At 45.9% G+C, this 115,343-nt stretch carries 85 protein-coding genes and 1 tRNA gene (1 of these 86 only partly in view); 45 read left to right on the top strand and 41 right to left on the bottom strand.

The genetic code is table 11. From position 1 onward, the window contains the following. The first annotated feature begins 204 nt into the window (after positions 1-204). The 4 genes from PV783_RS17015 (at position 205) to PV783_RS17000 (ending at position 5,158) form a co-directional block, all read left to right on the top strand. A complete protein-coding gene (locus PV783_RS17015) occupies positions 205-573 on the top strand; it encodes a hypothetical protein (RefSeq protein ID WP_420988885.1) in 369 nt (122 codons plus the stop codon). A gap of 319 nt (positions 574-892) precedes the next feature. Further along, entirely contained in the window at positions 893-1,336 is a 444-nt protein-coding gene (locus tag PV783_RS17010) for a hypothetical protein (RefSeq protein WP_420988884.1), read from the top strand. A gap of 132 nt (positions 1,337-1,468) precedes the next feature. Beyond that, complete coding sequence (locus PV783_RS17005) at positions 1,469-3,850, top strand: ABC transporter permease (protein ID WP_420988883.1); 2,382 nt, start codon at positions 1,469-1,471, stop codon at positions 3,848-3,850. Between the two features lie 258 nt (positions 3,851-4,108). Next, positions 4,109-5,158, top strand: a complete 1,050-nt coding sequence (locus PV783_RS17000) for a DUF7638 domain-containing protein (protein ID WP_420988882.1) — start codon at positions 4,109-4,111, stop codon at positions 5,156-5,158. A 98-nt stretch (positions 5,159-5,256) separates the two neighbouring features. Here the strand turns inward: PV783_RS17000 and PV783_RS16995 are convergent, their stop codons facing one another. Both PV783_RS16995 and PV783_RS16990 read right to left on the bottom strand, forming a co-directional pair. Next, positions 5,257-5,541: a hypothetical protein gene (locus tag PV783_RS16995; RefSeq protein ID WP_420988881.1), complete on the bottom strand. Its 285-nt coding sequence runs from the start codon at positions 5,539-5,541 to the stop codon at positions 5,257-5,259. 35 nt (positions 5,542-5,576) lie between these two features. Next, positions 5,577-6,377, bottom strand: a complete 801-nt coding sequence (locus PV783_RS16990; RefSeq protein ID WP_420988880.1) for a hypothetical protein — start codon at positions 6,375-6,377, stop codon at positions 5,577-5,579. Positions 6,378-6,533: 156 nt separating this feature from the next. On the opposite strand from PV783_RS16990, the gene PV783_RS16985 reads away from it, so the two are divergent. Next, positions 6,534-6,992 carry a hypothetical protein gene (locus PV783_RS16985; RefSeq protein WP_420988879.1) on the top strand — a complete coding sequence of 153 codons (459 nt, stop codon included), beginning with the start codon at positions 6,534-6,536 and terminating at the stop codon, positions 6,990-6,992. 36 nt (positions 6,993-7,028) lie between these two features. Further along, complete coding sequence (locus PV783_RS16980; protein ID WP_420988878.1) at positions 7,029-7,295, top strand: hypothetical protein; 267 nt, start codon at positions 7,029-7,031, stop codon at positions 7,293-7,295. A 5-nt stretch (positions 7,296-7,300) separates the two neighbouring features. On the opposite strand, the gene PV783_RS16975 is transcribed toward PV783_RS16980, so the two are convergent. Genes PV783_RS16975 through PV783_RS16965 form a run of 3 tightly spaced genes read right to left on the bottom strand, consistent with a single transcriptional unit; the run spans position 7,301 to position 8,461 of the window. Further along, on the bottom strand, positions 7,301-7,651 hold the full coding sequence (locus PV783_RS16975) for a hypothetical protein (RefSeq protein WP_420988877.1): 351 nt from the start codon (positions 7,649-7,651) through the stop codon (positions 7,301-7,303). A gap of 10 nt (positions 7,652-7,661) precedes the next feature. After that, the gene (locus PV783_RS16970) at positions 7,662-7,988 is read right to left on the bottom strand and encodes a hypothetical protein (RefSeq protein ID WP_420988876.1); all 327 of its coding nucleotides are present in this window, start codon (positions 7,986-7,988) and stop codon (positions 7,662-7,664) included. A gap of 53 nt (positions 7,989-8,041) precedes the next feature. Next, positions 8,042-8,461, bottom strand: a complete 420-nt coding sequence (locus tag PV783_RS16965; RefSeq protein WP_420988875.1) for a hypothetical protein — start codon at positions 8,459-8,461, stop codon at positions 8,042-8,044. A gap of 99 nt (positions 8,462-8,560) precedes the next feature. Between PV783_RS16965 and PV783_RS16960 the strand changes: the two genes are divergently transcribed. From PV783_RS16960 to PV783_RS16940, 5 genes are all read left to right on the top strand, one after another. Further along, the gene (locus tag PV783_RS16960; RefSeq protein WP_420988874.1) at positions 8,561-9,679 is read left to right on the top strand and encodes a hypothetical protein; all 1,119 of its coding nucleotides are present in this window, start codon (positions 8,561-8,563) and stop codon (positions 9,677-9,679) included. A gap of 46 nt (positions 9,680-9,725) precedes the next feature. Then, positions 9,726-10,109: a hypothetical protein gene (locus PV783_RS16955; protein WP_420988873.1), complete on the top strand. Its 384-nt coding sequence runs from the start codon at positions 9,726-9,728 to the stop codon at positions 10,107-10,109. A gap of 8 nt (positions 10,110-10,117) precedes the next feature. Then, positions 10,118-10,606, top strand: coding sequence for a hypothetical protein (locus tag PV783_RS16950; protein ID WP_420988872.1), 489 nt, complete (start codon positions 10,118-10,120; stop codon positions 10,604-10,606). Positions 10,607-10,618: 12 nt separating this feature from the next. Continuing rightward, a complete protein-coding gene (locus PV783_RS16945; RefSeq protein ID WP_420988871.1) occupies positions 10,619-10,792 on the top strand; it encodes a hypothetical protein in 174 nt (57 codons plus the stop codon). A gap of 727 nt (positions 10,793-11,519) precedes the next feature. Next, a complete protein-coding gene (locus PV783_RS16940; RefSeq protein WP_420988870.1) occupies positions 11,520-13,589 on the top strand; it encodes a GmrSD restriction endonuclease domain-containing protein in 2,070 nt (689 codons plus the stop codon). Here the strand turns inward: PV783_RS16940 and PV783_RS16935 are convergent, their stop codons facing one another. Then, a complete protein-coding gene (locus PV783_RS16935) occupies positions 13,590-13,850 on the bottom strand; it encodes a YgjP-like metallopeptidase domain-containing protein (RefSeq protein ID WP_420988869.1) in 261 nt (86 codons plus the stop codon). It lies immediately after the preceding gene. A gap of 49 nt (positions 13,851-13,899) precedes the next feature. Next, positions 13,900-14,355, bottom strand: coding sequence for a MaoC family dehydratase (locus PV783_RS16930; RefSeq protein WP_079467779.1), 456 nt, complete (start codon positions 14,353-14,355; stop codon positions 13,900-13,902). Positions 14,356-14,574: 219 nt separating this feature from the next. Here PV783_RS16930 and PV783_RS16925 point away from each other — a divergent pair, with 219 nt between their 5' ends. From PV783_RS16925 to PV783_RS16870, 12 genes are all read left to right on the top strand, one after another. After that, positions 14,575-15,474, top strand: a complete 900-nt coding sequence (locus PV783_RS16925) for an SDR family oxidoreductase (protein ID WP_420988868.1) — start codon at positions 14,575-14,577, stop codon at positions 15,472-15,474. Positions 15,475-15,706: 232 nt separating this feature from the next. Then, positions 15,707-16,630 carry a helix-turn-helix domain-containing protein gene (locus PV783_RS16920; RefSeq protein ID WP_420988867.1) on the top strand — a complete coding sequence of 308 codons (924 nt, stop codon included), beginning with the start codon at positions 15,707-15,709 and terminating at the stop codon, positions 16,628-16,630. A gap of 113 nt (positions 16,631-16,743) precedes the next feature. Further along, positions 16,744-17,325, top strand: coding sequence for an RNA polymerase sigma-70 factor (locus tag PV783_RS16915; protein ID WP_420988866.1), 582 nt, complete (start codon positions 16,744-16,746; stop codon positions 17,323-17,325). Between the two features lie 57 nt (positions 17,326-17,382). Continuing rightward, positions 17,383-18,375, top strand: coding sequence for a FecR family protein (locus PV783_RS16910; RefSeq protein ID WP_420988865.1), 993 nt, complete (start codon positions 17,383-17,385; stop codon positions 18,373-18,375). A gap of 85 nt (positions 18,376-18,460) precedes the next feature. Next, a complete protein-coding gene (locus tag PV783_RS16905; RefSeq protein WP_420988864.1) occupies positions 18,461-21,694 on the top strand; it encodes an outer membrane beta-barrel protein in 3,234 nt (1,077 codons plus the stop codon). Between the two features lie 16 nt (positions 21,695-21,710). Beyond that, complete coding sequence (locus PV783_RS16900) at positions 21,711-22,520, top strand: hypothetical protein (protein WP_420988863.1); 810 nt, start codon at positions 21,711-21,713, stop codon at positions 22,518-22,520. Positions 22,521-22,671: 151 nt separating this feature from the next. Beyond that, the gene (locus PV783_RS16895) at positions 22,672-23,010 is read left to right on the top strand and encodes a PadR family transcriptional regulator (protein ID WP_079467785.1); all 339 of its coding nucleotides are present in this window, start codon (positions 22,672-22,674) and stop codon (positions 23,008-23,010) included. Then, entirely contained in the window at positions 23,007-25,697 is a 2,691-nt protein-coding gene (locus tag PV783_RS16890) for an ABC transporter permease (protein WP_420988862.1), read from the top strand. The genes PV783_RS16895 and PV783_RS16890 overlap by 4 nt, the downstream gene beginning before the upstream one ends. A gap of 270 nt (positions 25,698-25,967) precedes the next feature. Continuing rightward, on the top strand, positions 25,968-27,008 hold the full coding sequence (locus tag PV783_RS16885) for a PQQ-binding-like beta-propeller repeat protein (RefSeq protein ID WP_420988861.1): 1,041 nt from the start codon (positions 25,968-25,970) through the stop codon (positions 27,006-27,008). Positions 27,009-27,265: 257 nt separating this feature from the next. Further along, the gene (locus PV783_RS16880) at positions 27,266-28,192 is read left to right on the top strand and encodes a helix-turn-helix domain-containing protein (RefSeq protein WP_420988860.1); all 927 of its coding nucleotides are present in this window, start codon (positions 27,266-27,268) and stop codon (positions 28,190-28,192) included. Positions 28,193-28,296: 104 nt separating this feature from the next. Then, positions 28,297-29,148 carry a helix-turn-helix domain-containing protein gene (locus tag PV783_RS16875; RefSeq protein ID WP_420988859.1) on the top strand — a complete coding sequence of 284 codons (852 nt, stop codon included), beginning with the start codon at positions 28,297-28,299 and terminating at the stop codon, positions 29,146-29,148. Between the two features lie 446 nt (positions 29,149-29,594). Then, positions 29,595-31,967, top strand: coding sequence for an FdhF/YdeP family oxidoreductase (locus PV783_RS16870; RefSeq protein ID WP_420988858.1), 2,373 nt, complete (start codon positions 29,595-29,597; stop codon positions 31,965-31,967). A 109-nt stretch (positions 31,968-32,076) separates the two neighbouring features. Here the strand turns inward: PV783_RS16870 and PV783_RS16865 are convergent, their stop codons facing one another. The 4 genes from PV783_RS16865 to PV783_RS16850 all read right to left on the bottom strand — a co-directional run bounded on the left by PV783_RS16865 (position 32,077) and on the right by PV783_RS16850 (position 34,604). After that, entirely contained in the window at positions 32,077-32,451 is a 375-nt protein-coding gene (locus PV783_RS16865; RefSeq protein WP_420988857.1) for a chorismate mutase, read from the bottom strand. A gap of 130 nt (positions 32,452-32,581) precedes the next feature. Then, the gene (locus PV783_RS16860; RefSeq protein WP_420988856.1) at positions 32,582-33,280 is read right to left on the bottom strand and encodes a hypothetical protein; all 699 of its coding nucleotides are present in this window, start codon (positions 33,278-33,280) and stop codon (positions 32,582-32,584) included. 87 nt (positions 33,281-33,367) lie between these two features. Continuing rightward, positions 33,368-33,961 (bottom strand): PQQ-binding-like beta-propeller repeat protein, encoded by a 594-nt coding sequence (locus PV783_RS16855; RefSeq protein WP_420988855.1) that lies wholly within the window; start codon positions 33,959-33,961, stop codon positions 33,368-33,370. A gap of 1 nt (position 33,962) precedes the next feature. After that, a complete protein-coding gene (locus PV783_RS16850) occupies positions 33,963-34,604 on the bottom strand; it encodes an RNA polymerase sigma factor (RefSeq protein ID WP_420988854.1) in 642 nt (213 codons plus the stop codon). Positions 34,605-34,784: 180 nt separating this feature from the next. Between PV783_RS16850 and PV783_RS16845 the strand changes: the two genes are divergently transcribed. From PV783_RS16845 to PV783_RS16815, 7 genes are all read left to right on the top strand, one after another. Further along, entirely contained in the window at positions 34,785-35,939 is a 1,155-nt protein-coding gene (locus tag PV783_RS16845) for a FecR family protein (protein ID WP_420988853.1), read from the top strand. Positions 35,940-36,178: 239 nt separating this feature from the next. After that, complete coding sequence (locus PV783_RS16840) at positions 36,179-39,565, top strand: TonB-dependent receptor (protein WP_420988852.1); 3,387 nt, start codon at positions 36,179-36,181, stop codon at positions 39,563-39,565. 12 nt (positions 39,566-39,577) lie between these two features. Next, positions 39,578-41,257: a RagB/SusD family nutrient uptake outer membrane protein gene (locus PV783_RS16835; protein ID WP_420988851.1), complete on the top strand. Its 1,680-nt coding sequence runs from the start codon at positions 39,578-39,580 to the stop codon at positions 41,255-41,257. Positions 41,258-41,292: 35 nt separating this feature from the next. Next, complete coding sequence (locus PV783_RS16830; RefSeq protein ID WP_420988850.1) at positions 41,293-42,957, top strand: hypothetical protein; 1,665 nt, start codon at positions 41,293-41,295, stop codon at positions 42,955-42,957. 287 nt (positions 42,958-43,244) lie between these two features. Continuing rightward, positions 43,245-44,348: a glycoside hydrolase family 88/105 protein gene (locus tag PV783_RS16825; protein ID WP_420988849.1), complete on the top strand. Its 1,104-nt coding sequence runs from the start codon at positions 43,245-43,247 to the stop codon at positions 44,346-44,348. Positions 44,349-44,812: 464 nt separating this feature from the next. Then, positions 44,813-48,106, top strand: a complete 3,294-nt coding sequence (locus PV783_RS16820) for a SusC/RagA family TonB-linked outer membrane protein (protein ID WP_420988848.1) — start codon at positions 44,813-44,815, stop codon at positions 48,104-48,106. 37 nt (positions 48,107-48,143) lie between these two features. Then, positions 48,144-50,066, top strand: coding sequence for a RagB/SusD family nutrient uptake outer membrane protein (locus tag PV783_RS16815; RefSeq protein WP_079467794.1), 1,923 nt, complete (start codon positions 48,144-48,146; stop codon positions 50,064-50,066). 20 nt (positions 50,067-50,086) lie between these two features. Here PV783_RS16815 and PV783_RS16810 read toward each other — a convergent pair whose 3' ends face one another. After that, positions 50,087-50,851, bottom strand: coding sequence for a response regulator transcription factor (locus PV783_RS16810; RefSeq protein ID WP_079467795.1), 765 nt, complete (start codon positions 50,849-50,851; stop codon positions 50,087-50,089). Between the two features lies 1 nt (position 50,852). Continuing rightward, positions 50,853-54,038: a ligand-binding sensor domain-containing protein gene (locus PV783_RS16805; protein WP_420988847.1), complete on the bottom strand. Its 3,186-nt coding sequence runs from the start codon at positions 54,036-54,038 to the stop codon at positions 50,853-50,855. Between the two features lie 289 nt (positions 54,039-54,327). Here PV783_RS16805 and PV783_RS16800 point away from each other — a divergent pair, with 289 nt between their 5' ends. The 6 genes from PV783_RS16800 (at position 54,328) to PV783_RS16775 (ending at position 66,723) form a co-directional block, all read left to right on the top strand. Then, on the top strand, positions 54,328-54,936 hold the full coding sequence (locus PV783_RS16800) for an RNA polymerase sigma factor (protein WP_159454158.1): 609 nt from the start codon (positions 54,328-54,330) through the stop codon (positions 54,934-54,936). A gap of 63 nt (positions 54,937-54,999) precedes the next feature. Then, positions 55,000-56,205, top strand: a complete 1,206-nt coding sequence (locus PV783_RS16795) for a FecR family protein (protein ID WP_420988846.1) — start codon at positions 55,000-55,002, stop codon at positions 56,203-56,205. A gap of 116 nt (positions 56,206-56,321) precedes the next feature. Next, the gene (locus PV783_RS16790) at positions 56,322-59,915 is read left to right on the top strand and encodes a SusC/RagA family TonB-linked outer membrane protein (RefSeq protein ID WP_420988845.1); all 3,594 of its coding nucleotides are present in this window, start codon (positions 56,322-56,324) and stop codon (positions 59,913-59,915) included. 19 nt (positions 59,916-59,934) lie between these two features. Next, positions 59,935-61,389, top strand: coding sequence for a RagB/SusD family nutrient uptake outer membrane protein (locus PV783_RS16785; protein WP_420988844.1), 1,455 nt, complete (start codon positions 59,935-59,937; stop codon positions 61,387-61,389). A gap of 22 nt (positions 61,390-61,411) precedes the next feature. Next, positions 61,412-62,593, top strand: a complete 1,182-nt coding sequence (locus PV783_RS16780; RefSeq protein WP_420988843.1) for a DUF4369 domain-containing protein — start codon at positions 61,412-61,414, stop codon at positions 62,591-62,593. Further along, entirely contained in the window at positions 62,590-66,723 is a 4,134-nt protein-coding gene (locus PV783_RS16775; protein ID WP_420988842.1) for an insulinase family protein, read from the top strand. The genes PV783_RS16780 and PV783_RS16775 overlap by 4 nt, the downstream gene beginning before the upstream one ends. Before the next feature lie 108 nt (positions 66,724-66,831). Here the strand turns inward: PV783_RS16775 and PV783_RS16770 are convergent, their stop codons facing one another. The 17 genes from PV783_RS16770 to PV783_RS16690 form a co-directional block, all read right to left on the bottom strand. After that, the gene (locus PV783_RS16770; RefSeq protein WP_420988841.1) at positions 66,832-69,207 is read right to left on the bottom strand and encodes a redoxin domain-containing protein; all 2,376 of its coding nucleotides are present in this window, start codon (positions 69,205-69,207) and stop codon (positions 66,832-66,834) included. Positions 69,208-69,256: 49 nt separating this feature from the next. Then, complete coding sequence (locus PV783_RS16765) at positions 69,257-70,426, bottom strand: redoxin domain-containing protein (RefSeq protein ID WP_420988840.1); 1,170 nt, start codon at positions 70,424-70,426, stop codon at positions 69,257-69,259. Between the two features lie 140 nt (positions 70,427-70,566). Beyond that, positions 70,567-71,997 (bottom strand): RagB/SusD family nutrient uptake outer membrane protein, encoded by a 1,431-nt coding sequence (locus PV783_RS16760; protein WP_420988839.1) that lies wholly within the window; start codon positions 71,995-71,997, stop codon positions 70,567-70,569. A 24-nt stretch (positions 71,998-72,021) separates the two neighbouring features. Beyond that, positions 72,022-75,666, bottom strand: coding sequence for a SusC/RagA family TonB-linked outer membrane protein (locus PV783_RS16755; protein WP_420988838.1), 3,645 nt, complete (start codon positions 75,664-75,666; stop codon positions 72,022-72,024). A gap of 161 nt (positions 75,667-75,827) precedes the next feature. After that, positions 75,828-77,030: a FecR family protein gene (locus PV783_RS16750; RefSeq protein ID WP_420988837.1), complete on the bottom strand. Its 1,203-nt coding sequence runs from the start codon at positions 77,028-77,030 to the stop codon at positions 75,828-75,830. 103 nt (positions 77,031-77,133) lie between these two features. After that, positions 77,134-77,715, bottom strand: a complete 582-nt coding sequence (locus PV783_RS16745) for an RNA polymerase sigma factor (RefSeq protein WP_159454161.1) — start codon at positions 77,713-77,715, stop codon at positions 77,134-77,136. A gap of 288 nt (positions 77,716-78,003) precedes the next feature. Next, entirely contained in the window at positions 78,004-79,128 is a 1,125-nt protein-coding gene (locus tag PV783_RS16740) for an L-dopachrome tautomerase-related protein (RefSeq protein ID WP_420988836.1), read from the bottom strand. Continuing rightward, positions 79,128-80,051 carry an NAD-dependent epimerase/dehydratase family protein gene (locus tag PV783_RS16735; protein ID WP_420988835.1) on the bottom strand — a complete coding sequence of 308 codons (924 nt, stop codon included), beginning with the start codon at positions 80,049-80,051 and terminating at the stop codon, positions 79,128-79,130. Before PV783_RS16735 ends, PV783_RS16740 begins: the two co-directional genes overlap by 1 nt. Positions 80,052-80,095: 44 nt before the next feature. Then, the gene (locus PV783_RS16730; protein ID WP_420988834.1) at positions 80,096-81,256 is read right to left on the bottom strand and encodes an iron-containing alcohol dehydrogenase; all 1,161 of its coding nucleotides are present in this window, start codon (positions 81,254-81,256) and stop codon (positions 80,096-80,098) included. A 147-nt stretch (positions 81,257-81,403) separates the two neighbouring features. Continuing rightward, positions 81,404-81,982 (bottom strand): Crp/Fnr family transcriptional regulator, encoded by a 579-nt coding sequence (locus PV783_RS16725; protein WP_079467811.1) that lies wholly within the window; start codon positions 81,980-81,982, stop codon positions 81,404-81,406. Positions 81,983-82,313: 331 nt separating this feature from the next. Further along, positions 82,314-83,873: a S8 family peptidase gene (locus PV783_RS16720; protein ID WP_420988833.1), complete on the bottom strand. Its 1,560-nt coding sequence runs from the start codon at positions 83,871-83,873 to the stop codon at positions 82,314-82,316. Continuing rightward, on the bottom strand, positions 83,870-84,436 hold the full coding sequence (locus PV783_RS16715; RefSeq protein WP_079467813.1) for a TlpA disulfide reductase family protein: 567 nt from the start codon (positions 84,434-84,436) through the stop codon (positions 83,870-83,872). Before PV783_RS16715 ends, PV783_RS16720 begins: the two co-directional genes overlap by 4 nt. Positions 84,437-84,438: 2 nt before the next feature. Further along, positions 84,439-85,605 carry a redoxin domain-containing protein gene (locus PV783_RS16710; protein ID WP_336385920.1) on the bottom strand — a complete coding sequence of 389 codons (1,167 nt, stop codon included), beginning with the start codon at positions 85,603-85,605 and terminating at the stop codon, positions 84,439-84,441. A gap of 24 nt (positions 85,606-85,629) precedes the next feature. After that, positions 85,630-87,081, bottom strand: a complete 1,452-nt coding sequence (locus PV783_RS16705; RefSeq protein WP_420988832.1) for a RagB/SusD family nutrient uptake outer membrane protein — start codon at positions 87,079-87,081, stop codon at positions 85,630-85,632. A gap of 17 nt (positions 87,082-87,098) precedes the next feature. Further along, positions 87,099-90,737: a SusC/RagA family TonB-linked outer membrane protein gene (locus PV783_RS16700; RefSeq protein WP_420988831.1), complete on the bottom strand. Its 3,639-nt coding sequence runs from the start codon at positions 90,735-90,737 to the stop codon at positions 87,099-87,101. A 132-nt stretch (positions 90,738-90,869) separates the two neighbouring features. Then, positions 90,870-92,075 carry a FecR family protein gene (locus tag PV783_RS16695; protein WP_420988830.1) on the bottom strand — a complete coding sequence of 402 codons (1,206 nt, stop codon included), beginning with the start codon at positions 92,073-92,075 and terminating at the stop codon, positions 90,870-90,872. Positions 92,076-92,318: 243 nt separating this feature from the next. Next, positions 92,319-92,933, bottom strand: a complete 615-nt coding sequence (locus PV783_RS16690; RefSeq protein ID WP_420988829.1) for an RNA polymerase sigma factor — start codon at positions 92,931-92,933, stop codon at positions 92,319-92,321. A 351-nt stretch (positions 92,934-93,284) separates the two neighbouring features. On the opposite strand from PV783_RS16690, the gene PV783_RS16685 reads away from it, so the two are divergent. The 5 genes from PV783_RS16685 to PV783_RS16665 all read left to right on the top strand — a co-directional run bounded on the left by PV783_RS16685 (position 93,285) and on the right by PV783_RS16665 (position 98,597). Further along, the gene (locus PV783_RS16685; RefSeq protein WP_420988828.1) at positions 93,285-93,773 is read left to right on the top strand and encodes a hypothetical protein; all 489 of its coding nucleotides are present in this window, start codon (positions 93,285-93,287) and stop codon (positions 93,771-93,773) included. A gap of 285 nt (positions 93,774-94,058) precedes the next feature. After that, positions 94,059-95,096, top strand: coding sequence for a LacI family DNA-binding transcriptional regulator (locus PV783_RS16680; protein ID WP_079467820.1), 1,038 nt, complete (start codon positions 94,059-94,061; stop codon positions 95,094-95,096). A 229-nt stretch (positions 95,097-95,325) separates the two neighbouring features. Next, on the top strand, positions 95,326-95,766 hold the full coding sequence (locus tag PV783_RS16675) for a (2Fe-2S)-binding protein (protein ID WP_079467821.1): 441 nt from the start codon (positions 95,326-95,328) through the stop codon (positions 95,764-95,766). 18 nt (positions 95,767-95,784) lie between these two features. Further along, positions 95,785-97,872: a molybdopterin cofactor-binding domain-containing protein gene (locus tag PV783_RS16670; RefSeq protein WP_420988827.1), complete on the top strand. Its 2,088-nt coding sequence runs from the start codon at positions 95,785-95,787 to the stop codon at positions 97,870-97,872. Between the two features lie 110 nt (positions 97,873-97,982). Then, positions 97,983-98,597 (top strand): DUF7151 family protein, encoded by a 615-nt coding sequence (locus tag PV783_RS16665; protein WP_143313470.1) that lies wholly within the window; start codon positions 97,983-97,985, stop codon positions 98,595-98,597. 78 nt (positions 98,598-98,675) lie between these two features. On the opposite strand, the gene PV783_RS16660 is transcribed toward PV783_RS16665, so the two are convergent. After that, on the bottom strand, positions 98,676-99,263 hold the full coding sequence (locus tag PV783_RS16660) for a class I SAM-dependent methyltransferase (protein ID WP_168771391.1): 588 nt from the start codon (positions 99,261-99,263) through the stop codon (positions 98,676-98,678). A 179-nt stretch (positions 99,264-99,442) separates the two neighbouring features. On the opposite strand from PV783_RS16660, the gene PV783_RS16655 reads away from it, so the two are divergent. The 4 genes from PV783_RS16655 (at position 99,443) to PV783_RS16640 (ending at position 103,400) form a co-directional block, all read left to right on the top strand. Further along, entirely contained in the window at positions 99,443-100,858 is a 1,416-nt protein-coding gene (locus PV783_RS16655) for a serine hydrolase domain-containing protein (protein WP_420988826.1), read from the top strand. Between the two features lie 158 nt (positions 100,859-101,016). Further along, positions 101,017-102,162, top strand: a complete 1,146-nt coding sequence (locus PV783_RS16650) for a serine hydrolase domain-containing protein (protein WP_420988825.1) — start codon at positions 101,017-101,019, stop codon at positions 102,160-102,162. 50 nt (positions 102,163-102,212) lie between these two features. After that, positions 102,213-102,905, top strand: coding sequence for a hypothetical protein (locus PV783_RS16645; RefSeq protein ID WP_420988824.1), 693 nt, complete (start codon positions 102,213-102,215; stop codon positions 102,903-102,905). A 150-nt stretch (positions 102,906-103,055) separates the two neighbouring features. Next, positions 103,056-103,400 (top strand): carboxymuconolactone decarboxylase family protein, encoded by a 345-nt coding sequence (locus PV783_RS16640; protein ID WP_079467828.1) that lies wholly within the window; start codon positions 103,056-103,058, stop codon positions 103,398-103,400. 50 nt (positions 103,401-103,450) lie between these two features. Here the strand turns inward: PV783_RS16640 and PV783_RS16635 are convergent, their stop codons facing one another. The 10 genes from PV783_RS16635 to PV783_RS16590 all read right to left on the bottom strand — a co-directional run. Beyond that, positions 103,451-103,831 carry a hypothetical protein gene (locus tag PV783_RS16635; protein ID WP_420988823.1) on the bottom strand — a complete coding sequence of 127 codons (381 nt, stop codon included), beginning with the start codon at positions 103,829-103,831 and terminating at the stop codon, positions 103,451-103,453. A gap of 163 nt (positions 103,832-103,994) precedes the next feature. After that, positions 103,995-105,335, bottom strand: a complete 1,341-nt coding sequence (locus tag PV783_RS16630) for an alkaline phosphatase family protein (protein WP_420988822.1) — start codon at positions 105,333-105,335, stop codon at positions 103,995-103,997. A gap of 17 nt (positions 105,336-105,352) precedes the next feature. Then, positions 105,353-106,768: a hypothetical protein gene (locus PV783_RS16625; protein WP_420988821.1), complete on the bottom strand. Its 1,416-nt coding sequence runs from the start codon at positions 106,766-106,768 to the stop codon at positions 105,353-105,355. 11 nt (positions 106,769-106,779) lie between these two features. Continuing rightward, positions 106,780-109,917, bottom strand: a complete 3,138-nt coding sequence (locus tag PV783_RS16620; protein ID WP_420988820.1) for a TonB-dependent receptor domain-containing protein — start codon at positions 109,915-109,917, stop codon at positions 106,780-106,782. A gap of 165 nt (positions 109,918-110,082) precedes the next feature. Further along, a complete protein-coding gene (locus PV783_RS16615) occupies positions 110,083-111,051 on the bottom strand; it encodes a FecR family protein (RefSeq protein ID WP_420988819.1) in 969 nt (322 codons plus the stop codon). 48 nt (positions 111,052-111,099) lie between these two features. Continuing rightward, a complete protein-coding gene (locus PV783_RS16610; RefSeq protein WP_420988818.1) occupies positions 111,100-111,717 on the bottom strand; it encodes an RNA polymerase sigma factor in 618 nt (205 codons plus the stop codon). A 156-nt stretch (positions 111,718-111,873) separates the two neighbouring features. Further along, a tRNA-Thr gene (locus tag PV783_RS16605) sits at positions 111,874-111,946 on the bottom strand. Then, positions 111,945-113,282, bottom strand: a complete 1,338-nt coding sequence (locus tag PV783_RS16600; RefSeq protein WP_420988817.1) for a hypothetical protein — start codon at positions 113,280-113,282, stop codon at positions 111,945-111,947. The genes PV783_RS16605 and PV783_RS16600 overlap by 2 nt, the downstream gene beginning before the upstream one ends. Positions 113,283-113,637: 355 nt before the next feature. After that, positions 113,638-114,738 (bottom strand): endo-1,4-beta-xylanase, encoded by a 1,101-nt coding sequence (locus PV783_RS16595; protein WP_420988816.1) that lies wholly within the window; start codon positions 114,736-114,738, stop codon positions 113,638-113,640. A gap of 23 nt (positions 114,739-114,761) precedes the next feature. Further along, positions 114,762-115,343 carry the 3' portion of a glycoside hydrolase family 43 protein gene (locus PV783_RS16590; protein WP_363435647.1) on the bottom strand. The gene runs 492 nt beyond the window's last position, so 582 of the gene's 1,074 nt are visible here — the last part of the coding sequence; the start codon falls outside the window, past its right edge — the gene reads right to left on this strand; its stop codon occupies positions 114,762-114,764.

Raw genomic sequence — 115,343 nt, 5'->3', positions numbered from 1 at the left:
CAGTAGCGGATTTGAAAAACAGGAAGCAACTCGCTACATTTGTAATGTATGTCCGTGGTGACATTTTTAATGCTTTACTATCCCAAACTAAGAATAGATATGTATTACTCGGGATCACCGTTTGAACCAATAAATGCCCTCCCTGCAGAGGCGGCACTTAGAAGGCCCCTGTATTTTAAGGAGAAGGCGCAAAAAGTTGCTTTTGTGGGAAAGGTCATTGAATCCTATACCAATGGTAATTTAGACCTGGTTATTTATGTTAAGGCAGAAAAAAAAGATTCCCGGTTAATGAGTTATCATCATGAAAACTATGGCGCCATGATGCCATTTCATGTAGAAGAATATCTCGGTTCAAATACCATACAAACTACCATATTCGTAGAATTACAGATACACAGCTCCAGTATTATCCATTATGATGAAAGCTGGCGATTAATGATGGAGCAGGTCTATGATGAGCACAATCATCTCTATGAGTACCGGCAGTGGTATTATACCGGTAATGAGCAGACACCGTACCAGGAGAAACTGTTTCTGGCAAAAAACTGGGCAATACTTACTGAAAAGTTTTAAATGCACGGGCATGGGCAAAATGCCTCCCTTTACTTTCGGCCTCCCCTACACTCAGCGCATATAAGATCACCTACCGGCCAATATAAGCGGTTATCACCAGCTATTGGCATAAAGCGATTACTTCCAGGCCTCCGGCTGTAACAGTTCTATTTATCAGTATAATTCATAGTTAACAATCTTTCCTGTTAATGCTTTCCACAATGGAATTACTTGTCTTTTAATGGTTTTCAGTCAGTAGATTAATATTAAAATATCAGTTTTTATTATACTGTATGGTTTTCTTTGTTATACCTTAGATCCATATAAAATCTTTATACTTATGATTTCCATCACCGGCCAATGGCGGGGACATTATGTTTACGGTCCGGAATACGGAGAAAAATGGTTGGGCAGTAAAGTGGCATTTGAATTATCTCTCACTGACATCGGCGACAATAATTTCCAGGGAACTTGTCTTGATATAGATAGTCCTATCAGCCTAAATAACCCGGCAGTTATTAAAGGCTTTACAGAAGAAGATTTTATCAGCTTTACAAAAGAATATAACCAATTCTTTACTATTAACGGTGACAACCAGGTAGTTCCCCGTTCACAGCTTAAAAAGCCGGACCTAAGCTACTATGGCCATTATGATCCGGTAAGCGAAACCTATTCCGGCGATTGGGAACTTATCGGAAGAGAACATGCTCACCCGGATGGCGACTACTTGGAAATAGCTACCGGAACCTGGGAAATGAAAAAGGTACATGCCATTTTTATATAACTGTTATAAGGAGTGTCCAAAACCGGACATATCTTTCCTAAATCCGGACACTATATCACTTCCTGATAACTGATTAACAATAAGATAGTATCCGGCATTTTCTTAGCTTACAGTACTACCAAATGTCCGGGTATGTTCAGCAATTATATTAAGACCGCTTTCCGTAATCTTATTAAAAATAAGGTGCATTCTGTTATCAACATAACAGGGCTCGCTGTAGGTATGGCCATCGCTTTACTGATCGGCCTGTGGATCTGGGACGAGCTGACCTATGACAGTAATTTTAAAAATCATAACCGCATTGCCCGGGTGATGCAGAACATGGATTTTAATGGGCAAATTGTCACCTGGTATAACATGCCTGCGCCAACGGCCAAAGCAATCCGTGAGAGCTATGGTAGTAACTTCAAACATGTACTGATGTCCACCTGGACAGGCAGCCATATCCTGTCTGTTGGGGAGGATAAGCTGGTCAAAGCAGGTAACTTCGCTGAATCAGCATTCCCGCAAATGCTCGATCTTAAAATGCTCAGAGGCTCACATACCGATCTAAAGGACCCCAATTCCATTCTCCTGTCTGCATCACTGGCAAAGACCTTCTTCGGTAATGCCGACCCGGTGGATAAAATCATAAAGATCGATAACCAGATGACCGTAAAAGTGACAGGTGTTTACCAGGACCTTCCACGCAACTGTTCTTTTGCAAATATGGACTTTATTGCACCCTGGGACCTGCTGGTCGCCAATACGCCATGGATGCGCGATCAGGAACCCTGGGGCAATAATTCCTTCCAGGTATTGGTACAAATGGCAGATAACGTAAATATGGAGCAAGCCTCCGCCAGGATCAGGGATATCAAATTATTACATACTGATGCTGTCAGCAAGAAGTTTGATCCCCGCATGTTCCTCTATCCCATGAAAAAGTGGCATTTGCATGCCGATTTCCATGGTGGGGTGCCGGTAGGAGGACGTATCGAATTTGTCTGGCTGTTTGGGATCATTGGCATATTTGTATTACTGCTGGCCTGTATCAATTTTATGAACCTCAGTACTGCACGCTCTGAAACACGTGCAAAGGAAGTGGGTATCCGTAAAGCTATCGGCTCGTTCCGAATGCAGCTCGTCAGCCAGTTCTTTTGTGAATCCCTCTTAGTGACGGCCATCGCATCTATTGTGTGTATAATTTTAGTACTATTTATGCTTCCCGCCTTTAATGAGCTGGCAGATAAAAAAATCAGCATTCCCTGGACACAGCCTATATTCTGGATTACGGGACTGGGCTTTAGCCTTATCACAGGTTTGATGGCCGGTAGTTACCCGGCCCTTTACCTGTCGGCATTCAGGCCGGTGAAAGTATTGAAAGGTACTTTCAGGGTAGGCCGTTCTGCGGCAATCCCCCGTAAGGTAATGGTAGTGATACAATTCAGCGTTTCCGTGATCCTGATTATCGGCACCCTGGTGGTGTTCAGACAGATCCAGTTTGCCAGGCAACGCCCCCTGGGTTACGACAATAATGGACTGGTTATGACGCAGCTTATGACCATGGAAATTCCGCAGCATGCCGATGTGATACGGGAGGAACTGAAAAATGCGGGGGCAATTATCGAAATGGCCACATCCAGTGGCCCGGTCACCAGTGTCTGGTCCACAAATGGGGACATTACATGGGAAGGCAAAGATCCCAATATGGTAGTAGACATTCCCAATACCGGGGTATCTCATGAATATGGAAGGACAGTAGGTTGGCAATTTGTTGCCGGACGAGACTTTTCAAGGGAATTTGCCAGTGACTCGGCGGCTTTTGTAATCAATGAAAGTGCTGTAAGGCTCATGGGCATGAAAGATCCGGTAGGAAAAATCATCAAATGGGATGGAGAGCCATTAAAAATAATCGGCGTGATCAGGGACATGCTCATGGAATCACCTTATGCTTCCATACGGCCTTCTCTTTATTGTGTGCGTAAAGATCATAATGAATATGCTGTTCTGAAAATTAGCCCTGCTGTCAATCCCCAAAAAGCCCTGGACAAAATTGCGGCCGTATTTGGCAGGTACAGCGCCTCCCAGCCCTTTACATACCAATTTGCAGACCAGGATTATGCCCACAAATTTGACGAAGAGGTGCGTGTAGGTACGCTCGCCGGTGTCTTTGCTGTCCTGGCCATCCTAATCAGCTGCCTGGGGTTGTTTGGCATGGCGTTGTTTATGGCCGAGCGACGTACCAAGGAGATCGGCGTGCGCAAGATATTGGGAGCTTCCGTATTCAATATCTGGCAGTTATTATCCAAAGAATTTGTGCTGCTGGTGATGATCGCCTTTATTATTGCGGCGCCACTGGCGTGGCTTTTCATGCAGCGTTGGCTGGAAAACTACGAATATCGCAGTAGTATTCCCTGGTGGATCTTTGCAGTCACAGGGATCAGCGCCTTGCTGATCACAATATTGACAGTTAGTTTCCAGTCAGTAAAAGCAGCCTTTATGAACCCGGCCAAAAGCCTCAGCTCAGAATAAATTGGCGATGTTATAAGGTAGTCTCAGGAAATAAGAAGAATAAAGGGGATGAGACGCTGAGCCCTTCATTGCTATTGAACCTGATACCTATTGTGACTTGAGTACATGCAGTACGAAGAGCTGACGCCAAAAGCCGAAGAAAGTCCCGACCTCACATTAATGTAATAGCTGATCACAAAACTCAGCCGCTGCCTAATATACTGTTCTCTTCCTTAAATACTTTACTTACCTTTCCCTGGCATATAGATAAAATAAAAAATGAACTTTAATTTTCTGAAAAAAGCTAACAAAATGATGATTAACCCTACCACAAAAGTATACAGGCAAAAGACAGTGGAAGGTTTTTCCATTCCCGCTATTATCCGAAATGGCAGCTATTTTTTTGTTGATCTTGATGTGTATGAAGATGGCAGGGTGAACTGTTGGAATTTTGAAGACTTTGAACATTTCAAAAAAGATGTAAGAAGAGGTTGGGTAAGATTAAACATTCCCGACAATGAGGAAATTTCCATCCATAGCCTGGGAGCCTGGACAATCACAGATGGCGCCTGGATTTTTACCCCCGAGAGCTTTATTGACTATGTGCTGTCACTGGTAAAAAAATTAAATCCTAAACTGGAAAATATATATCAATACAGTGAAAAGAAAATTAATGGGGTTAACATTGGTGAAGACGGTAGCAGCTCCGTATACAGAGAGCATAAAAGAACACCGGATGATATATTCCCCGATAAAATAGATGGTAAGAGTCTAAACCTGTTTTACAAAGTAAAAGAGGAATACCACCTGACCCAGGTGAATATTTTTTCAGACCAGACTCTTCGCCTATCCCGCCTGGAAGAAACAGTGGAGCTGACCTTACAGGAGTTGGAAGAACTGATCGCTAAAAAAATCATTGTCACGGAGGTACCTGCTCTTTCCAGGGTTCATATTTACGGACTTGGAAGTTTTACAATTAAGCAGGCCGAATACACGGCAGATATTAACCAAAAGCGACTGGAAATCCGGGACATTGTTGGAAAACTAAATGGAGAGCCCACCAGCATTCAGCTTTGCAGGCAGGCATATACCCAATACATAAATGATCCAACGCCCAGCAACAAAGAGCGGTTGAAGATTACCTATGAGAACGTGCCGGATCACAATAAAATGTATGTAGGAGACATGGACACAAAAGATATTGAGGTAAGAATGATCATTTACGGAGAACAGGAGATTGAGCGGTGGTCCCATTACCAGGTTGCAAAAGCGCGGGGAGAAAAACTCCCTACTATTAGTATTCCTAAAACCAAAGACGATACCCCATAACATCTAAATGACATTTGCAGAAACATACCTATAAACTTACTTAAAAAGCAGTAACCCGTCCGCTCAGACCCGGCCAATACATTCAGCATACTGAGTGTCTATGTCTTTGCAATATACTTTTTAAATACAAGTCTAAAAAGAAGCCATCCTACCAAAATAAAAACAACAATTTGAACGGGTATTACCAGAGCATGCTGGCCAGGATCGGAGTATAAGATAGCGCAACCTATAAAGTTAACTGGTAGCGTGAGCAATACTCCCCACATTGCCCACTCACCATAAAATAAATTATGTGGATACATGGACAATATCGAGAATGTACCTACCCCAACATATATAAAAGCGATCAGGTAAGCGTATTTATAAGCAGTATTTTTAGTCATAAGTCAATAGTTTATTGGGATGGAGCATTAGGAACTCAGCTCACCCTAAAACCCTGCCAGCGCGGCAACCAGTAGTTAATCACTTTTTTCCAATAGGGGATGTCCGCATCTTCCTGCCGGATGGTCTCTAGACCGTCCAATTCAGGTATGCCCTCCACCATCTGCGCATAGTACTGACCATCCTCTTCATCAAGGACCAATTCCTGAAGTTCCAGCTCCCTGGCAAAGGTCCTCATCAGGTAATGACGCAGGCTCCATGCCATCACAATGGTGTCTGCTCCGCAGACGGATAGCAACGGCTTAAGACCGGCGCCCGCATCAGCCATCAAAAAAGTATGCGCCGTAACAGGAAGTAACCTGGGCGCCTTATTATACCACGCTGAAAAGACCTGGATTTTCTCTGCATCGGTCTCTGGCCGGCCTCCCCACGATAATAGCCAGACGCGGTTGACACCCAATATATCCCCTAAGATAGTTTCGTACGGCCAATTGAGCCTTCGCTCAATCCAGGAGGCATCCATTATCCAGTTGTAGAAAAAAGAAGGCTGATCCTGTTTCTTTCTTGCTATTTCTTCATCACTTTCGTCTTCCTCATCAGGATCATGATAATTTTTGTCTATGGTATGCAGTATCTTTAGAAAGACCCGATGTTCGTCGCCAAACTTTATCGCGTATTTCAGTTCCAGTTCGTCGATTTCAGGATCACTCAGGCCCAACCACCTGGCTCCGTAAATCGTATCCTCCGGAGACACTTTGTTCCAGGCTGATTCGGTAGTCGTTTTCACCCAGCAAAGAAATTCGGTAAGGTCTTGGGGAAACGTAATGTGAGATCTCATAGATTTCTTTTGAGAAAAAGCAAAGGTAATAATATGTATAAAAATCTCCTTACTTTTACACGGTTGTCAAAAATACCTGAAACTGATTTGTAGCCTATACTCTCAGAAGATGAACAAAAGTGTCTTATACCTCCTTTGAGAAAAACACCCCGACCTATGACTTTACTAAATAAAACCGACGAGTATATTTACAAAAGACTGATCTGGAAAGCTGGTCAATACAATTTGCCTTCTGATTTTTCCTTCTTTTATAACAACTTGCCCCTAAAAGTGACAGAATACTTATCTGGACAAATTATTACCTCCCCTAATGAGATACCAGTGCTATTCTTTACTAAACCCAGCCAGGAATGGACATTGCTCTCCACCCGGCAATTATCCGGCTATAATAATAGCCACGTTTATTCTATACTGCTTGAGGACATTGCACATCTCACTTCAAAGAAATTTGCGGATGAAAACGCAAAATTCACGAGTGGACTTAAAAAGTCTGATTGGCATGAACTGATAATAACCGGTAAAGATGGTCAGATTTTACTGTTTCACGCCCGAAAAGGCTCAGACCTATTCGCATTATGGAATATACTACTCATGGCAGTGAGATTCTATCGATAATACTTTCCATTTTTAAATATTATTTATCTTAGGTGCATGACGGATAGTAAAAGAGCAATATTAGCGGAAGAACCCATTATCTGGACCGGCGACCTTTCAGACGACTGTACAGCCAAGTGGGCCGGATTAATGCTAAGAGCCGAGTGGATGGAGAAAAACTACTGGTGGTGGGCTGTATATGATATGGAGAAAAATGAAGAAACCATAGACAGTTCCAACCATTACGATACAAAATTTACAGATGGAAAAGTCGCAAGAGAAAAAGCAGAATCCATTGCCAGAGAATATTTAGGGAGTCTATAAGATAGTTATTGGCATTCTTGGCTGAGCGGTACATACTCCCCATTTCCATCTAAATAATCCTTCATATTTTCAATTGGGTAAACAGCTATAATAACATTCTCCCTAACAAAAATGTCATACTCTTCAGCAATATTATCCTTATTACAAAATGGACAGATCATCGATTCAATGATACCATAGACTTTAACTTTCTTGAGGTCCGCACTTCCGATATCGTTGCCTCCCCATTTAATGGCGTCTCCCATCCGGTATTCAAATTGCCATGTATCACCAAACTTAAATTGGATCCTGGCTGCATGCTTCCTTTCGCAATCTGGACATAATATTTCCACTATTAATGTATTAAATAGACCCATATTTTGTTCTTTAAAATACCTCCATCCTCCCCAAATTCAAGATCATTCCTTTCCTCCGCGGATCCCATCCCTCATTTATAGCATGAACAATCACTCGTCTGACAACTAAACCAGTAATCACAAGTTGTTGTTTTAAGTGCATTATTTCTACTCCTTCCGCTGTAACAGTACTTCCTGCTACCCTTGAATGATAGTCAAAGCGGGCGGTTAACAAATTGTCTTGCTGCTTTAGCGGAATCACGGAAAGATGCAGGCCTTCATCATTACCAGTTGCGCTCCAGGCATATCTGTTCGTTCCAACTGTAATTTTTCTCAGTCCTTTTTTAGGTAATGTCATTTGTGCCGCCGTTTATATTCTCGACTTGTTTACGAATCGTAAATATCAGGATTTTATAAACAATCGCTACCCAGCTCTCCACCTTCTTTTATTTCTTTTCCAGTAGCTAGTAAAAACATCTTTCTCGCACTTCCCCTGGCATTTATCACCGGCAATTTTGACTGGAGCAACTTTAATGAGGGATCATCCAATTTAATTTCGCAAATTGTCTTGTGTCCATGAGGGATTTCATCAAAGGGCTTAAGAAATGATTGTGTAATCTGTACCAGTTCTCCTTGGATGGGATACATTATTTCACGGGACTCATTATCTACCAGATATAAAAACCTTGCTCCCAGTGGGATATCAAAATCAGAATAATTGATAAAAAGAATACAGCTATTTGAATAAATAGGCCATTTGCCTAAGCTAGAAATCAACAATTGCTCAACATGCTTTGATACAATCCCTTCTACCCTTACAAATTTATCCATACATCATTAATAATGTTGTTACCCTCCCATATACCCAACAGTCCCTATTATTGAAATCATCTCCCAATTTAAGTAATTTAAGGATGCTAAACTAAGTGCATGGAAACCCAAATTTTTACCCGTCAGCAGCTATACGATAAAGTATGGTCCGAGCCACTGACAACAATCTCCAAACATTTTGATGTCTCAGATGCAGCACTGAGGAAGATCTGCAAGGACTTACATGTTCCCCTCCCGCCAAATGGGCACTGGCAGAAAATCCGGTTTGGAAAACCCATTATCCAAACTCCCCTGCCGCTTGACTACCAAGGCTCCGGGGAAGTAACACTCACTGCAAAAGATCAAAATACGCCCAAATTATCCGGCCGGAAAGCAGCAGCAGCAGCCCTGATTCAGTCAGGTATCAGGCTACCTGAAAAGTTGACTAATCCGGATCCGCTGGTCATTGCCGCCAGGAAAAAACTGGCTGATCAGCGCGCCGATAGTTTCCAATACATCGGTACTAAAAGCTGTAATTGGGATTACCTTGATATACGGGTAGCAGAAGAAAGTATTAATCGTACCCTCCTGTTAATTGATACTTTTATAAAAGTACTACGCGCTAGAGGAAATGACCTGCAGGTAAGAAATCGTTCGACCTATGCCGTAATCGACAGCCAGGATTTTGAGATACATTTCCGGGAAAGGATGAAAAGAGCAGTGGTCAACGACAAATCATGGACAAGAAATGCATATCTACCTACAGGTCTACTGTATATCCGGATCGATGGCTATTATGAAAAAGAGTGGACCGATGGAAAACATAAACTCGAAGAGCAATTTGGCAGTATCATCAGTTACCTGAAGGAGAAAGCCAAAGAGAAAAATGAACGCCATACAAAATGGGAAAAACAGCGCCAGGAAAAAGAACTGGAACAGCAGCGGCAGCAAGAATTTGAACGGAGACAGGAAAAAGAACTGGCGGCCTTCAAAGACATCCTATCCGGCGCCACCCGCTGGCATAAAGCCGGTAACCTGCGCAGTTATATAGCGGCCATTGAAGAAAACGCGAAAGCCAAAGAACCGGTTTCTCCTGAATTAACCCACTGGCTTACCTGGGCCCGGAAAAAAGCAGACTGGTACGACCCCTTCACTGAAGAAAAAGATGAACTACTTGACGACGTGGATAAAGAAACCCTGACCATTAAAAAGAGGCCGACCGATTATCCGGGCTGGTAAGTAGTATAATTCACTTTATCCGGTTACCTTTACACATCCGATACTTATGATACTCAATTTCTTTAAACCATCCAGACCAATCATTCCAGACTTTGAGGCGTTGAAAAAATCTCCGCTAAAGGATCTGTACTTTTACCGCACCGCAAAGTGGCACTGGATTAACAACGACATGATAACAATCATCGATAGCCATTCTCCCCGAATGATCACCCTGGATCCCTGGCCGCAGATGGTTCTTCTGGGTGCTTCAGGAAAGCTAACGATTAGTGAGTATGTTGATTATGTGGCCAGCAAATATAAAAAGGAAATCCCTGCCGATCTGGACACCACTATTTTGTCCATGATTGACTTGCTGCTAAAAGACAAAGTAATAAGTCTGTCGGAGGTAATAAGAGAACCAGACCCTGAAAACAACCGCCCTTTTAAATAGGACCGATAATGGAAATGATAACTATCATAAATCATTTTAACAAACACCACGACATTCCCACTGCCGACATTGCATGGATGACTAGCAATAAGCGCCAGGTATACGATTACCTGCTCCTTTACCCCCACCGCGATTTCACCATTGCGCTGCTTGATTCATTGGTAGACCTGCGTAAGGCACAACCAGATAAGACAGGCATTGAAGATATTATGTTTGCCTGCCTGCTGGTAACCCTTCACCGGCAAATTGAAGATTGCCTGCTTATCTGGAAAGCAAAAAACATCGATTTTGATACATTCTGCGGCGTAGACATACAACTAGTTCCTTTTATGGGCGTGCCTGCCACGATCTCCTACCTGCAAGCCAGTAGTGATCCCGATGCACCCAAAGCCCTGGAGTATATACTGGAATGCGACGAAGCAGCAGACTTTGAACAGCTTGATCACTATTTTTCATCTGTCGATTTACACTGGTGGATGAACTGCACATCATTATAATTGCCGCATCCAATGAAATTAATCACCGACATCAACGCCGCTAACGCGCTACTACAGCAGTATTGTGGTGCCCCTTTCAGATACACCTTTTCGGCAAGTCGCTATGGCGACTGGGAATGGAACTACGCCATCCCGAAAAACCGGAAGTATTATATGTGGTCTGTGGTATCACCAAATGCGTATTGAATAAACAATTAATTACACTTCTGGTATATCATCTTCTTCTAGGCCCAATACGATAAAACAGTTGGACCAGAGATCACAGTATCAGATAATTAGGCTTTGATATCAGATTTAGCTTGACAGATGCTTATCTAGTACAGAAAATGTATCATTTTTATAATCTTTTATATATATTAGTTCAAATTTTACCTCTTCTTTTTTATAAAACCTCATTTAGGTCATCCATTTAACTTGGTTGCAGAACTGGGTTTCTGCGGATATCCTTTCTTATTATCTGCTTCAATTAATTCAGAATATAAACTTTCTATGAAAAAGGAGGTCATTGTCGCAAAACAACCCAATGAAACATTATCCCAGGCCATGTATAGGTCTATTAAAGAGGCCTATACAGATTTCGACGAGTTAAAAAAATATGTATTCAACGGATATGGTAATTGGGTTTTAAAATTTGGGGTACGACACTCCCGAAGATTTGGACAATGCAGAATCTCTTACATTTAGATTTGAGGCGTATCGATTAAATACCCTTGTACATTTAAAAACCTTCTCATTACATTTTACTTATGGTGAAGAAGAAACGCAAGTTAAGTATATGCAAAATATGGCCGATGCAATATGTGAAGAGGTAGAGCGATTTTGGGATTTATATCGCCAAAAGTAAAAATGAAACTGATTACCTTCCTAAAATGGAATTCTTTAATAAAAAATGAATTAAAAACTGGACCTAGATATGAAAGCCACCTCAGCAAACTTGTTAACCGTCATTAACGGCCCAAAACAATTTGTCATTCCAATCTACCAACGTACTTACAGCTGGCAATTAACCCAGTGCCGACAGCTATTTCAGGATATATTAAAAACCGGCAATGACAAAACGGATGCAGGCCATTTTGTTGGCTCCGTAGTTTATTTTCAGGAAAGTATCTACAATACTTCCAGTGTTCCACAGCTACTCATCATTGATGGCCAGCAGAGAATAACGACAGTTTGCTTAATTATTTTAGCATTGTCGGAATTCTTGAAAGAAAAGCCGGAGGATGTTGACATCGAAACAAACCATTCTAAACTTCGCAACTATTACTTATTCAATGCAGAAGAAGAAGGAGAGCTGCATTATAAATTATTACTGACCCGAAAAGATAAAGAGACATATATTAGCCTACTCAATGATCACCCCCAGCCGGACAATCCATCCCAGCGTATTCTGGAAAACTATCGGCATTTCAAAGAAAACATTAATTCAACAAATGTTAACGCCTTATATAATGGTATCATGAAGTTGTTTGTTGTGGACGTGACTCTTGAAAAAGGTAAGGACAACCCTCAACTCATCTTTGAAAGTATGAACTCCACGGGACTTGATCTTTCTCAGGCGGATCTGATCAGAAACTATATACTTATGGGTCAGGAAATCAAAACTCAAACAAGGCTCTACGAAAAATATTGGTTTCCGATGGAACAGGGATATGGCAATGATTACGCGGCTTATTTTGATCGATTTGTACGTGACTATCTCTCTGCCAAAACAGGTACAATACCCAATATCACTTCAGTCTATACCGCGTTTAAAACGTATTCAAATGGATTATTAATAGAAGATTTAGTAGCCGAAATCACCACATATGCTGCGTTCTACGCTAATATGGCTCTCCATAAAGAAAAGGATAAGGAGTTGTTAGCTGCATTTGAAAATCTCAGCACATTACGAATCGACGTTGGTTATCCGTTTCTGCTGGCGATTTACAACGATTATGATCAGGGAATAATTAATAAGGAGATCTTTCAGCAAGTATTAGCATTAATAGAAAATTATGTGTTCCGTAGGGCGATTTGCGGAGTTCCTACCAATAGTCTGAACAAAACATTTCTGACCCTGTATAAATTTATTGATAAATCCAACTATTTCGAAAGCTTAGCAGCCACTATGCAATTGTTTGCAGGTTCCAAGCGCTTCCCAAGTGATACTGAATTTATACGGGAGATTAAGGTAAAAGACCTGTATAAATTCCGTTCAAGAACTTATTTTTTGAGTAAACTGGAAAACCACAGACGAAAGGAATGGGTTTCGATTGCCGAATATACCACTGAGCACATTATACCGCAGAACGAAGACCTCAGCTTGGAATGGCAGCAAATGCTCGGCGAAAATTGGAAGGATATACAAAACACCTGGCTTCATACCCTTGGGAACCTGACATTGACTGGTTATAATTCTGAGCTCAGTGATCATTCATTTCAAAAGAAGAAGACTATCGAAGGGGGATTCAACCATTCACCTCTCAATCTTAATCAATATCTCAGGAGCGTAGATGAGTGGAATGATTACCATATCCAAAAACGCGCAGAACAACTAGCGGAAACAGCATCCATGATCTGGAAATATCCTGGTATTACCGCAGAAGAATTAACGAAGTATGCCGAAAGAGAGCGAGCTGGTTCTAATGAATACAGCCTGGATCATTATGAGTATCTGACTGATGAGACACTGCTGCTTTTTAACGAACTGAGAAAAAGTATTTTGAATTTAGATGAGGCGGTAAAAGAAGAATTTAAAAAACTCTATATCGCCTACAAGACATCAACCAATTTTGTAGACGTCGTCCCTCAGAAAACTTCACTACGGTTATCTTTCAACATGCCATTTTCCGAACTAATTGACCCGGAAAATCTTTGTAAAGATATTACCGATCTGGGGCGCTGGGGTAACGGAGATGTTGAATTCAGAGTTTCATCTCCAGCGGATATTCCCAAAGCCATAGGCTTCATACAGCAGGCGTTGGATTATCAGGATTTGTATTGATCAATACCCCCACTCCCCGTGACTGACCGGTAGCCTGTTGAGTTCTTCCCAATGGAATTTCCATTGGGGCATATACCTGTTCATCAGTGCCAGGAAGCGTTCATTATGATGCCGCTCCAGCAGGTGTACCAGTTCATGCACGATGATGTACTCAAGACAGATAAGTGGTTTCTTGGCCAGTTCGAGATTGAGCAGGATGCTTTTTTTATCGGTGTTGCAGCTACCCCACTTAGTCTTAATTTGTTTTATCAGTGGGGCCATTGCGTCTTTCTATTTTTGTGATTCGAATAGAGGCAGTATTGAAACTGCCTCAAAAATGGTATAAAAATACCACATCTCCTGTATAAGCCGGCTTCGCCTTCCCTTTAATACTAAGCGTAGCACCGATTACCACTTTGGTAACTCCTCTTAAATCGACGATGGAATTGAGTTTCGCTTTTAATTGTACTTCATCGTTCACAAACACTGCCTGACCAAACTTAAATCGCTCTATACCGTAGTTTATTTCCATTTTAACATTCCGGATGTCTGCAATTTGCTTCCACAAATAAGGAATTAACGCCAACGTCAGATAACCATGAGCAATAGTCGTTTTGAAAGGCCCTTCACTTTTTGCTCTTTCCTCATTGCAATGGATCCATTGATGATCCAGGGTTGCATCCGCAAATTTGTTGATCTGCTCCTGGTCTATTTTATGCCATTCAGAGCTACCTATTTCTTTACCCTCATACGCTTGATATTCTGCGAAACTGGTTACAATTACCATAATTCTTTCTTTTATTATTATTTATAGATACAAGCGCCCAGGCAATGTTTTTTTTGCCATTGCTTCAATTTATTATACGGTTGTAATGTACATCTTTCTTTGAGAATCCTGAAACGCCTCTTTCGGTATACATAACAGATTCGGCTAAATCAAAAGCTGATTTGGATAAACCGGTTTAATACAGGTATGTGATCTTTGCTACTGCAAAAGAAGAACATTATGCGTGTATTTGTTACAGGAGCCACAGGCTTCGTTGGTACTGCCGTTGTGCAGGAATTGATAAACGCTGGTCACCAGGTGCTTGGCCTGGCCCGGTCAGATGCCTCCGCTGAAAAACTGGCGAAAGCAGGTGCAGAAGTGCTCCGTGGCGACCTGGAAGACCTGGATAGTTTACGGGCGGGCGCCGCAGAAACCAATGGTGTTATCCATGCCGGATTTATTCATGACTTTACCCGATTCCCGGAGGTTTGCGAAGTTGACAGGAAAGCCATAGAAACTATCGGCGAAGTATTGGCCGGTTCCGACCGCCCATTGATCGTTACCTCCGGTACGGCACTGGTAAGCCCGGGGAAACTGGCTACAGAAGATATCATTCCCTCTTTTAACCCAGCCTGGCCGCGTGCTTCGGAACAGGCAGCAGATACCGTGTGCGGATTGGGCGTACGTGCTGCGTCTGTCCGTTTGTCGCCCTCCGTACATGGTGATGGTGATAAGCATGGATTCATTCCTATATTAGTTAATACCGCCCGTGAAAAAGGCTTTTCCGCTTATATCGGCGAAGGGCTTAACCGGTGGAATGCCGTACACCGGTTGGATGCCGCCCACCTGTTCCGCCTCGCCCTGGAAAATGCAGAGGCCGGCGCCCGCTATCACGCCGCCGCCGAAGAAGGGGTTACCGTTAGGGCTATTGCTGAAGCCATCGGCAAACAACTCAATATCCCGGTAAAATCAATAGCACCTGAAGCCGCCGCTGAACATTTCGGCTGGTTTTCGCATATGGCGGCCATCGATTGCCCCGCATCCAGTAAACTGACACAGGAGCGTTTGAACTGGCGCCCTATGCATTCAACACTGCTTTCAGATATTGATAACGGAATTTATACCGGTCAGCAACTATAAAGATTATCGTAAACGGTTCCTCAGGTAACGTCAGCAAACCACTTACGGCAGCACTGGTTGCCCAGGGTCATCATGTAACCGTAGTCAGTAGCGATCCCAAAAAACAGGTGGCTATTGAAGCCTTGGGCGCCAGGAACCTGTTATCGTCTCCGTCTCCGATAACCAGGTTCCTGGCCGATTTCTCCAAAGAAATTACGGTGGCTTATCACGGAAGTAATTAACTTTAATAAAGATGAACAACCAAAAGATTTTCCGTTTCAATACCATCACCGAATATCACCGGGCCGTAGGGTTGCCTAACCCTGCGCATCCGTTGATCAGCGTGGTTCATCTGGATGACATTCAGCAGCCCATCTCCGATATTCCTTTCAGCCTGATCTACGACTTTTATTCCATCTCACTAAAAAAAATGCAACATGCCAGGTTTAAGTATGGGCAGCAGGCAAGCGACTTCGACGAAGGGGTGTTGTTCTTTATGTCGCCCGGTCAGTTATTCGGTATTGACCTACCGCACAATAGTGAGGTGAAACGGCCCGAAGGCTGGATGATCCTTATTCACCCGGATTTTTTATGGAATACCCCGCTGGCAAAAAACATCAAGCACTATGAGTTCTTTAGTTATTCAGTATATGAGGCACTTTATCTTTCAGATAAGGAAGAGGCTATGATCACTGCCATTACCCGCCAGATTGAACAGGAATACAATGCGAACATAGACCGCTTCAGTCAGAGCGTGATCATTGCTCAACTGGAACTCCTCCTTACCTATTCGGAGAGGTTTTACCAACGCCAGTTCGTTACCCGTAAAATCGCCAGCCACGAACTGCTGACACGCCTGGAGGATTTTTTATCTGCGTATTTCAGCAGCGGTGCATTGGCCCAAAAGGGCTTGCCGAGCGTTACGTTCATCGCCGAAACTTTAAATATTTCACCAGGTTACCTGAGCAGCTTACTTAAATCTCTGACCGGCCAGAGTACCCAACAGCATTTGCACAACAAACTGATTGAACTGGCCAAAGAGAAGCTTTCCACTACGAATCTTTCGATAAGCGAGATTGCATATGAACTGGGGTTTGAGCATCTACAGTCGTTCAGCAAACTGTTTAAAACCAAAACAAATCTTTCGCCAATGGAGTTCAGGCAGTCGTTTAATTAAGTTATGAACGGGCGGTGGTGGCCGGCGCGGAACAACATTGCATGCATGAACATACTTCCTTAACGCTTTGATAATATAAAGCGATTACTTTAGCCTAAAATCAACCGGCTTACATGCAAGCAGCGCCTTCTATTACTGCCTCCTTATTATTAGCCTTCCGGAACGGAGAAACATGGGCTTTCAATGAGATCTTCACCGTTTACGACGCCCGCCTGATGGCCTACGCCGCTAAAATATGTGCCACCCGCCAAGATGCGGAAGAAGTTGTACAGGATGTGTTCATCAGTCTTTGGGAAAACCGGTTGGGTATTGAAGGCCCGGATATTTCCGGCTGGTTAATAAAAGTATGCCGCAATAAAGCGCTTAAATCCCTTCGCAGGCATGTATTCCAGGCCGATATTAGCACACTGCCTGATCTGGCGGCTACCCAGCAGAACCCTCTTGAACAACTTTACTTTGATGAAATAGAAGAATATATCCGACAGGTAATTCAAACGCTTCCGCCTGCACGTAAAAAGATATTCCTTATGAACCGTGAGCAGCACCTGAGCTACCAGCAGATCGCAGATGAACTGGGCATTTCGGTGTTCACCGTTAAAAAACAGATCAGCTTAGCCATCCAGCACCTGCGTACCACCGTTACCCCGTATGCCTGTTCACTGGCGCTAATCATGCTTCCGCCAATGTTAAATTAATGTTACCGGTACTACTTTAGCTGCGCTTTGGGGTACTTCTGTTAAAAGTACCTCCCTATGCCGGTTCCAACTGAATTATTAAAAACGTTACTCTTAAAGCAAAAGCAGCAAACCATTACCGAACAGGAAATGATGTTGCTCCGGTTATACCTTGCCACAGCAGGCGCAGAAGCGGCCCTGGATACGGTGGACTTTTCTGATATGCCGGAAGCTGGTGGTCAGCCGCATACGCCCGCAGACGTTCGTTATCAACGTATCCTGCAGGCAATCGATCAGCCCGCGGAAGCCCGCAGCCCCTGGCGGAAATGGATTATCCGTGCCGCTGCCGCAGTGTTTTTAACAGCAGGCAGCGCGGCGCTGCTGCACTATCTTTTACCGCCGTCAGCAGCCCCTGTACAAATGCTCACCTACCGCACCGGTAACGGAGAGATCAAAGCAATTACTTTACCCGATAGCTCACGGGTGTGGCTAAACGCACGTTCCGTACTCCACTATCCTGCAACATTTAATACCCCTCAGCGCCAGGTAACCCTGGAACAGGGACAGGCATTCTTCGATGTAGCACACGATCTGCAACATCCGTTTATCGTATCCAGCGGCCAGGGAGTACAAACAACAGTGCTGGGCACCTCATTCACCGTTCGGGTAGACAGTAGTACCGCCAATATCCAGGTAGCTGTTAAAACAGGTAAAGTAAGTGTTAAGCAGGCCAGCCATCCGGTTGCGGTACTAATGCCCGGAGACCAGGTTGATTATGATGTGCGGCAATCCCGTGCAGCAGTCAGCAAAACAGATACCGCTGCCATCAGCCAATGGACATCCGGCAAAATTGTATTTACCCAGGCCAGCTTTGCCGCCGTAGCAGCCACTATGCAACAATTATACGGCTTACAGGTAATAGCAGGCAATACAAGCATTCCACGCAACCGTTACAGCCTTACCATCCGCTATGATGCCGATCCGGTAAAGCTGCTGGAAGTTATCAGCGTCATAAATGGTAATCGTTGCGAATGGAAGAATACCACACACACCATAGCAGTACTCCATTAAATAAAAAAAGTGCCTGTTAGAGCAGGCACCTTACACCCGGTATTGGAAGTACCGGTATTTATTATACAATAAACAAAACGAAAGTATGATTTTTTTTACCCGAAGCAGATTAAAAATCCGCGTATGGACAGCCTTGCTGGTATTGATTCTGACTGTCCCTTTATCATCGCTGTTTGCACAACAGCCCTCCGCTTTGCTGTCTAAGCAAATAACGTTGAGCTTCTCAGGCGAAAACCTGCTTGCCGGCCTGAATAAAGTAGCGCAAACGGCTCAGATAGAATTTGCCTTTAACGCGCAGCACATTGACCGTTACGCCGCGCCGGTAGCCAGCTATAAAAAACGTTCCGTAAATGATGTATTGAATGACCTGCTGCGTAATACTCCCTTAACCTTCAGGGACCTGAACGGATATATTGTGATCAACGAACAACAGGGTGTAAAACCCGCTGCAACTGCTATTGTAAGGGCGCCGGGAACAATAGGCGGCAAGGTGGCCGATGCAGAAACAGGACAGCCCATTGCAGGTGCTACTTTCCGCGTGGGCAATAAAGGCACACAAACAGCGGTCAACGGCGCTTTCAGCATAGTTATGGAAAAGGGCCGGTACACTGCAATTATCAGCCATGTGGGTTATGTTACCAAAGAGATCAGTGATATTGTTGTGAAAGACAATGAAACCTTTACACTGGATATTATGCTGAAAAAAGATAAAGGCCAGCTAAAAGGCATTGTGGTAAGAACAGCAGCCGGCAAAGAAAACGCAAATGCTTTATTGTTACGGCAGAAAAATGCCGCGGAGATCAGCAACGGCATTAGTGCAGAGCAGATTGCCCGCACACCGGATAAGAACATAGGCGAAAGCCTGAAGCGGATCAGCGGTGTAAGCATCGCGGATAATAGATTTGTACTTATCAGGGGTATAGGCGAACGCTATAACGCTGCTATGCTGGATGGCGTAGCGCTGCCCAGCACAGAGGCGCAGAACCGCAACTTCTCATTTGACCTGATCCCTGCGGGCCTGGTGGACAATGTGGTGGTAAGCAAAACGGTAACGCCGGATATGAACGTGAATTTTGGCGGCGGTGCGGTTCAGATCAATACGCGCGACATTCCAAACGAAAATTTAACCAGCATTACAGCAGGTGTATCTTACAACGACCAAAGCACCGGAAAAGATTTCCTGAGCCACCAGCGCGGCAAATACGATTACCTGGGTTTTGATGATGGCCGGCGTAATTATCCTGCAGGTCTTCAGCAAACAGACCGTAATGTAGGAGAGAACATTCCACTCACCGAAGCAGCTTATGAAGAAAAGCTGATAGCACAAAGCAAGCGTTTCAAAACAGATAACATAAGCGTGTACCGTTATAAAACAGCGCCTTCTCAAAACTATCAGCTCATCATAGGCCGCGTATATGCGCTGGATTCCGTAAGTAATAATAAGCTGGGCTTCACAGGCGCTGCTACCTACCGCAATACGCAAAACATAAATATCATTGAAAAACAAAACAGGGGCGACTGGTACGCCGGTGACGATAACCCTGGTAAAAGTTACGGTTACAATACCACGCTTGGCGGCCTGCTTAATATTGGCTTGCAATGGGGTAAAAGCAGGTTAAGCCTGCGCAACACTTACACCCACATGTATGATAACGTACTGGTACGGAATATAGGATACAACAGCGATAATCCAGGAGAGTTTAAACCGCAGAATGTACCCAGCCGCATCCAGGAAGCAGACGACCCAACGTACACGGACCTGCTGCAGAATAAATTGTCCGGACAGCATATGCCGGGCAAGGTCAAAATTGAATGGAACATTGCCCACACCGCTATCAGGAGAAATGAGAAGGACATGGTTATAGCAAACAGCGGTCCGATGTTGGTAAGCGGAGCCTATAGGTATGTATATGGCTCCAGCAGCTCATCGGAACCGCGGCCGTTTCCCCTGTCGCGCCATCATTACAGTAACAGGGAATCACATAACTCCTGGGATATAGCAGCCACTGTTCCTTTTAATACAGGCAGCATTTCAAACAGTTTTAAGGCCGGTTATTTCGGTAGCGCAAAAAAAGCAGACTTCGACTGGCAGATTGTGGCGCTGGCTGCTGATCCTTTAAAGATCCCCGACAGCATGCTCAACGTACCACTGGGTTATATGATCAACCCGGACAATTTCTCCGCCAATGGGTACTTCTACATGGCGTCAAGCTGGTGGAATGATCGTTATGCCGGTAAAAGCAACATCCATGCAGGTTATTTGATGCTGGACACAAAACTGGCCAGCAAGTTACGCCTGGTATGGGGAGTGCGTGCGGAATATTACAAATACACGGAAATAAAAAATGGCCTTAATATTAAGGGAACCTCTGCATTCAGATCTAAAGAGGATAAGCCCCTGCAATGGCTGCCCAGTGCAAATATAACCTATAGCCCTGCGTCCATGCTTAATATCAGGGCAGCTTTCAGCAGCAGCGTGGTGAGGCCGGAGCTGATGGAAAACAGCCAGTTCTGGCGCTATAGCCCTTACCTGGGGGCTATGTTTGGTAACGAAGGTGTTTATAGTACCCGTATAAACAGTTATGATCTTAAAGCCGAATTATTTCCGGCAGCCGGTGATATTCTTTCCGTAGGCGGTTTTTATAAAAATTTCGATAAGCCGGCGGAGCTAACATATGGCAACCTGGTGTATTACCTGCGCAGCGCCGATTGGGCAAAGGTGTATGGAATTGAGTTTGAGCTGCGTAAGCGCCTGGATTTTATTGGCAGCAGCAGGTTCCTGAACAATCTTATTGTTTATGGCAACTATACCCTGCAGAGATCATCTGTTCGTGGCACCTTTGAGATCGCGGACCCTGCCGGCGGACCGGATCTGCAGGTGCCCGCCAAACAAAAACGCCCTATGTATGGCCAGTCGCCTTACCTCTATAACGCAGGATTGCAATACAGCGGCAGGCGCCTGGGCTGGAATATAGCGCTCAATGGCGGCGGTTATAAGACTTATGTGGTGGCTGCCCTCTCTGATGAAATTGAGTATGAAAAACCCCGGCAGCAACTGGATCTTCAGATTAGCTATAAGCTACTGAACAATCACCTGGAAATAAAGCTGAATGCAGGCAACCTGCTGAACAGCCCCTCAACATTCTTTACAAACAGGGGAAGCTACGAGAAGAATCCGGATTACACCAACCTTGGCGATTACAGTGAAGCATTACGCTTAAAACCAGGCTTCAGTGATAAATATGAGCCTGGCGACCTGGTTAAATTCAGCCAGAAATTCGGACGTACCTACGGCACGACTGTTTCTTACCATTTCTGATCTAAAAAACATTAACATGAAAGCACCCTTTTTATACCTGTATATTATCTGTTGTATGTGCCTGCTGGCTGCCTTACCTGCCTGTAAAAAAGGAGAGCTGGTGAATACGCCGCAGGAAAGAGCTGTGAAGATGCAGTTTAAAGGCGCCATATTAAATGATACCCTCGAATTTGTATCCAATGATAAAGTTATTGGTGAGGCTATCAATACCTGGTTTAAAATGACAAATGTCTATTATAATCCTCATGAAAAAATTCAGCTGCGTAAAAAAGCAGACGGGAAAGTAGTCGGGGAATTTGAAGTGATGCCAACTCCTTTTTTGCAGGTAAAGAGAATATTCTACGATGGCGTAACTGCAACGGACAAACTGGAGCTGACGCCGGTGTCAGATACCAATAACATGGGTTTTCGTCTGAAATTCGCTACCTCTTTCAAAGACTTCTATGGCGGTCCGGTAGACGTGGAAATTCTCAATCTGCATATTGACTATAACACGTTTGAATTTAAATTTACTCCGCTTAAAACAATAAGCGGCGTAACCACTACGTTCGGCGATTTTTTTGAACTGCCTCCGCTGGCCACTATTGAAGATAGTTACGTTTTCAAAGTATATAAGGCAGGAACAAAAGAGCTCCCCTACACCAGTTTAGAGAACGTTGAGCTAAGCAATCCGGAGTTCTATTACGGGGATCTTACAAATGTTTATTACTTTGTTGCCGGTGACAGCCGGCTCCTGTCTATTTCACCATACATCGGCTTCAATGGGGATCATGATGTAGTGACCGATGGCTATAGCGTGGAGGACTTTTCATCCGCATTTAAATAGCCGGTGTCCGGTGCTGGACAAAGAATGTCCATTTACGGACAGTTATTAACTTGTAATTGAACATAAACATGCCGTTCCTATCCAGGAACGGCATGTTTAGTTAGTTGGCACCTGATTTGTTCGATAAAATATAAACTAATACCCTGCACTTATGCGTCGAACGTATTTGGGTGAATTTGAAGAAGTGGTTTTACTAATGGTCGCCATCCTCGACGGAGAGGGCTATGGCGTTACGGTCAGCCAGGCGCTGGAAGAGCATACGGGACGTACCGTTACATTCGGTACGGTTCATAACACGCTGATCCGGCTGGAAGAGAAGGGCTTTGTGCGGTCCGAACTGGGCGGAGCCACGGCCGAACGTGGTGGGCGGCGTAAACGGCTGTTCCGGATCACTGCGCTGGGAAGTCGCGCACTTCAGGAAATTCAGCAGCTCCGTCAAAACCTCTGGCAATTATTACCTCCTGACACACTTCGACCTGGCGGCCTATGAGATCTCCTGTTAAACCACCCCGTTGGGCCCACTGGCTACTCATCAAACTGCATCCTGCCAATACCCTGGAGGAGGTAGAAGGTGATTTGGAAGAACTCTATACATACTGGTATGATAGGTCGGGCAAAACACAAGCCACGCTGCGTTACCTCTTGAACGTGATGTCAGTGCTGCCGCCGTTTGTGCGCAGAAGAAAAACGAATGAACACCAATATTATCAACAACCGGGATCCCGGATCACCTCCAGCTTAACATCTATCATGATTCGGAATTATTTAAAGATCGCGTTTCGGAACCTGAAACGGCAAAAAGTTTCAACCAGCATTAATATAGCTGGTTTAGCCATCGGATTGGCTACCTGCGTACTGATCATGCTTTATGTGCAGGACGAATTATCCTACGATCGCTATAATGAGAACGCGGACCGGATCTTCCGGGTTGCACTCAAGGTGCGGTTAAATGGTGACGATGTTGGTGGGCCAATCTTAGGCGCAAGTGCTGCCCAGGACTTACAACAGGAATTTCCGGAAGTATTAAAAACAACACGTATCCGGAATCAGGCAGGTGAGTTTGTTAGCTACGGAACAACCTCGTTTAAAGAAGAACATCTGCTGTATACCGACTCAACTTTTTTTGACGTGTTCACCATTCCGTTCCTGGAAGGGAATTCAAAGCAGGCGCTGACCGAGCCAAACACCCTGGTATTGACGGAGGCAACCGCCCGGAAATATTTTGGCAATCAGGACCCGGTCGGAAAAGTCTTGTTATTTGGCAGGGAAAAGACGCCCTACCGGGTTACAGGCGTGGTCAGGAATGTACCGGCGAACTCCCATTTCCGGTTTGATATGCTGGCTTCGTTAGCCACTTATGGAGAGCTGCATAAGGGATGGATCTATAATATGAACTATTATACCTACCTGCTGCTGCCAGAGAAATACGATTACAAACAATTGGAGGCTAAAATCTCCCGGCTCGCTGAAAAAGAGGTTGGGGCTGAATTGCAGCAGTTTATGGCAATCAGCCTGAAACAGTTTCGTGAGAAGGGAGATGATTTCGGGATCTTTCTCCAGCCACTCACTAGTATTCATTTGTATTCCCCTTTCGGAAGTATTGAACTAAGCCCGGGGGGAAATATTCTATACGTATACGTGCTTACGGCCATTGCTGTCTTTATGTTGATAATAGCCTGTGTGAATTTTGTGAACCTGTCCACGGCCACTGCTGTCCGGCGTTCGCGTGAGGTAGGGATACGTAAAGTACTGGGTTCTGCAAAAGGGCAGCTGCAGCTTCAGTTTCTGATTGAATCAGTTTTGCTGGCGATGATGGCATTGATGATTGGATTGCTGGTTGTAGGGCTGTCGCTGCCCTACTTTAATCAGCTGACAGGCAAGACCCTTACATTTAGTTTATTGATCAACCCATTTGTGGCGGCTGGGTTAATAGCGGGTGCTGTGTTGGTGGGGCTGCTGGCAGGTAGTTACCCGGCTTTTTACCTATCCTCCTTTAAGCCTGTTTTAGTCTTGAAAGGGAAGATCACTGCCGGACGCGGAAGCTTCAGTCTGCGAAGCGGTTTGGTGGTGTTTCAATTTTTCATCACCATTTCCATGATCATTGCCACCGTTACGGCAGACCGGCAGCTACGTTACATGCGCACGCAGAAAGTTGGTTTTGACCGCGAACAGGTGCTGGTTATTCATGATACGCATATGCTTCGCAATAACGAAGCCGTATTCCGCGACAGGATCATTCAATCTCCGCAAGTCAGCATGAGCACTATTTCAGGACAGGTACCCGTTGGGAATTCAGTTATGGATAACACCACCGTAATGTCGAAAGAAAATCCTGATAAGGGTGTTATGAGCCGGTTCTATTTCGTTGATGACGCGTATATCCCTACATTGGGGATGCAGCTGGTCCAGGGGCGTAATTTTTCAAAAAGTTTTGCTACCGATTCCTTCGCTGTTATTCTGAATGAAACGGCTGCACGGGCCTTAGGCTGGGAAAAGGATCCAATTGGAAGAGAGCTGATAGGCAACACGGATGATAATGGCGCAAAAACATATTACCGGGTTATTGGTGTTGTAAGCGACTTTCATTTTGAATCTCTGCGGCAGAAGATCGGGCCATTAGTCATGTTCCTGGGTAGGAATTCAGGCAATATCCTGGTCAAAATCCATACGGATAAACTTCCGAAGTTGCTCGCTTCACTGAAGCAGCAATGGGAGTCATTTTCCCCGGCAGCCCCTTTTTCGTATTCGTTTTTAGATGACCGCTTTGCGCAGGTTTATGTTGGCGAGCAAAAAATAGAACAGGTATTAACCCTCTTCTCAAGCCTGACTATCTTCATAGCCTGTTTAGGCTTATTCGGATTGGCTACCTTCACCGCCGAACAACGTACCAAAGAGATTGGCGTCCGGAAAGTATTGGGCGCATCCGTTAGCAGTGTGGTGGCCTTACTCTCCAAAGACTTCCTCAAGCTTATTCTGATAGCGTTGGTGCTGGCTTCTCCAATTGCCTGGTGGGGTATGGATCAATGGCTGAAGGAATTTGCCTATAAGGTTACAATTGACTGGTGGATCTTTGCGCTGGCAGGATTGCTGGCAATTGGGATTGCCTTGTTGACAGTGAGTTTCCAGAGTATCAAAGCCGCGTTAACGGATCCCGTAAAAAGCTTGCGGAGTGAATAGCAAAAGGGAGTGCGCGAGGGGCCTGCAAATAATGGCAAATGGTCCTGGTGACCGGTGGTAATAGCAGGAAATCCGCGACAGTTTCGCGGATTTCCTGCTTTGGAAGCGCTCATGTGCCCCGCCAGGCAGAGTAGCTGTATTAAAATTTCTCCCTACTATGGTAAATGCTACCTAAAATTGTAAATTAGCTCCCATTGACACGAAATCCGCGATTTCCCTAACACCTGTTTTTTGAATCGACCTGAGAGCACAAATTTCCAGTTAGTAAATATGATACAATTAATCCGCCAGCTAAACCAGGTACCCGAGCCCCTTATTACAGCAGCAGGCATTGTCTATAAAAACAGCGACAATGCCATTGTCCGGATAGATAACAGTTTTTCAGTTACCGAAAGCGCGCCAGATGCGGAGCCTTTTGTGCTGGCAGGAATGGTCAATGGACAGGTGATCATCCGGACCAGGAACAGCATCATTGCCTGCGATTCAGATAGCAACCATAGATCGCAATACCCATTTGAGTACACAGGCAGCCTGCAGATTAAACTGATGTATGATGATAACATGATCATCCGCAATAAAACGGCTGCCGGCTGGAAACTAAGCAAATATAATTTCCGGACCGCAAGCATTATTTGGGAAGCTGATGGCGCCAATACCCACCTTTTTACCAGGAACGCTGATCTGCTAATCGCCACGCATACTGAGAAAAAAGAAGCCCTCACCTGTTTCAGTGAAACAAACGGAGACCTACTCTGGGAAGTGAGTATAAATGAACTGGGCCTATCTGCAGGTAGCTATGAGATCACCGGCCCCCCGCAGTTTGCAGGAGGTCATATATACGTGGGGGTTACCGGCGGGCATACAGACTATTTACTTTGTCTGGATGCCGGCACTGGTCAGTTATGCTGGCAGGTGAAAGACGCAGGCATGAAATTCCAGGCCGCGGATAAGTCCATTCTATGTTTTGTGAATACGGAAATATGGCAGATCGATGCTGTGGATGGCAAACGCCTTTCCAGCGCAGATATTTCATCCCATATTAAGTTAGCAGGAATTGATCCTTATGCCAACGTAATATTTGAGGATAATAAAATGTACCTCGCTGGTATCCTGGACACCATTATCAGCCAATGGAATATACAAACCGGGCAGCTGTTATGGCATTACCGGATACACGATACCAGTAAAACAGGCCGCAGGGGTGTTATGATCCCCGCCGCCGAAGATGCATTTTATGTATTTGATAACCGCATGTATGTGCTGGATTCAGAACAGACCCTATATGTATTTGAAAAGGATAAACATTTATAGGTCCGGTCAGAGCCGCCAGGTACCATTTACGATGAAGGTGAGCCAACAAAATTTCCGGCAGGTACCAGGGTCTTCGGTGGAAGTAACGATATAAACCGTGAAAATCATATCGAATTACATCCCTACATATGTTATTTTTATTCAATTTTTCACAATATCACTTCACAATAGTAAATTGTAGCCGTTTGTATTCCGTGGCAGAAAGCAGGAGAAACACCCTTTGGGAACATCTTATTATCTGAAATCTATTTTAGCATATGTTGACTGCTGACGAGAAAAAGATTTTTAGTGATTATAAAAGAGCATTTGACACCTATCGAAAGGATAACAAGGTCATTGAACTTGATACGAACTTTGGAAAGAAACTGGACTACTTTTACTTCAGGTTGGAAGACTCTCTGCCTGAATATGGCTACACAATCCCACCCTATAGGGTGTCTAATGTGATTATCATTTTTACGACACAGGGAAAGGGGGAAAGAGTAGTGGGGAAAATAAAAGTGCCTATGAACAAAAACTCGCTTGTTATCATCCCCAGCCAGACTATTCAAACAGGACAGCATAGCGAGGATACGAAAGGTTTTTTGCTTGGTTTCAATCTCAACTTCTTTTTACAGGAACATTTTCCGCGCCATCACCTGTTCAAATTCGAATTGTTCCGAAATGACCTGAAACCTTATACACAGGTAACTATAGGACAGGCAAAAACACTGAAGGCTATTTTTGATGCACTGCTTGAAGAACGCAACCAAAAATGGGTGAACAAAAATGAAATGATAGCACTCAAGATCCTGGAGCTGATTTTGATTTGTGAACGCCTGTTTAAACACCATGAAAAACTCAATAGAAAATCATTGTCCCCTACCTATGTTCAATATATTGACCTGATCCAGCAGCATTATAAAGAACAGCATTCCACTTCGTATTATGCAAAGCTGCTGCACATTCATCCCAATGTGCTCAATTCGATTTGCAAACGGCATTTGGATCAATCGGCGAAGCAAACCATTGATACGAAACTCATTCGGGAAGCAGAGGACTTACTGTTCCATACCAACCTTACAGTAAAAGAGATTGCTTATGAACTCGGCTTTGCATCAGCGTCGCATTTTTTCCGCTTCTTTAAACGCCACACGGGCAGTTCCCCCCAGGCCCTCCGGCAAAAACATTTGAATGTGTCATAAGTTGATGTAAATCGGATACTTCTTTCGGGGAGGTAAACCCGAGTTTTGCGTATAGGGTATTGAAATACAAAACCAGTGTATGCAAAAGAAGCCCTTATTAGCAAATGAAAATCGCGCCCGACAGTGGAAAAAACCTCCTCGCAAATAGCTTCGTTAGTTTCAAAGAAATCAGCAACGAGGCGGAACTCACTGCGCCAAAGGAGAATTATTTTACGTTGCTGTTTGTAGAAAAAGCTACGGGTGTACTCACGATTGAATTAAAGGATTACCAGGTAGGGCCACGACAGGTCCATATACTTATCCCCGGGAAACCATATCGCTGGAAACTGGACGCGCCTGTCAAAGGCTACCGGCTAACGATTAGCAGAGACATGCTGCAGATGTTTCCTCCTTTCTTTCAATTTATCTTTTCCCAATATGACCAGCCGCCGGTACTTGACCTGGATATGCTGACTTTTAAAAAGGTCCTGGTGGAATGCCTGGCTATCAAAGAAGAGCTCAGCGCGGCCAATATTTCTTTGGAGTTGGTGAATGCCCGCTGCCTGTTAATTACACTCATCATTTCCTTATGGAAATCCGGTGAATGTGGAGATATGCTCATGGGAAGCGCCTATTCTATCGCGCACGCTTTTAAAACATTGGTAGACGAAAATTTCAGGAAACACAAGACGGTATCTTTCTATGCAGCCAGATTGTGCATCACACCCAATTATCTTGGCATCATTTGCCGCAAAAGTTTCAATAAATCAGCACTCGAAATCATCCAGGAGCGCGTATTACACGAAGCCAAACAATTACTGCACAGCACAAGAAAATCGATCAAGGAAATCGCCTTTGATATAGGCTTTCCCAAGCTGACCTATTTTTCCTATTTTTTTAAGTCAAAAACGAGCCTTACGCCAGTAGCATACAGGAAACTATTTGAACAGTCGGTTAAATTAAGCGTAGAAAAATGATTGAAACGCGGGCGTATTTTCTTAAATAATTCAATGTGCGGCTGTCAGTGATTATGGACACTGCGAAGTTGTTCACCTGCTCAAAGGTGGCTGCTCCCTCCTGCCCTGCTATTTATGAATAATATTCCATACACTATTCACGGTTTACGACATCAATTTACACACATTTACAGCGGAAGAAATAAAAATTTATAACGTATTTTCGTTATACTGCGATTAAGATGTTGTTCACCTGCAAATGCAACACCATATGAACGGGAATGAACTGAATACAGCTTCCGTTAAACATAGACCAATTACAAGAGTGAATGGGGTTTATGACAGTTTCACCAGTGCCGATGCGCTGGCGATGGAGGAACCCCTGGAGATAAGGATCACGTGACAATATCGATGACACAGTTACCCGCCCCCCGGCTTTAATTGCTAATGTTAAAAAAAAGAGCATGATGGAAAAAGATAAACCTGATAATATACCTGCCGACCAGCCCACGAACAAGAAACCTTCTGCGGAAAACCCCTACCAGTTGCTGGGCCTCAAACTCACTAAAGTGGAAAAATGGGCAGCGGGTGTGCCGGCAGTGATGGCTGCCATGAAGGACTTGCTGGAAGAAAAGACGTTTTTCCGGGGCAACAAGGCACTATTGCATATGAACCAGTTTGAGGGTTTTGACTGTTCCAGCTGCGCCTGGCCTGACCCGGATGACGAGCGTTCACCGATCGGAGAATACTGTGAAAACGGCGCCAAAGCGCTCGCGGAGGAAGCCACCACCAAAAAGGTCACAGCAGCTTTTTTCAAGGCCAATGCAGTTTACGACCTCGCTAAGCTGGATGATTATAAGATCGGCAAAATGGGCAGGCTCACGGAGCCTATGTACCTTCCCCAAGGTGGCACACATTACCAGCCTATCAGTTGGGATGATGCATTTAAAAAGATTGCGGCGCATCTGAACCAGCTTGCATCTCCTGATGAAGCGGCATTTTATACGTCGGGCAGAACGAGTAATGAAGCATCTTTCGTCTACCAGCTTTTCGCCAAAGTATATGGGACGAATAATATGCCTGACTGCTCCAATATGTGCCATGAAACGTCCGGTTCTGCCCTTCGCCCTACGATAGGCATCGGCAAGGGCACCGTCAAACTGGAAGATTTTTATCTCTCAGAGATCATCATTATTATCGGGCAGAACCCTGGTACAAATGCACCGAGGATGATGAGTGCACTCGAAAAAGCCAAAAAGAACGGCGCCAAAATTATTGCCATTAACCCATTGCCCGAAGCGGGCCTGATGGGCTTTCATAATCCCCAGGAAATCAGCGGTATTATCGGCAATGGCGTTAAGCTGGCAGACCTTTACCTGCCGGTAAAGATAAACGGCGATATGGCCCTGTTAAAAGCTATTGAGCTACTGCTGTTTGAATTTGAAAAAACGTCCCGGGGCCAGGTGTTCAACTGGCCTTTCATTGCCGAAAAAACAACAGGATATGATGCCTTCATCAAACAGTTCGAACAATATGACCTGGATGAACTCGCCCGGCAGGCCGGGGTTGCCAAAGCCGATATCTATGAAGCGGCCCAAATGATGGCTTCAAAACAACGTATTATCGTCTGCTGGGGCATGGGACTTACCCAACAGCACAATGGAGTGGATATGATCAAAGAGATCCTCAACCTGCTCCTGCTCAAAGGTAGTATCGGTAGTCCAGGCGCCGGCGTTTGCCCGGTCCGCGGGCACAGCAATGTACAAGGTAACCGGACAATGCTGATTGATGAGAAACCAACCGATGAACAGCTGGACCGCCTGCAGCAATTCTTTGGTTTTAACCCGCCCCGCAAACACGGCTATGATGTTGTCCGTGCCATCAAAGCGATGCAGGAACAGCGCCTGAAAGTACTGTTCTGTATGGGCGGTAATTTTCTATCCGCCACGCCCGATACGACCTATACGGCGGAAGCCATGCGCAAATTGGCCCTCACAGTTTATGTATCCACGAAACTAAACCGCAGCCACCTGGTACATGGTCAGGAGTCAATTATATTACCAACGCTTTCGCGCAGCGATATAGATATGATTAATGGGGTACACCAGTTCGTCAGTACAGAGAACTCCATGGGGGTGGTTGAAAAGTCAAAAGGCATCTTAAAACCGGTGTCGGAACACCTGGTTAACGAAATGCAGATCGTTTGCCGGATGGCAATGGCCACTCTCGGGCCTAAGTCCGTCATTAACTGGCAACGCTATCACGACAGTTACGACGCCGTAAGGGATGATATTGAAAAATGTATTCCCGGTTTTGACAACTACAACGAAAGAGTGCTGCAGAAAGGTGGTTTTTACCTGCCCAATGCGGCACGTGATGGTATATTTAAAACCGAGGAGTTTGGCGACCGCGCCCCATTTACGCTAACCAGTATCCCCGATAATACCCTTGGACCGGATGAATACCTGATGGCAACTACGCGTACCCATGACCAGTTTAATACAACCATCTATGGCCTGGATGACCGCTACCGGGGCATTAAAAATGAACGCCGGGTGATCTTTATGAATGCGGACGATATTGAAAAAGCCGGTTTTAAAGCAGGCGATAAAGTAGATCTCTTCAACTATGACGATGGCATCGAGCGTATCGCACCATTATTCATTATCGTTTCCTACCAAATCCCTAAACGTAATACGGTTACCTATTTTCCGGAAACAAATGTCCTGGTATCGATAAATAACGTCGTTAAGGAAAGCAATATGCCGGCCTCGAAATATGTAAAGATTCAAATTAAAAAACACGATCCTGCTATCTACAACCGGATAAATCAATTGTAAAACATGGGCAACGGTCAGCAATATTTTCAAAGGAAATAATTATTTGAACCAGGGAAAACGGAAGAACAGCATGTGCCATAAACGGCCCCAATACAATTCCTTAATGGCCCTACGGCTTATCATCCGAAATGGCCTCTTCTATCCTCAAACTTTCTTTGTGGATAGCATTGAGCATTTCAGTGACGAATTCAGCCGACAATCCCTCTCTCTTACCTGCCTCAATGCCCCTTTCCAACACCTTTTGAAAGCGGGCAGCCTGTAAAGGAGCAATATGATGCTGGGCTTTGTAAACACCTATCTCGCGGACAACCCTTTCCCTTGCACCTAGCACCTCGAAAAGCTTTTTATCGAGTGAGTCGATGTCCTTTCGTTTGTTTTCCAAGATAGTATCAGTGGTATTTTTAGACGGACTTTGTCCATTTGCTTTGTCCACAGTGGCTATAGCCGCCAAAGTGATAATGAGGACGAGAAATTTATTTTTCATAGCCGAAGCCCCTCCATTTTAGTGCCATTTTTTGGCGGGCAGCTTTTACTCCTAACCTTTGGGCCTGGCAGAGATAACACTCAAAAGAAACAAATTTTTGCCTGATGTACTTCCAATGCCAGGTTTCTGTTCAACAGATCATCAACAACCTGTTCTGTCCTGACTTCTCCTTTGGTGCACGGTGAATACAAGGAGGAACCTGGCTTTGAGGATGATCAACCGCCAACCTCCATAGGTGGCCAATACCTAAGCTTATTGGATGTCCATTAGGTTTAGCCTGATAGTGCAGGTCAAAGAAATGGTCACTTAAGAATGATTCAAAACCTTCATCTGCTCCATGATATAGTTTTCTGAGCTCATCGCGTATTTCCGGAATAAGTACTTTCTTTTGGCCTTGTGAATTTGGCAATATTTCACTGGACTCACCATAGTAGGTGCATAAAAAGGTATCAGTTGGTATTGGAGAGCGATCTGCATGAAAAGAATAAACATCGGTTGGAAAAAACGGGTAAGTATCATCCCGGTCATAATGGTTGATCACATTAAGGATTGGCGATGCGCCATGAGCTTTCAATATCTCCAGGTCATTTAAAAGAATTTCACGGGCAAGTTGCCCCTGTTCACTCAACTGAAGTGCACGAAGTTCCTCTTGCTCAATTTCCGTTATATTTCCGCTTAACGCTACCTTCTTAACAATCTCAGAAAAATCACCTGTTAGTTGACGAGTCCAGCAAATCGCATTAATTTCTCCATTAAATGGCGTAGAAACAAGGTCTTGAAAATTCGAGACACGGTGAATGTGTTTCTCTGCAGGAGATGAATCTATCATATAAAATCATTTGACAACGAAGTACGGCTATTTTCGTTTATAACTAAAACTTCTCCATAGTCGTCAGATCTTTCATAACCGGGCATCTCAGGTTCGTTTGAATACATGCAAATTGTCTGATTCATCTGTAACAAACAGCCGATCATTATAAAGTTTCAGGTCACTTATCCATCCAGCTTCAGTAACTACTGGTTGTTTCCATTCTATTTTGGCTGTATCGATGTTAAAGGCATAGAGGCTTTTTCCGTAGCCTGAAGCGATATACAGGTAATTGTCCTGTTTGGCCAGGAAATAATAATCAGCCGTCCGGAAACCTTGCTCCGTGAGCTCGGCGGTAACGTCTACGTCTTTGAGTAACCTACCCGTTTTACTGTCTATTATCGCAAATCTTCCCAGTACAGCTGGCATCTTCAGGTAAAAGAATACATATATGTGCTCTCCGAAAAAAGTAGTGGCAGGAACAGGACCGTCCTGTTGCCAGACAATAGCACCGGTATCGGGGTTGAAAGCAGTCAGGAAGTTACGCCCATATATGAACCTGGATCGTATGATCATCAGCTCATCTTTATGAAGCACGGTATACTTTACATTTTTAATGATGTCTGCCACTCTAAACATGCGCTGGCGAATTAGGTAAATATTATCAGAACAGATGCCATCCCTGCCGGTGAATGCCATCATGTTAAATCGCTTTGAAAAGAATGAAGTGTATACATCCAACCCAGAGTTTATAGACTGCACAGGCAATCATATACAGATACATCCACAGTCCCAGCCTCGTCCGCAACAATCTTAACGCTCCTTTCACATGGCTCCTTACCGACTGCTCACTCAGCTCCAGTCTTTCCGCTATCTCCTTATGCGACAGGTTTGCCTTCCGGCTCAATTCAAATACCTGCCGCATTTTGGGTGGTAACAACTGTATTTCTTTTTCTATGATCATAGCCAGCTGGCGTTCCCGGGCCAGGTGATCAGTAGCGGCTTCTGTTTTGCTGCCGGTATGCCGTAAGGATAACAGGAACTTATCTTCCACATATTTATGAGCAAGAATATTCAATACCCTGTTCCTTACGGATGTGTAGAGGTAGTTGGAGAAATTGGAAGCAGGTGTGAGACTTTCCCGGTGGATCCAGAGATATGAGAACAGCTCTTGCAGCAAATCTTTAGCTTCATCCTTATCTCTTAACTGCCGATAGGCATGTAAATAAAGCACGCCAAAATAACGTTCGTATATTTCGGCGAAAGCATGTTTATTGCCGGACTTGATCAAACTAACCAGCTCGAGATCGTTCATGCAATCGTATTCTGCCATGATTAAACTCATCCCGCGGGAAATAAAAGGTTTAGCTATTTTAAGACTACATCATAAGTGTCAAACCGGCGCCCGGTTTGTTAACGTAATACCATTGTAATTATAATACTTACCCCGCTAAAATAATTTTATTTTTTTTACCCCCCTCCCTCTATTGTTTCCTGTCTATATATAGAACGATACGGAAAATATATGCAAGCACCGGAAATCAAGGAATTACTGGAGAAATATAAAAAAGGCGCCATTACAGAGGAAGAACTGGCCTTACTGGAAACCTGGTATCTCCAAAGACTTCCGGAGCCCCTGGATGTTTCTGCTGAAGAACTGGGAAGGCTTAAAAACGAAGTATGGCAATCTTTGCACCTGCAGGATGCAACACCTGCTCACGGGCGCCGGTGGAAATTACTCGCCGCAGCTGCTGCGTTGCTCCTGCTTGTGGGGAGCGCCCTGTATTTCCTGGGCATTGCGCCGGGTAAAAAGCCCCGTGTCACAGAAATGCCCGCCTCCGGGAGCCTGGCTGATGAATTTAAGCCTGGCGGTAACCGGGCTACGCTGACGTTGTCCAACGGACAGCAAATCGTATTAAAGGAAGCGCAAAACGGGAAACTGGCGGAAGACGCCTCAGTGGCTATTAACAAAACAGCAGATGGGGAGCTGGTATATGACCATCCAAAACAGCTGCCGGCTGTGGCGCCTGTGCTGAATATCTTATCCACGCCCAGGGGCGGGCAATACCATCTTACGTTATCTGACGGAACACAGGTATGGCTCAATGCCGCGTCCTCCATCTCTTACCCCGTTGCCTTCAATGGAAAAGAACGGACCGTAACGGTAAGCGGTGAAGCCTATTTTGAAGTGGCCAGGCGGGATGATCTGCCGTTTAAAGTACGTACCGGCAAACAAACGATTATCGTATTGGGCACTCATTTCAATGTGAAAGCTTACCCCGATGATCCTGATATCAGCACTACCCTGCTGACCGGCAGCGTGAAGGTGACCAATACCACATCCGGCGCCGACGGTGTGCTGAAGCCGGGCCAACAGGCCAGGATCATAAATACCAGCGGGCTGCTGGACATTCAGTCCGTACATGCAGAGAACGCCATCTCATGGAAGAATGGTTATTTCCTGTTTGATAACCAGGATATAAAAAGCATTATGAAGATAATAAGCAGGTGGTACGACGTAGATATCGAATACAGTGGACCACCGGGCAATGAAAGATTTGGAGGTACTTTTTCACGTTCATCCAATATGCAGGAAATACTTACTAACCTGGAGCGGATCGGCCACGTACATTTTAAACTCTTTCCCGGGAAAGTGACCGTAACAACACAGGTCCAGTAAACCTGGAATATTTACAAACCAATAAAAAGAAGCGCTATTGAAAAAACAGAACTAACACATTTCCACGTTGGATCACCGGAAAAACCAGGAACGTCGGAAGCGTCCCTGGCTATTTGCCAGGCATCCTGATTAACGCTGTATCATAACATTAACGTAAACCTGACAACCAAATGTATAAAAAATTTACTGAATTATTATTCAGGAGGCATTCTTATGTCCAGTTCAATTTCTACTTAAAAATGAAGCTCACCGCCATTTTAATAGTTGTAGCCGTCATCCAGTTAAAGGCGGAAACCTTTGCTCAGAAGATCTCTGTTAAGGTCAGCAATGCCAGTCTCACAGAAGTAATTGCCCAACTCAAAAAGCAAACGGACTATGATTTTCTTTACAACAACGAGGTGATAAAAAATGTAAAACCTGTTACCCTGAACATACAGAATGCAGACCTGAAAGAAGTGCTGGACAAGTGTTTCCACGATCAGCCGGTCAGCTATTCCATTTCAAATAAAACAGTATTGATCATGGCCCGGCCTGTTCATCTGCCAGGGAATAATAACAGTGATTACAAAGAACAAAAGCAGAGAATAACCGGCACCGTTACTGATGAAACCAACGGTGAGCCACTAATAGGCGCATCTGTAGCGGTGGAGGGAACTACCATAGGCGCCAGTACAGACGAAAAAGGTTTCTTTTCCCTGGATGCGCCAGGCCCCGATGCCGTATTGGTTATTTCTTATGTAGGTTTCCAGACACAAAAGGTACCTGCAGGCGGGCGAACAACATTACAGGTAAAGCTGGCCCGCTCAGATGCCAAACTGGATGAATTAGTGGTGGTTGGTTATGGAACCAGGACAAAAGGAGCTATCACAGGCGCTATCACCACTGTAAAATCTGACGTGTTTGAAAGCAGGCCGCTAAATAACAGCTATGATGCATTACAGGGCACGATACCAGGACTCACCATCACGAAGGCAAGCGGTCAGCCTGGCAGCACCACTTACGGTTTCCAGGTAAGAGGCTATTCATCTGTAAACGGCAATGCCCCGCTGGTGCTTATCGATGGCATCCCCGGAGACATCAATACGATCAATACCAATGATATTGCAGAAGTAACTGTTTTAAAAGATGCGGCGGCAGCCATTTATGGGGCAAGGGCTGCCAACGGGGTGATCATAGTAAGCACCAAACGTGGCAAAAAAGGCCCTCCTGCTATTACTTATACCGCCAATATCGGTTACAAAACGCCTACCTATCTGAGGAAGATGCAAAACACCATGGAGTTTGCAAAGTTCATGGATGAAGGCCTGCGCAATGTGGGTATCAACGGCTTTCCGCAGGAAGTGTTTGACAAAATTGCGGCCAATGCACCGCCGGACCCCACCGGCTGGAACTACGGTGTTACCAGTTATCCCGGCTTTTACGGGTATACAGACTGGAATAAAGTCATCTACAAAAATGCTACCCAACAACTGCACAATATCAATGTTTCCGGCGGCGGGGAAAATAACAGCTACCTCTTGTCGGCCGGTTACAACCGGGATAATGGCATCGTACGATTTGGAGAAAATAAATCGAACGGCTATAATCTCCGCCTCAATTATGATTTCCGCCTCAATAATCATTTTACTGTGGAAACCCGCTCCTATTTCGATAACAGGGCAGTGGTAACACCTACTTTACTGGGAAGCGCACTGACAAATGTAACAAGGCAATTCCCTTACCAACCTGTTTATAACAAAGTAGGACAGTTCTACGGCTACCAGGGTTATGAAGGACCCGCACAGTACCTGGAAGAAGGCGGTACCCAATTAAGCAACATGTCCAGGTTTGGTGCAAATATTAAAATAGACTATACCATCATTCCAGGTCTTAAGCTCACCGGGCAAAGTGCAGTAAGACTGGACTATGAGAATGGCAGTACTACCAACCGAACCATTACCCGTCATAACTGGGAAGGAGAAGTGCAGGATGTGCGTAATACTCCTAACTCCGCCAATTACAACAATGATAAAGTATTGAATAAGCTTTACCAGGCATACCTGGATTATAATAAGAAGCTCTCGCGGGACCATAGCATTAACTTTACAGGAGGCGCCTCCCTGGAGCAAACCAGGCGGGAAGGCCAATCTACCAACGGTTATAACTTTATCAGTAACGACATCTTTACGTTGAACCTGGCAGATAAAACCAAGGCAGCCTATGCAAATTTTACCGGGTATCTGAACAACGAGGCACTCGCCTCCTACTTCGGCAGGTTAAGCTATACTTTCAGGGAAAAACTGATCGTAGATTTTACAGCGCGGGCAGACGGAAGTTCTAAATTCTCACCGGATAAACGGTGGAGCGCCGTATTTCCTTCCGCAGCAATCGCCTACAATCTGTCTGAAGAAAAGTTCATCAAAAAAATCAATGTATTCGATCTGTTAAAACTGAGATTATCCTATGGTAAAATGGGTAACCAGGATATAGGAGAACTGGGACTATATGATTATATCCCGCTTATCTCCGTTGGCGGCAACTATCCCATAGGTTCTCCCAATGCGGGCCTTCCGGGAGCTAATGCCAACCCTGCATCATCTACCAGGACATGGGAAACCATAGAAACCCGCAACATCGGTATCGACGCAGCCATTTTGCAATCCAGGCTCTCCTTCTCCTTCGACTACTATAACAAGATCAACAACGACATGCTCGTAAAGGTAGCAGTGCCTGCATCATTTGGCGCCACACCTCCTTCTACCAACCAGGGTAAACTGGATACCAAAGGCTTTGAAATGATGATCACCTGGAAAGACCAGGTAAATGATTTCAGGTACAGCGTGTCACTGCAGCTGAGCGATAGTAAGAATAAACTGGTGGAGCTGAAGAATACAGACAATTACGGCGAAGGGCTGAACCAGTACAGGCAAGGCTATCCCATTTACTCCTATTTTGGCTATGTGTATGATGGTATTATTAAAACCCAGAAACAGCTGGATGATTACAAAAAACTGGAAGGCGTTCCTTCCCGGATCTCACTTGGCGATGTAATGTATAAAGATGTGGATGGTGATGGAAAGCTGACCGCCTTCGGAGACAAAACCAAGGGCCTGACCGGTGATATGATATATCTGGGCAATCTTACTCCCAGGTATACCTATTCCGCTAATCTGAGTGCAGCCTACAAAAATTTTGATGTGCAGGTTTTTCTCCAGGGCGTTGGCAAACGGGATGTAATCTATGAAGGCGCCATTAACCAGCCTAATACTTTCTTCTGGCCCACGCTGGAATATTACTATGGCAAAACCTGGTCGCCGGAAAGACCGGATGCAAAATACCCCAGGTACCTGCCTGGCAATTTGGGATACGACGATGTGAAGAACTACAACTACCGCGCCTCTGCCCTCACGCTCCAGAATGTAGCCTACCTTCGGTTTAAGGTGATCACACTCGGTTACACCATTCCTGAGAACATTACAAAAAGGGCCAGGATAAAATCGGCCCGCGTTTACTTCAGCGGGCAGGATCTCTTTACCTTCTCAAAAGGCACTTTGGGCGGGAACTTCGACCCGGAAGACGGGTATCGTAACGAAGGAACCTATCCCTTCAACAAGGTGTATTCACTGGGCTTAAATGTAAAATTTTAATTGAAGCGCATCATGAAATTTGAACTCTCTCATTATAGAACATACCTGTTGCTGTTCGCTGTTATTTGCTGCAGCTGCAACAAGAATCTTAACCTGGTATCGCAGGACAGTATTACCGACGCCACTTTCTGGAAAACGGGCAACGACTTCAAACTGGCCGCCAACAACCTGTATAATGGCCTGGACAGGTTCGGTGAAGAAGATACCGAGTCGGATATTGCGTTCAATGTACCTAATTCCGTTAGCAACGGTAACCTGCAACCATCGGAAACATCGGACCAATGGAACAACAGTTACGGCTATATCAGGTCCGCCAATAATATTATTGAAAAAGGCGCAGGAACTACAGACGCGGAAATAAAAAGGTATGTAGCAGAAGCAAAATTTTTCAGGGCCTGGTACTATTGGAAATTGCTAAGAATCTATGGTGGCATTCCGCTTATTACCAAGGTACTGTCCACCGGCGATCCTGAATTATTTACACCGCGTGCTACCCGTATGGAAACAGCCGACATGATCTTAAAAGACCTGGACGAAGCCAAAAACGATTTGCCTTTACAATCAGACCTTTCCGCTCCCGATATCGGCAGAATAAGCAAAGGCGCTGCGCTGGCCTTATCTGCCAGGGTAGCCCTTTTTGAAGGAACCTGGGAAAAGTTCCGCGGCGATGCAGGCGCTACCAAATACCTGGATAAAGCCATAGCCAGCTCCGGTGAAGTGATTAACGGCGGCGCCTACACGCTGTACACCGGCAGCGGCGCACAAAGCTATCGTTATCTTTTCCTGGAACCTGGCGATGATTCAAAAGAATCTATACTGGACAGACGCTTTGCCCGCAACATACTGGGGCAGGATGTTCCTTATATGTATGACCAGGACGGTTATAACCCGTCACGTAAGCTGGTGGACATGTACCTCGACAAGAACGGGCTGCCCATCACAGCGGCCGGCACCGTCTTTCATGGCTACAGCACTTTCACTTCCGAATACCAGGACAGGGACCCAAGAATGACCATGACGATGATCATCCCGGGCACATTAACCAACCGGGTATTCTACCCGGTAACCAAGGTAGCCAACTGGCCGGATAAGCCCCAGCGTAACTTTAATACGGGATATATACTGTACAAGTATATGTCCGAAGACCCCGTAGCCAATAACTCCGGCCGTCTCGGGGATGCCAGCCTGTTTGATTTTGACCGTCACCTGATCCGCTATGCGGAAGTACTGCTGATCTACGCAGAAGCAGTATTTGAAAAGAACGGCGTTATCAGCGATAATGATCTCAACCTGTCTGTAAACAAGTTGCGGGACAGGGTGAATATGCCCCATCTGAGCAACGCTTTTGTGGCTGCTCATCAGCTGGACATGCGTACGGAACTCAGGCGGGAACGCACCATAGAACTGGCACTGGAAGGATTCCGGTATGATGATATCCGTCGATGGAAAACAGCAGAAACCGAATTACGGCAGGATATAAAGGGTATCAAAATCACCGGTACCGGTTGGGCCACCCGGGCGCCTTACAGCGATGCCTCCTACTTATCCAAAGTAGATGCAAATGGCTTTCTGATTGCGGAAAAAGACCGGAAATTCGACCCGGCCAAAGATTATTTACAGCCGCTGCCAACAAAAGAAGTAGCCTTCTATACCACTAATGGAAAAACACTTGAACAAAATCCGGGTTGGTAGCCCCCATAAACATGCGTAACTACTTTATAGCACATATGATCAGAATAAAAACAATAGCGGTGCTGCTGCTGGCAGGTATAGGTTTCACCAGCCTGTCTGAAACAGCCGCCGCCCAGGAACCGAAGATTGTCAACATCGTTAATTTCATCCGCCTGCTGGAGCCACGGGATCCGCGTATCACGGAAGATGTACTTTACCAGACCGTGGTAAAACAGGTGAATATCATGCGGCAATATCATCTCACAGGAACATTCCTGTTGCAGTACGATGCCCTGATGGACCGTCGTTACCAGGAACTACTCAGGAGCTTGCCCAGGGATTCATTTGAGATAGGCGCCTGGTGGGAGCTTCCCCAACCGTTGATAGAAAAAGCCGGGCTGAAATGGAGGGGCCGCTATCCCTGGGACTGGCATGCAGATGTGGGCTTTAGCACCGGCTATACACCTGCTGAACGGGAAAAGATAGCAGATGCGTATATGCAAAGTTTTAAAAGCATATTTGGTTATTATCCACGGTCCGTTGCCTCCTGGTTTATTGATGCACATACTTTACAGTACCTGTATGATAAATACAGGATCGTTGCTTCTGCAAATTGTAAAGACCAGTATGGCACCGACGGCTATACATTATGGGGTGGCTACTGGAACCAGGCCTATTATCCAAGTAAGATCAATTCCTATATGCCGGCCCAGAATGCCGCCAGCCAGATCCCCGTGCCGGTTTTCAGAATGCTGGGAAGTGACCCTATCCGTCAGTATGACCAGGGTATCAATACACAAAGACAAGGCGTGATCACCCTGGAGCCAGTGTATCCGGAGGCAGGCGGCAGCGAAAGTTGGGTCAACTGGTTTTTCAACACTTTTACCAACGATCCCGCGCTGAACTTTAACTACACCCAGGCAGGACAGGAAAACTCTTTCACCTGGGATGCCATGGCCAAAGGCTTTGAGATACAGATGCCACTGATCGCCGCCCTTAGAAACAAAGGCAGGATCAGGCTGGAAACTATGGAACAATCCGGCCAATGGTTCAAAGCAAACTACAAGGTAACACCCGCTACCTCCTTCTCCGTTACGAAAGACCTTGAAGGAAGCAACCGTAAAACCTTGTGGTACAACAGCCGCTTCTACAGGATGAATATATTATGGGAAGACGGCAGTTTCCGTATCCGGGATATACATCTCTTTAATGAAAATATTCCCGATATCTATACCACACAGGTAGCTACCTCCAATGAATGCACGTTCTTTACATTACCCGTTGTAGACGGGTATTTATGGAGTAAACCCGGACAGCTGGCCGGCTTACGGTTAAAGGCACTGGTTAACGGACAGGAAGTAACATTAAAAGGCGGAGATCCCGTATTCAAAAACCTGGATAAGGAAACGGTGCAGGTATCGTGGCCGCTCAGCCAGGGCGGAACTTTACAGATGATGCTTAAAGAGAAAACCGTTTTTATAAAACTAACAGGCAATCAGTCACTCAGCTGGTACCTCGACCTGGAAACTGCACCAGGCGCGAAGCTGCCATTCACAAACATTGCACCTCAACAGATAGACGGCAGCTTTGATGCATTTAGTTACCATGTATCCGCGAGTAAAGGTAGCTTCTCAAAGCCTTCCACCGGCGCGGTGTTCCGCCTGCAACCGGAAAAGAATGAGATACGGCTGAACCTTGCAGACATTAAGCAAGCTAAGTAAATTTCAGGCTATTTATGTTATGATAAAGGCCCGCTGATCTTCTATCAGCGGGCCTTTATCATGATACCTGTATGAACCCCTCCTTTTTATGGCTATGCAAACCGCAAACATCAGCCTGACAATGCCATTCCTCCTCGCGCTTGTTTTTAGGATCAAATCGACAAAAAACTGAACAAAATTTAAAAGGGATATTTTATTTCTTCGCACGGTCTCAGTGTATGGAGGCCATCGTTCAAAGCGTTGGAAATAACCACTAAAACATAAATAAGTTCTACAAAAAAAACGTTATGAGTAAACTATTTTTATCGTTGCTGGCAATTATATCTTTTCAATTTTTGTTTGCCCAGCAGAACCTTCTGACCAAATTTCCAAAGGGATCTACACCCGAAGAGGTGGGCAAACGACTGGCCTACCACTTCGTAGATGGCAGACATGAACTCTATGCAGGAAAGTACATTCACTATGCGGAAGTTTGCACCTGGAATGGCGCGTTGGACTATGCTGTAAAAACAAAAGACCAAAAGCTTATCAAACTCTTACAGGATAAATTTGAACCCTTCTTTTCCCGGGAAAAAGTATTACTGCCTCCCATGAATCATGTGGACTACAATATGTTTGGCAGCATTGCGCTGAAACTTTACCAGGTAACAAAAGACGAACGTTATAAGAAAATCGGACTAGCCTATGCCGATACGCAGTGGGAAGCGCCAAAGAACGCGAATCCGGATGAAAAAGCCTGGGCGGAGAAAGGCTATTCATGGCAAACCCGTTTGTGGATCGACGATATGTATATGATTACTGTGGTGCAAAACGAGGCCTATAAAGTAACCGGCGACCGCAAATATATCGATAGGGCAGCAAAAGAAATGGTACGCTACCTGGATGAACTGCAACGCCCGAACGGTCTTTTCTACCACGCTCCGGATGTTCCGTACTATTGGGCAAGAGGCGCTGGCTGGATGGCAGTAGGTATGCCCGATCTGCTTCGTGAGCTGCCTAAAGATCACAAAGACCGCCCGCGTATTATGGAAGGCTATCTTACCATGATGAAAAGTCTGAAAGCACACCAAAGGCCCAACGGAATGTGGAACCAGCTTATTGATGAAGCAGATTTCTGGCCGGAAACATCCGGCACAGCTATGTTCACCTACGCATTTATTACAGGCATTCAGCAAGGGTGGCTAGATGCGGCCGAGTATGCTCCGGCAGCGCGGAAAGCATGGACGGCTATGGTTTCGTATATCGATGACCGTAATAATGTAACCGAAGTTTGTGTTGGTACAGGCAAAAAGAATGATAAACAATATTACCATGACCGCCCACGTAATGCGGGCGACCTTCACGGGCAAGCACCCTACCTGTGGTGCGCAACTGCACTTTTAGGTAAATAGCCGGGGAGTTTTATACCGCCATTGGTGCTGGTAACCAGCACCAATGGCTTAATCCGAAGATCTGTTTTCGTTTACCTCTGATTTACATATCTCCTTTACTTTGGAATGATTCGACAAAAAGTTGAATAAAACGTATCAAAAAAGAATTTTTACTTCGCATACGATATAAGCTGAAATTCAGCCTGGCAAGGTTTTTTTACGCAGTTTCCGCTAATGGGAAAAGGCGTGTCCACTTATGAATTGGCCAGGAAGCCATAGATCAATCAATTCACAACTACAATAAAGAAACGATCTGTCCCTTCCTGGAAAAGACTGTAGGTAAGACTTACAGGGGTCGCGCCGATGAATATTCCACGTATCTCCAGGAATGAAAACTTTCAAAGAACTACGTGCCATAGCGGCGCAAGCATATTAACCAAATACAGCTATTATAAATTCACCGCGATAACGACTAACTGATCATTATGGAGAAAAATTATACAAAACCAAAGAAAAGCCAGGCCGCCTCTTCTTTGTGTAAGATGTTCCTATTGCCTGGATTATTCGGGGCCTTATTGTTTTTGCTGCTTCCCGTTTGTACCCATGCACAAAATCAAACTATAACAGGCAGCGTTACTGACTCCCTGGGTCATGGAATCGCTGACGTTACCGTTGCCGCAAAGGGAACAACAGTGATTGCCAAAACGGATGCATCGGGTCATTTTAGCATTCAGGCTGCCAGAGGAGTTCCCCTGAGAGCGTCACACGTAAGTTATATCAGCAGAGAGGTAATACCGGATGGAAAACCGCTGACTATTATACTGCAACAAGCTACCAACGACCTGAACAATGTAGTGGTTATCGGTTATGGTACTATGAAGAAAAAAGATCTTACCGGAGCCATAACCTCTATCCGTCCGAATAAGATTGCAGATGAAAATCCTAAAACAGTTCAGGACATCATACGTGGAACACCCGGTGTGAGTGTAGGTTTTGACCCTTCTGCAAAAGGAGGAGGCACCATACGTATCCGCGGCCAGCGTTCGGTTTATACGGATGGAGGGCATAATGATCCTTTGCTGATACTGGACGGTATGATTTTCTATGGAGAATTGTCTGAAATTAATCCCGATGATATTGAGCAGATTGATGTCCTTAAAGACGCATCAGCCGCTGCCATTTATGGCGCAAAATCAGCTAACGGGGTTCTTATCATCACCACAAAAAAAGGAAAAAAAGGGAAGCCGACTGTTAATCTGACAACCAACTTCGGGCTTTCAGATATGGCGGCAAACAGGAAGGTTTTTGGCCCCGAAGGTTATATGCAATACCGGCAGGACTGGTATATGGCTGCTACCTATGGTATCAATTCAGCAACAGGAGCTTATGAACCTTATATAGCAGAAACAGCAACAGCGGGTAAACTGGGATACTATGAAATGCCTACCGATGCAACGCTGAAAAAATATGGTATCACCATTGACGAATGGCGTGCTTACTCAACAAATACAAGTAACGCAACTGATAACGAAATCCGGGCTAAACGGTTAGGTCTTCAATTTACAACGTTGGATAACTATCTGAAAGGTAAAACCTTTGATTGGTATGACCATAGTTTCCGTACCGGTTTTAACCAGGATTATAACCTCAGCGTATCCGGCGCCAGCGATAAAATAAACTATTATTTGTCCGCAGGTTATTTGTCGAACCAGGGAGTGGTTATGGGTGATAATTACAGGGCGGTGCGCTCCAACTTAAAAGTGGACGGCAAAGTCACCGACTGGCTGGATATCAGCGCCAATGTGAATTTCCAGGACCGGTCCGACGGAAATATTGCGGTTAACTGGGGATCACAGATTATTAACAACAGTCCTTTCGCATCTTACAGAGACGAGGATGGAAACCTGGAAGTACATCCTATGGGCGATGAAATGACTGCCAGCAAAGGATATAATTTTGATTTCAATAAACAGTATATGAAACTTGAAAGAGGCTATACTGTTCTGAATACCATTCTTTCTGCCAAAGTAACATTGCCTTTTAATATCAAGTACTCCTTTAATGTTTCTCCCAGGTATCAGTGGTATTATAACCGCTATTTTGAATCCTCGGAGCATCCGGATTGGCTGCCCATTAATCATGGTGTTGACCGGAACTGGGCAAAACGTTTTGACTGGTCTTTGAATAATACGCTCAGCTGGGAAAAAACTTTTGCCCAAAAGCATAAGGTAAATGTAACCCTGGTCCAGGAAGCAGAAGAACGACGCTATTGGAGTGATGCTATTAATGCGCGTAATATTTTGCCAAGTGATGCATTGGGATTCCATGAAACTTCTACCGGCGATCCGCTTAACAGCAGTTTTAACACGGACGATTCTCATGAAACTGCCGATGGTATGCTTGCGCGTGTGTTTTATTCGTATGATGACCGTTATATGTTAACAGCCTCTGTGCGCCGCGACGGCTATTCTGCATTCGGCACTTCGAATCCGCGGGCTACCTTTTTTTCAACAGCTTTGGCCTGGACATTTAGCAATGAAAAATTCTTTAAATGGGATGTATTGAGCAACGGTAAATTGCGTTTGTCTTATGGACAAAACGGAAACAGGTCGCTTGCCAATCCTTATATAGCATTGGCCAATCTGGCTAATGGCGCCACCACGCAGGGATACGTAGATGCAAGCGGTAACTATATCCAGTATTACTATTTAAGAATTGACCGTATGGCAAATCCCAATCTGCAATGGGAAAAAACTACCGCATATAATATTGGACTGGATCTCGCCTTCTTAAATAACCGGATCTCCGGTACGCTCGATTATTATTACATGCCCACAACTAATATGATCATGAGTCAATCGTTGCCCGATTTTTCAGGATTTACCAGTATCACTACCAATTTAGGAGAAGTATTGAACAAGGGTTTCGAAATTTCAGTCAACACACAAAATATAAGAACGCCCAACTTTAGCTGGAATACCACAATAGGTTTCTCGAAATATAAAAACACGATTAAACATCTTTACTACCGGTACGAAGATGTGTTAGATGCCAATGGAAATGTGGTGACCTCAAAAGAATCTGATGATATATCCAACGGATGGTTTATCGGGCAACCGGCCAGCGCCATCTGGAACTACCGCGTAACGGGAATATGGCAGGTGAACGAGGCCGCAGAAGCTGCCAAATACGGTCAACGGCCCGGGGATCCTAAAGTAGCTAACAATTACACGGCAGATGATATTAAAAACGCAGATGGAAGTACAACGGCAGTTTATAATAATAATGATAAAGAATTCCTGGGTCAGACTACACCACCAACTATGTGGTCATTGCGAAATGATTTCACCTATAAAAACTTCAATTTCTCCTTCAATATCTATTCTTATTGGGGCAATAAAAGCTTAAGCACCTCCTACCTGAACCAGGATAACAGTGTTTCGTCGGTTACGTACAATGCCAATACCTATGAAAAAAAATACTGGACGCCTGATAACCCGAGTGATTTCTTTGGGCGGCTGGATGCGAGAGGTCCTTCCGGAGTTGCTGCCCCGAACAGGGTATTCGACCGTTCTTTTATCAGGCTTGACAATGCAACAATTGGTTATACAATGCCCCGCAAACTTATTTCACGGGCAGGGATTGAAAACCTGAAACTATATGTTACCGTTCGCAATGTGGCTGTATGGAAAAAAGATAAAAACTGGAACTATTGGGACATAGAAACGGGTGACATGGCGCCGAGAATTTATACACTTGGATTAAACGTGACATTATAAACTTACAGGTGGTTAAGATCAGATAAAAAATTTACAAATGAAAAATAACTATATAATAAAAATTTCCTTAGTGGTAATTGCATCAGCTACGATGGCCGCTTGTAGCAAGAAATATCTTAAGCCGGATCCTTTATCTTTTTATGAGCCCGAAACTACGTTCTCCACCAGGTCGGGGCTCGATGCTGCAATAGGAATGTGTGACAAACATCTGCGAAGCTACTGGAGTTACATCACAACAAGGGATATTTCGGTACCCATTAACACCGAGTATATGTTGTCAGACATGGCGGTATCCGGTAAAACAGACGATGGAAACATCTTTGCAGATGTGGCTTCACGCCTCACTCCAACAGACGGCATGTACACAAATGACGTGAATATGCTGAGCTTCTTCTGGGGAGAAACTTATAATGGCATCAAATATGCCAATACAATTACTTCGTTTATTGATAAAGTTCCCGGCCTGGATGAAGCTACCAAACGTGAATATATCGGCAGGGCCTACTTTCACAGATCGTTTCGTTACCTCGCCCTGTGTTTTCAGTTTAACAATGTTCCTTTGATCACCCAAATCCCTTCTACTCCAAAGCAAAACTATAAGAGCACCAGTCGTGAAGCTATTTTAGCAATGATCACCAAAAATATGGAAGATGCAGTGCAATGGGTACCTGATCAGTCCAGCATGTCTTATATAGGAATGATTAACAAAGGCGCCTGCCGGCAGTTGCTGATCAAATGCTACCTGGCCACCGGTCAATGGGACAAGGCAATTGCGCAAGCCGATTCTCTAATCAATAATTCAGGTTATTCATTAATGACATCTACATTTGGCACGTTTGAAAGCCCGCTGGAAGGCACCTGGCATATTACGCGGAACGTGATATGGGACCTGCACCGCCCGGTGAATAAATGTATCATGACAAATAAAGAAGCCATTCTCGCAATGCCCAACCGTGATAATACGGATGCCGCAATAAAAATGCGTACAATGCGGAATTGGGGGCCGATGTGGAATATTTCTACATTAGTTTCTCCCGGCGGAAAATTTATGCAATGCTACGCTTCATCGAGTAATTCTTACCGGGCTAACCTCGATTATAACTCGGCTTTGGGTCGTGGTATTGCCATGATCAGTCCTACCTATTTTGCGCAGCATGACCTTTGGAATGTAAACGGGATTAATGATGCCGGGGACCTGCGACACAACAGTAGCGTAGGCAATTGGGCAAGAATGGATTCCATGAAATACAATGATCCTTCAGATGCGTTGTATTTCGGTAAAAACCTTCGACTTTATAATGGCACCAAACTTTTGTGCAGCGATACGATACGCAACTGGTTCGATTGGCCGCATTACAAAGTTTTTGTAAATGATCCGGATCATATTGGCAACGCTGCAAGTAATAACAACAGAGGAGGCGCTGCCGACTGGTACTGCTACCGTCTTGCAGAAACCTATCTGCTTCGTGCCGAAGCCGAATTCTACAAAGGGAATATAGGCGCAGCGGTAGCAGACGTAAATATTGTAAGACAACGGGCTAAATGCCAGCAGCTATACACTACCATTACTATTGGTGACATTGCCAACGAACGCGCCCGTGAATTATGGATGGAAGAATGGCGGCACATGGAGCTAAGCCGCATGTCGTATAGCCTGGCTTTAAGTGGTAAACCAGATGAATGGGGAAATACCTATAACGTGAACACCCTTTCAGACAACAATTATTGGTACCAACGCATACAGCATTACAGCAATTACTACAACAAAAACAAAGTAACTGTAAAGGGCAGATCCTATACCATAGCGCCGCATAATATCTATTGGCCAATTCCTCAATCGGCGATCGATGCAAACCTGTACGGAAAACTGCGCCAAAACCCTGGTTATAACGGTTATGGCCAGAATGTGGAGATGTGGACTAAATGGGAAGATGCGGTTAATGACGAAACCAAAAATTAAAAAGAGAGAGTAAGCTTTGCTTACTCTCTTGGCAATGAATCAAAGTATTCGTTGGGCGACATTTTAAAATACTTCTGAAAATTGCGACTGAAAAGGCTTTGCGAGCTATAACCTATCATCTTTGAAATTTCGTAAAATGAAAATTCATTCCTGGCAATTAAATTAGCGGCCGTTTTAAGGCGCGTGATGTCAATTAGCTCTTTTGGAGATAGCGAGGATAAAGATTTGATTTTGCGATATAACGTAGTACGGCTCATGAACATGTGTCCGGCAAGCATATCAATATCAATATTGGAGTCTTTAATATTTGCCCTGATATATTCATCCAGTTTCTTTAGAAAGGCTTCATCGGTTTTTGAATGCGCCATTACCCTTACATCCTCAAAAGGCGAACTGGCAAAGTGGTCCTTTATTTTACGGCGGTTTTTAAGCAGGTTGGCAATCTGTACCTGCAGCAATTCTGATGAGAATGGCTTTTGTATGTAAGCGTCTGCTCCTACCTCCAGTCCTTCGATGTGGGCCTTGTACGTGTTTTTAGACGTTAATAAAATGATGGGGATATGGCAGTATTCAACATTGGATTTAATTAGCCGGCACAGCTCAAACCCATCAATTCCCGGCATCATAATGTCTGATATGATGAGATGAATAATTTCTTTATCTAAAATGGTTTGTGCAATTTCCCCATTGGTGGCAAGATGCAGCCGGTAGGCATCTCCCAAAACAACAGATAAAAACTCCAGGATATCTTCATTATCGTCAATAATAAGAATACTTTCGGTCATACTATTTTATCTTTTTCCAACTGCTTAATTGAAACTCAAATTTTTGATGTATGGGCAGCTGCAGTTCAAATATAACTAAATCAGTTTCGCCGGAAATCAATCGCAACGATCCGTTGTGCAGCTCGGTAAGCGATCTGGCAAGCGATAGCCCTATACCGGTTCCCGGTTTATCATTTCCACGTCCCCTTACAAAGGGTTCAAATATCTGGTCTTTAAACTCTCCTGGTATGCCTTTGCCATCGTTGTGAAAACTAATCTTAAAATATTCATCGGAATCGTTTACAGTATGTATATTAACGGTGGCCCTGGTAGCCGCGTATTTAACAGCATTTGACATGAGGTTGGTAAATATTTTAATGAGCGCCTCCCTGTCTACAAAAGCCGTAAAGTGTTTTTCCGGTAATACTATATCCAGGACAATGTTGTTGCCGGCAGCCTGTCCTTTAAAGCCTGTTACCAGATCAGTTATCAGCCCAACGATATCTGTTTTTACAAAATTCAGGCTGAACTGGTCCGCTTCCGTTTTTCTAAAGTCGAGTAGCTGGCTGGCCAGCTCTATCAGGCGCCGGGTGTTTCTTTCAGCTATCGAGAGACTTTTCTTAACATCCGGATCTTTATCAAATTTTTTGCTCAGCCATTCTATGGGGCCCGCTATAAGCGTAAGCGGCGTTTGTATTTCATGTGTAATATTGGTGAAAAATTCAATTTTTGCCTGGTAAATTTCTTTTTCCTTTTCGTGTTCAAACAACTGCTGCTTCCGCAGATTTTTACGTTCAAGGTATTGACGATACAAACGGTCTGTGATGAATATAACAGTACCTAAGAGCAGCAGGTATAAAATATAAGCGAGGTTGCTTTTCCAAAAAGGCGGGAGAATTTTGATGAACAGCCGCTGTTCCCTGCCGGTCCAGCTTCCGGTGTTGCTTTCAGCCTGAACAATGAATTCATAGGTGCCGTGGGTAAGATCGGTAAAATAGGCTTTACGATTTGTATTGAGGTAGGTCCAGGGTTGGTCAATGCCTTTCATCAGGTATTTATACCGCGTTGCTTCGGGTGACGAAAAGTTTAACGCTGCAAATTCAATACTGAAATTGTTCTGGTCGTATTTTAATATAACCGTGTCTGTGTATAAAATAGATTGGGAAAGGGGGCTGCTATGCCCACCTGGTGCTGCTTCTGTATTATTAATCTGGAAACCTGTAATATAGGTAGGCGGGCTGGGCTCTTTTTGATTAAATAAAGCCGGGTCAAAACCAATCATACCTTTAACGGAGCCAAAGTACATTTTACCATCGGTATGTTTATAAGCCGAGTTGTAATTGAATTGATCTGTTATCAGCCCGTTGGCCTGTGTGTACACTTTTACCTGTTCTGTACGCAGGTCAAAACAAATAAGACCTTTGGACGAGCTGATCCACAAATGTTTTGAATTGTCTTCCAGGATGCTGTACAATACATTGCCCGGCAGGCCGTTTGCGGTTGTATATCTTTTGATGGTTTTCCGGTCATGGCTTAGTTTTATAAGCCCGCTGCCGGTTGTGGCAAACCATAAAGCATGGTTGCTGTCTTCAAAAATATTGTACACAGGAAATTCGTTAATGGTCTTTCCCCTGGTGGTATCACCAAAACGTAAGTTCCCGCGCCGGCCGGTTGCAGGATTATAATAAAATGCACCTTCCTTTACGCTGCCTGTCCAGATATTTCCTTCTGAGTCTTCAAATATATCGTACACATAAGTGTTGTATGGTATCTCGCTGATACGCTTAAATGTTTTGTGTTGTGTATCGTACTCAAATAGTCCGGCGTTGCGATATGCAGTACCTACCAGCAGTTTATTGTTTTTTGTCCGGTAGATGGAAATTACAAAATCACTCACTGGTCCGTTCTTATCACCAATAAGTTTAAACCGGTCTGTAACCAACCCTGTACGCATATCCATTATTTCCATGCCCTGTAAAAAGGGGCCGATAAATAATCCGTTCCCCCAGGAAAGCAGACCATGTATGTTAGCGTAAGAGAGGCTTCCCTTTTGACCTGTAGTTGTATAGTTTGTAAATACGCCTGTTTTTAAATCCAATTTGTTAATACCGGCATCTTCCGTGCCGATCCATAGGTGGCCACTGCTGTCAGCGCATATCTCTCTTACCGCATTTCCTGAAATAGCATTAGCACCTGGCAGCGGATAATATTTTTCAAATCTCGCATTGACTTTTGAATAATAATTTAACCCGCCAAAAAAAGTACCGGCCCACATACCACCCTGGTTATCCCTGCATACTGCATACACAGCATTGTCTGCCAGGGCATAAGGGTCGCCTGGCCGTTTTCTCAGGCTTATGCTGTTGTTGGTGGCCAAGTCGTAAATGTAAATTCCCGATTCGGTGGCGATCCAGTACTGCCCATCATTACCTGCTGCAATATCGCGGACAAATATGTCCGTATTTTTATCAGCATCCAGTGATAGGGATTTGACGATGCCGGTTTTAGTATGGTAGCTTTTTAAGCCCTGCTTAAAACAACCTATCAATAGTTCGTTATTACGGATAGGGTATATTTTGCTGATAGACCTGGCATTTGCAGGCAAACTTTTATTAACGATCCTTATCCGGGTACCAGGCTTTGTTTTGGGGTTGTAAATACGGATATTACCGTCGTTATCACCCATCCATATATTCATATTTGAATCCAGTGCAATACAGGATGCCTTTGTTTTTAAGTCCTCCACCCTGTTCTCTGCCTGTATGTATTTATATAGGGAAAACTGGATGAGGAACCACAGGTTATTATCATTGTCTATTACGAGGTTGTTGGTATATTCTTTCGGGACGGTTTCCAGTTCGGTGAGCACTTCTTTGTACGGGTCATATTTAAAAATGCCTTTGCCGGTAGCTATCCAAATCATCCTGTTTTTATCCTCGGCGATACAATTAATAACATCATTTCCCAGGCTGCCGAATTTATCATTACTGTTTTTGTAGGCTTTAAAAGAGTACCCGTCAAAACGGTTCACTCCCCCACGCGTTCCTACCCATATAAAACCTTTACTATCCTGTATTACAGCGGTAACCGCATTATGCACTAACCCGTCATCCACCTGGTAGTGCCTAAAATAATATTGCCCATAACAGGAAGAAATGGTAACGTGGAATAGTAAATTCAGCAAAGCAATATAACCGGACAATTTCATAATACTGAATTCAAATATAAATAATGATATCAAGATACTATGGGTTTTAAAATAAAATCGTATCACTTGTTGCAGTGTATACCGGATATTTGGTACGATTCGTCAAAAGATTGAACATAATGCCTGATCAGTAAAACTTCGATAAGCTGTCATTCAACTAACTGTTATCAAAGCCACAAAGCATCATATACCTTGGCGATGTTAATGGTCATTAACATCGCCTGCACAAAAAGTTAGTATGCAGCCGCATTTTTTGATTAATTTTAGCGGAGATCTAAAATCTGTAATATTGTTCGGGGGAGATTTACAACAGGAGGAACTGGTGCGGCTTTTACAGGCCGGCGACCAACAGGCATTCAGGAAATTATTCGATTTATTGTATCAACCCCTTTGCTTTTTTGCCCGGAAGATTACCGGAAGCGCAGAAGAAGCGGAGGATGTTGTCAGTACCGCCTTTGCCAGGCTTTGGGACCGTCATTCCCATTTCGTGGCGTTCCCCGCTATACAATCTTTCTTATATACTACCGTCAGAAATCAATGCCTTAATATCCTCAAGCACCAGGAAGTAGTTTCCAATGCGGCTAAAATTCTCCAATCCGAGCCACAGGAAATGGATAACTATATCGAAACCCAGGTGTTGCAGGCAGAGTTGCTGCAAATAATTTTTGCTGAGATGAGCAAACTTCCTGAGCGGCAAAGACTAATACTGGAATGGACTTACAGGGATGGGCTACCGGCTGCGGAGATCGCCCAGCAGCTTCAGATGAGCCCGGCGCATGTCCGCATGGAAAAATCCAGGGCCATGTCCCAGCTTCGCCATATGCTCCGCGAACGCAAACTACTGGGTCTGTTTATGGCCCTCTTCCCTTTAATTCAATCCGGGAAACATAATTTCTGAGGTCTTTACTAAAAAAAAATAAATTTTTGTTGCGTTTTGCCAACATGGTTGTTTTAGTATTATATGCAGCCAGCAATACAGGTCGATAGAGCAATTTTACGCATACTATATAAAAAATGCGCAGGTCAGGAACTGACGACGGAAGACGAACGCCGGTTAGAAGACTGGCTGGCCGCATCGTCGTGGAACCGCGAGGCGATGACAGAGATAATGGATGACGGTTGGTTCACAGATAATATGGCCATATGGGAACAGGTTTCCGCAGATCCGTTATGGGAACGGGTACAGCAAAAAATAGCAGACCAGCCACCCGTTGTTAAATTCAACAGGAATAACTACCGCAAATGGATGTATGCAGCCGCTGCATCCTTACTACTGATAGGATCGGCCTCACTCCTCCTATGGCGGAATAGCCACCAGCGTGTAACGGATCAAATGGCTATCAGCGACGTGGCTCCGGGCGGCAATACGGCCAGGCTCACCCTTGCCGATGGCTCTACGATTCTGCTGGATAGCGTGGCAATTGGCAAGTTAACACAGCAAGGCAATGTAAAGGTGATAAAGTCAGCAGGAGGACAGATCCGTTATGAAAACGGATCTTCTGAAGGCGCTGGTCAGGCTTCACTCAACACGCTGACTACTCCCAAAGGAGGTCAGTATCAACTTTCGCTGCCGGATGGCACCAAAGTGTGGCTCAATGCCGCCTCGTCTATCACCTATCCGACATCCTTTGCCCAGGGCGCCCGCATGGTAACCGTAACTGGAGAAGCGTATTTCCAGGTCGCCAAAGATGCCGGAAGACCTTTTAAAGTGAAAGCAGCCAATACTGAGGTGGAAGTATTAGGCACTCATTTCAACATCAGCGCCTATGATAACGAACCTGCTGTAGCCACTACCCTTGAGGAAGGCGCTGTAAAAGTACATTTGATCAGCACCGGACAAACACAACGCCTTACGCCCGGCCAGCAGGCATTATTACTAAAGGGGCAGTCACAAATCCGGTTGGTTAAAAATGCCGATATGGAAGAGACATTTGCCTGGATCCACGGCAACATAGCCTTTCATGATGCAGATGTAGCAACGATCATGCGCGCGCTGGAAAGATGGTATAATATTACTGTAGATATAAGAGGTTCCCTGCAGGACCAGACATTTTATTTCTCTGTCAATAGAAACGCTCCTCTATCGGAAGTATTACACTTCCTGGAGGTTTATAAAATCAACTATTCGCTGGACGCGAAGAACCGGAGACTAACAATCACTCCCTGACTATCCAGTCAACCAACCATATGCGTATCGCTCCGGGCTTGTCCCGGGCGCATCTGAGAAGTTATGCGGATAATACAGGGAAGAATCATTTATTCAAATGCCCAACAACCAAAATTATGAGGAAATTTTGTGACGAGCATCCGTTACCTATCGTAAAGAGTTTATTGCGAACGCCTATTCACATGGCCGTCCTGCTTACATTCACTATGCTTCTCTTCTGTATGTCCGCACGGGCACAGATTTCGATGAAGGTAAAAAATGAACAGCTGGATAATGTATTACAACAGGTTCGTAAACAAAGTGGATATAACCTGGTGTATGATGTAAAAATGGTACGTCAGAAAGGTAAACCGGTAGCTGTAGATTTGAAAAATGTGTCTGTTCAGCAAGCCATGCAGGCAATTTTTCACAACCAGGATCTGGCCTGGGAGATTACCAGCGCACGAACCATATTCGTGCGCGAAAAAGTGCAGTATACCACCAATCAAACTGTAGAAGTTCAACAGAACGTTCATGGCAATATTATTAACGAGGCAGGTGAGCCAATGCCCGGCGTCAGCATCAAGATCAAAAATGTCAATTATGGAACGGTAACCGATAGGTCCGGCGATTTTACTCTGCCTGGCGCGTTTGTCAATGCAATACTGGTCATTACCGCAGTAAATATGGAGCCGATGGAATTTGCCCTGGACGGCAGGTTATCCGTCACCATTATTGCACGCAAAAAAGAATTTGCCCTGCAGGGAGTGACCGTAACAGTAAATACCGGCTACCAAACCCTGTCCAGGGAACGGGCAACCGGCTCTTTTGCCAAACCCGACATGAATACTTTCTCCCAACGGGCAGGCACAATGAATGTTATCGCCCGGCTTGAAGGTCTGGTACCGGGTATGACGGTGATTCCCGGAGCGCGGGTAATCAATACCACCCGGGACGGCGGCACCAGCGGCCAGCAAAGCCTGATACGCGGCAGGGCCAGCATTGAGCTCAATCCCGATCCGTTGTATGTGGTCAACGGTATACAGGTGCCCGATATCGAAAGCATTAACCCCGATGACATTGCCGATATAACCGTACTCAAAGATGCAGCCGCGGCTGCCATCTGGGGGGCGCGTGCTGCAAATGGCGTGGTTGTCATCACCACCAAAACGGGTACAAAAAATAACAGGTTAAAATTCAATTACAGCGGGATGGTTAACATCCAGGGGCGGCCTGATTTTAATTATATGCCCATGATGAACAGCAGCCAGTATATCGGAGTGGCCCGGCAACTGTTCGACCCGGTGAATTATCCCTGGAACACCTTGTCAAATGGCGTCATTACCCCGCATGAAAAGATCATGTACGACCGTTACCGTGGACATATCAGCAACGCCCAGGAAAATGTCTCACTTGATAGCCTTGCTGCACTTAATAATGCCAGCCAGATCAGCGACATCTGGTACCGCAATGCCAGCACCACCAACCATACCCTCTCCCTTTCTGCCGGTACCAGCAACTATTCATTCTATGGATCTTTGGCCTATACCAATGTAACCAGCAATCGCCCGGGTGAGCGCAACAATACCTACCGGATCAACTTTAACCAGCAGTTTACTCCCAATAAAATCATCAAGGCTACGCTGATTACCGCACTAAGCCAAAATGAGGTGAGCAGCAAGCGACCCATCCAGGTAGATAATTCTTTTATTCCCTACCAGCTGTTCCGTGATTCCAAAGGACAGCCCCTGTCGATGCCCTATGTACAAGGCTGGTCTGATTCATTGCGCAACGACTACGCTACCCGTAGCAGGCTTAATTTAGACTATAACCCACTGGGAGAAATGAGTCAGGGCAATTCCAATTCAACAGCCGTTAATATCAATGTATCCGGTACCCTGGAGATTGCAATGCCTGTAAAAGGTCTCAGCTTCCAGGGAAATTACGGCTACATCCGCAACCAGGTGAACAGCAGCAACTATGATGATATCGCAGGTTTTGCACTCCGTAAAGAGTTGTTAGGGTTTACAGTAGCCCCCACAGCTGCATCAACACCCGTGTATTATCTGCCTACCACAGGAGGCTCCTATAGCACAGCTAACCAACAACTTCGTAACTGGACGGTAAGAAATCAGCTGGTGTATAGTTTCAAAGACCAAACTGGCAATCACCAATTGGGCGTACAGGCAGGACAGGATATCCAGGAACAGGCTATGATTATGACCGGTACGAAAGTACGTGGCTATAACAATGCACTGCAAACCTATTCAGCCCTGGATTATAAAATGCTTAGCAATGGAGTAATGGGTACAATGATTCCCTGGGCCAGCCGGCTCCAGGAGCTGCCTTTCAATAAAACAGAAGATATAAGGCGCATTGTTTCCTATTTCACACTGGTGAACTATGAATTTGACCATAAGTACAACCTGGATATGAGCTGGCGCATGGATCACAGCAACCTGTTTGGAACCGACCGGGCTACACAAAACAGACCGGTATGGAGCGTAGGCAGCAAATGGCGGGTTGGCAGGGAGCCATTCATGGAGAATGTAGCCTGGGTAAGCGATCTGGCACTACGCGCAACGTATGGCATCACAGGTAACTCTCCCTATAGCGGAGGCGCCGCTTCTTATGATATCCTGATGGGCGATTCCTGGCCAAGCTACGGAGGGCCCTCTCTCAATATCATCACGCCTGCCAACCGCAGGCTGGCCTGGGAGATGAGCCGCACTACCAATATCGGCCTGGACTTTAGCCTGCTCAAACAACGTATCAATGTTGGAGTAGATCTTTACCAAAAGAAAACAACCGACTTACTTGGCGGCTATAGCACCAATCCTTTAACCGGGTTTATCAGTATCAGTGGTAATATCGGAGAAATGGAAAACAAAGGGGTAGAACTCAGCCTGAAAACAATCAATATCAACACCGCAAAATTCAGATGGCAATCCAACCTGATTTTCAGCTATAATAAGAACAAGCTGGTAGACTATACCCCACCCTCGGTTTTTGCCAACTCTGCCTCTTCACGTGTAATGGCCAACTACATCATCGGTTATAGCATGCAGTCCCTCTGGGCTTACCGGTTTGCCGGCCTTGATAATATGGGCGACCCGATGATCTGGCTCTCCGACAAAACGAAAACCAAATCCAGGAATGTGGCAACAGTAGAAGATGTACAATACATGGGCACTGTCATCCCACCCTTCAACGGCAGCATCAGCAACATGTTTACCTATGGAGCTTTTTCCCTGGACGCCAACATTGTCTTCAATCTGGGTCATGTGATGAGGCGGGATGTCAATAAGTTTTATACCGGCAGACTTACAGGCGCACAAGGATTATTTAACGGCAACATCCGTACTGATTTCGAAAACAGGTGGAAAAAACCGGGTGATGAACAGTTTACTTCGATTCCTTCCTATGTCTCCAATGAAAATGAAAGTTTCTTCCGCCGCGATATCCAATATTACGCGCTTGGCGATGTGAATGTGGTCAGCGCCTCTTATATCAAGCTCCGGGATATCACGCTGGCCTGGAACATGCCAGCCCGCATTGCTCAGGCGATGCGCCTCGGCAGCGCCCGGGTCTTTGTACAAACAACCAATTATATGCTCTGGAAGGCCAACAAGGACAACATTGACCCGGAGTATCATATGCTGGCCGAAGGCATCCGCCTGCTGCCCGGTTTTAGCCATGCATATAATTTGGGCGCCAATATTTCATTCTGATAAGATTAAAATGAAAAAAATGAAAAAGCAATTCTTCTTATATAGTCTTCTTATTTGCACAGTTGCTGTATTGACCGTTTCCTGCAACAAGTTCCTGGATGTGATACCTAAAGGAAAGCAGGTAGCTTCAACAATAACAGACTACGAACTTTTGATGAATTCTCCCGACTTCTACAACTATTTGCAGGGAGGCGGATGGCAGGTACCACTGCTGATGGGCGATGAAATAGCCGCGGAAGAGAATTATTACGCCAATGCTTACCCTTATGTACAGCGGTTATTCAGGTGGGATGATGTGATTTATGAGGAATCGGATGTAGCAAGTGATCTCAGAAGTTTTCTTTCCAATCTCTATACCTGTAATAAAGTCATCAATGAAGTGATGAACGCGGATGGCGGAACCAGCCTTGAAAAACAATATGTCCAGGCCGAGGCCAAAGCTACCCGCGCCTGGATATATTTCCAGCTCATCAATTTTTATGCAAAGCCCTACCAGGCTGCTACAGCAACGGCCGATCCGGGATTTCCCATCATTACTACCGCAGACGTAATGCAGAACTCTTTTTCCCGCAGCACGGTTCAGGCGGTGTACGACTTTATGATTGCTGATCTCAACGCCGCCATCGCAGTGCTGCCGCTGCGTTCCAAAGTCAAAAGCCGGATGTCTGGCGCCGCTGCAGCAGCCATCCTCGGGAAAATATATCTTTTCATGGGAAAAAGCGTTGATGCCTTGCCGCTGTTTAATACAGCTATCGATGACGCCAATGCCTCTCCCATTCAAACCAGGCTTTACGATTACAACAAAGAGCTGGCGCCAGGTGGATCCTTTCTTCCTATTGGCATGAGTGGTCCTAATTCTGACTATGTAAATCTGAACGATTATACGGAATCTGTACTGGCAAAAACCTTCAGCAATCAATTCGCATCCGGTGGCATGGGTATTATCATCAAGCCGGAAACAGCAGCCCTGTTTGGCCCAACAGACCTTCGGTTATTATTCTATTCAGCCGATTATCCTGACTGGTCGCCTAACCCATCCGGCCGCCTGCGCCGCTATGGCGTCATGTATTCCAGGTTTGGTGTCACCCTTGCCGAGCTTTACCTGCTCCGTGCAGAATGCAAGGCCCGGATGGATGATCTGACTGGCGCCTGCGGCGATATGGAAATGCTGCGGAAACACCGGATGCCCGAAGCAGATGCTCCCGTCCCTTCTGCTACAGCGACAGATAAATTTGCGTTGATAAAATTCATCTTCGATGAGCGCATCCGTGAATTTGCGGCAGAAGGCTATCGCTGGTTCGATATGCGCAGACTCAGCGTGGATCCGCTGTTTCCCAATCAGACATTTACCCATAGCGTCTACCTGCAGAATGGGAGCACGCAAACATATACCCTGCGTCAACCCGACAGGCTGACGCTTCGCATTCCATCCAATATCATGGTCGTAAACCCGGGGCTGGAGAATAATCCATAGAACCATCTAAAATCGATTTATAATGAAAAAGTGGCTAATGCCCGCATGCCGGGCTGCTATTGTATTGCTCTGTACCAGCAATCATTTATTTGCCCAACACGAATTTACAGTGCGCGGTGAGCTGGGAAAAGATCAACAGGGAATGATAAGAATCACTTATTCCAACCGGGGTGAAATGGTGAAAGACTCGGTTAATTTTAAAGATGGCAGGTTCACCCTGAGCGGTAAAATCACCTCTCCCACTCAGGCTGTTGTCGTTATTAATCCGCTTTACGGACGAATAACCTACGACCAATACATGGCACTGGATCAGCAGGAGTTTTACCTCTCGCCGGGCGTCAATACCATCGAAGGCAAAGCAGGACTCAAAACAGCAAAGATTACCAATGGCAAAGAGCAGGCATCTTTCAGGATTCTCGACAGCCTGCACCGGCATTTTGAATCCCTGACTGAGGCGCTGATGCGCTCCGGCCAGGCACATTATGAAGCCAAAGACTCTATGGGTGTCCAACTGGTCAGGGATTCCATGACGGCGGTGCACACACAAAGCGCTCTGGCCGACAGCAACTTTATCCTCAGCTATCCGGATTGTTTTGTGGCGTTCGATCTTTTTGTTTTGAGGTATGAAACCCAGACACTGAAACTGCCCGAAGCACAAACTGCGTTCGAGCGGTTTACCGCTCCCATTCGTGAGTCTTACCAGGGAAAGCTGTTCGCAGCCAGGATCGCAAAAGCCCGGCACCTTGCCACGGGAACAATGGTTCCTGATATAAACCTGCTCGATACCACCGGGCAGCAGGTATCCCTGTCCTCTTTGCGCGGCAAATATGTTCTGCTCGGTTTCTGGACAACGCTTTCCGGCGGGGTGCCTGCGTTTATGCAATCTTTAGAGCAGATCCGGCTACAGGTAGATCCTTCCACTCTTCAAATCTATGCTGTTGGCATTTCGCCGGACTGGAATTTCTGGACGCAAACCTTGTCTCGCCACAAATCTTCCTGGATCAATGTCATTGATCTGGATGGGATTACCGGCACTGGTGCGAAAAGTGAAACCGCCAAAGCGTTTGACCTGGGCATTATGCGGCTGCCGCAAGGTTACCTGATTGGACCAGAAGGCAAAATCCTGGCTGGCGGACTAGCTTTTGACGAACATCTCGCAGCCACCATTCAGTACTTGATAAAACAAAAACAGACAGATAAATGAAAAAGCTTTTGTGGATCACAGCATTGCTATGCCCGCCTTTAGCACATGCCCAGGTAAAGATGAGTGTACACGGACAAGTCAGACACCCGGCGGGCACCCGGCAATTGTATTTTTTTGAAAGACGGAACCAGATTCCTGTTTTGATAGATTCAGCCAATATCAGTAGTGACGGACAATACATAGCCAACCTGCACCTGAAACGGGAAGGAGCTTACCTGGTGGGCGACAGAATGGGCGGACAATATGCTTTCTGGGCTACGGGAAAAGACCTGGTGATGGATATTGATGAACAGGAAATGCCCATTGTTGCGAATGATGCCGATAACCAGGTTGTGCACCAGGTGAATCTGGCCATCGCACAACGAACAAAAGACTACGGTACCAATCCACGACAGGCCTTGCAATCTTTCAGTGAAAAACTGACGGTGCTGATCCGTGCCAACGCTACCCACCCCGGTGTACTCTACCCACTAAGTTTCTTCAGTTTTGAAACGGATTCCACTCTTATTGGCGAGATCCTCCCAACCCTGTTAAGAAAAAATCCATCTAACGCCGCAGTGAAAGCTTATGCAGCTGCAGCCGTGAGATTACAGCAAGGTTCGCCGGCGCCGGACTTTGATTTCGTGACCCCAACGGGCGAGAAAAAGAAACTCTCCGCAGCGCTGACCGGATCCAAATACGTACTGGTAGATTTCTGGGCTTCCTGGTGCGGCCCCTGTCGCTCCGGCATCCCCGGGATCAAAAAGCTCTACGACGAATATAAAAACAAAGGGCTCGACGTGCTGGCGATTTCACTGGATGCCAAAGAGGGAGAATGGAAAAAAGCGCTGGCGGAGGAGGAAATGACATGGCGCCAGGGACGGGTACTGGACAAAGGTGTATACCTGATGGAGACCTACCGTTTCAGCGGCATCCCTTACCTGGTGCTCTTTGACCAGCAAGGCAAAATTGTGACCGTCAATGTTAGCCACGAAGCACTGGAAAAGAAATTCCTGGAATTGATGGGGCCTCCCGATCCGGTAGCAGCCACACAAACCGAATACAGCTCACTGGAGGCTGATGATGTTGAAAAAAAGATGATTACAGACGTGCTTTCCCGCAATCTGCAGCCTGAATACGAGACCGCGCTCAAGGGAAGTACACAGGAGTCCTTTGTGAAAGCATACACGGACCTGCTCAAAGCAACTGCTGATCTCAAAGGTTTCCAGGCTGGTAAACTATTCTACTCGTTACCGGATTACTATAGGGAACTTATGAAACTGTACCGGTCACCGGTAGCGGATAAATCCAGGGAATATGGCCAGTTGGAAGCAAAACAGCTCCGTTACCTGCGTTACCTGTTCAATAAACCCCAATATGAAAAATACCTGCGCTACCGCAAAGACCACCCGGTATTGCCGGGAGCTGTACCGCTGGACCCCGCCGTTAGAACCGGGAAGCTACCTAACGGTTTCACCTACTATATTCGCCGCAATGATCAACCGAAAAACCAGGTACTGATGTACCTGGTCAATAAGGTAGGGTCCATTCTTGAGCAGGAGCATGAACGCGGGCTGGCTCACTTTATGGAGCATATGAACTTCAATGGTACGCGCCACTTTCCGGGTAACCGGCTGGTGACCTACCTGCAAAAGGCAGGCGTTCGTTTTGGTGCAGACCTTAATGCCTATACAAGCTTCGATGAAACGGTATACGAGTTGCCACTTTCCACCACTGATCCCAGCCTGGTTGATTCAGGTTTATATGTCATGCGGGATTGGGCTAATGCCGCCACACTGGATTCGTTGGAGATTGAAAAGGAGCGCGGGGTGGTAGTCGAAGAAAAGCGCCTTGGCAAAGGGGCGACAGAGCGGCTGAGAAATAACTTTTTGCCGATAGTGACTAATCAGTCCCGGTATGCGGAGCGGTTGCCCATTGGTACTGATATGGTGCTGAAGAATTTCACCCGCAAAGACCTGGTACAATTTCATCGCAATTGGTACCGTCCGGACTTGCAGGCACTGATCGTGGTGGGTGATATCGATGTTGATCAAATGGAAAAGACCGTGCGGGGCATGTTTGCCGATTTGCTTTCCGCTCCCGGCGCTCCTCCGCGAACTCATTATGAGGTACCACTGACAGGTAAAAATCAATTTTTGGCTCAAACGGATCCGGACCTCACCAATACACAATTACAAATCCTGGTGAAACAGAAGGGCCAGCAGATAAGCTCCGAAGCCGATTTTATTGCTTCCATGAAGCGGACCCTGTTTAACAGTATGCTTGGCAGAAGAATGCAGGACGAACTCAATCCCCTGCCAGATCCGGGATTCACGTCAATTAGAGCAAGCGTTCAACCGCTGATGGGTGGGCTCGATGCTTTTTCCTATGATGTGACTGCCAAAGATGGAATGTTAAAACAGGCGGTGCAACAGGGCTGGCGTTCACTGACCCGCGTGACCAAATATGGCTTTACGCCTGCAGAACTGGACCTGGCTCGCCAGTCCTATCTCCGCTCCCTGGAAAATGCCAGGATGGAAGCAAGCAAAACACCATCCCGTAGTTATGTATCCGAATACCAGGCTCATTTCTTACATGGTACAGCCAGCCCGGGCCTCGATTGGGAGTACCAGTTTGCAAAAGCCAATATCGGCGCTCTTACTGTTGCCGATATCAATGCGCTCATTCCCTATTATATTGGGTCCACTAATCAGGATATCCTGATTCAGGCACCGGACAAACAAAAAGACCAGCTGCCGGATGAAGTAGCAGTACGCCGGTGGCTGAACGAAGTGGCAGAAGAAAATCTGGAACCAGTTAAGGAGGCAGGATCTCCGGTAAAATCATTACTGGACCACGACCCAACGCCGGGAAAAATCGTTTCGTCCCGCCGCAACAAACAAATGGGAACCGAGGAACTTACTTTAAGTAACGGGATCAAAGTTGTACTAAAGCCTACCCGGTTTAAAAATGATGAGATCAGCTACAACGCATTTGCGCCCGGTGGTACCTCCCGCTACCCTGATTCCATCTACCTGGCTGCAACCTTGTCGGCCCGCCTGCTAAGCGGTTTTGGCATCGGCGCATTTAGTCCGGCTGATCTGGCACGCATCCTCAACGATAAAATCGTCAATGCAGGCATATACATTGGTCCCCGCTCCCAGGGCATCTTTGGCAGCGCTTCCACCAAAGACCTGGAAACGGCGCTGCAGTTAACCTATCTGCAATTTACCAGTCCGCGGGCCGACAGCCAGCTGTTCACCAATGCCATCAACAGTATGAAAGCCTCACTGATAAACCGCTATGCCGATCCCTCCAATGTGTTTAGCGATACTATTAATAATTTCATGAGCGGCTATAGTCCGCGTAGCGCCACTCCGTCGATTACACAGGTGAATCGTGTAAAGCTGTCTGATATAGTGTCAATTTACCGCGACCGATTCGCGGACGCTGATGGCTTCACCTTCATATTTACAGGCAATATCGATAGCATAACGATCCGGCCATTACTGGAAAAATACCTGGGTTCACTGCCATCCCTGCAACGTAAACAAAAGGCAATAGATTACAAAGCAACGGTACCTGCCGGCCGCATCACGAAACAGGTATTTAAAGGCAGTGAAGAAAAAGCAACTGTCAGGATAATGTTGGGGGGCCAGGACAACCTCACGCCGATGAACAGGTTATTGTTAAATGCTATGGGCGAAGTATTGCAATATCGCTTACTGGAAAGTCTCCGCGAAGAAGCGGGAGAAGTGTACAGCCCCTCTGTGCGTACTTCAACGGTGAAATATCCCGTTTCACGATTTGGTATCACCATTTCTTTCGGTTGCGCCCCTGTCAATGTCGATCACCTGGTATCATTGGTAGAGAAAGCTATGAAAAAACTTGTAGAAGACGGAACCAGTGCTGAAGATCTGCAAAAGTTCAAGACGGCCTTTATCAAACAAACAGAAGCCGCCCTGAACACCAATGATTTTTGGTTAAGCTATTTGAGTACACAATATGAAAACGGTGAAGATGTAGCTGAAATCAATCATTACCGTGAATATCTTGATAAACTGACGTCGGCCTCATTTAAAAAAGCGGCGGCCCACTATCTGAGTGGCAAAAACATGATCCGATTCGTGTTATTGCCAGAAAAGATTTGAATACGAGGAGAAATGAATGTCGAACATCCATAAAAACCAGAAGGGTGGCTCATCCTGGCCACCCTTCATTTTTATAATTATATAGCTTCCGAAACAGCCGCACGAAAATTAATTCTTCCAGGTTTTCTCTCCCTTCTTCATCTTTCCCAGCGTAACCATATAGTTTTCTTTTTCGCTGCCGGATGCCAGTTCCACCGCCTTTTCCATTACCGCAACCGCTTCCTTAGTTTTTCCTGACTTGTGAAGGAGGCCAGCGTAGACATTCATAAACTCCCGGTTGGCGCCATCTTCAGCCAATGCACGTTTGCTCCACTCCAGTGCCGCGGTAATACAATCCCTGTCAGGGCTGTTCTCAAAAATAGCCCGGGCAAACACATTAAATGTTTCTTTATCCGCAAAAGCAGGCCCGTACTTTTTCATGTATGCCATAACGCTTTTCTGAAAATTCGGCCAGTCATTTCTGCTCATATAATATTGGGCCTTGAATTTTCCGACTACAGGTTCAGCATGCGCTGGATACTTCGCTGCCACGGATGTTTGAATCGCTTTCCAATCGGGAACGGAACCCGCGGAATTCGTCAACAACGGCATTACCTCTTCATTAAAAATAACCTCCTGCACCCTGTTATTCGCAACCCCGGCACCCAGCACTTCGTCTACCCTGTTTCCATAATTCATAAAAATTTCAAACCCCTTCAGCCTACCCGAAGAAGAAAAGCGATTCAGAAACAGTATGTTTTCTTTTGTAAGCAGGTCGTCCTGGGAATTTACATACATATCAGCATACCTAAGTGCATTGTCTTTTTCCATAACCTGCTGAGACATAATAGCCAGTTTCTTCATCATGTCGGTATTCTTTTTGTCCGACTGCCCGAACCTTTTCACAAGGGTATAATATTGCTTTTCCGGATCTAAGGCATCAGTAGATTTAGCAATAAGACGGTCAGCATCTTCACTTCCCGGAACCCGGTGTACCAGCTCCCCATCCGGCGAAAAATAAAGGAATGTTGGCATTGACGGGAGTTTATATGTGTTATGAATCATTTGAGCGTCCTTATACCACATTTTTACATAATCATCATCTTTATCGATCTTGTCCAACTGCAACTTTACGCAAATGAATTTGTCGTTGAAAAAATCTCCCATTTCTTTCCTCGGAAACAGCTCTTTGATCATTTTAACACAGGGTGCACACCAGGTGGCATAACAATCCATAAAAATATACTTGTTTTCAGCTTTTGCTTTTGCCTTTACCTGTTCCCACGACAGTGCGTGATCGAAATGTACACCCGGTCCTTCCGTTGCTGTTTTTGAAGAAAGCAATTCCGACAACCTGACCGAAAGTTCATTATCACGGAGATCCCTGGCAATGATCACGCCGTTTGTATCCAGGAGGAAGTTCAGTGGGATGCCGGTAATACCATACATTGCTACAACCGGGCTTTCCAGCCCTTTCACATCAGAAACCTGCGTCCAGGGAAGCTGCTCATCATGGATGGCTTTCATCCATTTCTCCCTGTTTTCATCCAGGGAAACGCCGAGAATTTCAAAGCCCTTGTTCTGAAAAGCTGCGTAACTCTTTTTCAAATATGGGATCTGCATACGGCAGGGTCCACACCAGCTTGCCCAGAATTCAATCAACACATATTTCCCGCGAAACGACGATAATGCCACTGCATTGCCGGCCGTATCAGGCAAACTGAAAGCCAGCGCAGGATTGCCAGCCACCAGTGAAGCAAGGCCTTTCATCCTGTTGCTGACTGCCACCATATCCGCCCTGTTCCTCAGTTCCGGCGCCAACGCCGCAACCAGGTTTCCGATTTCACGTGCACCGGAGGTTTCCGCCAAAGCAGCCCGGCCTTTTAATATTGCGACATTGATCAATGCCGAAGGATGCTGAACGATAAAATCTGACTCGATACTCATCTGCAGTTTTTTCAGACTATCCATCTGCGCAGCATAGAAAGCGATAGAATCAGCTTTTCCGGTAAACTCACTGGCCAGCGAAACTTTCAACTGCTTTCTGAATGCATTGCCAAATGCAGTACGTTGCTGTCTCAGGCTATTATCCAGCTTCATAAATGCGTCCATTTCAGCATTTCCCGAGATCACCATATCCTCCAAATCGTTGCCGGACACATGAAGTTTCCCTTCCATGAGATAGAAGTAGCGCGTCTGATTTCCTGCAAGTGGGTCCGCCGCCCGCTCCGCCTCACTCACCGCTGTCTGCATGGTGAAGTACACAGGAACTATATCGCTTTTTATAATGCCTTTAAAACTGAATTTCCCGTTCACAATCACCGCGCTGTCGCGCAGATAAGCTCCCGGATTCCTGGATCGCTCCACCAGCGAAACTTGCTGAAGCAGAAATATCTTCCCTTGTTTCACCTTTTTAAAGTTACCACTGATAAAAAATGACTTCTCTCCCTCACCCGCAAAAACATGAAGGGTGGAAAAAAGGAATGCCAATTTTATCATAACCATGTACAACCATATAGTTTTCATCACATCAAAATTTAATTAGGTAATAATATCACTTCAGCAGTTCCGCCAACTTTGCATACAACCCTTCGTTCCTAAGATTGGTCGCTACAATAATCCCATTTTGATCGATCAGGAAGTTCAACGGAATTCCAGTAACAGCATATTTTGATACAATCTTGCTGCTATGCCCTTTCAGCTCCGACACCTGCGTCCAGGGAAGCTTGTCCTCATGAATAGCCTTCAGCCATTTCTGCCGGTTGTCATCCAGGGAAATACCCAGAATATCGAAATTCCTGCCTTTGAAGGTTTCATAACTTTTCATCAGATACGGTGTTTGTGACCTGCAGGGACCACACCAACTCGCCCAGAACTCAACGAGTACATATTTTCCCCGATAAGAAGACAGCGTCACACTATTGCCCGCTGAATCCGGCATACTAAATTCCAATGCCGGCTTTCCCGGTACCAGCCGGGAAAGCACCAATAATCTTTTTCTGATTGCGCGCATATCTTCCCTGTTTCTCAACAACGGCGACAAACCAGTCAAAAGCACTTCCATCTCTTCAGCATCTTTGGTGTCTACCACCTCAGTCATCGATCTGAACATAGCCATACTCAGCAATGATGCAGGATGATCTTTAATAAATAGCTTTTCGGCTTCACGGTATTTATCCGCAAGTTTTTCTGATGCTGCCGAATAAGCTGCAAGCGAGTCCTGTTTGCCAGGAAACCCATTCATCGCACTGATGAGGCGATATTGCGATCCGATACGGGACAAGGTTGCATTTATCGGCCCGAGTATTCCTTCCAGGCGCATAAAATCCTCAGCCTCTGCAGTGCCCGCGAATATGATGTCTTCCAGACGGTTGCCGGAAACGACAAGCTTTCCGGGAGACAGGTAAAAATGACGGCTGCTCATGCCAGCAAAGGGATTTTCAGCAAGCTGTGCTTCCGTTACCGGGACATGCATCGTAAACATCGCAGCAACAATATCATCCTTCAGTATTCCTTCAAACCGGAACCTGCCATTCACAAGTACCGCACTATCAGCCTCCTGCCCGCTGCGGTATTGTTTCAAAAGAAACACTTTACTTTCCCTTACCTGATGCAAAGTGCCTTCGATGGTGTAGTTTCTGTTTACAGGGGCCGCGAAAAGACAGACCGCTGTCAGGGAAAATGCGAGTGCAGCAAGCAATCCGCCGGTTAACTTTTTTTTCATTTTCTTCTATTTTCAGATCTGATAATTATTTATTCCCGCGGGTCGTTTATAAAATAAGGGTATGACCGGCCTCGTTCCGTTCCGTGGTCAGCAGTCGGGAAGGGCCGGAAACGGACCTTGTCACTTTTTCAGTTAAAACCTTACCTGGGATTCTGCGTCAGCCCGCCGGCGTCAATTTCCGACTGTGGTATAGGCCATGTATATCGCGGATCGTTGGGCGGTAATTCATAGCGATTCCCCCCAATCTCCCGCACAAGTGTTTGCGCGAACCGGGGCTCCTTATTCAGTCTTCTGAGATCCTGCCACCTTGTGCCGCGAAAGACCATTTCTTTCCGCCTTTCCAGGAGGATTATCTTCAGCAGCTTTTCAGGATCTTTTTCCGTTACCGGAGAAAACCAGGAATGATCGATCCTGTTTTTCAGCAGCAGGTTCAGATCATCAAGCGCCTTGTCTATCTTATTGGTCCGGGCATTGCATTCGGCGTTCAGCAGATAAATTTCGTCGGCCGCCAGGCCGGAAAAATAAGAGTAGGCAGCATATGATCCTTTAAAGACCAGGAATCTGTATCCATCAACATCAATATAGGGTCTGAAATAAACTTTATACCGGATATCTCCCGGTTCGTACAGCGCCAGCAATGAAGGATGAAATTCAGCTCTGTCTTTGAATACGGAATTGAGTGCAGTAGTATAACCATTGTCTGACACGGAATAATAGATCATTTCCGGATTGCTGGCGCCGTAATCTGCGGCAAAAGCGTATTCATAAAAATTGGCAGGATCATCGGCGCCTAATGTATTGAAGTCTATCAGTTGTCCGCGGAGCGAAAGACACCGTTCTGCATATTGCGCCGCTTTTTCATATTCCTCCATCAACAGATACGTTTTTGCAATAAGAGCATAAGCCGCAGCCTTTCCCGGCCTGATATAATTGGTTCTTTTTGTTTCCGCCGGAAGCAGCTCCGCACTTTTCAGTGCATCATCCAATATCTGTTTGTAAGTTTCGTGGACAGACGATCGCTTTACTTTTACCGTAACATCGGGTTCCAGCCTGAGTGGAAGCCCATTGGGATTGTCACTTCTTTCATAGGGAAAAGAAAATTGCTGTGCAAGATTATAATAATGAAAGGCTCTAAAAAAAAGCGCGCTACCTTTTACATTGTTCCATGCAATCTGTTCATCGGGCGCTGGCTGAATGGATTCAATCCCGTAGAGGGCATGATTTGCATAAAAAATGTAGAGATAAGAACGGCTCCAGTCCATATTTTGCTCATACTGAAGCATGTTGATTTTCTGCGACCACACATACACATCCCGCAGGTAGGCATTGCTTTCCGTTGCCAGTTGATTCCACCGCTTCTCCGTAATGATAAACTCGTCGCTCCCGTTTGCACCAAAAGTATGGGCGGTATTCCCCGGAGCAAAATTGTAATCGAGTATTGCCTGAAAATCGGCAATGGTGTGCGGAACCTGAAGGCTTTTTAGTTGTTTTACTTCAAGAAAATCGTTGCTGCATCCTCCCAACATCAGAAGAAAGACAAACCCTATATAATATTTTAATAAAAGTTTCATGCTTAACAGGAATTGAATTGTGCGTTAAATGGATAACTGGATGCCTGTATTAAACTGTATTGGTTGCGGATACCTCGCATTCGGCGTAGCAGGATCGATATTATTGCGATCTGCCTTCCACAAAAATCCCAGGTTACGTACATACAGATAAATTCTTACCGCCTTGAAAACTGCAGGCGCTTTTTTCCCTGTTGGAATCGAGTAATTCAAACTGATATCCTGTATGGCAATATGATCCCCCTTTGAAATCAGCGTCTCTGAAAAAAGATAAATGGTAGATTCGTTCTGATCAAATCCATTCAGACCACCGCCGGCGGGAACATTGGTAACCAGCTCATCACCGGGCTTCTTCCATTTATGAAGCAGATCGGTATGAAATAAGCCCGATCCCGTATACTCCATACCGGGAAATAAAGATGATCTGCGGTAAACATATCCTGCTTTCCAACTAAGCAGCACACTCAATTGCAGCCGTTTCCATTCAATATTATTTAATATGGAACCATAGTATGGCGGATTGGTAACACCTGCATACACCATATCTTCCGGCCGCAGCGAGGCCATATAACCGGCATAGTCGGTCGACTTCTGACCATCCTGATAAATAATCATCTTTCCGTTTGAAGGATCCAATCCGCTCCAGGGATAAGCATAGATCCCGGATATCGATCTTCCAATTTCCAGCGGAATCTGATACCCCAGCGTACCAACATAGGCGTTACCATTCAATGTACCGGAATTGTAATAATTCTTCACCTTATCTGCGGCGAAATTAAATAACCACGTAGTCTGCCAGTTTACAGCCCCTTCCAGGTTCTTTGTAGTTATTTGAAGATCCACCCCTTTTGTTTGCAGCGATGCATAGTTATACCGGTATTGCGATACCTGATAGTTGGCGGTATTTATACCTGTGGATGGCGGAAGAAAAGCATCCCCGATAAGATCATTCGATTTTTTTGTAAAGAATTCCAGGCTTCCGCTTATCCTTTCATTAAATACCGACCAGTCAACTCCGAGATTAAGTGTATTCACCTGCTCCCACCTAAGCGATGGATTACCCGGCGAAGTAATGCCGGCATACGGCTCCAGATCCGGATTCAGCGCTATGGCAGATGCATAATCGATCACCGGGAAAGTGGAAACCGACTTGTTTACGTTTCCGCTGCTGCCGTATGTTGCGCGGAATCTGAGCTGGTCCACCCAATCGGCTTTAAAGAATGGTTCCGAAGAAAGATTCCAACTGGCTCCGGCCGACCATAGCAGCGTACCTTTCTGGTTGGTTTTCACCCCAAATAAGTTGGAACCATCCCATCTCGCACTTCCACTCAGAATATACTTCGATCTGAATGTATACGAGGAGTTTGCGAAGTAAGATAAGTACCGGTCAATTCTATAAAAAGTATTTTCTGTGGCGCCGGGTATTGGCGCACTGGCCCATGAAGTATACAATTTATAATTTTTGACAAAGTCCATCCTTGATGTTCCGATACCCCGGTCCGGGTCATAATTATACAGGATGGTTTCCGGGAAACTCTCTTCTATCGTCTGCCTCGCTTCCGCCCCACCCAGGAAGGCCAGTTCATGTTCAGCCATGCTTTTGCGCGCGTTGAGCTGAATTCTTCCGGAATGCTGCACACGTTGTACAGGGCTTCCCAGTTTGAGTATCCCTCCATAAGGAATCGGCCTTTCACCGTTTGGCTGGGTATAGTTGTTGACAAGATTTCTTACGTAGTATGTTTCCTTATCGTACATATACCGGGTCGATGATTTGTCTTCGGTATACTGATAGGTTGCATCAATATCCACGCCTTTAACCACCTGGTACCGGAGGTTGCCCAACAGATTCAGGAATGAAGATGATGAGGTATTGTCGGCACGCCTGATTTCTTCCAGGGGGTTATAATACCACGGCAGCAGGCCTCTTTTTTCTGCGCTGTCTGCAATAGCCGTGCGGATCCGATATTCGATTTTAGCCGGATTTCCATACTCATCTACAAGCGCAGTATACGGCTGTAAACCTGAAGTACTGCCCGCCAGGTCTGTCATTGTGAAAGCGTTGTTATTTGCGTTTGTTCTGCTGTAGCTTATCCGGGTGTTTATTTCAAGTGTTTTTACTGGTTTGAACGCATTCTGCACATTCAGTGTCAGCCGCTGGTTATCGGCACCCACCATCGCGGAACGCATCTTGTCATATCCCACAGAAAAGAAATACTTGTTTACGTTGCTTCCGCCATTAATGTTTAATGCGTATTGCTGTTGAATCGACTGCTGATACAGGTATTTCAGCGCATCATTGCGGATATCCGTATTTTTCATCCGCTGTTCCTCTTTCAGAAATGCTTCTTCACTGATCAGGTGATCACGCTGTTTAATGAGTAGCTCCGCATAAGGAGAAAAAGCGATCATACCATTTTCATCTGTCTGCCAGTCGCCGCGGAGAAATTTCTCTTTCTGTATCTGCATAACCATTGACGAAGGCATAAAACGTTTGTCATAAAAAAGATCCGGCTTTCCTGAAACAGCTGTATTTGCAGAAAACGACACCTGGGCTTTCCGGTTATAACTTCCCTGCCTGGTTGTAATTACGATCACTCCGTTTCCGGCGCGGGCTCCCCATATCGATGCCGCTGCGGCATCCTTTAGAATCGTTACGCTTTCCACATCATTGGGGTTTATGTCGCGGATATTTCCCTCGAAAGGGAAATTATCGACAACGATCAGGGGCGAAGATTCCGACATGATCGTGGCCCTTCCCCTGCTCTCTAACTGAAACTCCCCTACATTTTCACCTTCTGCATTTGTGCGGTTGAACAGGAGCCCGTTGGTTATACCTTCGAGCCTGGTCAGGATATCCGGTCCCGGGCTCCGGTTTATCATTTCCCTGGTTATTTGCGTAAAAGACCCTGTAGCCCTTTCTTTCGGCAACTGTTGGTATCCGGTTGAAACGATCGCCACTTCGCTTATGCCTGTCTGCATTACCCGTAATACAATTAATTTTTCTTCCGGCTTTCCATCTGCAACAAACTCCACTTTTTTATATCCCACGAATGAAACAATTATTTTATCGCCTTCCTGTGCTTCCAGTGAGAACCAGCCTGTTTTATTGGTAGTAACTCCGCCAGATTTTCCTTTTATCTGTACAGTAGCCCCTTCCATCGGATAACCGATAGAATCCAATACCCGTCCGTAAACATGAACAGGTACGGCTTCAGGCTCCGTGGGAGTAACGGGAGAGGAAACCGGATCAGGAACAGATTTTTGGGAAAGAAAAATGGTTTTGCCCTGGATAACATATTTTATATGCTGGCCTTTCAACACCAGGTCTAACAGTGAACGCAGGGGCATCGCGGATACATTCAGCGAAATGGAACGGCTGCCTGAGAAAATTCCCTCATTGGCCATAGTTACGTAGTCCGTTTGCTTTTCAACAGCAGAAAAAATATGCTGCAGAGAAATATCTTTCCCTGAAAGCGTTACCTGCTGGGCCTTACTCTTCCCATACACAGCAAAAAAAGAAACGATTAGCAGAAAAATAGTCAATTTCATGACTAACAGGATTTTGGTTGCGATCCCTGGAAGACCGTTACCCAACATCCGCGGCTCTCCGTACAGGGTAGCAACGAAACGTCCGGGCATAGGAAACCTGGAACCAAATGCAATTTTTTGCATAAATTAGCACAGTTTGGTTGTTGAAAATGGAGTTCAGACCTCGATTTGAATCAGCCGGACATTTTGCCGGAAGAGCTTCGAACCACTTCCGGCTTTTTATTTACAGCAGATCCCTTTCTTTTAATTCATCATCTTCTTTCTTTTTATATTATTGTTTCAGATTATGGCAATACGATCAGTTTTCGTCCTTCCAGGCGGCAATTGATTCCCAGCTCCTTCAGCCCAACCAGCAAACCATCAAGCGAAATATCCTTCGTCATCTTGCCGGTCATTCTTTTCTCCGGAATCCCCTGTTCATACACCACTTCTATATCGTACCAACGTTCCAGCTCCTTCATTACTTCGGCAAGTGAGGCACCGTTGAAATTGAACAGCCCATTTTTCCAGGCCATAACCTTTTCAATATCTGCATCGTTCACCACCTTTATTCCGGTCTGCCCATTCCCTGCCGGCATCCTTGCGATCAACGCCTGCTGACCGGCCCGGAGCACCACATCCGCAGCTGATTTATTCCGGCCAGGGGAAGCAAGGATACTTCCTTCCAGCAGCGTTGCTGCAATGTTCTCCTCGTTTTCATAGGAGTTAATATTGAAATGGGTACCTAAAACCTGCACCAATGCCTTATTGCTTACACTTACGCTAAAAGGCTTTCCACTACTTGCCGCTATTTCAAAATATACCTCACCCGTAATTTCCGTCTGCCGTTCCGGTCCGGAAAAGCTTGTCGGAAACCGGATGGAACTGGCTGCATTCAGCCAGATACCGGAACCGTCGGGTAAGGTTAGATGGTATTGCCTGCCTTTAGGCGTTGAAATGGTATTATAAACGATTTCGTTTCCCGTTCCTTCATATACCAGCACACCGTTAGTCACCCTCGCTGAAACACCGCCCTGCATGGCAATTGCAGAATTCTGAAAGGTATCCAGCAATACCTGCGAGCCATCTGCAAGTGTCAGCACCGCACCCTGCATGCCGGGCTTTATCTCAGTTCCATTACCGGCAGTAGCCGGCGTACCTGTATTCCTTTTGTGTGTGGCCAGGAAATAAACCGTAACACTCAGTACCAGGAGCACAGAAGCCGCAGCTACGCGCCATCTGCCCAGGAACCGGAGCTTACCTTTAACCTCACTTTCGCGGTCAGGAAGTTTAATGCCTGCAATCTTTTCAGCCAGGCCCCTTGCCTGCTCTTCCGGATAACCGGTGGCAGACAGGTTGTTATACTCCTCTTCCAGCGCCGCAATAAGCTCCGGGAGGCGGTTGTTATCTTTCAGAAGGGTATGCAACGTGTAGGCATCTTCTTCAGATTCCTCCCCGTTGAACCATCGTCTGATCAGTTCTTTATATTGTTTATCGTCGGTATTCATCTGGCTTCGTGCTTAGTAGAACAATAAAAAATGAAAAAAGGGGATATGGCAGGAGCAGAAAAAATCAGATTTTTTCAGACAGCACGAAAAAAAGGCAGGGATCTTATAATTCAGCCAGGCCGATAATGAACAGGGCATACATTTCAGGATGTTCACTGATGTAACGGTTTATAGCCGCCGAAGCAAACTGCAGATATTTCTTAACCGATTCGCGGCTCAGCCCCAATTCGTCGGCTATCTGCTGGTATTTTTTTCCATCCCGGCGGGCCATGATCCATACTTTCTTTTGCTGGGGAGGCAGACGCTCTATAGCCTCATCGAACAGTTTCCATTTCCATTCATCGGGGTTCTCATCTGCTTCAGACGTCGTCTCTGCAGCCCACTGTGAATGTTGCAACCTGACCCGGACTGATTTCCGTAGCAGATTTACAGCCAGATTCCTGCTGATCGTGAACATATAGGGCTTAAAATTATTCACCTGTCCAAGCCACTCCCGGGCCATCCAGATCCTCAGAAAAGTATCCTGAATCAGCTCCTCTACCGAGGCGGGATCGCGGGTAATTTTAAGAAGAAATACATGAAGAAGCCCGGCATGCCGGGCGATCAATTCTCCAAAAGCCTTCTCGTTTCCTTCTGCTACAAGCAGTAGAAGTTCCTTTTCATCGTATGACCGGGTGGTAGACAATATGAAAATTTCAATGCATTACAAGGATAAATGAAAGGTTATGCAATGTCCGAAATATAACAAGTTGCCGGCAGTCAGCGCAGGATGCAGGCGGTAACGGTTTAGTCGTCGGGCTGGTTGGTTGTAAGCGGACAAGCTATTATTGATTCCCCTGTTTAATGGCTGCATTGCATTCCCCGGGATAAATGTAGCAAAAAAAGAAACCAATAGGTAGGATAATAATATGCTCTTTTCCAGGGAGTTTCTATTGTAAGAATATTTTTCACATAACACATCCCTGTGTATCCATCAGGGTTTATCTATCTTAATGCGCAACAGGTAGAAAGGAGGCTTACTCTCCTCTTTTCCCTGGTTCCAGAAAGGTCTTTTATGAAGTTGATCGGAGACAAGGTACAGGTAACCGTTTGGCGCAATGGCCAGCCCATCGGGCCAGGAGATCAGTACAGTGTCCTTTACCAAAGTAGAATAGCCCGCCGGCGTTGCCATTACTACAGCACTGTTTTCAACATCAGTCACAAATAAAACGCCGCCATCTCCCACCTTGAAGCCATCCGATTTTGGCTTGGGGGCATAGTAGGTGATCTTACCAGACAACGCGCTATCACTCAATGCCTGGTTCGATAGTGCTGCTGCCGCAATCCGGTAAATGCTGCGTCCTCCAAGCGCTCCAAAATATATCCATTCCATTTTCGGGTCGATGGAGATGGGGTTAAGAGGATACCTGGGATTAAGCACGCTGCCGTCCGGAAAAACATGGCTAACAGCATGGCCGTTAATCACCACATCTTCATCTACCGGCTGAAAACTGGAATGATTTTCCAATATACGCCTTGCGTAACCTGTTTGCAGGTCCACCACCACAAAGGCAGGAGCCGCCGGCAATATCAGTCCTCCCATTGACATATCCGCAATCACTGCTGTGTGACGCTTTTCATCAATGACAAAATCCTGCAGAAATGAAGAGGGTTTGAGCACGGCATCGGGTATGGGATATACATGCAACAACTTCCTGGTCTCAATATCCCAGGCAACCAGCTTGGGCGCCTGGGCAGGTATGGCTTTACGGTTCCCCAGGTCCAACACCCATAACACATTATCTGCAGTTACCTGGATACCGATAGTGGCGTTAATGCCCTTATAGGAGTACCCTTGCGGATTTCTGGTCCAGGTGGTATCCGGGAAGTCTGCTACACTGCCGTCCGGCAAAACCTCCTTCACTTTATAGGGAGATGCTGTGGCATCACTCATTGTAATAAAGACCCTTCCCGAAGGTGATACAGCCACATTGCCCGGACGTTCCCGGTCAAAGGAGGCGGCTACTTCCAGTTTACCGGTTGACTGTGCAGCTGCGGGCTGTATACCGGATTGCAATAGGGCTGCTAACAGCAACCCATATACGAATTGTTTTATCATTAAGCGTTCTTATTGTAGGTTTTCTTAGCATATTTGTTGGAAGCAATCCAATCTTTCACAGAGATTCCTTTGGGTTCCCAGCCCAGCCTGCGGGCATTCACCGCTTTGATACGACTATTGGACCCCAGGCCATAACGCGCAAGTCCGCCGACTTCCGCCACCGCATCTGCTGCATTCCAGCTTTCGGTTGCGCCGCCAAATCCAAGTGCGTTACTGATATAGACAGCCAGGTCTTTGTAGGATTCTTCTCCGTTTTCCGCAAACAGACAGGTACCTGCGGGTGCCCGTTCCAGTGCCATCAGGTACAGATCCGCTACATCGGCAATATGCACATTAGACCACCTGTTGATACCTCTCCCGATAAATACACCTTTGCCGGTTTTAATTGATTTACGATAGATGCAGGGCAATTGCACACTCTCTACATCAAGCCCCAGGCTGTCGCCATATATCATGGAAGGGACAATTACCACGCTGCGGATATTCCGGCCGGCACCTGCTTCAAGCACCAATTCATTGATGGTTACACCTGCCTGCCTGGCTTCCAGCGGAGTGTAAGATGTGATTTCTTCAAACACCTGTGGATTTTCCACATCACCCAGTACATCATCAGCAACTATGCTGGAGCCGGAAGTATGAATAAACAATTTTCCCGTGCCAGCCACGGCATCCAGCAGGGTTTGTACCGCCATAAAATGCTCGGAGTCGGCTGTATGGATCACCCCATCTGCTAATGCCGCATACCTGGTCAGCAGCTCATCGTCTTCCAGCGTGCCTACTACAGGTATAAATCCCAGTTGTCTGATGTCTGTTGCTTTTGCCTTATCACGGACAAGACCATAAATAGTATGTCCTTTATCTGTCAATAATTTGCCTACGGAGCTGCCGATGTAACCATTAGCGCCCGTTAAAAAGATATTCATCTCTCTCTTAATTCTTAATGGTTGGTTATAGAAGAAAACTGTTTTTAATAACTTGCCTCCACAATCTCTCTCACTTTATCAGGCGTAACATGCTGCCTTTCGCCAATGGCTATCCACCCGCGCTGTTCAAAACGTTCAACGATGATATCCGCAGATTTTGCATAGTCGCTGGTATAACCCGAAAGCTGCGTATCCACACCCATCTCATGGAAAAAGTCTATCGTTTTTATAATGGCCAGTTGGGCCAGGGTATTGATATCATCCCCTTTCAGTCCCCAAACACGCCGGCCATACTGGGCCAGTTTTTCTTTCTTATCTGTAAACATCACCCGGTAAAGATTGGGACCAATCACTGCCAGCGTACGTGCATGATCAATGCCATAGAGCGCCGTAAGTTCGTGACCGATAAGATGAGTTACCCAATCGGTGGGCACTCCATTCTGTATAAGGCCATTTAAGGCCATTGTACAACACCACATCAGGTTAGCAGCCAGTTCATAGTCACCGGGATGTTTCACAACTTCAGGTCCGGTTTCGATCAGGGTTTGTAAAATGCCTTCGGAAATCCTGTCCTGCAAAAAAGCAGAAGTGGGATACGTAAGATATTGTTCCATGACATGTGTAAAGGCATCCACCACACCGTTCTGTATTTGTGCTGGAGGAAGGGATGCTACCACGCCAGGATCACAGATGGAAAATTGAGGGAAAAGAGCAGGTCCTGCGAAAAAAAGTTTTTCCTGTGTAGCAGCAATTGTCACCACAGAACCGGCATTCATCTCACTACCGGTTGCGGGCAAAGTGAGCACAGTTCCCAGCGGCACCACGTTATCCGTTATCTGTATTTGTCCACGCAACAGGTTTACGGGATCATCTTCAAATTTTATGGCGGCTGAAACAAACTTGGCGCCATCGATAACGGAACCTCCTCCTACAGCCAGGATAAAATCCAGTTGTTGTTCCCGCGCCACCATCACGGCTTTCATGAGTGTTTCAAAATGCGGATTGGGCTCCACTCCGCCGAATTCAATTATCTCATGGTACTTCAGAGTTTCTTTCACCTGCTCATACACACCATTCCTGAAAATGCTACCGCCGCCGTAAAGCAGCAGTACACGGGCTTTCGCGGGAACCAATTCTGCCAGCCTTACTATCTGCCCTTTACCAAAAATCAATTTGGTAGGATTGAAATATTCAAAGTTTAACATGATATAATGATTTAGCAGCGATATGTGTTTTATCTTAAGTCTACAAAAGTAGACCGCTGCTAATCTTTATAAAATGTTTCAACTCACTAATTAAATGTGACATAGCGCACATCCGGGCGGGATGTGGCGGTACGGCGGACTTCCGTCTCAATCCTGATCAGGAGATATTGTTAGCCTGCTTAAGGTTTCCCTGGACACGCCGATATAAGATGCCAGCAATGCTTTGGGTACACGCTGAAAAAGGGAAGGGTATAACTCAAACAACTGCCTGTATTTTGCCTGCGCATCATTGCAGAGCAGCGATAATATACGGCGCTGCAAAGCAACATAGCCGTAGTTGGACTTCACCCTGAAAAAATGTTCCATCTTATGCATTTCACTGCATAGTTTATCCTTATTCTCCTTGGTGATACCCAACAGCTCACTGTTTTCCAGACAGTCTGCAAAAGTAGTAGCAGGCATACCAGTCAGATACGCTGTGTAATCAGATAACCACCAGTCTTCCATCGCAAATTGCAGAATATGCATTTTTCCGCCTTCATCCAGGATATAGGATTTCAACAATCCTGAAAGCACAAAATATTCATAATTCGCCGGGTCTCCCTCTTGTATTACAAATTGATGTCTTTTATATTTTTTTCTGACAAAAAATGAAAGTACATACTCAAACTCTGTGTCAGTAAGCGATACAATTCTTTCTATCTGCTTGCGAAAGGTATATTCCATAAAGACGTTATTTGAATGTGATGTGCCTCACAGGATAACTGTGATCGGGCTTATTACACCATTGGCCACCCGAAATGAACTTTACACAAAGAAAATAAAGTATGAAAACAATAACAAAAAATCAGTATCAGTCTTCGGCAGCACCCTTGACAAAGTTGCTGTTTAAAGCGCTATAAGCGCTGAAGAACCCGGATAAAAAAAGCAGCTCCTGATGGGCTGCTTTTTTTATCCGGGCATTGGAAATATGTCCGGCTACTTCAACCAGAATTTGAGGCAGCCCGCTGAGTACTGCACAGGGCCGCCTGATAACAAAATATTCCGGGTTAGTCCATTACTGCTTTGCTGCCCGGGCAGCGGCCAGTTCAATTGCCCTGGCGGCATTGACAATACCACCACTAATAGACAATTCGCTGAAAGCGATTTTTTGAAGTCCATTCTTGCGGGAAAGTACGGGCCCGTTGTATTTTACTACCGATTCCATGATGATTTCCTTTACTTCCAAAGCTGAGAACGCAGGATAATAGGACCGGATAAGGGCGGCAATGCCAGCTACTACCGGCGCCGCCATACTGGTCCCGTCCATATTATCATATTTACTGCCGGGAACAGATGACCAAATGCCTACGCCTGGTGCGAATACATCCACGGTGTGATGTCCGTAATTAGAGAATCTGGCGGGCAGGCTTTCTCCTAATCTGGGACCCGAAGCGCCCACTTCCAGCCACGCTGCAGCCTGTCCGCTACCGTCGGCATACACGCGATTGGGATAGTTCTCCTCAATGTCAAGGTCCAGGGCATCATTGCCGGCAGCATGAACGAGGAGCACATCTTTTTTCATGGCATATTTAACGGCTTCGTCTACCAGGGGCTTGTGCGGTGAAAAATGTTTTCCAAAGCTCATGTTGATAACACGGGCGCCATTGTCAACAGCGTATCGAATAGCATTCGCTACGTCCTTATCGCGCTCATCTCCGTCTGGTACTGCCCTGATACTCATGATCCGAACATTATCGGCTACCCCGTCCAGTCCAACGCCGTTATTACGCACCGCGCCAATGATGCCGGCTACGTGTGTACCATGACTGGCACCGGGTCCCATAGCGTCAGCAGTACCGTACCGCGTTTCGGTAAGGTCGGTAATGTTGTCGCCCACTATCCCTCGTGGGTCGTAGTCCAGGTTCAATGTATAGTTTACTTCAGCTTTACTGTGCTCCAATGCACCATAGATCTCTTTGCTCAGGAAGGCAGAAATGCTGGGATATTCCCGGCTTCTGGCCAGCAGCATCGACTTTAAGGAGGACTGCTCCATCGTATTGGTTTGTATGGCCAGGATATCTTCCCTGGTGGGCTCTGGTTTACCGATGGTGTGCAGGATGCTGTCGATCACCTGCCTTGCATAGGTAATGCCTCTTAACTGCTGTTTAGCCTTTACCATTCGTGTTTGCCATAGCTGGCGCCGTGTTTTATACAAGGCCAGGCCGTTGGTGTCGGCTGGCAGGTTGTTCAGGTCAGGAAACTGCTGCTGGCCTTCGCGGACCAGGCGGGTCAGCTCCGAATTGTCATATTGCACATTGCCTTTGGCAGAACCCAGGAAGCTCCATCCATAGGTATCATCGGCATACCCATTTTTATCATCATCCTTTCCGTTCCTTTTCTCCCGGGGATTTTGCCACAGAACGGCTTTTAGGTCGGTATGGGTAGAATCAATGCCGGAGTCTATAACTGCCACCAGCACAGTCTTACTTTTCTTTCCTTTCAACAGCTCATAAGTTTTGGCAGTGCTGACTCCAAAAAGGCTGTCTGCCGATAGGTCTTTATGCTGCCAGCCTTGCTGAGCGGAAGCTGTTGCCAGGCAAAAGCCCGGCAACAGTGTCAGTATGATTTTTTTCATTGCTTGTTTTTTTGAACGATCGCCTTGGCTGTTTCAGCTGTCAGTTTACCCTCCACGAGCATTTGCAGATGCTCGTCCGTCAACACGAAAGGATCGGTGATCCATGCAATTTTATTATTGCGGATCAGGAATGTGCGTGGTATACCGATGGTGCCGGAAGGTTTCAGCCAGTTTCTATCAAAGTCTGCTTTATCTTTTCCTCCATCGAAGGCAACCATGCTGTTAGTGAAAAAGGCAGCGTGGTCCGTGATAAACTGCCGCACTTTGGCTGTATCACTTTCCCAAACTCCCTGGGAGATAAAGGTGATCTTACCTTTAAACTTAGTGGCCAGTTCACTCATGTGCGGCATGGATTTGATACAGGGCTTGCACCACGTTGCCCATAGCTCAATCACATAGATCTTATCCTGCTCAAATTTGGTAATGCCACTTTCTTTAAGCCAGGTTACCGCCGGATACTTATTAACTGGTTCACCGTTGTCGAGGAAGGAATACAGCTTCTGCGCACTGAGGATTTGAGCAAGCGCTATGATCACCACACCGGTCAATAGGATTTTTTTCATGATTATTTATTTATGATTTTTTTTATCTCGAGTTCTGGTTCGGAAAGAAAATTGACATCCCGCACCAGGATCTTTCCATCGGTGCCGATAAGAAAGCTGTGAGGAATCATGCCCATCGAAAGGTCATATGCCTTTCCCACAGTGGTGGTATCAGCTTCCGCTGTCAATCTTACCGGGTGGATGAGGTTAATGATATTGGGTGTTTGGAAGCTGGCTTCCTCCACCTCGGTTAACCACCGCTGTTGGTCGCTATCACAGTACACAGACACGATCACCAGGTTATCATCTTTGCACTGCCGGCTTATTTTATTGATGGCGAAGCTAAAAGGCTCGAAAGGAATAAAATTGCGGCTCCAAAACCAAAGCAGAACATTTTTTCCCTTCAGGGAAGAAAGTGTAACGGGCTTTCCACTGATATCGTTCAGTGTAAAGTCCGGCGCCTGTATTCCTGGAAGCAACTTCCCCGCGATAGCAAGGCTGGCGGCCACCCGCTTGCCACTGGGCGTATTGCGGACGGCTGGAGAATAGGTGTTAAATTCTGCTTCCAGCTTAACGGGGTCTTTAATAAAGCCATCTACCTGCCTTGCCCAGAGGCTGAAACCTACAAAGCTGTTAAGATGACTTTTTGCAAATGCTATCTGGATCTCGCGGCGCCTTACCCGCAAGGCCTGTAATTCCTGGCCCACGCGTTTCATATTTTCCTCATCCCCTGCTTCCTGATATTCTTTAAACTGCTTTTCCAAAACAGGTCCTTTTTCCTGCAAAGGCTTGTATTGAAGGAAAAGCGCATCGAGATCTGTTTGCGATGGACCGCCTTTCACCTGCGTGCTCAGCAGGTTAGAGTCTCCTTTCATGGAAATGGTGGTAGCCGGATCCAGGAAAATCTCCTTGAACTGCCCCCTGACCGACTTATTCTCCGGGATGAAAGTGAGTGAGGCGGCTGCAGGTTCCTGGAGTTGTCCACTGAACTGGAAAGCGCCATTGCTAACTTTTACAGAGTCCTGGACAAGCGTATGCATGCTCTCATAACGGATGGAGAGCATCCCTTGCTGGTCTTTGCCCATTTGTCCTTCAATTTTGAACGGAAGTTGCTGTGCATACAAAGTGCAGGATACAACGGTCAGTGTAAGCATGGCGCTGCCTGCTAACACGTGTCTGAGTGTCATCATGATTTATTCTATTTTAGTTTTTTTTTAAGGATTGTTTGCCATATCCGGATTTGCATCCATGATGTTCCTTGGAAACTTTAACACAAGGCGGTTAGGTAATGAAAGTGTGTATTCAGTGGTTGATCCATTGGCATTGTAAAGGCTATGCTTAAAGCTGATGCCGGTAAATAAAGGGTCTACCGACAGGCGGCGCATATCAAACCAGCGATAGCCTTCCATAGCAAATTCACGGATACGTTCGTCGATGATGAATTTTACCAGTGCTGTCTGGTTAGTGGCAGTAGCTGCAGGCACTGTTGCATCGGCCACAGGCATCCTGTTTTTGCGCAGGGTTTCAACATCAGCTACAGCACCGGTCAGGTCACCGTTCCGTGCTTTGCACTCAGCGCTGAGTAAATAAAGTTCTGGCAACTGCAAGCCAAATCGCGCATATTGTACACCATACTTACGCAGCCTGCCGGCCGCATTGGGCGTATTGTCAGGATTGCGGCTGGTGTAGAGTTTCAGACGCAGGTCATTTGCACCGTACAGTGCAACCGCTTGTGGCGCCAGCACTAAGCCACTGTTGCTCAGCTGGGTGTAGGGCCCGCAATTCCAGACTTTAGATAGCAACGCCTCCTGAATGTCACTCGGATTCTGCCCGGGAGAGCGCGGCCCATTCATCGGATCTATTGGCAGGAATGCCCCTCCAGGCGCCAGCGTCTCATTGAAGTTGTAGAGCAACGGGCTGCCACTTGCAGCTACCTGGTTAAGGGCACTTTGCAGGTAAGGCAGGGCCTCTGCCGGCTTGCCCATAAAAAGATATACTTTCCCCAGTAGTCCTTCGGCAGCAGGTTTACTCATACGTGTAGCGATGGCACGTTTGATAGGCAGGGTTTTAATCGCTTCCTTCAGGTCATTGATAATAAAATCATACGATTGTTGCAGGGTGCCCCGGGGATAAGCCGGCGTATTGATATCAGCCTTATCGATCATCGGAAAACCGGGATCAGTTCCAGCCGTTGAGGCTATATATGGCCTGCAATAATAATTTACCATGTTGAAGTGACTCCAGGCACGTGTTGCCAGTGCTTCGGCCCGGATGATACTTTTCTGTTGCAGTGTTCCTCCATCAGCCTCCATAACTTCAAGGATAACCTTATTGAGGTTATACATCTGACTGTTATGAACGGTGATAGCAGGTCCGGTCTCATTGGTAGTAAGATAAATGGTATCGGCCCACTGGAATAATCTTTCCTTAATGAAGCTACGGTTCAAAAAGAAGGTGCCTTCAGCAGCGATTTCGTCTCCCATAAACATGGGTTCCTGCCAGCCGCCGGACGAGGCATATAAATAGAGACCGGGATCATTCATCAGCAGCTCATAGTCGTTCATGTTGGATGCCACCCGCTGCCCCATAGGCACTATTTCCAGCCAGCTCTTTTTGCAGGAGATGAATGTGATGAGAATGATTATATATAGAATCGATTTTTTCATCATGTTGTGTTTAACTGTTAGAAAGAAAGGTTTACTCCCAGCGAATAGCTGTGCAGCGGTGTGCTGGTTTGCCAGCTGGGATCTATTCCATCTTTATTGGCTGTCCAAATCAGGAAATTGCTGGTTTGGAGATAGACGTTAAGGGCCTGTATTTTCAATATCTCAAGCACTTCAGCAGAAAGGCTGTAGTTCAGCGTTATGTCACGGAGTTTGATATAGGACGCGCTCACTACATTGATATCACCATTTGTATAATATTGAATATCACGCCGTCCCCAGTTGGTTGATGCACTGGCTACGTAAGACGGTACATTGGTAAAGGCTTCATCACCTGGTTTCTTCCAGCGGTCCATAAAGAGCACTGAATAGTTGGCGGCGCCAAAGTTGTTGCGGGTGGCGAGTCTGCCACTGTACAGGCTATTGACCGGGCCGCGCATTTTGGCGCCAAAGCTGTAAACGATATTGCCAGTTAAGCTGAAGTTTTTATATCCGATAACGTTACTGATACTTCCATTTATGGGCGCCTGACGTGTTCCCATGTATACCAAATCATCAGCCTCTGCGATGCCAGGCTGCTTGGTAACACCGTTTTTGGCAGTATAAATCTGCGGATCGCCCATATTATCAAGGCCAGCGAAACGGTACGCAAACAAAGGGTTCATGGGATACCCTACCAGGTAACTCGCTCCCATCCTGAAAGATGCCGTGTTCATAAATGGAAGCAACTTGGTATAAGAGTTTAGCTTGTTACGGTTATAACCAAACTGGAGACTGCTGGTCCACCGGAAATCCCTGGTGGCAATATTGCTCGATGTGAGGGATATTTCAATGCCCCTGTTGGTCATCTCACCAAGGTTGCCCATGATCGAGGGTTGACCACTAAAGGGATTAACGGATGTAGATCCGAGCATGTCGCTTGTTTTGCGGTGATAGACATTGATGCTACCGCCAAGCCGGCGGTTAAGCACACTAAAGTCAATGCCCAGATTGATAGTACGGGTGCTTTCCCAGGCAAGACCGCGGTTGGCGGGTTGCCCCAACGTAAGAGCGTCCCCTGCAATCAGCCCTGTTTGGGATGCGGCTGATATTACCCTGAGCACATCATAAGTCGAAGCGGAACCGATGTAAGGCGAGTTCCCCGTGATCCCATAGGTGCCGCGCAAACCGAGTTCATTGAGCCAGGTCAGTGGTTGCATAAAACTTTCTTTGCCGATCTGCCATTTACCACCGATGCTCCAAACGGGCTTGTCCTGGCTGGCCAGATCACTACCGAACTGGCTGCTGTAGTCCTGCCGCCAGCTGGCATCCACGCTGTATTTCTGATTGAAGGTATAACTGGCAAGGCCAAAGTAAGAGATAAAGCGGGACTTTTCTTTCAATGGAAAGAAAGGTTGATAAGGTATAAAGCCATAACCGGTGATGGTCCCCGGAATTCCGTTTTGCATTCTCGCCCAATCAATGGAAGCATAAGTGCCCAGAGCTTCGTCATATCCGAGTAAGGTTGATGTATTGGAATGGGCACTCATTTCCTGTGTTTCCTGGCCGAGGTGCACTAACAGGTTATCCTGGTTATTACGCGGTTTTGCTTCATAGATAAGTTGGTTGCGCACCGTCCAGTTACGACTATTGTTCTCTCCGGTCATGTAAACCCCGCCATTCTTTGGAAAATGGTAGATGGGCGTTCCACCGGGGCCTGCATCTTCGGTTAGGCTCAGGGCAGTTTGACGGAGGGAATACGTGCTGTTGTCCCAATAGCTGGTGTTTGTACCAGGCGATGTCTGATAGCCATAGGAGCCACTGAAGCGCAGTCCCTTCCAGATCGATACGGCAATATTAGCTGTTACATTCGCAAAAAGGGTGTTTCGCTTTGCGTTACCTTTGTCGACTTCGCTAAGCGGATAGTAGTCGAGGTTGATCTGGCTCCTGTCCTGGTAATCCCGTCGCAGGGAATCTGAATACCCGCTGAGAAAATTCATGGGAAGTGGATTACCTGCTGCATCCTTAAACAACTGATAGGGCAAAAAGTCATTGCCAATGGTAATGTTGTTTTTATTGCTGCTAACCTTGTTGACCAACGAGGTAGTCAGGCTGATATCTATCCGCTTGCCAACATGGAGCTGCTGGGAAAAGTTTAATTTATAAGAATGGTCCTGGTCACCTGGGCTGTTGTTATTGACACCCGTATAACCGAGGGAGGCGTAAAAGCTGTAAGTATTATTGCCGCCACCAATTGATACGGTATGGTTGGTCGTAAAGGCCGGTCTTTGCCAAAGGTCTTCGATTTGGCTGGTATTGCTAAGAGATGCGAGGCTGTCGAGGCTTTTATTGGCCTGATCTGCAGAAATAAGCCCGTTATATTGATTGTATAAAATCTGTTCATGCGGGGCAATGACCTCATAGGTAAGGCTGGCCCAGGGATATTCTACCGGGTCGAATGTTTCCCGGGCTGCCTGGATGTATTGGCGGCTGTTCATCATCGGGATCTTCCCGTAGTTAGGTCTGCCGGAATAATTAATAAAGCCACTGTAGGTTACAGCCAGCCGCTTGTTTTTATTTCCCGATTTAGTGGTTACGACGATTACCCCGTTAGATGCTCTCGCGCCCCAGATGGCCGCTGCAGCGGCATCTTTGAGGATGGTAATATCTTCAATATCATCCGGATTCAAAGCACTGAAATCAGTCACAATCACCCCGTTTACCACATAGAGCGGATCTCCGGGGAGCGTAACCGACGACTCACCGCGGATGGTGCTTTTGCGGGTGGTGCTATGATTATAGCGGCTGGTGTTGGACTGTCCGGTGGAAGATAATACCAACCCGGGCACCAGGCCGTCGAGGCGCGAAATGATATCCATCGTGCTGGTACGGTTCTTCACCACTTCCATATCGGGCTTACTGAATGCGCCTGTCGCTCTTTCTTTAGAAAGCAGCTGGTAACCGGTATTAACCTGCTCAACAACTACTCCTTTGAGTTGAGTAATCTGCACTTTTAATACAATTGTATTCAGCGGCTGAGAAGGATTACTCTTTACTTCCCGGCGTTGATAGCCAATGGCTGAGATGACCAACATGGCATCAGGCCTGTCGGTAAAGATGCTAAAGGCGCCGATGTCGTCAGTAGCAACCGTAAAGGGGCCATCCTTAATTCCTACGGTAGCCCCGGGGACAGGTTCATTCCTTTCGTTGATTACCCGCCCCCTAATTTCTACAGAAGCCTTGTATATTGCCGGTGGCCCAACCGGTGTTACGCCGGCATTCTTCCTGGAAACAATAATGCTGCGACCCAGCATCTCATACGTTAATGGTTGGTTTTTGAATATGAGTTCGAGAAAATCTGCCAGCGCCATTTTTTTCACGTCAATGGTGACAGGTTTTGCAATAGCAAATACTTCCTTGTTACCGGATGCACGGAAGCCGGTTTGCGATTTGACCGCACTCAGCACCTTTTGGAGTGAGAGATCACTGCCCTTAAGTGTAACGGTTTGACCCTTTGCTCTTGCAGCGGCCAACAAGACCAACATCAATAAAAGGTAAGCAGCGCGTTTCATCACTTTGGTTGTAATACGGATTGCGGCCAGGTGCGGCCAGTCTCCCATTCGTTTTGGTTGGTTAAGGCCATAAAAAATATAGCCTTCAGAAAAAGCGTTTCTTTCCATACTTTTGCAATGATTTGGTTGATAAATAAGTAGTCTTCGCGGACTTACGTATTATGTCATGACCAGGTTCCCGCCGGCAGTGTTTCGACCCACTTCCGGCTTTTTTTATTGGTCATGGCAGGCATTCTCTGTCTAGTGTATGATGAGTTGTTTCTTTTGACTATCCATCGTGAACCTTACTCCCGAACGTTCGAGGAAGTGGAGCATCTGCGCCAGGCTCACATTACTTTCTATCTCTCCAAAGAACATGATATCAGGCACCTGCTTTTCATAGATAATGTTGATGTCATACCAGCGGGCCACCTGCTTCAATACGGTTGACAGGGGCTGATCCTGGAAATTAAATAACCCATTCTTCCAGGCAACAGCGGCATCGGTATCTACTTGCGGTAACACTTCAATCTTACTGGTCACATTCGCCTGCTGCCCTGGTTTCAATACTGCAGTGGCAATTCCCTGCTTCACTTTGATAGCTCCTTCCAGCAGGGTAATACGTGCGGCTGACTCATCGCTGTAGCGGTTCACGTTGAAATGCGTACCCAGTACTTCCGTGCTCACTCCATCAGCAGATACAATGAAGCCATGCCCTGGATCTTTTGCAACTTCAAAGTATGCCTCACCGCTCAACTCAACTCTTCGCGCGTCCTTCCCTACTGCACTGTAGAAACGGAGGCTCGACTCACTGTTTAACCACACCCGCGTACCGTCCGCCAGGGTAATGACTGCCACCTTGCTGCCTCTTGGATTGAAAAGTGTATTGTAGGTGACCTCCCCTCCGGCAGGCTGGCTATCCGCATAGCGGATGTCTCCATTGGCTTCCCGTACCACTTCAACATCACCCTGCATGGCCAACAGCCCCTTAGCGGCACTGTCGAGCGCGATCTGCTTCCCATCTGCCAGGGTAATCATCGCCTTCACCGTACTGGGCGCCGCCAGATCAGACAACTGAGCATTTTGATGACGGTGTGAACCGGATGGCCGTACTGCCAGCATCCACAGGGCAATGCCTGCGATTAAGAAAATAGTAGCCGCTACTCCTGCACGCTCCCAACGACGCAGGAAGATACGACGGCCTGCAGGTCTGCCTGACGCGACTTCGTGCCGTGCAGGAACCTGCGTATCCTCATAATGCAGGATACGCGACAATACCTGTTCTGCCACTGCTTCGGGCATATCCTCCTCTACACCGGTCAGTTCCCATGACCGGCTTATCAGTTCTTTTAATTTTTCTTCATTTTCTGCCTCGAGTGCCAGCGCCGCCAGCGCTTCTTTCTCTGCGGGGTTGGCGGTTCTGGCAAGATAACGTTCAAACAATTCGCTCAATCGATCTGCTGCCATAACACAGGTTTTATTTAATAAGTCACAGATATGCCGTTCTGTATTATTGACGCACGGAAAAGTAATTCGGATTAGACAGGATTTATATTTTTTTAATTAACATATATCATTGAGTTGTCCCGACTCTATCCAACGATGAAAGTATTGCTATGTGAAACAGGAATTACCTGGTCAGAGACTTATTAAATCAAAAACATTAAAAGAAATACGGGAAGAATAAAGGCTTTGCACGATAAGGCCACATCAGGGCCGGTAAATATCGAAAAACACAAATAGCGCAATGGCATAAGGACCATAAGCGTCGTTGACAGACCGGCGCAAATTAAGCAAGGCATCGGCCAAATGTTTTTTGGCAGTGTTTACTGATATCCCCAGCTGTTGGGCAATTTCGTCAGTCTTCAAGCCTCCTTCACGATTGAGCAGATACACTGTCTTTTGCTGAGGAGTGAGATTATCAACCGCCTGCCGGATGAAATTGCGCACTTCTTTACTCATGAGCTGATGCTCAGGTTGTGCGGGCTGTTCGCTGAAGGATTGGTTGGCTTCCTCCTTCTTCAATTCAGATAAAATGAGCGCTTCTTTGGCCATGCGACGAAATCCACTGACTGCATAATTCCGGGCCATCCGTTGCAGGTAGGCGCCAAAATTGTCAATAGTGCCAAGGGTAGCCCTGTTGAGCCATACCTTAAGAAACACCTCATGTACAGTATCTTCAGCTGTCTCCCGGGATTCTGTAAGCCGGTAAATATTAGTGTAGAGTTTTTTCCGGTACGCATTGAACAGGGTTCCAAATGCCTGTTCGCTCCCGGATGCTACCTGTTGCAGCAGTTCCTTTTCGGTATTAGGTAATAGTTCCAACAATACGTTTAGTCGATTTACTCCCGCATTAAAGATACAAAAAAGCGGAAAAGTATTTCCAAAAATCACATATTCACTCCGGTTGGAACTTCATCACCTTGCGGGAAGAATCCGCCCTCACTTCATTATATATATGATAATATTAAAAAAATCCTGATGGCACAATCAGCCCATGTGCACAGTATTTTATTGCGCCATTTTTATAATGATTATGCAATATAGCAAAAATGGCCCATATTTTGTTTAAACGATTAAACAAACCTGAGACTCCATTGCCCAGGCATTATGTAGAGACAGGTTTCCAGGCTTTCCCGGAGTAGGGACCTTCAGACCAAATTCAATATATATAGTATGTATAACACAATTAAACCAATGAAAAAACTAACTACTTCGCTAGTACTGTCCATTGTATTTCCTGCAACAATGTGCGTTGCACAGAACAAACTGGATCAAACAGACCCGATCAGAATTCAAAAGCAAGTACGCGATTTACATGAAGATTTAGCTGACCTTAAACAACAGCGCGAAAAATTGCTGCTGCAAATTCCCAGGGATTCCATCGGGTTGGAGAAGGCAATAGAGGCCTCCCATGATTGGCAAATAAAAAGTCGAAATTCTGCCAGAAAGGCTGTCGGCGGCACCATAAGCGAAAACAAAAGATCGGAAAAAGATGCCCGTTCGGCCAAGCAGGCAACCGTAGAGGCAGAAGAATATGAGGGGAAGCTTCAAAAAGAACGGCAAAAGCTTACACATCTGACCGAGAAAATAGCTAAAGTAGAGGAAAAAATTATGAGTTTGCAGGCTAAGATATCTGGTACATCAGATGACGTTCAGCATTGAGTCAGGAACCAATGGAGAAAAAGCGCTGTTGACTATTTTTAAGTTTTTTATCCGCCTGTTAAACGAACGGTCCTGCAATCAGGACCGTTTTGTTTTTAATAAAATCCATCGTTAAACAAGATAGCACGGCATCAGATTCCATAATCACCAAAGAAAAATTCCACAACATCTGTTGGTTCACCGCTAAACAGATCGTTATAAAAATGACGCGAATCGTTTAAACGTTTAAATAAAGATGAAAAGATTTTATCTTTGGTATTTTACCTTTCTGAACTTTGCTGTTTTATGAAAAAAAGAACCTCACTTAAAGATATTGCCACACGCGTGGGTGTTTCCACTGCCCTGGTATCTTATGTGCTCAATAATCAGAAAGAAGACAGAATCAGCAAGGAGGTAGCGGCAAGAATCAAAGCCGTGGCTAAAGAACTTAATTACAGAACTAACCAAATCGCCAAAGGCTTAAAGACGAGCAAAACCTTTACCATTGGCTTAATTGTGGCCGATATTTCCAACTCCTTTTCCGCCTCCCTTGCCAGGATTATTGAAGACGAAGCTGATAAAAATGGCTATACGGTATTGTTTGGCAGTTCCGATGAAAATGATATAAAGCTGAGGAAACTGGCCCATGAGATGATTAACCGGGGCGTGGACGGATTGATATTGGCTCCTACCGAGAACGCAATAGAACTGTTGTTGGAATTGAAGGAAACAGAGGTACCCTTTGTTTTACTTGACAGGTATTTTCCTCAATTCCGATCAAGTTATGTTGCGCTCGATAATTTTCAGGCCGGTTACATGGCAACAGAACATGCTATCGAGTCCGGCGGAAAACGAATCGGCATGATCAATTTTCGAAGCACTCATTTTCATCTTGAAGAAAGAACCCGTGGTTGGTTGTCCGCACTAAGGGAACATAAAATCCCCGGTGGCAAAAAGCAGCTTAGACTTGTTAGAGAACATCACCTGGAATCCGAAGTTCAAAAAACAGTAAACAGCCTTCTCTCCCAACAGGAGCCGGTAGACACCTTACTATTGGCCTCCAATATGATTGCAATACATGCTCTTCGCTATATCATTGAAAAACGCCTGAAAGTACCAAAAGACATTGCTATTATTGTTATTGACGAAACCGAAGCCTTTGAGTTCTTTTATGCGCCACTTACTTTTATCAGACAACCGCTGCAGGAAATGGGACAAACGGCAACCAGGATACTACTTGATAATATTTCCCACAATAAGGCGGTGTCCCAGGTCAATCTCTCTCCTGAATTGGTAGTTAAAAAATCTTCTTTACATCATTATTCTTCCCCACTGAAGCGATAACCCAGGCAGGCAATCAAGCGCAACTGGAGCCATGAAGAATACCGGGAATATTATGTATTTGCTGGCATATACCTACAGAAATCCTGATTTATCAATCACCATCTTATCCTGCAGCAGTTTGTAAGATCCTTTCCGCTAACAAATTGAATTGGCTTGCAGAAGTACTCTATTTTGATTAAGTTTAGTGACAGAATAAAAATGGTTTTCCCATCATACTAAATCATCTCTTATGAAAATCAATGTAAATGGCACAGATTATACCCTAAACGTGCCGGCTAACACCAGCCTTCTTGATGCCTTAAGAGTAAATTTAAACCTCACCGGTAGTAAATACGGCTGTGGAGAAGGCGCCTGCGGTGCATGCAAGGTGCTGATAGACGGTCACGCTACGCCTTCCTGTATTACCCCCGTAGCAAGCGTAGAAAACAAAATTGTTATCACTATAGAAGGATTGGAAAAGGATGGCCAGCTGCATCCTTTACAACAGGCGTTCCTTGATGAAGATGCTTTCCAATGCGCCTATTGCAGCTCAGGCATGATCATTTCGGCAGTGGCTTTAAAAGCAAAAAATCCCAACCCCGGCAGACAGGAGATCATAGAAGCAATGCAGGGAAATATTTGCCGCTGCTGCGTTTATCCTCGAATTATAAATGCCATCAGCAAAGCGTAACGCTCAAAACCCAAGGTCATGAAAAATCCAGGCACAGCGCAAACTCCCGTAGAAGGGCTCAACAGGCGGAATTTCCTGAAACTGCTGGGCGGCGGTATTGCAGTAGCCCTCACCTATTCTGATCTGAACGCATTATCAAAGCACACCGCTTTCGCCGGCGATGATGCTATCGCCGCCTGGATACACATCCTGGAAAACGGAACAGTAACCGTTTACACCGGCAAGGTAGAAGTAGGACAAAACATCCGTACCTCTTTGTCGCAGGCGGTAGCGGAAGAGCTGTCTGTCCCCGTAAACAACATTGAAATGATTATGGGCGATACCCTTCTTACCCCCTACGACCGTGGCACATACGGCAGCCTCACTACACCTGTTATGGCGCCACAGTTGCGGAAAGCCGCGGCTTCATTAAAAGAAGTATTGACCGACATGGCCGCTAAACAATGGAACGTAGCCAAACAAACAGTGGAAGCTAAAAACGGCCAGGTTATCCACGCCGCCTCCGGCAAAACGATGAGCTTTGGCGACCTCACCAAAGGGAAGAAGATCCTCCTGGCCGTAAATAACCAGGTGCAGCTCACTCCTGCCGAAAAATGGAGTGTGGCCGGTACACCGGTGGCAAAGGTGAATGCGAAAAGCTTTGTTTCAGGAAAACACAAATATGTATCGGATATGACGGTGCCAGGCATGGTGTACGGGAAAATACTCCGTGCGCCGTCTTATGGCGCATCCCTGATCGCAGCGGATATTAAAAATGCGAAGATCTCCCCGGATGTACATGTTGTCAAAGAAGATAACTTCATCGGCGTAACCGCTCCTGATCCTCAAACAGCCGCCAATGCACTGGCCAGGATAGAAGCCCGCTGGAAAACTACAGCGCAGCCTTCCAGGGCGGAAATTTTCACTTATCTCAAAACGCATTCGCAAGACAAGGAAGAAAAAGCCGGAGAAGCTGTTGACAAAGCCTTCCAGGCTGCCCCGGTGCAGGTACAACAACATTTTGAAGTGCAATATATTGCCCATGTGCCATTGGAACCCCGGGCAGCGCTGGCAGTATGGGAAAATGAAAAGCTAACGGTATGGACCGGCACACAACGGCCTTTTGGTGTACAGGAAGAATTGGCGGAGATATTGTCCATCCCGAAAAATAATATCCGTGTAATGATGCCGGACACCGGCTCCGCTTATGGCGGAAAACACAGCGGCGAAGCTGCGGTTGAAGCCGCGCGCCTTTCCAGGGCTGTTGGTAAACCGGTAAAAGTGATGTGGACCCGCGAAGAAGAATTCAAATGGGCTTACTTCAGACCGGGAGGACTCATAGAAGTAGCTGCAGGCGCCAGCAACGAAGGACTTCTGACTTCCTGGGAGTTTCATAATTACAACTCCGGCGGCGCAGGCATTGAAGTCCCTTATGAAGTAGCACACCGGCATATCCAATACCATCCATCTGATACACCACTGAAACAGGGCTCTTACCGGGGCCTTGCAGCCACCGCCAATGTCTTTTCCATAGAAAGCGTAATGGACGATCTGGCCCGGCAATTAAAACAGGATCCATTACAATTCCGGCTTAATAACTTAAAAGATGAAAGGTTAAAACAGGTGTTACAATCCGCAGCATCTAAGTTTGGATGGACGCGGCAAAAGGAAGCTGGTCATGGTTATGGTATTGCGGGGGCATTTGTAAAAAACGCCTATGTGGGAACCTGTGCGGAAGTAATCTACAATAAATCCAACGGGCAGCTGCAGGTGCTCCGGCTCGTGGTGGCTTTTGAATGCGGCGCCATTGTGAATCCGCTGCACCTGGAAAACCAGGTGATGGGCTGCGTACTGCAGGGACTCGGCGGTGCTTTGTTTGAAGCCGTCGATTTTAAGGATGGGCGCATTTTAAACCCATCTCTTTCCAGCTACCGGGTGCCCAGGTTCGGGGATATTCCCGAACTGGACATCGTACTCCTCAACAGGAAGGATATTCCTTCTGCCGGAGCGGGTGAAGCGCCGATTGTTGGTGTTGCACCTGCCATCCGTAACGCGATTGCAGATGTTACCGGTGTAAAGCTGTATACGCTGCCGTTGCTTCCGCATGGCATGACATTAAAAACCTGAAAATGATGAGAGGGGTCATTCAGTCGCCCCGGCAGAGAAAGAAATTGTAAAAAACACTATAAATTATTTCGTATTTTGCCCATTTATTTTTCACCTATTTGTACCTGGCAATGACAACACCTAAAATCTCCCTACTGATTGTATCTTCTTTCTTCCTTTTTCTTTCCTGTGCTAAAGAACAAATCCCTGGACCTAAAAGCCTGATTGATCTCCAGGAAACTCCCCCCAACAGCAATTGTTTGAACGGTGGAATTCTTATCAAAAGCGGGATAGACAAGAACAATAATAATATTCTTGATTCTTCCGAGATTGAAAACAAGAAGTACATCTGTAATGGCAACAATGCCGCATCTGATAAACAAACAGTACTTTCTGCGTTTACTTATGGTCACACCAGTACTACATCGGGAGAAGCTATATTGTACGCATTTCCTGATTTCGATAAGAATGCCTACAAAGATGTTGACTCTATTATTTTCCTGGCAAATGCCTATAGCTATGGCGGCAAAGCACAGGTAGAATTATATAATATCACTAATAAATCTGTAATCGATAATAGCTTGATTGAAGCGACTGAATCATTCGCTAACAGCGTTATAAAAAGAACAGAAAACTTATCGGACAAGATACCTTCGGGGAAAATCAATCTTGGTATCAGAGTGCGTAATCAGGGAGGTTCAGCAGCGGCTGTTTCTATGGTATACCTGATTATATACAAAAGGTAAGGGCAGCCAGCATGATGTAATATCTGTATGGATACAAGAGGTTATAGGTTCGGGGCCAGTCGCCCCGGCCATTTTTATCTAACCTTGCCGGGTTGCATTGAAATAGTGATTCTCTCCTTCATCATCGAACTCGTCAACGATAGATAATCCTGAGGCAGAAATTAATTCTCTGTATTGCTCAGCCCCAAGTGATACAGAGAGTTGTTCTGTCATTGCATCCTTCCATTCCACTTTGTAAAGAGGAGCAGTGAATAATAATCTTCCGCCAGGATTTAATGCTGCAGCCATTTTGGGGATTAGCACCCGTTGCGTTGCTTCGGAGAGCAGAAAGATCAGCCCCACGGCGATAATGCCATCGAAGGAGCGATTAAAGAAAGGAGACCTCTCAACAGATTCGCAGGAAACAGGTACACTTGGAAAGTTCCGGCGAAAGGCTTCAATCATTGTCGGGGATGCATCCAATGCATACGCGGTTAACCCTTCATCAAGCAATATTTTCGTGACTGGAATACCAGTTCCACATCCAACATCCAGTACTACGGAGCCGCTATTAAAGGTTCGGGCCCAGGCCCGGACAGCTGACGAACCTATTCCATTTACTGCCTGCCCCCGCCCTTTAATATATGTTTCTGCAATGCCTTCGTAGCCATTTGATTCGTCAATCATAAACCAGGTTTAAACTAAAAATACTGTGTCTGTTTAATTTTTCAAAAATTCATCTTTAATACTTCGTAAAAACATACATTATATGAGTCGGTAAATTGATGGCTTGATTATCGTAACTTAAAGTTTTAGTGCTGGTAATTACATCTTGTTTAATCTTTCCAAGATATCATCCTGTTTTTATGAAAATAATATTTGCCGTTTTGACCAGTCTTTTCCTATACAATGCCCTGCAGGCGCAATCCGTCCTCCAGGATTCACTCGTTGCACGTTACAACCGGAATGACTTCAGTGGCTTTTATAATCTCGGTTCCGCTTCCTGGAAATCAAAGACCAACCCGGATGGGATCGACGGGTGGCTGCATTATATGAGGTCGCAAACAGGACCGGTCATGCGGAGCACTTTAGTGACAGACTCCGGAAAAACGCAATACTTTATTTGGGAAGGCGCTAAAAAGATGATGACTTTTAAATTAACCCTGTCGGACACAGATGGATATGAGGGATTTGACTTTCAATCGTATCATCTGCCAAAGGCCAGGGCGTATGCTGCGCCTATTCCAAATGATAACCCGCTGAAAACGCATTTGGATTCAGCTGTCCACTATAACACAGCCGACTTTATGCTTACACATCATTTAGTGGGCCTGTCGATCTGTGTAGTCAGCAATGGACATAAACATTTTTACAATTACGGCACTGTGGAGAAAGGCAAAACGCAGCTGCCAACTTCACGGACGATATTTGAGCTGGCTTCGCTCGCTAAAACCTTCACCTCCATTTTACTGGCGCAGGCAGTACTGGATCATAAAATTTCGCTGGACGATGATATCCGGAAATTTATGCCAGGCAGTTTTCCGAACCTGCAATACCAGGAGGCTCCTTTAAAGATCGTTAATCTCGCTAACCACACTTCCGGCCTTCCGGTGGAGTTGCCCAACCTGGATACCTTCAAAAATGAGTTTGATGTATTGAAAATGTACGATCATTATACCAATGACAAATTCTTCGCGGACCTGCGTTCCGTAAAGATCGATACACTTCCCGGCGCCAGGTATGGTTATTCCAATGCGGGCATGAAACTGCTCGGCATCATCCTGGAAAAGGCTTACGGCTTGTCATATCCCCAATTGTTAAAAAAATATATTACCGGTCCACTGGATATGCCCGCAACGCGAACAGGACTCGCGGTGAGTGATACAACAAGTTATACCAAAGGCTATAACGCCGATGGCATGACCATGCCGCATGGAAACTGGAACATGTTCGGCGGCGCTGCGGCGATCATTTCCGACAGTTACGACATGGCGAATTATGTAAAAGCAAATATTGATGAGATACTGCCTGCGATCCGGCTTTCTCATAAACAAACCTTTACTGATGGTGATTTTATGATGGGCCTGGGCTGGCAGATTTCCAGGAATACCATCAATGGTACCCGCATATGGAAAAGCGGAGGTGCCTTGGGCTTCCGCAGTTACTGCGCGGTTGTACCTGATAAAAAGATGGGTATAACCTGGCTTTCCAACCGGTCAGACCTTGCAGAAGATGAAATCCAGGAAATGGTTGATCAGATATTGTCTGTCGCTAAACAATAGCAACACTTCCCTCTATATCGCAGCAAGTCCGGCAGTGCCTCTGCCCGAAAAATCACATGCCCTGTTGCTGACTATAAAATCATTTTCACAATACCTTTTTATAAGAAATAATGACCTATTTTGGAGATAATATATCTATAAAAACAATGGGTAGTGTAATGATAAAAACCGCCACGCAGATAAGGCGGTCGCTTTTCACCATGGCTATAATCCTCGGTATCTCTGCCTGCTATGGACAGGCCGTTGTAAACACCACACGGTTTGCAAACGATAACCCACTGCGCACCAGGCTGGATTCACTGATAGATCAAAGTGTGCAACGGTATTTACAAGATAAGCGGGCGGTAGGAATTTCCCTGGGCATCCTTATAAAAGACAAGACCTGTTTTTATAACTATGGTGAAACAAAAGCCGGTAACAACAAACTTCCCGGCAACAGCACGTTTTACGAAATTGGCTCTACCACCAAAGCTTTTACAGGTATTTTACTTGGGCAGGCGGTACTGGATAAAAAAATAGGATTGGATGATGATATACGTAAGTATCTGAAAGAAACCTATCCAAATCTCGAATATAAAGGGGTTCCTATCCGGGTAAAAGACCTGGCAAACCACACTTCAAGGATTACCCGTATCTTCCCGAATATGTGGGAGCGACCGGAGTACGACTCGCTCAATCCGCTGCATGACTACACCCGGCAATTGTTGTATGAAGGTTTGCACAACATGAAGATGGACACATTTCCCGGAAAGATATCATCCTATTCCAATATGGCGGTGGCTTTGCTTGGTACCTTGCTGGAAGACGTGTATGGTCAGCCCTATTTTTCGCTCGTTTCAAAAAATATCCTGGAACCGTTTTCTATGACGGACACCCGGATAGATATAGCCGCATTGCCGGCAGACGCCATTGCCTGGCCGCATAATGAAAACCGGCAGGTAGTACCCTTATGGGACATCCCCTACCTCCCTGCGATGGGTGCATTGCGGTCAACGACGCGCGACCTTATCCGCTTTATCAAAGCCAACAACACGGATGCTTCACCTGCTATTGCCCTTTCTCATCAACTTACCTATGGAACGAACCAGGAAGGTATGGGGATGAACTGGTTTAAACATACAACGCCGGAAGGATACCAGGTACTTGAACACGGCGGGGGCACCGGAGGCTCACGCAGTTCCTTGGAGTGTTTCCCTGTTCTTCATTCAGGATTTGTTATTCTTACCAACAGCCTTGCTAATCGTAATAAGCTGGAAAAAGAACTAGCCGATATCGTAATTGCAGAAGCCCAAGCGCTGCCATAAAAATTCTCCGTATTTTTTACACCAACGTAAGCCATGTACAACTACTTTCTATGATCACGGAACAGCTCAACGAAGCCCTGAGAAACAAGCTGGAAGCCGCTCAATGCATCACCGGCCGCCTGGAGTGCCGCATGGTCCCCTCCTTCCTCCTTACCATGCGCGGACAAAGAGCAGATGGTAAAAACATCTTTTTCTGGGAACTGGAACGCGACATCAATAAACTGCTGGACAGCTACCAGTCGACAGCGGCTACGGATGCTGCAGCCTTCACCATAGATATAGACCTGGGGCGTAACAGTTTTGTCTATAACACGGTCTCCCACCAGCAGGCCGCTGCGCAAAAGGATAAAGAGGCGCGTGACCAAAAAGCAGAAGAAGCCCACCGCCTGCAGGAGCTCAAACAAATGTTACTGAGCCGGAATACTCCCTATGGCCTGGAACTGGCAGAGCAGGTGGCTGCAGCACTGTCGCATGGCGCGCTCTGTTACAGTCATCGTGATTACTGTGGTATGGGGCTGGAAAAGAATACGGATGGAAATTACGTGTACGCAGCTGTATGGGATGGATGGCTGGAACCCGTGCACACCTTCAATTCCCGGCAGGCATTTGTGCAATGGCTGGCCGTACAGTCAGACGCCAGCTTGTCCCGCGTAAACGAGCCGGATACCTGGCTATGGAATAACCAGGTCATCAACCGGCAAAGGTTGGAAGAATTTGTGAGCTGGAGACAGCATAATCCATGAAACACTTTGCTATTCCCATTTTCAACGTTCATTGATTTTCTATGCAGTCCACTGTTGCTGCATACACCCTATCACATTTTTCCCTATTTTGTTTATGTCAACTCCTGGTTGACACAGTACACCCTTTTTATAAACCCTTATCAAGCTCACATGTCTGAATATCAATCTCCGAAAGACCGCGCGTATGTTGACACCCTTGTTAATGCAGCTTCCAAAGAAGCAGCAGCATTCTTTAACCTTAAACATACTGCTGAGAGAAAGGATGGCGTTATTCCCATAAAATACCGGGAACTGATGTCCGTGGCTGTTGCCCTGACAACCCAATGCGCATACTGCATTGAATCACACATCAAAAATGCTGTTGAGGCGGGAGCAACCCGCGAAGAGATCGCGGAAACGGTGTTTATTGCGGCAGCGCTTCGCGCAGGTGGTGCCGTTGGAAACGGCTTGCTTGCAATGCGCCTTTTTGAAGAAGCAGGCACGCCACAAATCTAAGGCTGCTGCTCTTTGCCGTTGATGGCTGCCGGTGCATACAGATCATTTACTTACCGCTGCCATTCTTCATTAAACTTTTCCAGTTCCGCTTCGGAGGGAGTGGCAATGGCAACCACCTTTCCCGTTCCGTTATTTAAAATGAAAAACTTTAACGGCCTGAATTGCTTTGCACTTTCTCCAATTGCTTCGAAGTACAAGTCACCATTTTTTACGCTCCGGTCAAATTTAAAGAAAGACGCATAAGGCGCCAAACCCAACCTGTATACGGAACCAGCCTCCAACGCTATACTACTGGCTGCTGTTACAATCGCATAGGAATTTCCAATAACAGCAGTATCCGGTTCAGGCAAATTGGATGTGGTTTTAGCACTATCCTTTTTACAGGAAATAATCAGGGGAAATAAAAAACAGCAAAGGAGTTTCTTCTTCATAAATCAATCTAAAAAAAAATTATGAGGCGATAAAATAATTATAAACTTTTAACACCGTTTTTTATCTGGTAGCATTGGCGTAATCGAGATGTTATCTGTTGTATTTCCTGTATCCTTTAAATACGGAGAGAAGAACCGATAATTCTTCTCTCCATATTTTGTACTATTTCTTCAGCATACCCGGATAAAGCACGCCGTCCGCCTCTTTAAGAGTTATACCCAATAGTTTCGCTACTAATGGGGCTATATCTTCCAGGCCAAGTACAGGTACGGTTACCTTTTCTTCAAGACCTGCGCCATACCCTATAAAACCGGTCTGTATCTCCCGGAAATCAGGAAAATAGCCGTGGGCGCCACCGTTGGCTTTCTTAACCGCCTCTCCGTTCATGCTGGCAGAGAAAGAAATTCCCTGCACGGCCGTAAGTGCCAGAACTGCATCCGGGTCTGCGCCGGATTTTGACAACGCAGGTTGTTCAATGATTGTAAACTGTTTGCGGATACCTGCCGGTAATTCATTGAGCATGTCTTTCACCTGCTGCAATGTTTTCTGATCATTTTTATCTTTCAGTTTAAGGAAAGTTGAACCACCGCCACTGTGAAACATAGCCTTCCAGCTGCCGGGATTATTTTTACTGCCAGTCAGCCCTTTCTGTGCAAGCCACACATTCGGCGCCAGGGAAGTATGGATATCCACAAAACCATGATCTCCTGTTATAATTATAGTAGTGCTATCGCCGATACCCGCTTTCTCTATTGCTTCCAGTATTGTGCCGATACCGTGATCTGCCGAGGCTACTGCCGCGGGCACGTTCATGCCTTCTCTCCCTTCCCGGTGCTGTACCTCATCAGTACATGGCAGGTGTACCGTTAAAAGATTAGGCCTGTAACGGCCAATGAGATAAGCGGCCATCCTGCTCAGGGTTTCGTTCATACCCAGGTAGTGGAGATTCAGATCGGTCGACTGCAACTCGCCGGTGGCATATCGCTGTACCTCTTCAAACAGTCCCTTCGGCGTGGATTGCTCGCTGGTTGGAGCCCGGCGGTCGCCGGGATTCTTCAGGGAAAATGTTTCAGGTATGTTGTAGGTCACCGGCGCCCCTACTGATACAGGCCAGGAAACAGCCGCTGATATCATCCCCGCTTTCCCCACAGCATCCCACAGGGTTTCTGTTTTGATAGCGGATGATTCTGAATACCAACGTCCGCTGGCGCCTTCCGGCTCGAAAGGCGTGTTGTAATAAATACCATGCTTTGCAGGAGCCACACCAGTAATCAGTGTAGTATGGGATGGATAGGTGATGGTGGGAAAAACGCCTCTCACGCCGGTGGCATGCACGCCTTTTTCCTTTAACAGCTGCATATTGGGCGCCGGCCAGGATTTGTCGAGATAAAAGTCCGGGCGGAACCCGTCTATACTGATCATCACTACATATTTCGCTTTCTGCGCCATTGCACCCGTTGCCAATACCAGCAACGTACTAACGAATAAAATAAATCCTCTCATATAATTTAATTGCTTTGTTAATTGATAAAAGGGAAAATTTCCTTTGCATGTTTGTTTTTTACCAGCACCGCATTCATATCATACTTCATTGTTACCACGCCATTTGCCTTGTCGTAGGTAAAATCATCCATCCCACGGTTCAGTGGTATAAATGAGGGTAGCTGTGCTTTTATATGTTCTGATTTCACATTGGGATTATTCAGTTGCTCTGTTTGTGAAACCGGGAACCTGATTCCAAGATCTGTCATACGTCTTCCCTCTGCCATAAAGATTTCCTGGCGCAACCGGTAGAGTATATACAATAACTGATCTTCAGTAACGGCTGCATCCAGATCATTTACGGTGACCAGCGTACCTGAAACCGTATATACCTTCACGTTACCAGTCTGACGATCCAGCACATAATTGCTGCGCAACGAATCAGTGGCGTCAAACATCACTTTTACGGCAGTAAGCGGGTAATCCTTACGATTACCGCCGTTGCGGGTTTCTTTCTTATCATCCACCATCACAACCGGCCGGGTGGCCACCAGCGCTAATAATTCCTTAAGGGTATTGCGTCCTTCTGTCAGCTTCCCGGCGGCGATCAGGGTTTCGGCCAGAATCAGCCATGCCTCTTCCGCTTTTACAATGGTAACAGGCTTCTGATCATTGGCAGCAAGACCGGTATGGAAATATTTCGGGTCCAGGAAATCCAAACGCGGCAAAGGTGCAAACTCATTGTTGGTTGAGGAGAAAAGGTACGTTTGCATATCATTCGGCACATTATTTACCCCATCATATTTCACCTGCCTGAGCAGGCTGTTGTTGTTCATAGCGGCGGTGGCAAACCTGGCGGCATTGGCCGCATCCCCCATGGCATAGTAAGCCCTGGCTTTGAGCAGTGTATAAGCACCGGTTTCCGTGATGTTCTTCGTGAGTGCAATTGCCTTATCCAACTGGCTGATCGCTATTCTTAAATGCTCATCAGGAGATAATACAGGACCGGTGTTGCTGCCGGGAAGTCCTACAAACAATTCCCCGCTGAGTATATGTGCAAAGGCACAACTGAAATATACTTCTGCAGAATCAGCAGCGGTAGCCGCCGGGTCAGCAGGCAATACCTTCTCCAGTCCATATTCCGACATCTCCCGCAAACGCTGCACATGCACCTGCATATTGTTTACATCCAGGTCAATGAAATCAATCTGTGGGATATCGAATACTTTACTGCTTAATGTGCGATTGTTATAATAGTTATCGGACACCAGTTCTGAAGACACCACTACCTGGTTCATCGTCAGTGCCAACTGCCTGCGTAACCCGGTTACCCAGCTGCTTGCAGCGTTCGGATTAGCCAGGAAACCCGGCTCTGTAACATTCGGATTAAGTACGGAACAGCTGTCCAGTGCCACGATTCCTGACAACAGGATGGCGGTTATATATCTTTTCATGATTGCCATTTTTAGAAGTTTAAACGTAAGGTGCCTAAGAATTGTCTTGGTGCGGAATAGGTAGCATAGGAAATACCGCCTGTAGTAGCGCCTCCCTGCCCCTGCGCACTGCCGCTGATAGTTGCTTCAGGATCAAATGAAGAAGTGGCAAAATTCAGCGGATTTACAGCAGAGAAACCTACTGTTGCGGATTTAACCACCCGGTTGAACATGGCCGGCTTCCAGGTATAGGTGCAGCCAATCAACCGGATCTTGATATAGTCTGTTTTCTCGGTAAACATATTGGTAAAATTCAGCCAGTTGGTACGCTTGTTTTTGTCGATCTCCGCCTGAGGGATTCCTTCATTATCCGCACCATAGTTGAACCTGAACTGACGATCGAAAGAATTGGCATAGGCGCCCTTCTGGTAATCGCCGTTAGCAAAAAAAGTAAATTGTTTGTACCGCAGGTTCAGGCCGAGGCTTCCAAATAAGTCGGGAATAGTGGTGCCGAGATTTTGTTGTGCGGTAGTCGACTGCAATACACCATCCGGGCCGAACACGCCAACATTCCCTCTCAGGAAACCAACCGGGAAACCTTCCTGTACAACCGTTTGTATAGTTCTGGCGCTGAAACCATTAATATTAAAGGGCGCTACGCCGCCTGAACTTTCAACATTATTATACAACGTATTCAGTGAGGCATTCAGGCGCAGTGAAAAATTCTTTGTCTCTACCGGGATGGCAGTAATACTCAACTCCCATCCACGGTTCAATATCCTTCCAACATTATACAACTGCGACATCGACTGACCGGTAGAAGGCGTTGGCGGCACATAAAAGAGCGCATCATGCGTTTTCGCATTGTAATAACCGGCAGAAACCAATAAACGGTCTTTTATAAAACCCAGATCCACTCCGGCTTCCAGCGTATGTGTTTTTTCGGGTTTCAGGTTGTCGTTGCCTGGTTGACCAAAGAACGCAGCCTGATCGCTGTTATAACCCTGAAAAGCGATAGTTCTTTCGTTGGCAAAAGCAGTAGGCAGGTTACCCGCAATACCGTATCCACCACGAATTTTAGCGGAAGAAATCACCTGTGTCATACCCGCAAACCACGGCTCCGCACTTGGTACATAGGAAAATCCAACTTTGGGATAATACTGTATGCCTATGTTACGGCCAAAAGCAGGATTACCATCACCGCGGATCCCCAGGTCAATAAACAGCTTGTTTTTAAACCCGATATTTTCCTGCAGATAAATACCATAGTTCACTACTTCCAGATAAAATTCGTCGCTCGTTTTAGACGCTGCATCCTTAATATTCCTGGCTCCATCCCGGATGTTGGCGCCATTATAAGCGATCTGCTGGTCTTCGTTGCGGAAGAACTGCGTTCCTGCTGTTGTAACAAATGAAAACTGCCCGGTTTTCCATTCATGCTGTCCATTCAGTTCGAGCGTTATGCCGAGGTATTTACGATCATTGTTAGTGATGCTTCCCTGGTCTTTTACCGGGTTGCCGGTAGTAAATGACAGGTACTGGTTGGTGGTGATCACCTGGTTCTTCTGCACCCGGTAGTCGATACCACCGGTAGCCTTAAACACCAGGTTCTTCAACGGCCGGTATTTAAACGACTGCGAAGTTTGAAACCTGTTCACCGTAATATCATTATCCTGGAGACGCTCTGCTTCCCGTACATAAGTTTTCATCTTCTGAAAATCATCATCAGACAGGTTATCTATATCGGGATTAAACTTAGGGCCGGTAATAGCAGAAGCACCGCTTTCTGTAAACCATAGTCCTGTATAGCCTCCCTGGTTACCATTGCGGTTGCGTTTATACTTGTTGTTTACAAACGTGAATGAGCTTTCGTAGGTTACCTTCTCTCCCAATCCTGCCCGGAACCCGGTGCTGAAATCGATTTTACGGTTCCTGTTCTGGTTAAATATTTCTGTACCCTGGGAGTTGAGATAATTACCGGAGAAGCTGTAACCAAATTTATCCTGGCCACCATTGATGCCAAGATGATGCTTTTGGTAGAATCCATTTTGCATCAACAATTCTTTGGTGCGTTTGAAACGCAGGAAATCTGCCGTTGGCGTTTCCACACCCATTTGAGTTTCCGCATTAATGGAAGCGGCGCCGGCGCCTCCTTTTTTGGTAAAGATCTGGATAACGCCATTGGCGGCGTCAGACCCGTACATCGTAGTTGCAGCGCCCCCATTGATGTACTCTATCTTATCAATATTATCCATAGGTATATCCGCAATAGCGCTGATGGCTGCTCCCTGCGTACTTCCGCCGCCGAGCGCCGACGCTGTATTGAGGTTATCCATCCTTACCCCATCCACATAAATTATTGGCGTAGAGTTTACAAAAGCGGAATTAACGCCTCTTGCGCGGATGAGGGAAGTAGCGCCTGCCTGGCCTCCTGTAAGCTTTATCTGCGCATTAGGCAGGCGGGATTGCAACAGCTGGTCCAAACGTGACACCGGCACATCTGCAATGTCGCGGGCGCCGATGCTGACGATATTGGACGACAGGCGGCGTTTGGCAATATCCACACCCTGCCCGGTTACCACTACTTCATCAAGCCCCAGCCTGTCTTCTTCCAGTTGAATATTGAGCCCACTGCTGTTTGCTTTTTTCAGCAACAGTTCCTTCTTTTTAAAGCCCAGGAAATACACTACAAGCGTTGCTTCTTCTTTATTGGCAGGAAAGCCCAGTGAAAAACGGCCATCCACATCCGACTGTGTGCCGGAAGAACTTCCTTTAATGCTGATGCTCACACCTGGCAATGGCTCTCCGGTGGTATTGTCTGTTACCCGGCCGGTAATCCTTACGGCCTGCTGCTGCCCATTGGATTGTATCAACAGGTATTTATCATTCACCGCTACAATATCAACCGGAAAAGCGCTTAACAACTCCTTTAATACCGTTGCTACGGTTTTGCCCGAAGCCATGTAGGTGATCTTACTGTCGGCAGGAATAATACTAAGGTCATAACCGATTGTGAGAGCAGATTGTTGCTCTACCATCTGTAATACCTTTTTCATCGGTAGATTCCTGGCGTTGATATCTACCCGGATCTTTTCCATCGTCTGCCCTTCTATGTGAGTGGCCGATGCCATAGAAGTGGAAAGAAATGCGAAAAAAAATGCTAGTCTCATTTTTAAAGAAAAAAGAGTTTTGACCGGTTTGATGCAACCAGTGTAAATTTTTCTCATTTTTGTAGTGTTTTTAATGTTACTTAAGCTGTTAAAAATGCTGTGCCCTAACCGGCACAGGTGCAGACCGGAGGTGTTGGTAGCACTTCCGGTTTTTTTGATTACATGTTACTTTGCATAGGTTTTGCTGTAAATGATTATTTTCCCTTTCCCATTTTTATAAGTGATACCGGTAAGGCCGGTGAGTACTTTCAGAATATTATCCATTTTTTCCTGACGGAAAATGATGTTGTAATGTGTGGTATCGTCCGGTGTAGCATTTAGTTGTATCACAACAGGGTATTGACGTTGCAGCTCGGCTACCATTTCCGCCAGGGTATAGCCATTAAAATCCAGGACCTTCCTTTGCCACTGTCCTATCCGGGCGGTGTCTTCCCTGCCTTTCAATGCAATACCACCTGGTATGTCATACTGAAGCGATTCGTGGTGTTCCAGGAAAAAACGACGTATAGCCGTTCCATTTATTTCTACCTGTACCCTGCCACTAACTACGGCCACTTTAGTATTTTCATCCCCGGGATAAGCGCGTACGTTAAACGCTGTTCCCAGCACGGTAGTAGTTAATTTTCCATGATGCACCCTGAAAGGATGCGCCGGGTCGGGCCGGATGTCAAAATAGGCTTCCCCCGTGAGTGTAACGTTTCTTTCATGACGCCCAAACCCGGCAGGGATCTCCAGGGTACTGCCTGCATTCAGCACCACGGTACTGCTATCGGGTAATACCACCTGCCTGGTACTTCCCACTTCCGTATGAACAAACATCAACGGCGCTGCACGATGATACCTGGCATACATAAAACCTCCGGTACCGGCAAACAGCAACACTGCCGCAGCGGCATAAGAAATCCATTTTCTTTTTACCTGTCCTGATGGGACTATCGTTTTCCGGTGTATGTTGAGAAGGATTGTTTGCCCAAGCGCTTCCCGCTCCGCGGGCGACAGGGATACGGATGACTGGTCGTTGAGCGTACTATACCAGTAAGCCACCTGTTCTTTTTCTGCGGGAGATGCAGTACCCTCCAGGTAACGCTTCAGCAGCGCCTTTATATCATTACTTTGCTGTTGTTGATGCTCCATACAGAGAGTATAATCTCCCTGAGCATATGCAGGTACCGCAAAAGTATGTTATGGAATTATTAAGTTGGTATAAGATGGCATGGCCAGCAGCATCATCATGCATCCGAGGTAATGCTCATTTTCGTGCAGGCGCTTGCGTAGAATCCGAAGAGCAAGCGTAATATTATTCTTTACCGTTTGCTCTGAAAGCGACAATTTTCCTGCAATATCTTTCATACTGAGATTTCCCTCCCGGCTAAGCAGGTAAGGCATTTTAAGACGATCGGGTAACTGCTCTACTTCCTGACGCAGGTGAAGTTCCAGTTCTTTCATATATAGCCGCGTCTCGGAATTACTCTCCATTTGCTGGTCTGTGGCCGATTCCAGCAGTATATCATTATAAATAGTAATGCCTGGTTTTGAAAAGTAATCTATTATAGCATACCTGGCTGCCTGATAAAGGTAGCTGCTGAAACGGCCACTTTCCCCGACATACAACTTTTCCCGGTTACTCCAGCAGCCGACGAAAATATCCTGTACAATATCCTGTGCATCTACCTGCTGCTTGATCCTGGACCTTGTATAGTCGTAAATACACTCCCAATACCGCCTGACCAGCATAGTGAAAGCAGCATGATTTCCTTTCTGAATCAATAAGAGCAACCTGTGATCTGATAGCTTTTCCATATCCGTAGACAAACATAGAGAGATGATGTGAACTGAATATTAAGAAAGCTACGGGGAAGGAGAGAAAGCAGTAATATTATGGTCTTCAGCAGAAAAGCCATGAGTGCCGTCCGGTCAAGGTTCTTCCTGTTTATGAACCTCACCAAACAACCATTGTAACGGAGGCAGGGCTCGAACCTGCGTCTATCCGGATAACGTGCCGGAAGTTCTTCCACTGAACTACTCCGTTAATTTTGCCCGGGAAATAATGGCTTTACATCTTTTCCCGAAAAGTATTGATGTTGCTTCAATATTTTTGCAAGATAGGGATTAGAAACTGCAACGCCATGCACCAGCTCCGGCGTGGGCTTAAAAGCCACTACTCCATGCGGCCGTGGCGCTATCCACCCGGATTTTTCCGCATCCAGTCCTGCCGCCTTGCAGGCTGCTTCCACTTCACTGCGCCTACACGTTGCCTTTCCGGACAGTACTTTCCAGGGCAGCGGGACCTTGTTCCATACCAGCAGATCCGGATCACCACTGTTTCCGTTTAAGTAATGCCAGGCCGCCACATCGGCTGCGATTAACCGCATCACCTTGCCCGGGCACATCTCCTCCAGCACAAACTCCATCCCCAGGCCATAAAGCAGGTTGATCCAGCTGTCTCTCGCCTTGTTCCAGGCTCCTGCTGTATTGTTCCAGGTGGTGGAATCGTTTCCCGATTGCACCACCATCGTTTGCCGGTTAAAATCATTTTGCGTCCACAGTTCTCCTAAAAAAACTGCCACCTGCTCCAGCAGGCTGGTCCACTTGCCGAGTAAGATTCCCTGCTGATCGCTGCGGAGTTTCTCCAACACCGCCGGCTTAACATATACCTGTGCAATCGCCCACCAGTTGGTATGCTTTGCCCCCTGCCGGCAACGCTGGAAAAGCATATCGGCAATTTCATCATAAGGCCGCTGCTGCCCGCTCACAGTAAACTCGCTACGCAGGTTACAACGGGCCGTATAATAAGCAATAAAACAAGCGCTGTTTACATCTGCCATAAATTCTTCCCGCGTAATATCCTCCGCAAAGCCATGCTTACCTACCCGCTGGAAGAAATTCTTCTGCCGCTCGCGGATGAGAATCCCCAGTTTCTTTTCCAGATGACGTAGCGAGCGGAATAATTTATTGTACTGCCGCCTGGAAATATCAAGACCTGCAGCCGCCCGCCCTTCCCGGTTCAGCCGGTCCGTTTGATAATTACTGTAACCGGGTGTTTTGTGTATCAGCGGACTAACATTGGCTACAAATGCTTCTATAGCATCCGGATCATCATATGCCCCCACCTGTAACTGTTTATCCAGTTTGAATAACTGAATAGCCTTATGCACCTGCTTCTCCGCACCTACTACTTTCGCAAACTGCTCCAGCATAGCTGTATACTGCCATACCGTATTACGCAAAGCCGCCGCCACGGCCTTGCCCAGTAGCTTCGCGTCTTTCCCGTTCAGGCGTTCCCCAAGCACATCCTGCACCAGGGCTGCCACATCCTCCGGCCTTTTCCGTAAATGAATTGTTTCGTATAGTGCTTCCAGTGTCAAGGCAAATAGTGTTTATGCAAATATGCATACTCTTCTGCGCAACTGAACTGCGTACTCGTTTTTTTTCCTGAATACAGTCCTTTTTCTTTTCATGTGGCCTATAACAACGGTATACCCTATACCAGGCCCAGGCATACGCCAATATAGGATAAGCCGTAGATAACCCGTATATAAGCCGTATTTAAGCCGTAGATAAGCCGTACCTATATAGATACGGCTTATCTGCGCCTCATAGTCGTTTTATTACCACGTATAATCAGGGTTTGCCTGTAATAGAGGGGCTAAAACCCCTGCCTGGGTGGCAGGTATCGTATGCGCACAGCTCAATATCCGCATACTAAATCAAGGCCGGTCGCTAAAACCGGACAACAGACCAAAACGCTTTCTTTGGCTGCAGATCCTTGTCGAATAAAAGTGGATAGTCTTTCCGGCCACGTACCGGGAAATTATCAAGCCAACTGTATCTGTCAGAAATATTCCAGAATGTTACGCCGGTCAACACATTACTATGCTTCCGGAAAATATCAAAACACATCCTGAATTGCTCGATCTGCTGTTGTTCTTTGGCAGCAGTGAAACCGGCTGCGCTGTCTTCCGGTTGCCTTTCCCGCATCTCATGCTCTTTCGGATAAACGGAGATATCGAATTCTGTAATCTGTAATTTCAGACCCAGGGTGAGGAAATCTTCAAATGTTTTTTCCAGCTGACCTTTTGAAGGCTCATTGATTGCCCAGTGGCCTTGCAGGCCAACGCCATGAACCGGCACTCCTTTGCTCATCAAACCTTGCAGCAGCTGTATTATTTTTTTTCGCTTTACTGGGTTAATTTCATTGTAGTCGTTGTAATACAACAACGCCTCCGGGTCGGCTTCATGCGCCCATTGAAATGCCTTCTCAATAAATTCTTCTCCACAGATCCGGTACCATGTGGAGTTCCGGTAAAACTCATCTTTATGGTCACTGATTGCCTCATTCACAACATCCCATGCATACACCGTGCCTTTGTATCTTTTTACAACCGTAGTGATATGATCTTTCATCCGCTGCAGTAATACTTCTTTAGATACCTGTTGCCCGTTGGCATCCTTAAAAATCCAATCGGCAACCTGCTTATGCCACACTAAAGTATGCCCGCGTAACTTCATCCCGTTCCGACGGGCAAAGGCCGCGATGGAATCGGCATCCCGCCAGTTATAGCGTTGCTCCTCAGGATGGATAGCGCTCATTTTCATGGCATTTTCAGCCGTTAGACTATTAAACTGGCGGACAAGTAAACCTGCTTCATCTGTTCGCAGGGCACGGGCCGAAACAGCCACGCCTATAGGAAAATAATCTTTGTAGTAATCTTTTAGTCCCGCTGTTTCAGGAACAGCTGCCTGGTGTGTACGATAGGCGAAGCAGCAAAAACTCACCGAAATAACGATCAGAGTAATGGCGGCATAGCTGGTATATTTCATATGAAAATTGTTTCATTAAATAGTTATTTAAATGCACTCAAAGGCTGAATAGTACCGTCGCTGTTATACTTCAGCTCTGTTACCTTCACATTCCTCAAATGCGTTTTGCCCGACAGTTGCGTATCATGGTAAAACAAATACCATTTATCGCCGATCTGAACAATGGAGTGGTGATTGGTCCAGCCGTCGACAGGTTTCAGTATTATCCCCTGGTATTTAAACGGCCCGTACGGACTATCCCCGATCGCATACACGATATTATGGGTATCGCCTGTTGAGTAAGAGAAATAGTATTTGCCTTTGTACTTATGCATCCAGGCGGCTTCAAAAAAACGTTTGTCGTTGTCTTTTTCCAGGAACTGGTGACCACTGCTATCCGTTATGCTCACTTCTACCGGATCACTCTCCAGGCTTTTCATTCCCGGGGAAAGCTTTGCCACACGGGGAAGAATGGCTACCTCATTTTTATCGCGCAGCTTCGCGGAAGAATCGTACCGGTTGTTGTTCCAGTTTTGCAACTGCCCGCCCCAGATACCTCCGAAGTATAAATAAAACGTGCCGTCATCATCCCTGAATACACTCGGATCAATACTGTAGGTGCCTTT

Origin of the sequence: Chitinophaga sp. CC14 (genome assembly GCF_048957795.1) — a bacterium.
In the GTDB taxonomy this organism is placed as follows: Bacteria; Bacteroidota; Bacteroidia; order Chitinophagales; family Chitinophagaceae; genus Chitinophaga; species Chitinophaga ginsengisegetis.
This window is presented reverse-complemented; position numbering and strand designations above follow the sequence as displayed.

Coding starts and splice junctions, on each gene's coding strand:
- PV783_RS17010 (WP_420988884.1), top strand. CDS start 893: ATGATTTCCATCACCGGCCAATGGCGGGGACATTATGTTTACGGTCCG.
- PV783_RS17005 (WP_420988883.1), top strand. CDS start 1,469: ATGTTCAGCAATTATATTAAGACCGCTTTCCGTAATCTTATTAAAAAT.
- PV783_RS17000 (WP_420988882.1), top strand. CDS start 4,109: ATGAACTTTAATTTTCTGAAAAAAGCTAACAAAATGATGATTAACCCT.
- PV783_RS16995 (WP_420988881.1), bottom strand. CDS start 5,541: ATGACTAAAAATACTGCTTATAAATACGCTTACCTGATCGCTTTTATA.
- PV783_RS16990 (WP_420988880.1), bottom strand. CDS start 6,377: ATGAGATCTCACATTACGTTTCCCCAAGACCTTACCGAATTTCTTTGC.
- PV783_RS16985 (WP_420988879.1), top strand. CDS start 6,534: ATGACTTTACTAAATAAAACCGACGAGTATATTTACAAAAGACTGATC.
- PV783_RS16980 (WP_420988878.1), top strand. CDS start 7,029: ATGACGGATAGTAAAAGAGCAATATTAGCGGAAGAACCCATTATCTGG.
- PV783_RS16975 (WP_420988877.1), bottom strand. CDS start 7,651: ATGGGTCTATTTAATACATTAATAGTGGAAATATTATGTCCAGATTGC.
- PV783_RS16970 (WP_420988876.1), bottom strand. CDS start 7,988: ATGACATTACCTAAAAAAGGACTGAGAAAAATTACAGTTGGAACGAAC.
- PV783_RS16965 (WP_420988875.1), bottom strand. CDS start 8,461: ATGGATAAATTTGTAAGGGTAGAAGGGATTGTATCAAAGCATGTTGAG.
- PV783_RS16960 (WP_420988874.1), top strand. CDS start 8,561: ATGGAAACCCAAATTTTTACCCGTCAGCAGCTATACGATAAAGTATGG.
- PV783_RS16955 (WP_420988873.1), top strand. CDS start 9,726: ATGATACTCAATTTCTTTAAACCATCCAGACCAATCATTCCAGACTTT.
- PV783_RS16950 (WP_420988872.1), top strand. CDS start 10,118: ATGGAAATGATAACTATCATAAATCATTTTAACAAACACCACGACATT.
- PV783_RS16945 (WP_420988871.1), top strand. CDS start 10,619: ATGAAATTAATCACCGACATCAACGCCGCTAACGCGCTACTACAGCAG.
- PV783_RS16940 (WP_420988870.1), top strand. CDS start 11,520: ATGAAAGCCACCTCAGCAAACTTGTTAACCGTCATTAACGGCCCAAAA.
- PV783_RS16935 (WP_420988869.1), bottom strand. CDS start 13,850: ATGGCCCCACTGATAAAACAAATTAAGACTAAGTGGGGTAGCTGCAAC.
- PV783_RS16930 (WP_079467779.1), bottom strand. CDS start 14,355: ATGGTAATTGTAACCAGTTTCGCAGAATATCAAGCGTATGAGGGTAAA.
- PV783_RS16925 (WP_420988868.1), top strand. CDS start 14,575: ATGCGTGTATTTGTTACAGGAGCCACAGGCTTCGTTGGTACTGCCGTT.
- PV783_RS16920 (WP_420988867.1), top strand. CDS start 15,707: ATGAACAACCAAAAGATTTTCCGTTTCAATACCATCACCGAATATCAC.
- PV783_RS16915 (WP_420988866.1), top strand. CDS start 16,744: ATGCAAGCAGCGCCTTCTATTACTGCCTCCTTATTATTAGCCTTCCGG.
- PV783_RS16910 (WP_420988865.1), top strand. CDS start 17,383: ATGCCGGTTCCAACTGAATTATTAAAAACGTTACTCTTAAAGCAAAAG.
- PV783_RS16905 (WP_420988864.1), top strand. CDS start 18,461: ATGATTTTTTTTACCCGAAGCAGATTAAAAATCCGCGTATGGACAGCC.
- PV783_RS16900 (WP_420988863.1), top strand. CDS start 21,711: ATGAAAGCACCCTTTTTATACCTGTATATTATCTGTTGTATGTGCCTG.
- PV783_RS16895 (WP_079467785.1), top strand. CDS start 22,672: ATGCGTCGAACGTATTTGGGTGAATTTGAAGAAGTGGTTTTACTAATG.
- PV783_RS16890 (WP_420988862.1), top strand. CDS start 23,007: ATGAGATCTCCTGTTAAACCACCCCGTTGGGCCCACTGGCTACTCATC.
- PV783_RS16885 (WP_420988861.1), top strand. CDS start 25,968: ATGATACAATTAATCCGCCAGCTAAACCAGGTACCCGAGCCCCTTATT.
- PV783_RS16880 (WP_420988860.1), top strand. CDS start 27,266: ATGTTGACTGCTGACGAGAAAAAGATTTTTAGTGATTATAAAAGAGCA.
- PV783_RS16875 (WP_420988859.1), top strand. CDS start 28,297: ATGAAAATCGCGCCCGACAGTGGAAAAAACCTCCTCGCAAATAGCTTC.
- PV783_RS16870 (WP_420988858.1), top strand. CDS start 29,595: ATGGAAAAAGATAAACCTGATAATATACCTGCCGACCAGCCCACGAAC.
- PV783_RS16865 (WP_420988857.1), bottom strand. CDS start 32,451: ATGAAAAATAAATTTCTCGTCCTCATTATCACTTTGGCGGCTATAGCC.
- PV783_RS16860 (WP_420988856.1), bottom strand. CDS start 33,280: ATGATAGATTCATCTCCTGCAGAGAAACACATTCACCGTGTCTCGAAT.
- PV783_RS16855 (WP_420988855.1), bottom strand. CDS start 33,961: ATGATGGCATTCACCGGCAGGGATGGCATCTGTTCTGATAATATTTAC.
- PV783_RS16850 (WP_420988854.1), bottom strand. CDS start 34,604: ATGAGTTTAATCATGGCAGAATACGATTGCATGAACGATCTCGAGCTG.
- PV783_RS16845 (WP_420988853.1), top strand. CDS start 34,785: ATGCAAGCACCGGAAATCAAGGAATTACTGGAGAAATATAAAAAAGGC.
- PV783_RS16840 (WP_420988852.1), top strand. CDS start 36,179: ATGAAGCTCACCGCCATTTTAATAGTTGTAGCCGTCATCCAGTTAAAG.
- PV783_RS16835 (WP_420988851.1), top strand. CDS start 39,578: ATGAAATTTGAACTCTCTCATTATAGAACATACCTGTTGCTGTTCGCT.
- PV783_RS16830 (WP_420988850.1), top strand. CDS start 41,293: ATGATCAGAATAAAAACAATAGCGGTGCTGCTGCTGGCAGGTATAGGT.
- PV783_RS16825 (WP_420988849.1), top strand. CDS start 43,245: ATGAGTAAACTATTTTTATCGTTGCTGGCAATTATATCTTTTCAATTT.
- PV783_RS16820 (WP_420988848.1), top strand. CDS start 44,813: ATGGAGAAAAATTATACAAAACCAAAGAAAAGCCAGGCCGCCTCTTCT.
- PV783_RS16815 (WP_079467794.1), top strand. CDS start 48,144: ATGAAAAATAACTATATAATAAAAATTTCCTTAGTGGTAATTGCATCA.
- PV783_RS16810 (WP_079467795.1), bottom strand. CDS start 50,851: ATGACCGAAAGTATTCTTATTATTGACGATAATGAAGATATCCTGGAG.
- PV783_RS16805 (WP_420988847.1), bottom strand. CDS start 54,038: ATGAAATTGTCCGGTTATATTGCTTTGCTGAATTTACTATTCCACGTT.
- PV783_RS16795 (WP_420988846.1), top strand. CDS start 55,000: ATGCAGCCAGCAATACAGGTCGATAGAGCAATTTTACGCATACTATAT.
- PV783_RS16790 (WP_420988845.1), top strand. CDS start 56,322: ATGAGGAAATTTTGTGACGAGCATCCGTTACCTATCGTAAAGAGTTTA.
- PV783_RS16785 (WP_420988844.1), top strand. CDS start 59,935: ATGAAAAAGCAATTCTTCTTATATAGTCTTCTTATTTGCACAGTTGCT.
- PV783_RS16780 (WP_420988843.1), top strand. CDS start 61,412: ATGAAAAAGTGGCTAATGCCCGCATGCCGGGCTGCTATTGTATTGCTC.
- PV783_RS16775 (WP_420988842.1), top strand. CDS start 62,590: ATGAAAAAGCTTTTGTGGATCACAGCATTGCTATGCCCGCCTTTAGCA.
- PV783_RS16770 (WP_420988841.1), bottom strand. CDS start 69,207: ATGGTTATGATAAAATTGGCATTCCTTTTTTCCACCCTTCATGTTTTT.
- PV783_RS16765 (WP_420988840.1), bottom strand. CDS start 70,426: ATGAAAAAAAAGTTAACCGGCGGATTGCTTGCTGCACTCGCATTTTCC.
- PV783_RS16760 (WP_420988839.1), bottom strand. CDS start 71,997: ATGAAACTTTTATTAAAATATTATATAGGGTTTGTCTTTCTTCTGATG.
- PV783_RS16755 (WP_420988838.1), bottom strand. CDS start 75,666: ATGCAAAAAATTGCATTTGGTTCCAGGTTTCCTATGCCCGGACGTTTC.
- PV783_RS16750 (WP_420988837.1), bottom strand. CDS start 77,030: ATGAATACCGACGATAAACAATATAAAGAACTGATCAGACGATGGTTC.
- PV783_RS16740 (WP_420988836.1), bottom strand. CDS start 79,128: ATGATAAAACAATTCGTATATGGGTTGCTGTTAGCAGCCCTATTGCAA.
- PV783_RS16735 (WP_420988835.1), bottom strand. CDS start 80,051: ATGAATATCTTTTTAACGGGCGCTAATGGTTACATCGGCAGCTCCGTA.
- PV783_RS16730 (WP_420988834.1), bottom strand. CDS start 81,256: ATGTTAAACTTTGAATATTTCAATCCTACCAAATTGATTTTTGGTAAA.
- PV783_RS16725 (WP_079467811.1), bottom strand. CDS start 81,982: ATGGAATATACCTTTCGCAAGCAGATAGAAAGAATTGTATCGCTTACT.
- PV783_RS16720 (WP_420988833.1), bottom strand. CDS start 83,873: ATGAAAAAAATCATACTGACACTGTTGCCGGGCTTTTGCCTGGCAACA.
- PV783_RS16715 (WP_079467813.1), bottom strand. CDS start 84,436: ATGAAAAAAATCCTATTGACCGGTGTGGTGATCATAGCGCTTGCTCAA.
- PV783_RS16710 (WP_336385920.1), bottom strand. CDS start 85,605: ATGATGACACTCAGACACGTGTTAGCAGGCAGCGCCATGCTTACACTG.
- PV783_RS16705 (WP_420988832.1), bottom strand. CDS start 87,081: ATGAAAAAATCGATTCTATATATAATCATTCTCATCACATTCATCTCC.
- PV783_RS16700 (WP_420988831.1), bottom strand. CDS start 90,737: ATGGAAAGAAACGCTTTTTCTGAAGGCTATATTTTTTATGGCCTTAAC.
- PV783_RS16695 (WP_420988830.1), bottom strand. CDS start 92,075: ATGGCAGCAGATCGATTGAGCGAATTGTTTGAACGTTATCTTGCCAGA.
- PV783_RS16685 (WP_420988828.1), top strand. CDS start 93,285: ATGTATAACACAATTAAACCAATGAAAAAACTAACTACTTCGCTAGTA.
- PV783_RS16680 (WP_079467820.1), top strand. CDS start 94,059: ATGAAAAAAAGAACCTCACTTAAAGATATTGCCACACGCGTGGGTGTT.
- PV783_RS16675 (WP_079467821.1), top strand. CDS start 95,326: ATGAAAATCAATGTAAATGGCACAGATTATACCCTAAACGTGCCGGCT.
- PV783_RS16670 (WP_420988827.1), top strand. CDS start 95,785: ATGAAAAATCCAGGCACAGCGCAAACTCCCGTAGAAGGGCTCAACAGG.
- PV783_RS16665 (WP_143313470.1), top strand. CDS start 97,983: ATGACAACACCTAAAATCTCCCTACTGATTGTATCTTCTTTCTTCCTT.
- PV783_RS16660 (WP_168771391.1), bottom strand. CDS start 99,263: ATGATTGACGAATCAAATGGCTACGAAGGCATTGCAGAAACATATATT.
- PV783_RS16655 (WP_420988826.1), top strand. CDS start 99,443: ATGAAAATAATATTTGCCGTTTTGACCAGTCTTTTCCTATACAATGCC.
- PV783_RS16650 (WP_420988825.1), top strand. CDS start 101,017: ATGATAAAAACCGCCACGCAGATAAGGCGGTCGCTTTTCACCATGGCT.
- PV783_RS16645 (WP_420988824.1), top strand. CDS start 102,213: ATGATCACGGAACAGCTCAACGAAGCCCTGAGAAACAAGCTGGAAGCC.
- PV783_RS16640 (WP_079467828.1), top strand. CDS start 103,056: ATGTCTGAATATCAATCTCCGAAAGACCGCGCGTATGTTGACACCCTT.
- PV783_RS16635 (WP_420988823.1), bottom strand. CDS start 103,831: ATGAAGAAGAAACTCCTTTGCTGTTTTTTATTTCCCCTGATTATTTCC.
- PV783_RS16630 (WP_420988822.1), bottom strand. CDS start 105,335: ATGAGAGGATTTATTTTATTCGTTAGTACGTTGCTGGTATTGGCAACG.
- PV783_RS16625 (WP_420988821.1), bottom strand. CDS start 106,768: ATGAAAAGATATATAACCGCCATCCTGTTGTCAGGAATCGTGGCACTG.
- PV783_RS16620 (WP_420988820.1), bottom strand. CDS start 109,917: ATGAGACTAGCATTTTTTTTCGCATTTCTTTCCACTTCTATGGCATCG.
- PV783_RS16615 (WP_420988819.1), bottom strand. CDS start 111,051: ATGGAGCATCAACAACAGCAAAGTAATGATATAAAGGCGCTGCTGAAG.
- PV783_RS16610 (WP_420988818.1), bottom strand. CDS start 111,717: ATGGAAAAGCTATCAGATCACAGGTTGCTCTTATTGATTCAGAAAGGA.
- PV783_RS16595 (WP_420988816.1), bottom strand. CDS start 114,738: ATGAAATATACCAGCTATGCCGCCATTACTCTGATCGTTATTTCGGTG.